Origin of the sequence: Sphingopyxis panaciterrae, from assembly GCF_011762125.1 — a bacterium.
GTDB classification, from domain to species: Bacteria; Pseudomonadota; Alphaproteobacteria; order Sphingomonadales; family Sphingomonadaceae; genus Sphingopyxis; species Sphingopyxis panaciterrae.
Map to the genome: position 1 here is coordinate 1 of NZ_JAASQN010000002.1, position 113,813 is coordinate 113,813.

At 63.9% G+C, this 113,813-nt stretch carries 108 protein-coding genes and 4 tRNA genes (1 of these 112 running past the window's edge); 51 read left to right on the forward strand and 61 right to left on the reverse strand.

Translation table 11 applies throughout. The annotated features are described in order from the left end of the window. Positions 1-172: 172 nt before the first annotated feature. Positions 173-829, reverse strand: a complete 657-nt coding sequence (radC, locus tag FHR22_RS07675; RefSeq protein ID WP_425057427.1) for a RadC family protein — start codon at positions 827-829, stop codon at positions 173-175. A gap of 234 nt (positions 830-1,063) precedes the next feature. Here radC and FHR22_RS07680 point away from each other — a divergent pair, with 234 nt between their 5' ends. The 8 genes from FHR22_RS07680 to FHR22_RS07715 all read left to right on the forward strand — a co-directional run bounded on the left by FHR22_RS07680 (position 1,064) and on the right by FHR22_RS07715 (position 7,620). After that, positions 1,064-4,228, forward strand: a complete 3,165-nt coding sequence (locus FHR22_RS07680) for an intermembrane phospholipid transport YdbH family protein (protein ID WP_208417587.1) — start codon at positions 1,064-1,066, stop codon at positions 4,226-4,228. Further along, complete coding sequence (locus FHR22_RS07685; RefSeq protein WP_243853608.1) at positions 4,225-4,440, forward strand: YnbE family lipoprotein; 216 nt, start codon at positions 4,225-4,227, stop codon at positions 4,438-4,440. The genes FHR22_RS07680 and FHR22_RS07685 overlap by 4 nt, the downstream gene beginning before the upstream one ends. Before the next feature lie 18 nt (positions 4,441-4,458). Then, entirely contained in the window at positions 4,459-4,854 is a 396-nt protein-coding gene (locus tag FHR22_RS07690; protein WP_166942483.1) for a YdbL family probable chaperone protein, read from the forward strand. Between the two features lie 256 nt (positions 4,855-5,110). Further along, positions 5,111-5,440, forward strand: a complete 330-nt coding sequence (locus tag FHR22_RS07695; RefSeq protein ID WP_166940853.1) for an AtpZ/AtpI family protein — start codon at positions 5,111-5,113, stop codon at positions 5,438-5,440. 50 nt (positions 5,441-5,490) lie between these two features. Beyond that, a complete protein-coding gene (locus tag FHR22_RS07700) occupies positions 5,491-6,243 on the forward strand; it encodes a F0F1 ATP synthase subunit A (RefSeq protein WP_166940855.1) in 753 nt (250 codons plus the stop codon). 42 nt (positions 6,244-6,285) lie between these two features. Continuing rightward, complete coding sequence (locus tag FHR22_RS07705; protein ID WP_037515205.1) at positions 6,286-6,516, forward strand: F0F1 ATP synthase subunit C; 231 nt, start codon at positions 6,286-6,288, stop codon at positions 6,514-6,516. A gap of 68 nt (positions 6,517-6,584) precedes the next feature. Continuing rightward, positions 6,585-7,082, forward strand: coding sequence for a F0F1 ATP synthase subunit B family protein (locus tag FHR22_RS07710; RefSeq protein WP_166940857.1), 498 nt, complete (start codon positions 6,585-6,587; stop codon positions 7,080-7,082). Further along, entirely contained in the window at positions 7,075-7,620 is a 546-nt protein-coding gene (locus FHR22_RS07715; RefSeq protein ID WP_166940859.1) for a F0F1 ATP synthase subunit B family protein, read from the forward strand. Before FHR22_RS07710 ends, FHR22_RS07715 begins: the two co-directional genes overlap by 8 nt. 215 nt (positions 7,621-7,835) lie before the next feature. Here the strand turns inward: FHR22_RS07715 and FHR22_RS07720 are convergent, their stop codons facing one another. After that, the gene (locus tag FHR22_RS07720) at positions 7,836-8,555 is read right to left on the reverse strand and encodes an SDR family oxidoreductase (RefSeq protein ID WP_166940861.1); all 720 of its coding nucleotides are present in this window, start codon (positions 8,553-8,555) and stop codon (positions 7,836-7,838) included. 71 nt (positions 8,556-8,626) lie between these two features. Here FHR22_RS07720 and uvrC point away from each other — a divergent pair, with 71 nt between their 5' ends. From uvrC to FHR22_RS07755, 7 genes are all read left to right on the forward strand, one after another. Continuing rightward, positions 8,627-10,561, forward strand: coding sequence for an excinuclease ABC subunit UvrC (uvrC, locus tag FHR22_RS07725; protein ID WP_166940863.1), 1,935 nt, complete (start codon positions 8,627-8,629; stop codon positions 10,559-10,561). Positions 10,562-10,574: 13 nt separating this feature from the next. Then, positions 10,575-10,967 (forward strand): PaaI family thioesterase, encoded by a 393-nt coding sequence (locus FHR22_RS07730; RefSeq protein ID WP_166940865.1) that lies wholly within the window; start codon positions 10,575-10,577, stop codon positions 10,965-10,967. Continuing rightward, a complete protein-coding gene (gene recO / locus FHR22_RS07735; RefSeq protein ID WP_208417588.1) occupies positions 10,955-11,692 on the forward strand; it encodes a DNA repair protein RecO in 738 nt (245 codons plus the stop codon). The genes FHR22_RS07730 and recO overlap by 13 nt, the downstream gene beginning before the upstream one ends. Positions 11,693-11,857: 165 nt before the next feature. After that, positions 11,858-12,904 carry a 3-isopropylmalate dehydrogenase gene (leuB, locus tag FHR22_RS07740; RefSeq protein WP_166940869.1) on the forward strand — a complete coding sequence of 349 codons (1,047 nt, stop codon included), beginning with the start codon at positions 11,858-11,860 and terminating at the stop codon, positions 12,902-12,904. Between the two features lie 16 nt (positions 12,905-12,920). Then, entirely contained in the window at positions 12,921-14,129 is a 1,209-nt protein-coding gene (locus FHR22_RS07745; RefSeq protein ID WP_166940871.1) for a trans-sulfuration enzyme family protein, read from the forward strand. Positions 14,130-14,146: 17 nt separating this feature from the next. Continuing rightward, positions 14,147-14,548, forward strand: a complete 402-nt coding sequence (gene apaG, locus FHR22_RS07750; RefSeq protein WP_208417634.1) for a Co2+/Mg2+ efflux protein ApaG — start codon at positions 14,147-14,149, stop codon at positions 14,546-14,548. Next, positions 14,545-15,336, forward strand: coding sequence for a LysR family transcriptional regulator (locus FHR22_RS07755; protein WP_166940873.1), 792 nt, complete (start codon positions 14,545-14,547; stop codon positions 15,334-15,336). The genes apaG and FHR22_RS07755 overlap by 4 nt, the downstream gene beginning before the upstream one ends. A gap of 4 nt (positions 15,337-15,340) precedes the next feature. Here FHR22_RS07755 and FHR22_RS07760 read toward each other — a convergent pair whose 3' ends face one another. The 3 genes from FHR22_RS07760 to FHR22_RS07770 are packed head-to-tail and all read right to left on the reverse strand — an operon-like array spanning position 15,341 to position 17,669. Further along, positions 15,341-16,657: a serine hydrolase gene (locus tag FHR22_RS07760; RefSeq protein WP_166940875.1), complete on the reverse strand. Its 1,317-nt coding sequence runs from the start codon at positions 16,655-16,657 to the stop codon at positions 15,341-15,343. Continuing rightward, entirely contained in the window at positions 16,654-17,247 is a 594-nt protein-coding gene (locus FHR22_RS07765) for a hypothetical protein (protein WP_166940877.1), read from the reverse strand. Before FHR22_RS07765 ends, FHR22_RS07760 begins: the two co-directional genes overlap by 4 nt. Beyond that, positions 17,244-17,669, reverse strand: a complete 426-nt coding sequence (locus FHR22_RS07770; protein ID WP_243853662.1) for an RNA polymerase sigma factor — start codon at positions 17,667-17,669, stop codon at positions 17,244-17,246. Before FHR22_RS07770 ends, FHR22_RS07765 begins: the two co-directional genes overlap by 4 nt. Here FHR22_RS07770 and FHR22_RS22285 point away from each other — a divergent pair. After that, complete coding sequence (locus FHR22_RS22285; RefSeq protein ID WP_243853710.1) at positions 17,565-17,843, forward strand: hypothetical protein; 279 nt, start codon at positions 17,565-17,567, stop codon at positions 17,841-17,843. The genes FHR22_RS07770 and FHR22_RS22285 overlap by 105 nt on opposite strands. Before the next feature lie 6 nt (positions 17,844-17,849). Here FHR22_RS22285 and parE read toward each other — a convergent pair whose 3' ends face one another. Then, positions 17,850-19,829 carry a DNA topoisomerase IV subunit B gene (parE, locus tag FHR22_RS07775; RefSeq protein ID WP_166940879.1) on the reverse strand — a complete coding sequence of 660 codons (1,980 nt, stop codon included), beginning with the start codon at positions 19,827-19,829 and terminating at the stop codon, positions 17,850-17,852. Positions 19,830-20,001: 172 nt separating this feature from the next. Here parE and FHR22_RS07780 point away from each other — a divergent pair, with 172 nt between their 5' ends. Next, on the forward strand, positions 20,002-20,847 hold the full coding sequence (locus tag FHR22_RS07780) for an outer membrane protein (protein ID WP_166940881.1): 846 nt from the start codon (positions 20,002-20,004) through the stop codon (positions 20,845-20,847). 51 nt (positions 20,848-20,898) lie between these two features. Here FHR22_RS07780 and FHR22_RS07785 read toward each other — a convergent pair whose 3' ends face one another. Both FHR22_RS07785 and FHR22_RS07790 read right to left on the reverse strand, forming a co-directional pair. Beyond that, on the reverse strand, positions 20,899-21,261 hold the full coding sequence (locus FHR22_RS07785; RefSeq protein WP_208417590.1) for a PaaI family thioesterase: 363 nt from the start codon (positions 21,259-21,261) through the stop codon (positions 20,899-20,901). 32 nt (positions 21,262-21,293) lie between these two features. Then, a complete protein-coding gene (locus FHR22_RS07790; protein WP_166940885.1) occupies positions 21,294-21,983 on the reverse strand; it encodes a GcrA family cell cycle regulator in 690 nt (229 codons plus the stop codon). Positions 21,984-22,091: 108 nt separating this feature from the next. On the opposite strand from FHR22_RS07790, the gene FHR22_RS07795 reads away from it, so the two are divergent. After that, positions 22,092-22,964 (forward strand): ABC transporter permease, encoded by an 873-nt coding sequence (locus FHR22_RS07795; RefSeq protein WP_166940887.1) that lies wholly within the window; start codon positions 22,092-22,094, stop codon positions 22,962-22,964. A 22-nt stretch (positions 22,965-22,986) separates the two neighbouring features. Here the strand turns inward: FHR22_RS07795 and hspQ are convergent, their stop codons facing one another. Continuing rightward, on the reverse strand, positions 22,987-23,361 hold the full coding sequence (hspQ, locus tag FHR22_RS07800) for a heat shock protein HspQ (protein ID WP_166940889.1): 375 nt from the start codon (positions 23,359-23,361) through the stop codon (positions 22,987-22,989). 178 nt (positions 23,362-23,539) lie between these two features. Between hspQ and FHR22_RS07805 the strand changes: the two genes are divergently transcribed. Next, positions 23,540-24,166: a Yip1 family protein gene (locus FHR22_RS07805; protein WP_208417591.1), complete on the forward strand. Its 627-nt coding sequence runs from the start codon at positions 23,540-23,542 to the stop codon at positions 24,164-24,166. 65 nt (positions 24,167-24,231) lie between these two features. On the opposite strand, the gene FHR22_RS07810 is transcribed toward FHR22_RS07805, so the two are convergent. After that, positions 24,232-24,321: transfer RNA gene (locus tag FHR22_RS07810), tRNA-Ser, on the reverse strand. Positions 24,322-24,550: 229 nt separating this feature from the next. On the opposite strand from FHR22_RS07810, the gene FHR22_RS07815 reads away from it, so the two are divergent. The 7 genes from FHR22_RS07815 to FHR22_RS07845 all read left to right on the forward strand — a co-directional run bounded on the left by FHR22_RS07815 (position 24,551) and on the right by FHR22_RS07845 (position 32,586). Then, positions 24,551-25,729, forward strand: a complete 1,179-nt coding sequence (locus FHR22_RS07815) for a CaiB/BaiF CoA transferase family protein (RefSeq protein ID WP_341786575.1) — start codon at positions 24,551-24,553, stop codon at positions 25,727-25,729. A gap of 74 nt (positions 25,730-25,803) precedes the next feature. Continuing rightward, the gene (gene yghU, locus FHR22_RS07820) at positions 25,804-26,688 is read left to right on the forward strand and encodes a glutathione-dependent disulfide-bond oxidoreductase (protein ID WP_166940891.1); all 885 of its coding nucleotides are present in this window, start codon (positions 25,804-25,806) and stop codon (positions 26,686-26,688) included. A 210-nt stretch (positions 26,689-26,898) separates the two neighbouring features. Then, positions 26,899-27,354, forward strand: coding sequence for a TadE/TadG family type IV pilus assembly protein (locus tag FHR22_RS07825; RefSeq protein WP_166940893.1), 456 nt, complete (start codon positions 26,899-26,901; stop codon positions 27,352-27,354). Between the two features lie 4 nt (positions 27,355-27,358). Continuing rightward, complete coding sequence (locus FHR22_RS07830) at positions 27,359-28,993, forward strand: TadG family pilus assembly protein (RefSeq protein ID WP_166940895.1); 1,635 nt, start codon at positions 27,359-27,361, stop codon at positions 28,991-28,993. 104 nt (positions 28,994-29,097) lie between these two features. Next, positions 29,098-29,997 (forward strand): PAS domain-containing protein, encoded by a 900-nt coding sequence (locus FHR22_RS07835; protein WP_166940897.1) that lies wholly within the window; start codon positions 29,098-29,100, stop codon positions 29,995-29,997. A gap of 145 nt (positions 29,998-30,142) precedes the next feature. Continuing rightward, the gene (locus tag FHR22_RS07840) at positions 30,143-31,336 is read left to right on the forward strand and encodes an acyl-CoA dehydrogenase family protein (RefSeq protein ID WP_166940899.1); all 1,194 of its coding nucleotides are present in this window, start codon (positions 30,143-30,145) and stop codon (positions 31,334-31,336) included. A 110-nt stretch (positions 31,337-31,446) separates the two neighbouring features. Beyond that, the gene (locus FHR22_RS07845; RefSeq protein WP_166940901.1) at positions 31,447-32,586 is read left to right on the forward strand and encodes an acyl-CoA dehydrogenase family protein; all 1,140 of its coding nucleotides are present in this window, start codon (positions 31,447-31,449) and stop codon (positions 32,584-32,586) included. Between the two features lie 335 nt (positions 32,587-32,921). Here FHR22_RS07845 and FHR22_RS07850 read toward each other — a convergent pair whose 3' ends face one another. The 4 genes from FHR22_RS07850 to FHR22_RS07865 all read right to left on the reverse strand — a co-directional run bounded on the left by FHR22_RS07850 (position 32,922) and on the right by FHR22_RS07865 (position 40,313). Next, entirely contained in the window at positions 32,922-35,384 is a 2,463-nt protein-coding gene (locus FHR22_RS07850; protein WP_166942498.1) for a TonB-dependent receptor, read from the reverse strand. A 2-nt stretch (positions 35,385-35,386) separates the two neighbouring features. Next, on the reverse strand, positions 35,387-36,316 hold the full coding sequence (locus FHR22_RS07855; RefSeq protein ID WP_166940903.1) for a FecR family protein: 930 nt from the start codon (positions 36,314-36,316) through the stop codon (positions 35,387-35,389). Beyond that, positions 36,306-36,827 carry an RNA polymerase sigma factor gene (locus FHR22_RS07860; RefSeq protein ID WP_166940905.1) on the reverse strand — a complete coding sequence of 174 codons (522 nt, stop codon included), beginning with the start codon at positions 36,825-36,827 and terminating at the stop codon, positions 36,306-36,308. Before FHR22_RS07860 ends, FHR22_RS07855 begins: the two co-directional genes overlap by 11 nt. A gap of 267 nt (positions 36,828-37,094) precedes the next feature. After that, on the reverse strand, positions 37,095-40,313 hold the full coding sequence (locus FHR22_RS07865; RefSeq protein WP_166940907.1) for an autotransporter outer membrane beta-barrel domain-containing protein: 3,219 nt from the start codon (positions 40,311-40,313) through the stop codon (positions 37,095-37,097). A gap of 434 nt (positions 40,314-40,747) precedes the next feature. Here FHR22_RS07865 and FHR22_RS07870 point away from each other — a divergent pair, with 434 nt between their 5' ends. Next, complete coding sequence (locus FHR22_RS07870) at positions 40,748-41,461, forward strand: 2OG-Fe(II) oxygenase (protein ID WP_425057444.1); 714 nt, start codon at positions 40,748-40,750, stop codon at positions 41,459-41,461. Here the strand turns inward: FHR22_RS07870 and FHR22_RS07875 are convergent. Then, the gene (locus FHR22_RS07875) at positions 41,456-42,109 is read right to left on the reverse strand and encodes a glutathione S-transferase family protein (RefSeq protein WP_166940911.1); all 654 of its coding nucleotides are present in this window, start codon (positions 42,107-42,109) and stop codon (positions 41,456-41,458) included. The genes FHR22_RS07870 and FHR22_RS07875 overlap by 6 nt on opposite strands. A gap of 282 nt (positions 42,110-42,391) precedes the next feature. After that, positions 42,392-42,481: transfer RNA gene (locus FHR22_RS07880), tRNA-Ser, on the reverse strand. Positions 42,482-42,679: 198 nt separating this feature from the next. On the opposite strand from FHR22_RS07880, the gene FHR22_RS07885 reads away from it, so the two are divergent. The 10 genes from FHR22_RS07885 to mazG all read left to right on the forward strand — a co-directional run bounded on the left by FHR22_RS07885 (position 42,680) and on the right by mazG (position 52,024). Further along, the gene (locus FHR22_RS07885) at positions 42,680-43,690 is read left to right on the forward strand and encodes a lytic murein transglycosylase (RefSeq protein WP_166942502.1); all 1,011 of its coding nucleotides are present in this window, start codon (positions 42,680-42,682) and stop codon (positions 43,688-43,690) included. Between the two features lie 13 nt (positions 43,691-43,703). Further along, positions 43,704-44,678 carry a septal ring lytic transglycosylase RlpA family protein gene (locus FHR22_RS07890; protein WP_243853610.1) on the forward strand — a complete coding sequence of 325 codons (975 nt, stop codon included), beginning with the start codon at positions 43,704-43,706 and terminating at the stop codon, positions 44,676-44,678. Between the two features lie 17 nt (positions 44,679-44,695). Then, positions 44,696-45,910: a D-alanyl-D-alanine carboxypeptidase family protein gene (locus FHR22_RS07895; protein ID WP_243853611.1), complete on the forward strand. Its 1,215-nt coding sequence runs from the start codon at positions 44,696-44,698 to the stop codon at positions 45,908-45,910. Then, on the forward strand, positions 45,904-46,533 hold the full coding sequence (gene tmk, locus FHR22_RS07900) for a dTMP kinase (RefSeq protein ID WP_166942509.1): 630 nt from the start codon (positions 45,904-45,906) through the stop codon (positions 46,531-46,533). Before FHR22_RS07895 ends, tmk begins: the two co-directional genes overlap by 7 nt. Then, positions 46,530-47,498, forward strand: a complete 969-nt coding sequence (locus FHR22_RS07905) for a DNA polymerase III subunit delta' (protein ID WP_243853612.1) — start codon at positions 46,530-46,532, stop codon at positions 47,496-47,498. The genes tmk and FHR22_RS07905 overlap by 4 nt, the downstream gene beginning before the upstream one ends. 366 nt (positions 47,499-47,864) lie before the next feature. Continuing rightward, complete coding sequence (metG, locus tag FHR22_RS07910; protein ID WP_166940917.1) at positions 47,865-49,448, forward strand: methionine--tRNA ligase; 1,584 nt, start codon at positions 47,865-47,867, stop codon at positions 49,446-49,448. Continuing rightward, positions 49,448-50,224 carry a TatD family hydrolase gene (locus FHR22_RS07915; RefSeq protein ID WP_166940919.1) on the forward strand — a complete coding sequence of 259 codons (777 nt, stop codon included), beginning with the start codon at positions 49,448-49,450 and terminating at the stop codon, positions 50,222-50,224. The genes metG and FHR22_RS07915 overlap by 1 nt, the downstream gene beginning before the upstream one ends. A gap of 13 nt (positions 50,225-50,237) precedes the next feature. Next, complete coding sequence (locus FHR22_RS07920) at positions 50,238-51,002, forward strand: MBL fold metallo-hydrolase (RefSeq protein WP_166940921.1); 765 nt, start codon at positions 50,238-50,240, stop codon at positions 51,000-51,002. After that, on the forward strand, positions 50,999-51,175 hold the full coding sequence (locus tag FHR22_RS07925; RefSeq protein ID WP_166940923.1) for a hypothetical protein: 177 nt from the start codon (positions 50,999-51,001) through the stop codon (positions 51,173-51,175). Before FHR22_RS07920 ends, FHR22_RS07925 begins: the two co-directional genes overlap by 4 nt. A gap of 60 nt (positions 51,176-51,235) precedes the next feature. Next, positions 51,236-52,024, forward strand: coding sequence for a nucleoside triphosphate pyrophosphohydrolase (gene mazG, locus FHR22_RS07930; protein WP_166940925.1), 789 nt, complete (start codon positions 51,236-51,238; stop codon positions 52,022-52,024). On the opposite strand, the gene hflX is transcribed toward mazG, so the two are convergent. The 7 genes from hflX to dusB form a co-directional block, all read right to left on the reverse strand. Continuing rightward, entirely contained in the window at positions 52,002-53,345 is a 1,344-nt protein-coding gene (gene hflX / locus FHR22_RS07935; protein ID WP_166940927.1) for a GTPase HflX, read from the reverse strand. The two genes, mazG and hflX, sit on opposite strands and share 23 nt — an antisense overlap. Positions 53,346-53,353: 8 nt before the next feature. Continuing rightward, positions 53,354-53,908: an RNA chaperone Hfq gene (gene hfq, locus FHR22_RS07940; RefSeq protein ID WP_166942512.1), complete on the reverse strand. Its 555-nt coding sequence runs from the start codon at positions 53,906-53,908 to the stop codon at positions 53,354-53,356. A gap of 80 nt (positions 53,909-53,988) precedes the next feature. Then, on the reverse strand, positions 53,989-55,368 hold the full coding sequence (ntrX, locus tag FHR22_RS07945) for a nitrogen assimilation response regulator NtrX (protein ID WP_166940929.1): 1,380 nt from the start codon (positions 55,366-55,368) through the stop codon (positions 53,989-53,991). Further along, positions 55,358-57,607, reverse strand: a complete 2,250-nt coding sequence (locus FHR22_RS07950; RefSeq protein WP_243853613.1) for a sensor histidine kinase — start codon at positions 57,605-57,607, stop codon at positions 55,358-55,360. The genes ntrX and FHR22_RS07950 overlap by 11 nt, the downstream gene beginning before the upstream one ends. 380 nt (positions 57,608-57,987) lie before the next feature. After that, positions 57,988-59,409 carry a nitrogen regulation protein NR(I) gene (gene ntrC, locus FHR22_RS07955; RefSeq protein WP_166940933.1) on the reverse strand — a complete coding sequence of 474 codons (1,422 nt, stop codon included), beginning with the start codon at positions 59,407-59,409 and terminating at the stop codon, positions 57,988-57,990. Further along, positions 59,406-60,503 carry an ATP-binding protein gene (locus tag FHR22_RS07960; protein WP_166940935.1) on the reverse strand — a complete coding sequence of 366 codons (1,098 nt, stop codon included), beginning with the start codon at positions 60,501-60,503 and terminating at the stop codon, positions 59,406-59,408. The genes ntrC and FHR22_RS07960 overlap by 4 nt, the downstream gene beginning before the upstream one ends. Further along, positions 60,500-61,498, reverse strand: a complete 999-nt coding sequence (gene dusB / locus FHR22_RS07965) for a tRNA dihydrouridine synthase DusB (protein ID WP_166940937.1) — start codon at positions 61,496-61,498, stop codon at positions 60,500-60,502. The genes FHR22_RS07960 and dusB overlap by 4 nt, the downstream gene beginning before the upstream one ends. A 94-nt stretch (positions 61,499-61,592) precedes the next feature. Between dusB and FHR22_RS07970 the strand changes: the two genes are divergently transcribed. Together FHR22_RS07970 and FHR22_RS07975 are read left to right on the forward strand one after the other, a co-directional pair. Next, positions 61,593-62,774 (forward strand): bifunctional 2-C-methyl-D-erythritol 4-phosphate cytidylyltransferase/2-C-methyl-D-erythritol 2,4-cyclodiphosphate synthase, encoded by a 1,182-nt coding sequence (locus FHR22_RS07970; RefSeq protein WP_166940939.1) that lies wholly within the window; start codon positions 61,593-61,595, stop codon positions 62,772-62,774. A gap of 4 nt (positions 62,775-62,778) precedes the next feature. Beyond that, positions 62,779-63,336: a CinA family protein gene (locus FHR22_RS07975; RefSeq protein ID WP_341786578.1), complete on the forward strand. Its 558-nt coding sequence runs from the start codon at positions 62,779-62,781 to the stop codon at positions 63,334-63,336. Here the strand turns inward: FHR22_RS07975 and FHR22_RS07980 are convergent. Both FHR22_RS07980 and lipA read right to left on the reverse strand, forming a co-directional pair. After that, complete coding sequence (locus FHR22_RS07980) at positions 63,279-63,758, reverse strand: type II toxin-antitoxin system RatA family toxin (protein WP_166940941.1); 480 nt, start codon at positions 63,756-63,758, stop codon at positions 63,279-63,281. The two genes, FHR22_RS07975 and FHR22_RS07980, sit on opposite strands and share 58 nt — an antisense overlap. 7 nt (positions 63,759-63,765) lie before the next feature. Then, positions 63,766-64,704 (reverse strand): lipoyl synthase, encoded by a 939-nt coding sequence (gene lipA, locus FHR22_RS07985; RefSeq protein ID WP_166940943.1) that lies wholly within the window; start codon positions 64,702-64,704, stop codon positions 63,766-63,768. Positions 64,705-64,766: 62 nt separating this feature from the next. On the opposite strand from lipA, the gene FHR22_RS07990 reads away from it, so the two are divergent. Beyond that, on the forward strand, positions 64,767-65,405 hold the full coding sequence (locus tag FHR22_RS07990; RefSeq protein WP_166940945.1) for a carbonic anhydrase: 639 nt from the start codon (positions 64,767-64,769) through the stop codon (positions 65,403-65,405). 25 nt (positions 65,406-65,430) lie between these two features. Then, positions 65,431-66,009 carry a DUF2846 domain-containing protein gene (locus FHR22_RS07995; RefSeq protein WP_166940947.1) on the forward strand — a complete coding sequence of 193 codons (579 nt, stop codon included), beginning with the start codon at positions 65,431-65,433 and terminating at the stop codon, positions 66,007-66,009. Between the two features lie 97 nt (positions 66,010-66,106). Here FHR22_RS07995 and FHR22_RS08000 read toward each other — a convergent pair whose 3' ends face one another. Continuing rightward, positions 66,107-66,634: a dihydrofolate reductase family protein gene (locus FHR22_RS08000; RefSeq protein ID WP_166940949.1), complete on the reverse strand. Its 528-nt coding sequence runs from the start codon at positions 66,632-66,634 to the stop codon at positions 66,107-66,109. Positions 66,635-66,727: 93 nt separating this feature from the next. Here FHR22_RS08000 and FHR22_RS08005 point away from each other — a divergent pair, with 93 nt between their 5' ends. Next, positions 66,728-67,300, forward strand: a complete 573-nt coding sequence (locus tag FHR22_RS08005) for a hypothetical protein (protein ID WP_208417592.1) — start codon at positions 66,728-66,730, stop codon at positions 67,298-67,300. Here the strand turns inward: FHR22_RS08005 and FHR22_RS08010 are convergent. Then, positions 67,285-67,731, reverse strand: a complete 447-nt coding sequence (locus FHR22_RS08010; RefSeq protein WP_166940953.1) for a PaaI family thioesterase — start codon at positions 67,729-67,731, stop codon at positions 67,285-67,287. The genes FHR22_RS08005 and FHR22_RS08010 overlap by 16 nt on opposite strands. A 4-nt stretch (positions 67,732-67,735) precedes the next feature. Continuing rightward, a complete protein-coding gene (gene ettA / locus FHR22_RS08015; protein ID WP_166940955.1) occupies positions 67,736-69,415 on the reverse strand; it encodes an energy-dependent translational throttle protein EttA in 1,680 nt (559 codons plus the stop codon). 130 nt (positions 69,416-69,545) lie between these two features. Here ettA and FHR22_RS08020 point away from each other — a divergent pair, with 130 nt between their 5' ends. The 9 genes from FHR22_RS08020 to FHR22_RS08060 all read left to right on the forward strand — a co-directional run bounded on the left by FHR22_RS08020 (position 69,546) and on the right by FHR22_RS08060 (position 77,663). Then, positions 69,546-70,949, forward strand: a complete 1,404-nt coding sequence (locus tag FHR22_RS08020; RefSeq protein WP_166940957.1) for a M28 family peptidase — start codon at positions 69,546-69,548, stop codon at positions 70,947-70,949. 147 nt (positions 70,950-71,096) lie between these two features. Beyond that, complete coding sequence (locus FHR22_RS08025; RefSeq protein ID WP_166940959.1) at positions 71,097-71,396, forward strand: hypothetical protein; 300 nt, start codon at positions 71,097-71,099, stop codon at positions 71,394-71,396. A 131-nt stretch (positions 71,397-71,527) separates the two neighbouring features. Further along, the gene (locus FHR22_RS08030; RefSeq protein WP_243853614.1) at positions 71,528-71,971 is read left to right on the forward strand and encodes a VOC family protein; all 444 of its coding nucleotides are present in this window, start codon (positions 71,528-71,530) and stop codon (positions 71,969-71,971) included. 36 nt (positions 71,972-72,007) lie between these two features. Continuing rightward, positions 72,008-72,084, forward strand: a tRNA-Pro gene (locus FHR22_RS08035). A 243-nt stretch (positions 72,085-72,327) separates the two neighbouring features. Continuing rightward, positions 72,328-72,597 carry a flagellar biosynthesis protein FliQ gene (gene fliQ, locus FHR22_RS08040; protein WP_166940961.1) on the forward strand — a complete coding sequence of 90 codons (270 nt, stop codon included), beginning with the start codon at positions 72,328-72,330 and terminating at the stop codon, positions 72,595-72,597. 17 nt (positions 72,598-72,614) lie between these two features. Beyond that, on the forward strand, positions 72,615-73,376 hold the full coding sequence (locus FHR22_RS08045) for a flagellar biosynthetic protein FliR (protein WP_166940963.1): 762 nt from the start codon (positions 72,615-72,617) through the stop codon (positions 73,374-73,376). A 3-nt stretch (positions 73,377-73,379) separates the two neighbouring features. Beyond that, positions 73,380-74,468, forward strand: a complete 1,089-nt coding sequence (locus tag FHR22_RS08050) for an EscU/YscU/HrcU family type III secretion system export apparatus switch protein (RefSeq protein WP_166940965.1) — start codon at positions 73,380-73,382, stop codon at positions 74,466-74,468. Beyond that, positions 74,465-76,495: a flagellar biosynthesis protein FlhA gene (locus tag FHR22_RS08055; protein WP_166940966.1), complete on the forward strand. Its 2,031-nt coding sequence runs from the start codon at positions 74,465-74,467 to the stop codon at positions 76,493-76,495. Before FHR22_RS08050 ends, FHR22_RS08055 begins: the two co-directional genes overlap by 4 nt. Positions 76,496-76,547: 52 nt before the next feature. After that, positions 76,548-77,663: a tetratricopeptide repeat protein gene (locus FHR22_RS08060; RefSeq protein ID WP_166940968.1), complete on the forward strand. Its 1,116-nt coding sequence runs from the start codon at positions 76,548-76,550 to the stop codon at positions 77,661-77,663. Positions 77,664-77,903: 240 nt separating this feature from the next. Here FHR22_RS08060 and FHR22_RS08065 read toward each other — a convergent pair whose 3' ends face one another. From FHR22_RS08065 to FHR22_RS08225, 33 genes are all read right to left on the reverse strand, one after another. Then, complete coding sequence (locus tag FHR22_RS08065; RefSeq protein ID WP_166940970.1) at positions 77,904-78,218, reverse strand: hypothetical protein; 315 nt, start codon at positions 78,216-78,218, stop codon at positions 77,904-77,906. Between the two features lie 48 nt (positions 78,219-78,266). Further along, positions 78,267-78,830, reverse strand: coding sequence for a tetratricopeptide repeat protein (locus FHR22_RS08070; protein ID WP_166940972.1), 564 nt, complete (start codon positions 78,828-78,830; stop codon positions 78,267-78,269). An 11-nt stretch (positions 78,831-78,841) separates the two neighbouring features. Further along, positions 78,842-79,552 carry a sigma-70 family RNA polymerase sigma factor gene (locus FHR22_RS08075; protein WP_166940974.1) on the reverse strand — a complete coding sequence of 237 codons (711 nt, stop codon included), beginning with the start codon at positions 79,550-79,552 and terminating at the stop codon, positions 78,842-78,844. 32 nt (positions 79,553-79,584) lie between these two features. After that, entirely contained in the window at positions 79,585-80,316 is a 732-nt protein-coding gene (gene fliP / locus FHR22_RS08080) for a flagellar type III secretion system pore protein FliP (RefSeq protein ID WP_166940976.1), read from the reverse strand. Further along, positions 80,313-80,690 carry a hypothetical protein gene (locus FHR22_RS08085; protein ID WP_166940978.1) on the reverse strand — a complete coding sequence of 126 codons (378 nt, stop codon included), beginning with the start codon at positions 80,688-80,690 and terminating at the stop codon, positions 80,313-80,315. Before FHR22_RS08085 ends, fliP begins: the two co-directional genes overlap by 4 nt. A gap of 22 nt (positions 80,691-80,712) precedes the next feature. Beyond that, entirely contained in the window at positions 80,713-80,967 is a 255-nt protein-coding gene (locus FHR22_RS08090; RefSeq protein WP_166940980.1) for a FliM/FliN family flagellar motor switch protein, read from the reverse strand. Between the two features lie 18 nt (positions 80,968-80,985). After that, positions 80,986-81,768, reverse strand: coding sequence for a FliM/FliN family flagellar motor switch protein (locus tag FHR22_RS08095; RefSeq protein WP_166940982.1), 783 nt, complete (start codon positions 81,766-81,768; stop codon positions 80,986-80,988). Beyond that, on the reverse strand, positions 81,765-82,952 hold the full coding sequence (locus FHR22_RS08100) for a flagellar hook-basal body complex protein (protein WP_166940985.1): 1,188 nt from the start codon (positions 82,950-82,952) through the stop codon (positions 81,765-81,767). Before FHR22_RS08100 ends, FHR22_RS08095 begins: the two co-directional genes overlap by 4 nt. Then, positions 82,945-83,382 carry a flagellar hook assembly protein FlgD gene (locus FHR22_RS08105; protein ID WP_166940987.1) on the reverse strand — a complete coding sequence of 146 codons (438 nt, stop codon included), beginning with the start codon at positions 83,380-83,382 and terminating at the stop codon, positions 82,945-82,947. Before FHR22_RS08105 ends, FHR22_RS08100 begins: the two co-directional genes overlap by 8 nt. Further along, positions 83,379-84,026, reverse strand: coding sequence for a hypothetical protein (locus tag FHR22_RS08110; protein ID WP_166940989.1), 648 nt, complete (start codon positions 84,024-84,026; stop codon positions 83,379-83,381). The genes FHR22_RS08105 and FHR22_RS08110 overlap by 4 nt, the downstream gene beginning before the upstream one ends. A gap of 107 nt (positions 84,027-84,133) precedes the next feature. After that, complete coding sequence (locus tag FHR22_RS08115; protein WP_166940991.1) at positions 84,134-84,583, reverse strand: hypothetical protein; 450 nt, start codon at positions 84,581-84,583, stop codon at positions 84,134-84,136. After that, a complete protein-coding gene (locus tag FHR22_RS08120; protein ID WP_166940993.1) occupies positions 84,576-85,895 on the reverse strand; it encodes a FliI/YscN family ATPase in 1,320 nt (439 codons plus the stop codon). Before FHR22_RS08120 ends, FHR22_RS08115 begins: the two co-directional genes overlap by 8 nt. Continuing rightward, positions 85,892-86,575: a FliH/SctL family protein gene (locus tag FHR22_RS08125; RefSeq protein WP_166940995.1), complete on the reverse strand. Its 684-nt coding sequence runs from the start codon at positions 86,573-86,575 to the stop codon at positions 85,892-85,894. The genes FHR22_RS08120 and FHR22_RS08125 overlap by 4 nt, the downstream gene beginning before the upstream one ends. Further along, entirely contained in the window at positions 86,572-86,853 is a 282-nt protein-coding gene (locus FHR22_RS08130; protein ID WP_166940997.1) for a hypothetical protein, read from the reverse strand. The genes FHR22_RS08125 and FHR22_RS08130 overlap by 4 nt, the downstream gene beginning before the upstream one ends. Positions 86,854-86,947: 94 nt before the next feature. After that, a complete protein-coding gene (gene fliF / locus FHR22_RS08135) occupies positions 86,948-88,180 on the reverse strand; it encodes a flagellar basal-body MS-ring/collar protein FliF (protein ID WP_279588409.1) in 1,233 nt (410 codons plus the stop codon). A 9-nt stretch (positions 88,181-88,189) separates the two neighbouring features. Then, positions 88,190-88,510 (reverse strand): flagellar hook-basal body complex protein FliE, encoded by a 321-nt coding sequence (gene fliE / locus FHR22_RS08140; protein WP_166941001.1) that lies wholly within the window; start codon positions 88,508-88,510, stop codon positions 88,190-88,192. After that, the gene (gene flgC, locus FHR22_RS08145; RefSeq protein WP_166941003.1) at positions 88,507-88,956 is read right to left on the reverse strand and encodes a flagellar basal body rod protein FlgC; all 450 of its coding nucleotides are present in this window, start codon (positions 88,954-88,956) and stop codon (positions 88,507-88,509) included. The genes fliE and flgC overlap by 4 nt, the downstream gene beginning before the upstream one ends. Further along, positions 88,956-89,300, reverse strand: a complete 345-nt coding sequence (locus tag FHR22_RS08150; protein ID WP_166941005.1) for a flagellar basal body rod protein FlgB — start codon at positions 89,298-89,300, stop codon at positions 88,956-88,958. Before FHR22_RS08150 ends, flgC begins: the two co-directional genes overlap by 1 nt. Positions 89,301-89,309: 9 nt before the next feature. Continuing rightward, positions 89,310-90,434 (reverse strand): flagellar basal body P-ring protein FlgI, encoded by a 1,125-nt coding sequence (gene flgI, locus FHR22_RS08155; protein WP_166941007.1) that lies wholly within the window; start codon positions 90,432-90,434, stop codon positions 89,310-89,312. A 1-nt stretch (position 90,435) separates the two neighbouring features. Further along, positions 90,436-91,029 carry a flagellar basal body L-ring protein FlgH gene (locus FHR22_RS08160; RefSeq protein ID WP_166941009.1) on the reverse strand — a complete coding sequence of 198 codons (594 nt, stop codon included), beginning with the start codon at positions 91,027-91,029 and terminating at the stop codon, positions 90,436-90,438. Continuing rightward, entirely contained in the window at positions 91,019-91,705 is a 687-nt protein-coding gene (locus FHR22_RS08165) for a hypothetical protein (protein ID WP_166941011.1), read from the reverse strand. Before FHR22_RS08165 ends, FHR22_RS08160 begins: the two co-directional genes overlap by 11 nt. Positions 91,706-91,710: 5 nt before the next feature. After that, positions 91,711-92,484, reverse strand: coding sequence for a flagellar hook-basal body protein (locus FHR22_RS08170; protein WP_166941013.1), 774 nt, complete (start codon positions 92,482-92,484; stop codon positions 91,711-91,713). Continuing rightward, on the reverse strand, positions 92,481-93,191 hold the full coding sequence (locus tag FHR22_RS08175; protein WP_166941015.1) for a flagellar hook-basal body complex protein: 711 nt from the start codon (positions 93,189-93,191) through the stop codon (positions 92,481-92,483). Before FHR22_RS08175 ends, FHR22_RS08170 begins: the two co-directional genes overlap by 4 nt. A gap of 298 nt (positions 93,192-93,489) precedes the next feature. Beyond that, on the reverse strand, positions 93,490-95,739 hold the full coding sequence (locus FHR22_RS08180) for an RHS repeat protein (RefSeq protein ID WP_166941017.1): 2,250 nt from the start codon (positions 95,737-95,739) through the stop codon (positions 93,490-93,492). A gap of 397 nt (positions 95,740-96,136) precedes the next feature. Continuing rightward, positions 96,137-96,781 carry a hypothetical protein gene (locus FHR22_RS08185; RefSeq protein WP_166941019.1) on the reverse strand — a complete coding sequence of 215 codons (645 nt, stop codon included), beginning with the start codon at positions 96,779-96,781 and terminating at the stop codon, positions 96,137-96,139. After that, a complete protein-coding gene (locus FHR22_RS08190) occupies positions 96,778-97,443 on the reverse strand; it encodes a hypothetical protein (RefSeq protein WP_166941021.1) in 666 nt (221 codons plus the stop codon). The genes FHR22_RS08185 and FHR22_RS08190 overlap by 4 nt, the downstream gene beginning before the upstream one ends. Before the next feature lie 146 nt (positions 97,444-97,589). Beyond that, positions 97,590-98,048, reverse strand: a complete 459-nt coding sequence (locus FHR22_RS08195) for an Imm30 family immunity protein (RefSeq protein WP_166941023.1) — start codon at positions 98,046-98,048, stop codon at positions 97,590-97,592. 422 nt (positions 98,049-98,470) lie between these two features. Next, on the reverse strand, positions 98,471-98,866 hold the full coding sequence (locus FHR22_RS08200) for an Imm39 family immunity protein (RefSeq protein ID WP_166941025.1): 396 nt from the start codon (positions 98,864-98,866) through the stop codon (positions 98,471-98,473). A gap of 11 nt (positions 98,867-98,877) precedes the next feature. Beyond that, the gene (locus tag FHR22_RS08205) at positions 98,878-110,160 is read right to left on the reverse strand and encodes a LysM peptidoglycan-binding domain-containing protein (RefSeq protein ID WP_166941027.1); all 11,283 of its coding nucleotides are present in this window, start codon (positions 110,158-110,160) and stop codon (positions 98,878-98,880) included. Positions 110,161-110,552: 392 nt separating this feature from the next. Further along, a complete protein-coding gene (locus FHR22_RS08210) occupies positions 110,553-112,028 on the reverse strand; it encodes a M20 family peptidase (RefSeq protein WP_166941029.1) in 1,476 nt (491 codons plus the stop codon). A 99-nt stretch (positions 112,029-112,127) separates the two neighbouring features. After that, positions 112,128-112,203, reverse strand: a tRNA-Ile gene (locus tag FHR22_RS08215). A 67-nt stretch (positions 112,204-112,270) separates the two neighbouring features. Next, complete coding sequence (locus tag FHR22_RS08220) at positions 112,271-113,257, reverse strand: polysaccharide deacetylase family protein (protein ID WP_341786580.1); 987 nt, start codon at positions 113,255-113,257, stop codon at positions 112,271-112,273. Positions 113,258-113,324: 67 nt separating this feature from the next. Further along, positions 113,325-113,813, reverse strand: the final stretch of a protein-coding gene (locus FHR22_RS08225; RefSeq protein ID WP_166941033.1) for a histidine kinase dimerization/phospho-acceptor domain-containing protein. Its footprint extends 1,182 nt past the window's final position; only the last 489 of its 1,671 coding nucleotides appear in the window; the start codon falls outside the window, past its right edge; the stop codon is at positions 113,325-113,327.

Sequence of the window (113,813 nt, forward strand, 5' to 3'; positions counted from 1 at the left end):
GAGACATTCCCCTCCCTTTTTGGGTGGGGTTTGGGGTGGGCCGCGAGCGCAGCGAGCAAGAGGAAGAGCGCCGCCTTCGGCGGCTACCCACCCCCCAGCCCCTCCCTAAAAGGGAGGGGAGAAGAACGTCCGCAATCGACCGATAACGGACATTCGAATTTTTCCACGCGGCCTAGAGCAGCCCCATCGCACGAAGGCTGCGAAAGTCCGCTCCGCCGATGATGATATGATCGTGGAGGGTTATGCCGAGCTTGGCCGCGGCGGCGGCGATATCGCGGGTGATCGCGATATCCTGCCGGCTCGGTTCGGGGCTCCCGCTCGGGTGGTTGTGGACGAGGATGATTGCCGACGCGCCGAGTTCGAGGGCGCGCTTGATGACCTCGCGAACATAGATCGCCGACTGATCGATCGACCCCTCGCTCGCCAGTTCGTCGCGGATCAGCATGTTGCGCGAATTGAGATAGAGGACGCGGACGCGCTCGACATCGATCGGGCCCATGTCGGCGCGCAGCCAGTCGAGCAGCGCATCCCAGCTGGACAGCAGCGGCTTGTCGCGAAATTCGCCCTTGAGCATCCGCAGTCCCGTCGCCTGCACGATCTTCAGCGCCGCGATCGCGCCTTCGCCCATGCCGTCGACGCGGCGCAGCGTATCGGGATCGGCGCTGATCAGCTGCGCCAGCGAGCCGAATTCGCGGAGCAGCGCCTTCGCCAGCGGTTTGGTGTCGCGGCGCGGGATGGCGAGGGCGAGCAGATATTCGACCAGTTCATAGTCGGCCAGCCCCTCGGCATCGCCCAGCAGACGCGCGCGCAGCCTGGCGCGGTGGCCCATATGATCCGGTGTGTCGCTGTCCCCCATGATGGGGGGAATAACCGCCTTGTGGGGCGCACTCAACGGTCATAGAAAAAGGATGGCAGCGATCCGGACCAATCTCTTGCAGCGAAAGGGGTTTTCCGGCGTTGCCACCCAGAATGGGGTTCGGACCAGAGGGCGAGAGATTTATAGCGTCATGACGTCATCGGCCGTTTTCCCGTTTCCGCGCTGTCCCTCATCGTCGGCACCGTTATGACTGAACCCGATGGGCAACCACGCAGGCTGCGATACCGGACCTTGCTGTTTAAAAAGCGCTGGCTGACCGCCGGTGCGGTGATCGTGCTGGTCGCCGGTGTATGGCTGGGGCGCGAACCGATCGCTGACCGGTTTATTCGCGAAGAGCTCGACAGCCGCGGCGTGCCGGCCAGTTACCGGATCGACCATATCGGCTTTCGCAGCGAGCAGTTGTCGAACGTCGTCATCGGCAACCCGGCGCGTCCCGACCTGACCGCGAAAAAGGTCGAGGTCCTGCTCGGCTATGGCTGGTCGGGGCCGTATGTTTCCGAAATCCGCGCCGATGGCGTTCGTCTCTATGGCCGCTTTGCCGAGGGGCGGCTGTCGTTCGGCACGCTCGACAAATTTCGCGATCCGACAAGCACGGACCCTTTTGCCTTGCCCGATCTGTCGGTGGCGCTGAAGGATGCGCGGGCACGGGTCGAAACGCCGTGGGGCGATATCGGGGCCGCGCTGAACGGTGGCGGCAATTTACGTACCGCCTTTACCGGCAAGCTCGCGCTGGTCGCGCCGCGTATCACGGCGGCAGGATGCCACGGCGATGACGTCAGCTTCTACGGCACCGTTTCAGTGCGCAACGTCCGGCCGACCCTCGTCGGACCGTTGCGCGGCAAGAGCCTGCGCTGCGCCGACGGCAGCGTCACAGCCACATCGCCGCAGGTCGCACTCAATCTCTCGCCATCGGAAAATCTCCAAAGCTGGAAGGGGACGGCCGACGCAAGCATTGCGAAACTCGCCGCGGGGCCGGTGTTTGCCAACCGGCTTGGTCTGATCGCGCGCTTCGACGGAACGGCTCAACAGACGAAGCTGGAGATCGAAGCCGAGATGGCGCGCCTTCGCAGCGACGATTTTGCCGCCGAAACCGTGGATCTCGACGCCAAGGGGCTGTTCGGCACCAAGGCGCCGCAACTTGCCGGGCGCATCACCTTCGCCAGGGCCAGCGCCAGCGCGGCGATGCGCCGGTCGATTGCCGAGGGTGGGCGAAACTTGGCGGCGACCCCGCTTGGCCCGTTGGCGGAAAAGGCGGCGCAGGCCGTGTCGCGCATGCTGGCTAATACCGGTGGCAGTGCCGATTTCGCGCTCGCTGGCGAAGGGCAAGCCGCGCGCGTCGATGTCGTTGCGCTACAATTGACGAGCACAAGCGGCGCGCACCTGAGCGGCGACGATGCCAGCCGAATATCCTATCTCTGGGCCGCGCCAAGGCCAGCCTTCCTCGCGGCGGGGCGCTGGACCTTTGGCGGCGGCGAATTGCCGTCGGGGGTCATCGACCTCGACCGGCGCGCCGATGGCGCGGTGAGCGGGCTCGCGCGTCTCGATCCCTATGCTGCCGGCGCCGCACGGCTCGCGCTGACCCCGGTGCGCTTCGCGGGCGAACCCAGCGGCCTGCTGCGTTTTGCCACCAGCGCCGAACTGTCGGGGCCGCTTGCAGACGGACGTGTCGATAAATTATCGCTACCGCTGGCCGGCGTGCTCGCTCCCACCGGCGCCCTTGCGTTGAACGGCGGATGCAGCCGCGTCGGCGCCGAGCGGATCGATGTCGGCGGTTTCCGGCTCGGCCGAAGCGCAATCGATTTGTGCAGCCGCCCTGGCGCGCCATTGTTAAGCGCCGGTCCGAGTGGGTTAAGCGGAGATATTCGCGTGCCCGCCATCCGGCTTCGCGGTGCCAGCGGCACCTCGCCTTTTGCCTTCGACAGCGGACCGGCGCGGATCGACCTCAAATCGATGCGCTGGTCGCTGGCGCGCGCGGATGCCCGGCTGGGCGAAGGCGAAGGCGTAACCAAATTCGCCGCAGATATGATTACCGGCGGCGGCACCGCGAAGGGAATGGCGGGCAATCTCGCCGGCGCGAGCGCCAGGATCGGCGTCGTGCCGCTCGATATGAGCGAGATCGACGGGAAATGGCGCTGGGTCGATGGCGCGCTATCCCTCGACGGCGGGCTGGTGCTGACCGATTCGGAACCCGACGCGCGCTTTTTTCCGCTTATCAGCCGCAACGCCAATTTGCGCTTCGCGGGCGGCGTGATCGATGCGACGGCCAGCCTCGACGAGCAAAAGACCGGCACCCGGGTCGTCGACACGGTCATTCGCCACCGGCTCGCCGACGGGACTGGCTCGGCCGATCTCAAGGTCAGGGAGTTGCGGTTCGGCGACAAATTCCAGCCCGATCAACTGACGCGGCTCGCCCTCGGCGTCGTCGCGAATGTACAAGGCTCGATCGTCGGCGATGGGCGTATCGACTGGTCGCCGGGCGGCGTCACCAGCCGCGGTACCTTCGCCACCGCCGACACCAGTCTCGCCGCCGCGTTCGGTCCGGTGACCGGTTTGACGACCACGCTCACCTTCGACGACCTCATCGGGCTCAAATCGGCGCCGGGGCTCACCGCGCAGGTCAAGGAGATCAACCCGGGTATTCCGGTGCTCGACGGGACGATCGAATATCGTTTGCTCGGCGATAACAAGGTGCGGGTCGAGGGCGGCAGTTGGCCTTTTGCTGGCGGCAAGCTGCTGCTCCATCCAACCACGCTCGATTTCAACGCGACTGAACCGCGCCGGTTGTCGTTCGACATCGTCGGGGTCGACGCCGCGGTGTTCCTGCAGAATTTCGGCTTCGACAATATCAACGCGACGGGCAAATTCGACGGCACGCTGCCGGTCGAGTTCGGCGGGCTGGGCGGACGGATCGTCAATGGGCGTATCGATTCGCGCGAAGGGGGCGGCACGCTCGCCTATGTCGGCGAGCTTTCGAATCACAATCTGGGCACGATGGCCAATTTTGCCTTTGGCGCGCTGCGCAGCCTCAAATATGATGACCTCACGATCATTCTCAACGGCGACCTGGACGGCGAAATGGTGACCGATATCCGCTTTGGCGGCGTGGGGCAGGGCGAAGGGGCCACGCGCAATTTCCTGATCAATCAGATCGCGAAACTGCCCTTTGTCTTCAATGTGAAGATCCAGGCCCCCTTCCGCCAGCTCGTGACTTCGGCCAAGGGCTTTTACGATCCGACGATCTATATCGAACAGAATCTCCCTGCGCTGATGCAGGCGCAGGAAGACGCCAAAGCCGCCGCAGCACAAGCATCCATTCCCGTTCAGCCCCCAGCAAGCGAGCCCGTGCAATGATGACAGCAACTGAAGAAGCGAGGAGGCAGGGCGTCGGCGGTCGGTGTCTGGTGGTGATGATGGGAATGGTCGGCTTGGCCGGCTGCGTCCAGATCGATACGCCCGACAAGCCGATCGAGATCAACCTGAACATCAACATCCGCCAGGAAATCGTGTACAGGCTGGATGGTGACGCCAAGAAGCTGATCGAACAGAATAGCGAGATATTCTGACAGGGAATGATGACGATGATGAAATCTATCAAGCATGGGAAGCCGACCGCGCTGGCGCTGGTCGCCGTTGCGGTGACCGCCGCAATCGCGACTCCATCGGCCATGGCCCAGCGCAACCCCGCCTACGAAGCCGCGCGCGCGGCGGGGCAGGTCGGGGAACAGCCCGACGGTTATCTCGGCTACGCGTCGAGCCCGACCCCGGCGGTGCGGGCGATCGTCGACGACATCAACATCAAGCGCAAGGCGGCCTACACCAGTGGTGCGCCGCAGGGCAGCACGGTTGAACAATTCGCTTTCGTGACCGGATGCAATCTGATCGCCAAGACCAAGCCCGGCGAAAAATACAAGGCTCCCGATGGTAGCTGGAAGACCCGGGACGGCGGCGCGCCGGTGCGCGATTCGCGCTGCCCCTGATCGATTTGAGCAACAAGGGCGCCTGCGGGCGCCATATGCCGCCGCGCCCCTAAACGCGGCGGCATTTTTGCGCGCCCGGGCCGCGTCATTTTTGTGCACCTGCGAGGCGTGATTTTTGTGCACCTGCGCACAAGCATTGACTTCATCGGGCGTCGTTCCTAAACGGACCGCGCCTTAGGGGTCCCCCGATTTTTCGGGCCTTTTTTCGCAGGCAGAATCGGGGGTTTCCGGCTCTGTTTCAGAAGGATGGCGCAAGATGACGGGGAATGGCAGCGATCCGAAACCAGCTTCGGAGGATTCGCGCTTGGTCTCGCTCGAAGAGCGATTGGACCGGGCCGAAGCCGCAGAAGCGAAACGGACCGCTGTTAACGGCGGACCGGAGACCGATGCGAATTACAAGCTCGGTAATCGCGTTCTGGCCGAACTGTTGGGCGGTATCGGTGGCGGCGCGCTGGTCGGTTGGGTAATCGACCGCTTTGCCGGCACGGCACCTTGGGGCCTGTTGGTGGTGCTGTTCCTTGGAATAGTCGTTGCCTTCAGAAACATATTTCGGATTGCGAACGTTCGGCCTTCGAAGCCGGACTGACGGGGATTAAGGCGAGGTATCGCGTGGCGGATCAAGGTAAAGTAGACCCGATGCACCAGTTCGAGGTGCAGAAGATGTTCGACATGTTCCATGTCGGCAATCATGAGGTTGCCTTTACCACCAGTGCGATGTGGATGGTGATCGCCGGCCTGCTGTTGTGGGTGTTCATGATCGGCGGGATGAAGCGTCAGCTCGTTCCCGGTCGCTGGCAGGTTGCTGTCGAGGGCTTCACGGGCTTCATTTCGGGCATGATGAACGCCAACATCGGTCCCGAAGGGCGCAAATATACGCCCTATGTCTTCTCGCTCTTCATGTTCATCCTGATGCTGAACGTCATCGGCCTGATGCCGTTCGGTTTGTTCGGTGTGCATCCCTTTACCGTGACGAGCCATTTCGCGATCACCGGTTTTCTCGCGATCCTGAGCTTCTCGATCGTCCTGATCGTCGGTTTCTGGCGCCACGGCCTGCATTTCTTCTCGCTGTTCGTGCCGCATGGTACGCCGTGGTGGCTGCTGTGGCTGATCCCCGCGATCGAACTCGTGTCGTTCATGGTTCGCCCGTTCAGCCTCGCTCTCCGACTGTTCGTCGCGATGACCGCCGGCCACGTCCTGATGAAGGTGTTCGCATCGTTCATCATCGACGGCATTGCCGCTGGTCCGGCAGTCGGTCTTGGCGTCGGCATCCCCAGCATGGCGCTGATGGTCGGAATCAGCGGTCTTGAACTGCTGGTGGCGGGCATCCAGGCCTATGTGTTCGCGCTGCTCACGTCGCTCTACCTGAACGACGCGATCAATCTGCACTGATATTTCAACTGTATAATCAACGTTTTTCCCAAGGAGTATAAAATGGACGTTCAAGCTGCTTCGCTCATCGGCGCCGGTCTGGCCGCTATCGGTGCCGGTATGGCCGCCATCGGTGTGGGCAACGTCTTCGGTAGCTTCCTCGAAAGCGCGCTGCGTAACCCGGCTGCTGCCGACGGCCAGCAGGGCCGCCTGTTCATCGGCTTCGCGGCTGCCGAACTTCTCGGCCTGCTGTCGTTCCTGATCGCGATCCTGCTGTACCTCAAGGCAGCCTGATTTCGTCGGCGGGTCTGGCCATCGGGCCGGACCCGCGACTGCTTTCCTCTTCCGGTTCGAGATAATCCATGCCTCAAATCAGCCAATTCGCTGAAAGCTGGTATGCCGCATCCCAGATTTTCTGGGTGCTGTTGACCTTCGGCTTCGTCTTTCTGGTAATTGGCCGCGGGATGCTGCCGAAAGTCGAGGCGACCGTCGACGCCCGTGATCGCAAGGTTGCGGATGATCTGGCGGCGGCGAAGGCCGCACATTCGGCGGCCGACCAGATCGAGGAAAGCTATCGCCAGCAGAGCGACGCAAGCCGTGCCGCGGCCCAGAAAGCCGTTACGGAAGCCAAGGACAAAGCCGCGCGTGACGCCGAAAAACGTCTCGCAAAGGTTGAAAGCGAACTGGCGGAAAAGCAGTCGGCTGCGGAAGCGGACATCGCCGCGGCGCGTACGTCGGCAATGGCTGAAATTGAATCGGTCGCTACCGAAGCGGCAAGCGACCTGGTCGCCAAGCTCTCGGGGGTGAAGGTTGCTGCGGCGGACGCCAAAGCGGCGGTGAAGGCGGTGCTCCATGGCTGATTTCGGACTGTTTCTTTCGGAAGCCGCGGCGGAAGTGCATGCGGAACCCATGTCGTTCGGTTTCATCGACGCCACCGTCTGGGTTTCGATCGCGATGGCGATCTTCATCGCGATCCTGCTGTGGAAAAAAGTGCCGGCGATGGTTGCTGGCATGCTCGACAACAAGATCGCCGAGATTTCGAAACAGTTGGGCGAAGCCGAACAACTCCGCCTCGACGCCGAATCGCTGAAAGCCGAATATGAGGCGAAGCTCGCCGATGCGGCAAAGGAAGCCGACGAAATGCGTGCCCGCGCCGATGCGGAGGCTGAAGCGCTGGTTGCCAAGGCCAAGGCCGACGCCACCGCGCTGATCGCTCGCCGCAAGCAGATGGCCGAAGAACGCATCGCGGCCGCCGAAGCAGGCGCCCTCGCCGAAGTTCGCGCCGCAACGGCCAAGGCCGCCACCGAAGCCGCGGCCAAGCTGATTGCCGAGAAGCACGACGCCAAGGCCGACAAGGCGCTGGTTGATCAGGCCATCGCGGGCGTCGCCCAGAGCTGAAGCCGGCGACATTGTTGACGCAAAACGCCCGCGGAAATCCGCGGGCGTTTTGCTATCCGGGATCGGAAATGGGAAAAGCTGTGACGGCTAACGACCGTTAATAGCCGTTCCCATCGTGGACCCGGCGCAAGCCGGTATACGTCAGGAAAGCAAGAACGTCCGCTCACCACCCTTTTATTCCGGGTTCCGGCTTTCTGCCGGGGCTGCCACACCGATCAATATCTGATCATGATCCGCCGCGCGAGCGCGGGCGAAATGCTGTTCACCAGTTGAAGCAGCTTGACCATCCCGGCGTTGACCTCGCTTCTGCCGGTGCGGATGCCGTGGACGATTTCGGCAGCGCAATCATGCGCGCTCATCTTCTTGCCCGCGCGGCCCGCGGTCATGTTGGTTTCGACGACCGGCGGCAGCGCCTCGATCACGCGGACATTGCTGTCCTTCAGCAAATGGCGGATCGCCTGGGTGTAGCTGCGCAGCCCCGCCTTGGTCGCGCAATAGATCGATCCTCCGGCGCGCGGCGCGATGGCGAGCCCCGAAGTGACGTTGACGATTGCCGCTTCCGGCTGGGCGCGGAGGGTCGGCAACAGCCGGGTGCAGAGCGCGATCGGCGCGTCGAGGTTGGTCCGGATGCAATGCGCCGCGCTCTCCAGCGTCGCGAGGTCATCGAGTTCATATTCGCTGCCGACACCGGCATTGTTGACGAGCAGCGCCAGCGGCTTTCCGGATACCCCGTTCACCACCGCATCGACGCCCGCGGGCGCCGAGAGGTCACCGGCAATCGTCCCGAAGCCAAGCCCGGCCATCGCCTGCAATTTGTCCGCCGAGCGCCCGCTAACGATCACGTCGGCACCCGCCGCCTGCAATTGCAGCGCGATCTCGCGCCCGATCCCATCACTGCCGCCCGTAACCAGCGCGAGTTTGCCGTGTAGCTCCAAAAGACCCCTCCTATGTCGTTTTACCTCCGACACTATGGCGACACGCATCACCTTCGCCTACATGCAAAATCATGGTTCGCCCCAATGCTCCCGACCGATTCAACGAAGAGAAATCCGTCTATGTCGTCCGCGGCGGCGGCGAGGACGGCGACAAGCCCGACCTCGAGCGCGGTGCGGGGGTCATTCGCGGCGTCGTCAAAAGGCTGCCGGTCCGGGCCGGCGTCTATCGCATGCTCGATGGCCGCGGCGATGTGCTGTACGTCGGCAAGGCACGCGCGCTGAAGAACCGCGTCACCAATTATACACAGGTCGCAAAGCTGCCGCAGCGATTGCAGCGCATGGTGTCGCAGACGCGTGCGATGGAGATCATCACGACGAACAGCGAGGCCGAAGCCCTGCTGCTCGAGGCTCAGCTGATCAAGCGCTATCGCCCGCCGTACAACGTCCTGCTGCGCGACGACAAGAGTTTTCCGTTCATCCTGTTGCGCATGGACCATGATTTTCCGCGGGTGCAGAAGCATCGCGGCGCGCGGCGGGCCAAGGGGCGCTATTACGGGCCGTTCGCAAGCGCGGGGTCGGTCGCGCGGACACTCAACGCGTTGCAAAAGACGTTTTTGCTCAGAAGCTGCACCGACAGCTTCTTCGCCAATCGCTCGCGCCCATGCCTGCTTTACCAGATCCGGCGCTGCTCGGCGCCGTGCGTCGATCGCATCTCGAAGGACGAGTACGCCGGCCTGGTGGGCGACGCGCAGGACTTCCTTGAAGGCCGGTCAACCGCGGTCCAGAAACGGCTGGGCAATGCGATGACGGTTGCGGCCGAGGCAATGGACTATGAACAGGCCGCGGTGCTGCGCGACCGGCTGAAATCGTTGACTTTCATCCAGGGCAGCCAGTCGGTGCACGCCGACGGTCTGGGCGATGCCGATGTGTTCGCGCTGGCAGCGAAGGGCGGCCAGCTGTGCATCGCGGGCTTCTTCATCCGTGGGGGGCAGAATTGGGGGCATCGCAGCTTCTTTCCCGCGCATGTCGCGGGCGTTCCCGAAGACGAAGTGCTCGAAAGCTTCCTGATGCAATTCTACGAGGGCGTGCCGCCGCCGAAACTGATCCTCGTCGACCGCGAGCCTGCCGAATGCGCGCTGCTGGCCGAAGCGTTGGGCGCGGTGGCCGAACGCAAGATCGAAATCAGCGTCCCGCAGCGCGGCAACCGGCGGCGCTTGCTGGAGCAGGCCGTACGCAACGCGGGCGAAGAACTCGACCGGCGGCTCGCCGAAAGCAGTTCGCAAGCGAAGCTGGGGCGTGAGCTCGCCGACCTGTTCGACCTTGAAAATCCGCCCCAACGGATCGAGATTTACGACAACAGCCATATCCAGGGTACCAACGCGCTCGGCGCGATGGTCGTCGCAGGCCCGGAAGGCTGGATCAAGGGCGCCTATCGCAAGTTCAACATCAAGCGCGCCGAGACGATGCCCGGCGACGATTTCGCGATGATGCGCGAGGTATTCCAGCGCCGTTTCGCACGCGCGATTGAGGAGGATCCCGAACGCACCAAGGGCGAATGGCCCGACCTGGTGCTGATCGACGGCGGCAAGGGACAGGTGTCTGCCGTGTCGGCGGTTTTCGCCGAGCTGGGGATCGACGATCTGCCTTATGTCGGCGTCGCCAAGGGGCCCGACCGCAATGCGGGGCGCGAGACCTTCTACTATCCTGACGGCCGCGAATTCACGCTGCCCCCGAATAACGCGGTGCTGTTCTATATCCAGCGGCTGCGCGACGAGGCGCATCGCTTCGCGATCGGCGCGCACCGGCAGAAGCGCGCGAAAGCGATGGGATCGTCACCGCTCGACGAGGTGCCGGGGATCGGCCCGTCGCGCAAGAAGGCGCTGCTGATGCATTTCGGCACCGGGCGGGCGGTGCGCAACGCCAGCCTCGAGGATCTGCGCAAGGCGCCGGGGGTCAGCGCGGCAGTCGCGCAGGCGGTCTATGATTTCTATCATCCGGGAAGCTGAGGGAGGAACGACGATGGATTTCGCAGCCATGATGCCGCTGGCGGCGACGCTGGGGGTGACGATCCAAGAAGGCAGCAACGAACGCGTCGCGGGTAAGCTGCCGGTGCGTCCCGACATCTGCACCGCGGGTGGCATCGTCCATGGCGGCGCCATCATGGCCTTTGCCGACTGTCTGGGCGCGGTCGGTGCTTTCCTGACCCTGCCCGAAGGCGCGAGCGGGACGACGACGATCGAAAGCAAGACCAATTTCCTCGGCGCCGGTCCGGTCGGATCGCTGCTGGTCGGGGAAGCAACCCCGGTGAAAATCGGCAAACGACTGTCGGTATGGCAGACGCGCATCCGCACCGGGGAGGGCGCCGAGGTCGCGCTGGTCACGCAGACGCAGATGGTGCTTTGGCCAGCCTGACCACCGACGCGATCGTCTGCTCAGTGCGCGCGCATGGCGAGCATGGCGCGATCTTGCGCGCATTGACGCCAGAAGCCGGGTTGGTCGCTGGTTATGTGCGCGGCGGGCGCTCGACGCGGATGCGCCCGATATTGATCGCGGGCAACCTCGTCGCGCTGGAACTGCGCGCGCGGACGGAGGAGCAACTCGCCGGGGCGACCGCCGAACTGCTGGCGAGCCGCGCACCGCTGCTCGCCGAACCGCTGGCCGCTTCGGCGATCGACTGGGTCACCAGCGTGACCGCGGCGATCCTGCCCGAAAGCCAGCCCTATCCTTTGCTGTACGCCGCCTTGTCGGCGGTGCTCGACGCGATCGGGGTCGCGCCGTCGGCGCGGCAATGGGCCGCGGCGCTGGCGCGATATGAACTGCTGCTTCTTGCCGAACTGGGCTTCGGGCTGGGCCTCGACGAATGTATCGTGACGGGAGCATCGGACGAGTTGGCCTATGTCAGCCCGAAATCCGGCGGCGCGGTGAGCGTGCGCGCCGCGGCGGGTTATGAAGAGCGGCTGCTTCGCTTGCCGCCGTTCCTGCGCGGGCGCGACGGCGACCCGTCGCTTGCCGATGTGCTCGACGGCCTTGCGATCACCGGCCTCTTCCTCGACCGCGACCTGCTGGAAGGGCGGAACCGCGACCTGCTTGTCGTAAGGGCAAGATTGGTCGATCGACTCAATAGGGCGGTTGCGTGATGGATCGTCGCTGCCTAGAGCGTCAACGTCAAACCAAGGCCACCTGCTGCTTCCGTTTGTGCTGAGCTTGTCGAAGCACCGTCCTTTTCGCTGACGGCGCCGAAGAGAAGGGCGGCCCATCGACGGGCTCACGGCGAACGGCGTATGTGAACGGAAGGGCAAGCGTTGAAAATCCTGCTGCTGGCTGGCGACGGTATCGGTCCGGAGATCATGGCGGAGGCCGAGAAAGTGCTGACGGCGCTTACCTTGCCGGTGACGCTCGACCGGGCGCTGGTCGGCGGCGCGGCCTATGAGGCGACGGGGCATCCGCTGCCGCCCGAGACGCTGGAAAAGGCCAAGGCGACCGACGCGATTCTTTTCGGCGCGGTCGGCGATCCGCGCTTCGACAACGTCGAGCGGCACCTGCGCCCCGAGCAGGCGATCCTTGGCCTGCGCGCCGAACTGGGACTCTTCGCCAACCTCCGCCCCGCGAAGCTGTTCCCCGGTCTCGAAGACAGTTCGGCGCTGCGTCCCGAGGTCGCCGCGGCGATCGACCTGCTGATCGTCCGCGAACTCAACGGCGACGTCTATTTCGGCGAGAAAGGCATGCGCACGACCCCTGACGGGCAGCGCGAAGGCTATGACATCATGTCGTACAGCGAGAGCGAAGTGCGGCGTATCGCGCACGTCGCCTTCCGTGCAGCGCAGGGGCGGGCGAAGCGGCTCTGCTCGGTCGACAAGGCCAATGTGCTCGAAACATCGCAGCTATGGCGCGATGTCGTGATCGAGGTCGCCGCGGATTATCCCGACGTGGCGCTAAGCCATATGTATGTCGATAATGCCGCGATGCAGCTGGTGCGCAACCCGGGGCAGTTCGACGTCGTCGTCACCGGCAACCTGTTCGGCGACATCCTGTCGGACCAGGCATCGATGTGCGTCGGATCGATCGGACTGCTTGCCTCGGCATCGCTGAGCGAAGGTAGGCAGGGTCTGTACGAGCCGATCCACGGTAGCGCGCCCGATATCGCGGGCCGAGGTGCAGCCAACCCGCTGGCGATGATATTGTCGCTGGCGATGCTGCTGCGCCATTCGGGCGGTGACGAAGCGAGCGCGGCGCGGATCGAGACGGCGGTCGCGAAGATACTCGCCGACGGTTGCCGCGGCGCCGATCTGGGGGGCAATATGGGGACGGCGGCATTGGGCGATGCGGTTGTTTCGGCTCTGAAAAACTAGCGAGACGGATAAGATAATGAAAAAGACCACGGGTTTCGATCGTAGCAAGACGAAAAGCTGGCATCCCGCAACGCAGGCGGTGCGCGGCGGCACCTGGCGCAGCGAGCATGGCGAGACCTCGGAGGCGCTTTTCCTGACCTCCGGCTACACCTATGACAACGCCGAGGAAGTCGCGCGACGTTTCGCCGGTGAAGAACAGGGTATGACCTATTCGCGCCTGCAGAACCCGACCGTCGCAATGCTCGAAGAGCGCATCGCGCTGATCGAAGGTTCGGAGGCATGCCGCGTCCAGGCGACGGGCATGGCGGCGATGACGACAGCCCTGCTATGCCAATTGTCGGCGGGTGACCATATCGTCGCGGCGAAAGCGGCGTTCGGCTCGTGCCGCTGGCTGGTTGACCATCTGTGTCCGCGCTTCGGTATCGAGACGACGGTCGTCGACGGGCGCGACAATGACGCGTGGGAGCGCGCGATCAAGCCGAATACCAAGGTCTTCTTCTTCGAAACCCCCGCCAATCCGACGATGGATATCGTCGACATGAAGCATGTCTGCAGCCTCGCAAAGGCGCATGGCATCACCTCGGTGGTCGACAACGCGTTCGCCACCGCGGTGCTCCAGCGCCCGATGGACTTTGGCGCCGATGTCGTCGCCTATTCGGCAACCAAGCTGATGGAAGGGCAGGGCCGCGTCCTCGCCGGTGCCGTCTGCGGAACCGAAAAATTCATCAACGACGTGCTGCTGCCGTTCCAGCGCAACACCGGACCCAATTTGTCGCCGTTCAACGCGTGGGTGGTGCTGAAGGGGCTCGAAACGCTCGACCTGCGTGCGCGGCGCCAGTCGGAAAACGCACTGGCGGTCGGCAAGGCGATCGAGGCGCGCGTCGCGCGGATGCTCCACCCCGGACTGGCCAGCCATCCGCAGCATAATCTGGCGATGAGCCAGATGGACGCGTGCGGGCCGATTTTTTCCTTCGTTCTGGACGGCGGACGCGAACAGGCGATGGCGTTGCTCAACGCGCTCGAGCTTGTCGACATTTCCAACAATATCGGCGACTCGCGCAGCCTGTGCTGCCATCCCGCATCGACGACCCACTATGGCGTCAGTGCCGAAGCGCGGGCCGACATGGGGGTCGTCGAGGGGATGCTGCGGATCAACATCGGGCTCGAGGATCCACGCGACGTGATCGCCGACCTGGACCAGGCATTGACCAAGGTCGGGCTTTAGGCGACTCTGGGATGGAGATGATCGACTCCTTTTTTCCTTTTTCCGCGGCCACCGGGTCGATCACGGTGCGCGTGTCGGTCAGCTATCTTCCCGAACAGTCGCACCCCGCTCTGGGCCGCTGGTTCTGGGCCTATCATGTCCGGGTCGAAAATCATGGCGAGCTTGCGGTGCAACTGCTGACCCGCCATTGGCGGATCAGCGACGGGCGCGGACAGATCAGCGAAGTCGAGGGCGAGGGCGTCGTCGGCGAACAGCCGGTGATCCAACCCGGCGCCGCGTTCGACTATGTATCGGGCTGTCCTTTGCCGACACCCGAAGGATCGATGGTGGGAAGTTATACGATGCAAATGGGCGATGGTTCGGAAATGCTGATCGCGATCCCGCATTTTCCACTTGTGGCGCCTGCGACCGCGTCATGAAGCGCACGCACCTGCCCTTGAACGCTTTGCGCGTTTTCGATGCCGCTGCCCGGCATCTCAGCTTTACGCGCGCCGCCGACGAACTCGCGGTAACCCCCGCTGCGGTCGGACAGCAGATTCGTGCGCTCGAGGACATGCTCGGCGTCGTGCTGTTCCGCCGCACGCCCAAGGGGCTCGAACTCACCGGTGAAGCGAATGCGGGGCTCGACGCACTGCGCCAGGGCTTCCTGCAGTTCGAAGAATCGGTGCGCGCGATGCAGGCGGGACAGTCGTCGCAGTCGCTGACGATCGCCGCCCCGCGCGATCTCACCGCCAAATGGCTCGCGCCGCGGCTCGCACGCTACAGCCAGCAGGCCCCCGACGTGCGCTTCACGCTGGTGTCGGCGGATACAGGCATCGACTTCACCGAGGCGAACCTCGACCTTGCGATCTTCTGGACCGACGGCACGGGCGAGCATGAAGGCATTGCACTGGCCGATGCGATGATGGTGACCGTGGCCGGTCCGGGAAGCGGCAGCGACACGCGCATCGCTTGGCCAGGCTGTCCGGTCGAGGACGGCGAGCCCGCATTGCGGCTCGGCGATGCCGGGCTGGCGATCGATGCGGCGGCGAACGGGCTGGGGCAGGCCAATGTTCCCGCCATGCTCGCCGAAGCCGATATCGCGTCGGGCCGCGTACGACAGGTGAGCGAGGCTTTTGCGGTCAAGCGCGGTTACTGGCTGGTCGCCCCGACGCCGCAATGGCGACAAGCGAAGGTGAAGGCACTGGTCGCGGCGCTGACTGCCTGACCCGCTATTTCGCGGCGAGCGCGAGCAGGCGGGTGACCAGTCCAACCATCTTGTCCGCATCGAGATTCGCCTTCGGGTCATTCCAGCTGGCGGTGACGACGAACCATTTGCCGTCGGCCTTGCGCTCGCCAAGCACGCTCATCGACAACACGCCATTTTCAGACCCGCCTTTGTACCCAAGATAGCGCCATGGCTCGGCTGCCGCCGGGCCGACGCCGTTGTTGATTGCCAGCACCGACATCACCGTGCCCGATTTGCGGGCTCTAAGGGCGACGAGCGCGCGCGCGATATCGTTCGGACTGGCGAACCATTCGAGGCTGTTGATGAAGCGCGGGCCATCGATGAAGCTGATCCCGTCAACATTGGCAAGGATCAGCCGGGCGCGGTTCGCATCGATCAGCTTGCGCTGAGCCTGATCATCACCCTCGATAAAGGCGGGTCGCAAGTCGCTGAAGTTATTTCCTTTCAGCGCGAATGCCTCGACCGTGGTCAGCAACGGAATGTTACGCGACGGGTCGCTGTGTCCGGCGGCACGGATCCGCGCTTCGATGCGACCGCGGCCGAGCAGATGGATCAACGTGTCGGTCGCACCATTGTCGCTGACCGATATCATCCAGTTCGCGAGCGTTTGCAGCGTGACGGGCGTCCCCGTCGGCCAATTGGCGGTGCCGGCAGAGGAAAAACTGGGGTGGGAGAAGGGGACGACGTCGCTCCAGCGCCGCTCGCCCGCCGCGATTTGCGCGCCGAGTTCGTCGAGGACATAGAGTTTGAACGTCGAACCGACGGCAAATTGCCTGTCGGCGTTGGCGGCAGCAAGCGGCCGAATGGTCGCGCCGTCGAGCTGGGCAACAAGGAATCCCGCGCTCCCCGGCAGGGCTGCGAGTTCCGCCGCGACGCGATCATAGCTGTCGTTCGCCATCCGGAAATCGGTGAGCTGCAGCCCGATCACCCGTTCGCCGGCATCGGCGCCAACGTCGAGCAGGACCGTCCCGACACCCTTTTCGAACCGAAATTGCAGCGTTCCCGATCGGCCGTTTTTGGACGCAAGCTGCTCGACCGCGACCGGGGGGCCATATTGCGCGATCAGGCTGGTGGTCATCGCCTTGAACTGCGTTTCCGGAATGGCTTGCTGGAACGATGGCGCGAAATAATCGGAAAAGGCGATCTTGCCGGCAAACAGGTCAACGAGTTCCGCGGCGCGTTTGTCGAAGGCGGTCGTCACCGCCGGCGCCGTTTCGGGGGACTGAAGGGCGTGCGCGGCGGACGGGGCGGCGAGCGCGATCGTCGCGGCGGAGGCAATTGAGGCCAGCAAGCGGTTCATATTGTTTCTCCTTCTGTCGCGCGCGGGGCGTCGTCGAGCTGATCGATCTGTTCGCGAAGCATGGCCGCCGCGCGCCGGTTGAGCAACCAGATGCCGAGAAAAACAAAGGCGGGAACGGCCGCGAAGACCACAAAGCCGACCATGCCGCCAAATCCGCTTGCCCTCGCTATGCCCGCCATAAAGACCGCCAGGCCGGGAAGCATCGGACCGAGATACCAGATCCCGACACTCGCCAGCATCCGCGCTTCGGTGGTAAGCTGGGTGTGGTAATAGGAGCGGACATCGGCCGCCTCAGCAGCGGGATCGGGCCGTGCGGTACGACGCGCCAACTGCCACGCCATCGCCAGGCCGCCGACGATGATGAGCAGGCTGCCGATCTTGAGCAAAGGTTCGGGCAGGATCAGCGCGTAGAGGCCGAAGATGAGCGTAACAAAGGCGGTCGCGACATATTCGCGGCGGTTGCGCTTGCCGATCGCGCGGCGAAACGCCGTGGCGCGCAGCTTGATTTCGGCGAGCGGCAAGGGCGCCGGCGCCGTATCGCTCTGCCGCCACAGGCTGCGCAGGCTGTCATCGTCGATTATGTTCGTCATCTTATGCCTCCCGACAGCGCAAAACGGCGCGTCAGCATGGACTTGAAACGGTGGATTTTCGCCGCGACAGCGTCGGGCGAGACGCCGGCAATCTCGCCGGTCTCCGCCGCGGCAACGCCTTCGAGATAGAGAAGCAATATCTGGCGATCGGGCGGGCCGAGCCGGTCGATGATCGACAGGATCAAGGCGGCCGCCTGCTCGCTCTCGACGCGCTCGAACGGCGTCGGATCCTCGGCTGCCAGTTCGACGTCCTCGATGCTCGTCCAGCGGTGGCGCATATGGCGGCGTCGCGTCATGACGTATGACGTCGCACGATTATGCGCGATGCGCCAAACCCACGTGCTGAGAGAACAGCGCCCGTCAAACTTCGCAAAGCTTTGCCAGAGCGCAACCTGAATGTCCTGATCGAGGTCGCGGCGCAGGTCGCCATCGGCCTCATAAGCTCGCGCAATGCGAGCAAGACCACCGCCGAAGCGCGCCATCGCATCCGTAAAAACCTGATCCTGTTCGGCTTCGGTCACCCGAAATCTCCAGCAACTATCGTCGTCTGGCTATTTAGTCGGCAGCGGCGGGACTTTCTGACGGGGCCGGTGTGATTTTTATCAGGCGTCGATCGCCGCCTCGTCGAGGCTCGCGGCGTTTGCCTGGATGAACTGGAAGCGATGCTCGGGATGCTTGCCCATCAACCGGTCGACAAGATCCTTGACCAGATGCCGCTCTTCATATTCCTGCGGCAGCATGACGCGCAGCATCGAACGCGTCGCAGGGTCCATCGTCGTTTCCTTCAATTGGTTCGGGTTCATTTCTCCCAGACCCTTGAAGCGGCCGACCTCGACCTTCTTGCCCTTGAACTGCGTTGCCTCGAGCTCGGCGCGGTGCGCGTCGTCACGCGCATAGGCCGAAGTGCTTCCTGCGGTCAGCCGATATAGCGGCGGCTGCGCAAGATAGACATGACCGCGCCGGACGATATCGGGCATCTCCTGAAAGAAAAAGGTCATCAGCAAGGTCGCGATATGCGCCCCATCGACGTCAGCGTCGGTCATGATAACGATCTTCTCGTACCGCAACCGGTCGGCGTCGCAATCCTTGCGCATCCCGCAGCCGAGCGCGAGCGCGAGGTCGGCAATCTCCTGATTGGCGCGGATCTTGTCGTTGCTGGCGCTCGCGACGTTCAAGATCTTGCCGCGGATCGGCAGGATCGCCTGCGTCTTGCGATCGCGCGCTTGCTTGGCGCTGCCGCCGGCGCTGTCGCCTTCGACGATAAACAGTTCCGTGCCTTCCGGGCCATTGTTCGCACAGTCCGTGAGTTTTCCCGGCAGACGGAGCTTGCGTGCGCTGGTCGCGGTCTTGCGCTTGACTTCGCGCTCCGCCTTCCGTTTCAACCGCTCGTCCATGCGGTCGAGGACGAGGCCGAGCAAGGCGCGGCCGCGGTCCATATTGTCCGACAGAAAATGGTCGAAATGGTCGCGTACGGCATTTTCGGTGAAACGCGCCGCTTCGGGGCTCGACAGCCGGTCCTTGGTCTGGCTCTGAAACTGCGGGTCCCGGATGAAGACCGACAACATCATCTCGCCGCCGTTGAAGACATCCTCGGCGGTAATCTGGGTCGCCTTTTTCTGCCCGATCAGTTCGCCGAAGGCGCGGAGCCCCTTGGTGAGCGCGGCGCGAAGCCCCGCCTCATGGGTGCCGCCGGCAGGGGTCGGGATGGTGTTGCAATACCAGCTGTAGGAGCCATCGGACCACAGCGGCCAGGCGATCGCCCATTCCGCGCGGCCCTGATCGCCGGGAAAGTCCTGCCGCCCGACGAACGGCTCGGCGGTCGCGCATTCGCGGGTGCCGATCTGTTCCTTCAAATGGTCGGCTAGCCCGCCGGGGAACTGGAAGACCGCCTCGGCAGGCGTGTCGTCGCCGATCAGCTCGGGCGCGCATTTCCAGCGGATTTCGACGCCCGCGAACAGATAGGCCTTCGATCGCGCCATACGGTAGAGGCGCTGCGGCTTGAAGCGGCCATGCTCGCCGAAGATTTCGGGATCGGGAACGAAGGACACGCTCGTCCCGCGGCGATTCGGCGTCGGCCCCAGTTCTTCGAGCCCGCCGAGCGGCGTGCCGCGCGAGAAGCGCTGGCGATAAAGCTGCTTGCCGCGCGCGACCTCGATTGCGGTGTCGACCGACAGCGCGTTGACGACGCTGACGCCGACGCCATGCAGGCCGCCCGATGTGGCATAGGCCTTGCCCTCGAACTTGCCGCCCGAGTGCAGCATCGTCATGATGACCTCGAGTGCCGACTTGCCCGGAAATTTCGGATGCGGATCGACGGGCATGCCGCGCCCGTTGTCGATGACGGTCAGACGGTTTCCGGCCGCAAGCTCGATTTCGATGCGGCTCGCGTGGCCTGCGACGGCCTCGTCCATGCTGTTGTCGATGACTTCGGCGGCGAGGTGATGCAGCGCGCGTTCATCGGTCCCGCCGATATACATGCCCGGGCGGCGGCGGACCGGTTCGAGCCCTTCGAGCACCTCGATCTGCGAGGCGTTGTAGCTTTCGGTCGCGGGGGCGGAGCTGTCGAACAAATCGTGACTCATGCACCGGCTATAGGGGGCGAGAAAGGCCGCTGGCAAGCGTGGTTTTCGCGGCAGCGGACGTATCGCGCCCGGGGCTCGGTTCATCGCATTTCGATGCCGGCGAGGAACTTTGGAATGACGCGGCGAGTTTCGCCCCCGACTGCAAAGTCATTCAAAAAGCGGAGTAAAAATAATGAAACTCACCTCTCTCCTCGCCGCTGTGGCGGTTGGCGCCCTGGCCGTGCCCGCCATGGCCCAAGAAACGACCGGCGGCGGTCGCGACACGTCGCAGGACTTCAACGGCCCCTATATCTCGATCGGCGGCGGCTATACCGTGCAAGGCAATGATCGCCGGGAAACATTGGTCTTCGATAATGATCTCGACGGCACCTATGGCGACACCGTCAATACGTCGGGCGGCGCCAACGCGTTTTCGCGCGGCTTCTGCAACGGCGCCGCGACCGGCACCGCCAATGTCGGCTGCCGCAACGACAAGGACGGCCCCGAATATTTCGGACGCCTTGGTTATGACCGGCGCATGGGCAATTTCGTCGTCGGCGCGGTGCTCGAAGGGGGCCGCAGCGAAGCGCGCGACAGCGTGAGCGGCTTTTCGACCACACCCGCAAGCTATACGATGAGCCGTGAAGCCGATTATCAGGCAGGCGCCCGCCTGCGTGCCGGTTATACGCCCGGCGGCGGCGCGCTTTTCTATGTCACCGGCGGCGGTGCCTACGCGCGGCTCGACAACAAGTTCACGACCACGAACAGCGTCAACAGCTTCGCCGACAATGGCAAGACCAATGCCTGGGGTTATTCGGCTGGCGGTGGCGCCGAAATCATGGTGACGAACCGCATCGGGCTTGGCCTCGAATATCTCTACACCGACGTGAAGGACGACGATTATACCGTCAATGTTGGTCCCGGCACCGCGCCGGCGACCAATCCCTTCCTGATCGAAGCCGGTGGAACCGATATTCAGCGGAGCGATCCGCACTTCCGGACCCACAGCGTGCGCGGGACCGTGAGCTTCCGCTTCTGACCTCTTGGGAGCGGGAAGGAGGCGTCGGGTCGAAAGACCCGGCGCCTTTCCTTATGCGGTAGCTGGCGCTGCAAACACAGCGAAATTACCGTTGGCACTGCTGACCATGCGGCCGTCCTGATACAGGCGCGCATCGACGTTCGCGATGCGCTTACCACGGTGCAGAACCTCGGCTTCGCACGTCAGTCGGCCTTCGCCGACGCGCACATGATAGTTAAACTTGATCTCCAGCGTCGCGCACCATTGCTCGTCGCCGAGCAGGCTGGTCAGCGCCCCGCCCATGGCGGTGTCGGCAAGCGAATAGGCGACACCGCCATGGGCGGCGCCCTGCGGGCTGAAATGGCGCGCAGGATCGATCTCGATTGCCATCGTGCATCGCCCGTCGCCACGCTCGACCAATTGAAAGCCGAGCATGCGCGCAAATTCAAACTCCTGCCCGAAGGGCTTCACCGGACGCGTGGTCCGCCGAACGGCGGGGGCGGGGGCGGGCGGCGCGTGCCGCGCGGCAGTTGCGCCTGATAAGCGCGGCCGCAATGCTCGACGCAATAGGGGAAGCCGGGGTTCACTGCTTCACCGCAGAAATGGAAGTCGGGCTCGCCCGGATGCCCCATCGGCCAGCGGCAGATGCGATCGTTGAGGTCGAGCAGGCTCGTCTTGTCGGCGATTTCAGGGCTCGGCTTCGCGGGCACCAGGCGGCGCGGCGGCGCGGGCGGGATCGGCGCCTGCTGGTCGCCGGGGCCTTGGCGGATGAAGCCGCCGGGGCCGATCGAAACGATGCGCGGGCTGTCGGGCTTCGGCGGCGCGGGGGCAGTGGTGCCTTCGTCATCCGATGATGCATCGATCACGGGTTTGGGTTCGGGGCGTACCGGCGCAACCGGGCGCGGTGCCGCAGGTGCCACCGCGCGTGGCGCCGGGGCAGGCGCTGCCGGCTTCGGCGTCGCCGGCGCCTTGGCCGGCTTCGCGACCTTTTCAGTGGCCTTGACCGGCGATGGGCGCGATTTCAGGCCGAGCCGATGCGCCTTGCCGATCACCGCATTGCGGCTCACGCCGCCGAGTTCGTCGGCGATCTGGCTGGCCGTCAGGCCCTTTTCCCACATCGTGCGCAGGCTTTCGATGCGCTCGTCAGTCCATGACATATATATTCCTCATCATTCCACGCCGCGAACCTGTCGGCGATCCTTTCGGACCGGCTCCGTCATTGCCCAGCTTGCGGTAAGATCGGGGAGGCGATAGGCGAGAACGCCATGAACGACCAGCCCCAAATTTCACGCTCCGACTCAGGCGATTTCACCGCCGTTCCGACTTTTGCGGAACCCGGCGTACCGCATATCCACACCCTGAACGTTCCGGGCATGCAGGCCCTCTATGTCAAGGAGGTGCGGCGGTTTTTCAAGGTCCAGCTGCAAACTATCTGGGCCCCGGCGATCACCACGCTCCTGTTTCTCGTCATTTTCACCGTCGCCCTCGGCGGCGCGGGCCGCAAGGTTATCGGCGTCCCCTTCGCCGATTTCATTGCGCCAGGGCTGATCATGATGGCAATGCTGCAGAACAGCTTCGCCAATTCCAGCTTTTCGCTGCTCGTCGGCAAGATACAGGGCACGATCGTCGATTATCTGATGCCGCCGCTCGCGGTCGGCGAATTGATCATTGCGCTCATCGGCGCCGCGGTCACGCGCGCCTTGCTTGTCGGGTTGGCGCTGTGGCTCGCGATGCTGCTCTGGCCGGGCGTCCATGTCATTCCCGATCATCTGTGGGCGGTCGTCCTTTTCGGCGTCCTCGGCGCGGCGATGCTCGGTTTCCTCGGGCTGATCACATCGGTCTGGGCGGAAAAATTCGACCATGCCGCCGCAGTGACCAATTTCGTCGTGACCCCGCTCGCGCTGCTTTCCGGTACCTTCTATTCGGTCGACCGGCTCGCGCCCTGGTTCCAGACGATCGCGCATGGCAATCCTGTTTATTATGCGATCATGGGTTTCCGCTACGGCTTTATCGGCACCGTCGATTCCACGATCGCCAACCCGGTGCTGACAGCCGCGCTCGCGCTGATCCTGGTGAACGTCGCACTCGGCGTATTGACCTACCGCCTGCTCGCGTCGGGATGGAAGTTGAAGGCCTGATCGTTCGGATTGGGCGTCCGGGTCAGTGGCGATGGATCGCGCGGATCCGGTAGCGGCCGCGATCGAGCCCGTCGAACATAGCATCGACCTGGGGGTGATCGATCGGCCCGCCGTCGCCGTCGGCAACGAGGTTCTGCTGGCTGACATAGGCGATGTACGACGAATCCTCACTCTCGGCGAGCAGATGATAATAGGGCTGTTCCTTCGCAGGGCGGATCGCCTCGGGAATCGCTTCATACCATTCGTCGCTATTCGCGAAGACGGGGTCGATATCGAATACGACGCCGCGAAAATCGAACATCCGATGGCGCACGATATCCCCCGGTGCAAAGCGCGCTCGCTCGATGAGCGGCGCGATTACGGCGGTGGGCAGCTTGGATGGGGATTCAGGCGTCATATGGTCAATCTATGGCTGTTTACGCGAGTTTCAAGTCGGTTACATTCAGTCCGGTCGCAGTTTGCCGAATCGAGCTGTGATCGGGATTACAGATGTATTGGCCGTTCGGGTTAGCATGCTCCCATGGCCTTTGCATTTTGGATTGGATACGGGCCGCCACAAATAGGGGAGACGCATAATGGCTGATTTGCCTCCGAATAATTCCAGTCCGGTATCGGGCATCATCCAGCGGGCGAAGGACATTCTTCTCAAACCGAAGGAGACATGGCCGGCCATCGCTGCCGAGAGCGCGACCACCCAGTCCATCTACATACCCTATGTTGTTGCATTGGCCGCGATCGGTCCCGTCGCGCGATTCATCGGTGGCCAGCTTTTCGGTTTCACCGCCTTTGGCGTGACCTATCATCCGCCGCTCGGCAGCGCGCTGGGTTCGGCGATCCTGTCCTATGGCCTGTCCTTGGCGATCGTGTTCATCCTCGCGCTTGTCATCGACGGGCTCGCACCGAATTTCGGTGGGCAAAAAGATCAGATCCAGGCGCTCAAGGTCGCGGCATATTCGGCCACCGCCGGTTGGGTCGGCGGCATTTTCGGGCTGCTTCCGGCGCTGGGGCTGATCGGCGCCCTGCTCGGGCTTTACGGTCTCTATCTTCTCTATCTCGGCCTGCCGGTCCTGATGAAAGTGCCGCAGGAGAAGGCAGTTGGCTATACCGTCATCGTAGTCGTCGTCGCGATCGTGCTGTTCCTGATCGTCGGCGCGGTCATTGCGTCGTTGACGGCGCCTTCGCTGCTCAGCATCCGGGGGTAGCGCTCGCCAGCCGTCCCGGCGCAGCGTCGGGGCGGCCGTCTACCCGGTGGTCGCTGGTAGAAAATTGGAGGAGAGTGAGGGATTCGAACCCTCGGTACCGTTGCCGGCACTTCGCATTTCGAGTGCGACGCTTTCGACCACTCAGCCAACTCTCCTCGCTGAGGCAGACGCCCCTAGCGGCGGTCCGCGACACTTGCAACCCTCTCGTCACAAAATCGCGGCGCACCAGATGAATGGCAGGCACCAGACCCGCCAGCCCCACCAGCAGGTCCGCGCTTCCCAGAACGCCAATTGGCGCAAGCTGGACCTTTCCACGAAGGCGCTGGCACCCTCGACGGGCCGCTGCTAGCGCCTGACGGACCGAAAGGAATGGAGTAGTCCATCGTGCCGTTGACGGGTATCCGCGTTCTCGATTTCGGGCGTTACATCGCCGGGCCCTATTGCGCGGCGCTGCTCGCCGATTATGGGGCAGATGTCATCCGCATCGAAGCGCCGAACGGTAATGAAGATCGCTTTTCGGTTCCGGTTGCGGACGACGGATCAGGCGCCATGTTCCTGCAAATGAACCGGAACAAGCGCAGCCTGGGGATCAAGCCCGGAAGCGAGGAGGGGCGCGGAGTCGTGCGCCGGCTCGTCCGCACCGCCGACGTCGTGATCGCGAACATGCCCGACGATGCACTCGAAAAGCTGGGGCTCGATTATCTGACGCTTTCGGCGCTGCAACCCCGGATCATCCTTGTCACCGCCTCGGCTTTCGGCAGCGAGGGGCCGCTGGCGCAGCGCGTCGGCTTCGATGCCGTGGGGCAGGCGATGTCGGGCGCCGTCTATCTCGCCGGGGCGAGCGGGCAGCCGGCGCGCGCGCAGGTCAATTATGTCGATTTCACCACCGCGCTTCATTGTGCTTTCGGGGTGATGCTCGCGCTTCACGAGCGCGAACGGACGGGGAAGGGGCAGCGGGTAAGCGGGTCGCTGCTCGGGAGCGCGCTCGCGATTTCGAACGGGCTGACGATCGACCATGCGCTGAACGGCATCGACCGCGGCATGATGGGCAATCGCGCTTTCAGTTCGGCGCCGACCGATATCTTCGCGACGCGCGACGGGTGGATCATGACACAGGTCGTCGGCAATCCGATTTTCGCGCGCTGGGCGCAATTGGTCGGCAGGCCCGAACTCGCCGACGATCCGCGCTTTCGATCCGACATGGCACGCGGCGAAAATGGATCGGAGCTGACCGCGCTGATGACCGATTGGTGCGCGGCGCGGACCACCGAACAGGCGATTGCCGACCTCGCGACCGCCCGGGTCCCGGCGGGCCCCGTCCTGCGGCCGTCGGATGCCTTGGCCGAGCCGCAGGTGGTGGCTGCGGGGCTGGTCGAACCGATGGACTATCCCGGCACCCGCGCGCCCGCGCCGATCATCCGGACGCCGGTCACTCTGTCGGAAAATGACAAGGCCGCGCTGGCGCCTGCGCCGCGTGCCGGCGAACATAGCGACATGATCCTCGCCGAACTCGGCTATGACGACGAAGCCATTTCGGCTTTGCGGGCGACAAGGATTATTTGACCCTTTGCCGGTGGACGGCCTCGTCGATCAAGCTTAAGTACCGATCAGTATGAAATTAAGCGCAGGAGTCCGCGATGACCGAGCAGAGTGAATATGTGCCGCCGAAGATCTGGACGTGGGACAAGGAAAGCGGCGGGCGTTTCGCCAATATCAACCGACCGGTCGCCGGGCCGACGCACGACAAGGACCTGCCCGTCGGAAAGCATCCGCTGCAGCTTTATTCACTTGGCACCCCAAATGGCGTCAAGGTGACGGTGTTGCTCGAGGAACTGCTGGCGGCTGGCCACGCCGACGCCGAATATGACGCGTGGCTGATCAATATCGGTGAAGGCGACCAGTTTTCGAGCGGTTATGTCGCCGCCAATCCCAACAGCAAGATCCCCGTATTGGTCGACCGCAGCGGCCCCGAACCGATCCGCATCTTTGAATCGGGTGCGATCCTGATCCACCTTGCCGAAAAATTTGGCGCCTTCCTGCCGACCGACTCCGCGAAACGCGCCGAAACGCTCTCATGGCTGATGTGGCAGATGGGCAGCGCCCCCTTCCTCGGCGGCGGTTTCGGGCATTTTTATGCCTATGCCCCGACCAAACAGGAATATCCGATCAATCGCTATGCGATGGAGGTAAAGCGCCAGCTCGACGTCCTCGACCGTCGGTTGGCGGAGAGCGAATATGTCGCAGGCAGCGATTATACGATCGCCGACATGGCAATCTGGCCCTGGTATGGCGCGCTTGCCAAAGGCCTTGTCTATGACGCCGGCGAGTTTCTGCAGGTGCAGGATTACAAGCATGTCCAACGCTGGACCGACCAGATCGCCGAACGTCCGGCGGTGAAGCGCGGGCGCATGGTCAACCGTGTCATGGGCGATCCGGCAAGCCAGTTGCACGAACGGCACGATGCGTCCGATTTCGATTTGCGGACGCAAGACAAGCTCGCGCCCGAAACCGCAGCAGAATAAGGCCAGCCGCGTCCGAATATCGGTTTTACGAAGCCTGGTGCCCTGTCGAAGTTAAGCTTTCGACAGGATAACCGCCGATGAAACCCGGAACCGGCGGTTCCGGGCGGCAAGCGCGCAGCGGACGTCGGGTCTGAAATTGCGTAAAATGCGAAAAGCCGGCGTCGCGGCTCAGCGACCCGGCTTTCATTGCCGGCGTCCATGATTGGACGCATGACAGCGCAAACCTTCTTCACGCGGCTCGCCCGCAAGCCAGCCAGCGCTGGCCTCAATCTGATGCGGAGCGAGCGCGGCGCGGCGATGATCGAAATGGCGATCGTGCTGCCGCTCTTCATCGCGCTGCTGATGGGCATCCTCGTCTACGGGCAATATTTCCTGCTCGCGCACAGCGTGCAGCAGGCGGCGAATGACGGCGCGCGCGCCGCGATCGTCGGTCTCGATGCGACCGACCGCCGGGCCATCGCGACGCGCGCGATCGATCGCAGCTTGCGCGGGGCGGGGCGCCTCACCCCCGACGTGCGCACGGTCACCATCTCCGAAACCACAGAAGCGATCACCGTCGGCGTGGCTTACACTGTGCCCGCCGACAGTTTTCTTCGCACGACCATCATTCCGGTTCCCAGCAATATCATTCGCGCCAACGCGACCTTCGAACTGCCGGTGGAGTGACGCCATGACCCTCTTTTCGAATTTTTCCGCGCTGATCCACGACCGGCGGGCGGGCATCAGCATCATGTCGGCCTTTGCCCTCACCATGCTCGTCGGCTCGGCGGCGCTGGCCGTCGATGTCGGTTCGCTCTATCTCGACCGCCGTAAGCTGCAGGGCATCGCCGATGCCGCAGCAATGGCAGCGGCGGCGCGCCCCGGGGAAGAGCGTGCCGCTACCCAGCACATCATAGCGGCGAGCTGCGCCTGCACGATCACGATCGCTTCGCTGACCAGCGGAACCTACACGCCCAACGCCGCGATCGAGGCCGAGCGGCGCTTCTCGGCGGGAGGCGCTTCACCGAACGCCGTGCGTGTCACGCTGACGCGCAATCGCCCATTGTTCTTCGGGCGCTTGCTGACCGGTCGCAGCGAAAGCCTGATCAGTGCGACCGCGACGGGCGCGCGGCGCGGCTATGCGGCTTTTTCGCTCGGCTCGCGCGTCGCCGCCGTGCACGGCGGCGTGCCCAATGCCCTGCTGTCGGCGCTGACCGGCAGCCAGGTCAACCTGTCGGTGATGGACTATAATGCGCTGGCGAGTGCCGATATCGACCTGCTCGCCTTTTCGGATGCGCTCCGGACCCAGGCCGGGGCTGACGTCCTGACCTTTGGCCAGACGCTCGACAGCCAGGTGACGATGCCCCAGGTGCTGTCGGCGCTGGCGCGCTCGTCCGATGGCCAGGTTTCGACCGCACTCGAGAAGCTGGCATCGGCCGCGCTGCCGCGTAGCCTGGTGCCGTCGCACGCGATTGACCTCGGGCCGCGTTCGTCGAGCATCCGTGTCGATGCCGCTAACCCGGTCAAGGTCAATGCACTCGATCTCGCCCGGGCGATGCTGCTCCTCGGCAATGCGAACCGCCAGCTCGACTTGTCGCTCGCGGCCAATCTTCCCGGCGGATCGGGCGTCAATCTGGCGTTGATGATCGGCGAACCGCCGGCCAATTCGCCGCTGATCGCGGTCACCGACACCGACGATGTCATCGTGCGTACGGCACAGGTGCGCTTCAAGCTTGACGCCAAGGTATCGACGCCGCTCGCCGCGGTGCAGATTCCGGTGCTGGCCGAACTCGGGTCGGCGTCGGCACGCATATCCGACATCCAGTGTCAGGGGGCGGGCAACAGGTCGGTCGCGCTGGCGGTCACCACGACGCCCGCGACGATCGGGATCGGGACCGTCAACGACAGCGATTTTCGGAACATGCAGCGCAAGCTCAACCTGCAGCCCGCCCGCCTGGTCAGCCTGCCGCTGGCGAGCGTCGATGCCAGGGCCGAGATGATATTGTCCGACCTTGCCGAAAAACCGCTCCGCTTTTCGCGGGCCGAAATCGATGCCGGCAAGGTGAAGACGGTGGAGAGCAGCGGGCTGGTCGCGGGCGCGGCCAAGTCGCTGTCCGAACGGATGGACCTCAGCGTCAACGTCCCGCTGCTCGGAATCGGCATCAACGCCAAGATATTGACGTCGCTGGTCGGCGACACGGTCGGGCTGGCCGCGCCGGTGCTCGACACGTTGATCGCCGATATCACCGGCGTCCTCGGTGTCCACGTCGGCGAGGCGGATGCGCGGGTCAATGCGCTCAAATGCGGCAGGGCAAGGCTGGTTTGACATGCAGAGCGGCGCCAGATCGGATCGATAACGCACATCGTTGCATCCCATCCGGCGCAACAAGATGAACAGGGTGCGCTAATATTGGCTTTGAGGAGGCCGATATGGCAACAGCGCGTGAACCCCAGAGAGTTTCAGCCGCCGAATTTATTCGCGGTTTCGCCAATTGGCGGTTGCAGGCGGCGCGCAAGCCGGTCGTCGTGACGCACCATGGCAAGGACGCGCATGTCCTCATTTCGCTCGACGACTACCGGCGCCTCGACCGCGAAAACAGCACGGATCCGACGTCGGCCAACGGTCTTCGGGAATCGCTGGTGTCGGTGGTCGAAGCCGTCCGTGACGGGGTCATCGTCATTGACCGGCAATGGCATATCCTCGCGGTCAATCCGGCGGCGAGCGATATGCTCGAACACGCCGCAGCGGCCCTTCTTGGCAAGGAACTCACCGCCGCGCTGCCGCAGCTGCACGGCAGCCTGCTGTTCCAGCGGATCATCCGCTTGATCGACCATCGCGAACGCTTTTCCGGCGATGTTCCGGGCATCTTTCGTGCGCGCCAGTGGCTGCGGGTCGATCTGGTGCCGCTGCCTGTCGGCGGCGCGATCATGTTGCGCGATGTCAGCGAGGCGCTGGAGGATGTCGCTGCGTCCGATACGCGGCGCGCGCTGGCGACCGCGATCGACGCCGATGGCGGCGTCGGTCACGTCCGGCTGTCGGTTCGCGAAACGATCGAGGCGGCGAACGATACGCTGATGTCGATGGTCGGTGTCGATCCCGCCGCGATCCGCCGGGTGCGCTTCTCCGCGCTGCTCGCCGTCGGTCAGCGCGCTGCCTTTGCGGAAGCGCTCGAAGAGGTTTTTCGTGGTCGCGAGCCGGTGCGGGTCGTGTCGCAGATCGTCACGCGCGAAGGCGTGGCGCTCGACGTAACCCTCTCGATCGCCGAGGTGCGCGGCGCTTATGCCAGCGAAGGCGCGGTCGTCCTGGTCACGCCTATTTGCTCCGGCTGAACCTGTTTTCTCCTCGCCGTCGCGGCGCTGGACAAGGCGGCCGAAGTTGGCGAAGTTGTCACGCAACGCGTAGCAAAAGACAACTTACCTTTACGTAAGCGTGAGGCGGCAATATAAGCGCGGGATTGCCCAAGGGAGAATCGTCATGGACATGGAGTTCAGCCCCGAAGAACTGGCCTTCCAGAAGGAAGTGCGCGACTTCATCGCCGAAAATTACCCCGCCGAACTGCGCGGGAAACAGGATGAGGGCGATGAGCTGGCCAAGGAAGATTTTCTTGCCTGGCACAAGGTGCTGTACAAGAAGGGCTGGGTCGCTCCCGCCTGGCCCGTCGAATATGGCGGCACCGGCTGGACCCCGACGCAGCGCTTCATTTTCTCCGAGGAAACCGCGCGCGCCGACTGCATCCGCCTGATGCCCTTCGGCCTCGCGATGGTCGGCCCGGTGATCTACACATTCGGCACCCCCGAGCAGAAAGCCCAATTCCTGCCGCGCATCCTGTCGGGCGAGGATTGGTGGTGTCAGGGCTATTCGGAACCCGGTGCGGGATCGGATCTTGCCAGCCTGCGTACCACGGCGGTTCCGGACGGCGACGACTATATCGTCAACGGGCAGAAAACCTGGACGACGATGGCGCAGCACGCCGACTGGGGCTTTTTCCTCGTCCGCACGGACAAGGAAGCAAAGCAGCAGGAAGGCATTTCCTTCCTGCTGATCGACATGAAGTCGCCCGGCATCACCGTGCGCCCGATCATCACGCTGGGCGGCGAGCATGAGGTCAACGAGGTGTGGCTGGAGGACGTGCGCGTCCCGCAGTCGCAGCGCGTCCATGAGGAAAACAAGGGCTGGACCTGCGCCAAGTTCCTGCTTGCGCACGAACGCACCGGCATCGCCGGCGTCGCCGCGTCGAAGCGCGGGGTCGAGAAGGTGAAGGCGATCGCGCGCACCGAACTCGACGGCGACAAGCCGCTGCTCGCCAACGCCTTCTTCAAGCGCAAGCTCGCCGAGTTGGAGGTCGATCTGACCGCACTCGAATTCACCGAATTGCGCAGTCTCGCCGGGCCGAACGCGGGCAGGGGGCCGGGACCCGAGTCGAGCCTGCTCAAGATCAAGGGCAGCGAGATTCAGCAGCGGCTGACCGAACTGACGCTGGAGGCGGTCGGCCATTATGGCGCGCCCTATTTCCGGGGTTTCGGAGAAAGTGACAACGAGCATCCGATCGGCCCCGATTATGCGCATCGCGCCGCGCCGACCTATTTCAACATGCGCAAGACGACGATCTATGGCGGGTCGAACGAGATTCAGCGGAACATCATCGCGAAGATGGTGCTCGGGCTTTGATCACAAATTGACGTCATCCCGGCGAAGGCCGGGATCTCAACCTGTCGCGACGACGCAGCGGTGAGATCCCGGCCTTCGCCGGGATGACGATCAAATCGAGGACAACGATAATGGATTTCACCTACACCGAAACGCAGGACATGATCCGCGACACGCTGTCGCGCTTCCTTGCCGACACCTACGACTTCGAAACACGCCAGAAGTTCATCGATAGCGACAGCGGACGCGATCCCGCGATCTGGACCGCGCTGGCGCAGGAACTCGGCATGCTCGGCGCACCTTTCGCCGAAGAGCATGGCGGGCTCGGCGGGGGCGCGCTGGAAAATGCGATCATCATGGAGGAATTGGGCAAGGTCCTCGGTATCGAACCCTATCTGCCGACCGTCGTTATCGCGGGCGGCGCGCTGAAGGCCGTCGGCGGCGCACAGGCCGATGCGATGATCCCCGAAATCATCGCCGGCAACGCGATTATCGCCTTTGCCTATGCCGAGCCACAGGGGCGCTACGACCTTGCCAACCTCAAGACGAACGCGAAGAAGGACGGCGCGGGCTATCTGCTGAACGGCCACAAGAGTGTCGTCTACACCGCGCCCTGGGCCACGCATTTGCTCGTCACCGCGCGCACCGGCGGCGCGCAGCGCGATGCGGATGGCGTGTCGTTATTCCTGATTGACGCCAAGCTTCCCGGCATCGTCCGCCGCGACTATCCGACCGTCGACGGCAGCCGCGCTTCGGAGATTTATTTCGAGAATGTCGCGATCCCCGGCGACGCGCTGCTGGGCGGCGAGGGAGCGGGCCTGCCGCTGATCGAGCAGGTCGTCGACGAAGCGACGGTGGCGGTGTGCGCGGAGGCGACCGGCGTCATGCAGAAGCTGCACGAAGGCACGCTGGAATATACGCAGCAGCGCAAGCAGTTCGGGGTGCCGATCGCGAAATTCCAGGTGCTCCAGCACCGCATGGTGGACATGTTCATGGAAGTCGAACAGGCGCGCTCGATGACGATCATGGGGACGCTGAAACTGGGCCAGCCGGCGAACGAGCGCATGGCCGCCGTGTCGGCGTGCAAGGCAAAGGTCGCGCGCGGTGCGAATTTCGTCGGCCAGAACGCGATCCAGACGCATGGCGGCATCGGCATCACCCAGGAACTCGCCATCGGCCATTATTTCAAGCGCGCGACGATGATCGAGGGCCAGTTCGGCAGCGCCGACCATCATATGGAGCGGTACGAGCGGATTACGCTGGCGGATTGACGGGGTCCGGAATGGAAGGGACCGGTTCCGGCCGGGAGTGGCCATGTCCTTTTTCGTCACCCCGGACTTGATCCGGGGTCCCGCTGGACGTCGAAAACTGTCGCTGCCCTCAAAAAGCGGGATCCCGGGTCAAGCCCGGGATGACGAGGAGCAGAGGAAACGACAAGAATCGGCCGATTGCGGACGCTAGCCAAATAACCGTCGCCCCGCGAAGGCGGGGGCCGCTGGCAGCCTTGCGCTCGGCCGATTGCGGCCCCCCTTCGCGGGGGCGACGGTTATGGATGGTTAGCGAATGGCGGCTCCCCACCCCAATACAGCCACCCGCGCCACGCGCATCAATAGGCGATATCGATCGCCACCCGCAGCGTACGCGGCCGCAGCGGGGTCAGGAAGCCGGCGCTGCCCTCAACAAAAGGCGTGCCGAGCGCGAAGCGGTTGCCGCGCGAATCGAAGAGGTTGGTGACGGTCAGCGACAGCCCGCGCCGTTCGTTGCCGAGCCGCGCGGCAAGGCCGGTGTCGAGATATTTGCCCTGACCCTCGCCCAGGATCGGACCGATACCGAGCCGCGACGGGCCGACATAATTGGCCCAGCCGTTAAGCCGGAAATCCTCGTCGCCGATCGGCCGGGCATAGTTGAACGATCCGCGGACCGCATAGCGCGCGACGTTCGGAATCTGTCCCAGCCGGCCCAGCAAGACCCCCGTTGTGATCGGTACTCCGCCATTGTTTCCGTCAGCGGTCGCCGCATAGGCAATCGTGCGCAATTCGCCGTCGAACAGTTCGGTGACCCGGCTGTGATTGTAAACCCCGCCCAATTCGAGCGACAGTTCCGACGTCGGCCGCACCGCAAAGGCGCCGGTGATGCTGGTGATGCGGCCATCGCCGATATTGGCGGTGGTCGGGAAACCATTGGAATCGATGAAGTCGGCCTGGATGTCGCGCCAGCGGCTGTGCGACACGGCGATACTGGCGTCGAACGGCGTGCGGCCCTTTTCACCGAACCGGATGCCGCCTTCCCAGGTCTGGACCTGATCGTTGCGGAAACGGCGGACGAAATTGTTGGAAACCGCGAGCCCGCCGGGGCGGAAGCCCTCCTGATAGCGGACATAGACGGTGAGATCGCGCGAGGGTGACGCGAGGAGCGAGAAGGATGGCAACAGGTCGGTCTCGGTCCGGTGCGCCGTGACCGCGCGGCCTTCGAACGCGACATCGAGCGGGACGTCCTCGCCGGCCCCGCCGAGGCGTGCGTGCGACAGGCGCAAGCCGCCCGCGGCGATCAGGCCCGGAAGTATCTCCAGCGTCGTTTCGCCATAGCCGGTGAATTCGGTGATCCGGTTGGCGACGCCGACCAGCGGTTCCTGGACCAGCGCGTCGCCCAGCTCGCGGCTTTGGCGGGTGCGATTGTCGAGAAAGCTGGCACCGATCACCCAGCCGAAACCATCGTGAAACGGGCGCGACAGCCGCGTTTCGCTGACGAACATGCGCGTTGCATTATGCTGGTCGAGAATGCGCGGCGGATCGCCCGGCTTCGTCGCATCGAAGCGCTCGAACAGGCGATGACTGATGAAGGCGTTCGATGAGCGGAAATGCAGTCCGTCCCAGTCCTTCATGACGACGATGGTGCCAAGGCCATAGCGCGCCCGCGCATTTTGTTCGACCAACGAGTTGCGGATCAGCGGCGGCGCATCCTTGTCCGCATATTGGGCGTCCTTCGAGGTGATCGACTGATAGACGCCGCCAAGGTCGACCGTCCAGTCGTCGCCCGCGTTGAGCCGCAGCGTGCCGCGCCCGCCATAGACGTTGACGCGGTTGACGTCATTCTGGCCGCGCAACGGATTGTCGATGTAGCCGCCGTCGCTCAGCATATAGCCGACGAGGCGAAGCGCATGGCCATTGCCGCCCAGCGGCACGTTGGCGATCGCGCCCAGATCGCCGCCAGGGTCGCCATGCTGGGTCAGCGACACGCCCGCGATCGCCTGTACGGACTGTTGGTCGGGGTTCGGCGGCGTGGGTACGACGCGGATGATCCCGCCGAGCGATCCGGCGCCGTAGAGTGTGCCCTGCGGCCCTTCGAGAATCTCCACATTCTTGATGTCATAGAGGCGAAGGTCGGGATCGGGCGCGTTATAGCTGAGGCGAATGTCGCCGAGATATTGGCCGACGGTCGCCTGTGTCGGGCCGGTGAAACTCGAATCGGCGATGCCGCGAATAAACAGCTTGTTGCGCCCCGAACCCAGATGGGTCGAGGAGACGGTGGCCATGCGCGAGAGGATCGAATCCATCCCGCGCTCGCCGCCGAACGCCAAATCGTCGCCATCGAGAACGGTGGCGACGCCCGCATAATCTGCGTAGGGAATGTCGGTCTTCGAGGCGGTGACGATGATCTCGTCTTCGGGACCGGCGACAAGGTTGTCGGGCGCCCGCGCTCTCGGCGGCGGGGCAGGCGGCGGCGGGGAAGTCGCGCGCCGTGCGACCTTCCGCGGCGGCGGGCGGCGCTCGATCCGCCAGCTCGTCGTGCTGACGCGGACGATCCGCGCATCCGACCCCTGGAGCATCCGCCTGATCGCCTTTTCGATGCTCATCCGCCCGCGCACCGGCTTGACGCGCGATTGCCAAAGCCCTGCGTCGACGACGCTGATGCTGACCCCCGCCTGCCGGCTGAGGATCGGCAGCGTGCCCGAAAGGCTTCCGCTCGGCACGTCGAAGGCGCGCTCCTCTGCCGCGATCGCCTGCGCCGGAAGGCTCGCCAGCACCGCTGCAAGGGTGAGGGGAAGGGCGAGAGGAAAGGCGCGCGCCATCGTCAACGTTTCAGCACCCAGCCATCGCCCTGCCGCTGAGCCGTCGTTCCGGACAGTGCGGCAAGGTCGGCGACTGTCCGCGCGCGGTTCTTGTCGACGACGAGCGCGCCGCGAAAAGACACGCCAGCCGCTTCCGGCGCAACGCTAATCTTCAATCCCGCGGTGCGCTGCAGATCCTCGGCCACGACCGAGAGCGGTGCGCCATTATAGACGAGAAGGCCGGTTCGCCAGCCGCCGACGCTACCCGCATCGACATCGCGAACCGCGGGCGGCGCCTTGTCGTCATCGCGTGCGTCGATCGCCTTGCCCGCGGTCATGCGAACATCGTCCTTGCCGGGATTGTAGACGACGATACCTTCGGAAACCGCGACCGATGTCGCGCGGTTCCGCCGCACGACGTTGAACGCGGTGCCGAGGTCGACGATCTTCGACGCGCCCGCTTCGACGACGAACGGATCGTCGTCGCGGTGGACGACGTGGAACATCGCCTCCCCCGACGCGAGGCGGGCAAAGCGCGGACGATCCTCGTCGAGTTCGATGACCGACGCGCCGTTGATCTCGATCCGCGATCCATCGGCCAGCTTGACCGTTCGATGTTCGCCTGCTGCGGTTTCGATGCGGTTCGTGTCGCCGAAGAGACCAAGGCCCGACAGGCTGACGACGCCGACCAGCGCCGCGGCGATCGCACCGCCGAACCACGCCCGGCGCGACGGACGCCGGATTGTTTCGGGGCGAATGACCGGCGCCGCGGTTTTCGGCAGCGCATCGAGGTCGTGATCGAGGCTGGCGATCATGTCGTAGATTTCGGCATGGCTCGCGTCTGCGGCGAGCCAGTCGGCGAAGCCGTCCCAATCGGCAAAGCCGGGGTCGCGCTGGCGGATCAGCCAGTCGATGGCGCGGGTTTCGGCGATGGTGCGCGCGTCAGCTGGCATCGAACTGCCTCCGGACGTCGGCCAGCACCGCATAGACTTTGCGCAGATCAGCCTCGACGGTGCTCAGGCTGACCCCCATTTCGCCGGCGATATCGCGCTGACTGATACCATCGATGCGGAAACGGCGGAAAATCCGCGCCGGACGCTCGCCGGTGGCGGTAATCGCCCGTTCGGCGAGCGCGAGCTGCTCGCGCGAGATGAGCAATGTTTCGGCCGAAGGTTTGGGCAAGGCGGCGCTTTCGCCCCACGCCTTGTCGCGGATATCGCTCCGCTGCGTCGAGCGATAGCGGTCGAGCATCAGATTGTTCGCCGCGCGCATCACATAGGACAGCGGATCGGCGATCGGCCCGGTGCGGCGATCGGTCAGGCGCATCCACAGGTCCTGGAACAGGTCCTCGGCCGCGTCGCCCGCACCGCGAAGGTGCAGGAAACGGACAATCCGGTCCCGGTTGGCGAGCAATACGCCTTCGATACCCTGTCCGGCGTCGCTTCGTTCATTCGCCTCTGTCATCGATCGCTTTGTCTGGAATGCCGTTTGTCGCTGTCCGGCGCCGCTTGACCGCGCGCCGCCCGGCCCCCCGATGACGCCGTCATATAGCGTCATCGCCCGGTCGCGCAACTGCGGCGCGCGACCGAACAGGCCCGCGGGCGGCGGGATACGGGAGGGAAGGGCGGCATATGCAAACATCGATTTCTTCATTCCAAAGGTGCCATGGCAAGGGGGAAGCGAGGGTAGGAGGGGTGCTTCCCCCTTGCGGCAAAGTCGGCCCCGGGGGGCTTAGAGACCGACTCGCAAGCTGGCACGGAACGCCCAGCCCATGTGGCTCTGCTGTTCCTCTGCGGAGAATTCACCACCGACCTGGAAGGCGGAATTGCCCGCGATACCGCGGATCCGGCCGACCCAGCCGCTGGTGCGATCGTCGGGGACGAGGGTGAAGGGGGTGCCGTCCTTGAACGATGCGGTGGTCGCGCCGAGCGACCCGCCGACGATCTGGCGGCGGCCGCCTTCGATTTCGAAGCGCGTCCAGCCGTCATATTCATCGGTGCCGCCGAAATCCATGCCCAGCGCCACGGTGCCCGACACCGCAAGCTCGTCGCTGTCGCGGCCAAGCACCTTGAGGTCGAGCGAATCCCCGCCGCCGGTTTCCTGATATCCCTTTTCGGTGAGCTTGTAATAATCGACCGCGACGACCGGGCGGATCGAGAAACCGCCGCCGGTTACCGCGTCATAGGCGACCGAGCCCGATGCCGACCACAAGGTGCCGTCCCATTTGCCGCGGATCGTCTTTTCGATATCCTCGGCGCCCGCTTCGGCGCGGAAGATGCGCGTGCCCTTCATCTTGACCGGCGCGCCCGAAATGCGGGCGTTGGCCATCAGGCGGTCCGAACGCAAGCGCCAGTGCAGCGCGCCTTCGAACTGGCTGGTGCTGACTTCATTGTCGTTGCTGCCGTTGCCGTCCTTGCCCTTGAGATAAGCGATGGAGCCGCCGAAGTTGCCGGCGTCGCTCTCGATTTCGGCGCCCATCGAAATGCCCCAGCCGCTGACGTCATAGCTGGCGGTGTTGCCGAGGCTCTTCGACGTGCCCCAGACGGCCTGGTTGATCCAATAGCCCCATTTGCCCTGGTCCTGATACGGCGCGTTGGGATCCTGAAGGTGGCGCGCCAGCGCGCGCGAGCCCGAGGTGACGGTTTCGAAAACGCCGCCTTCATGCTCGGGCAGCATCTGCTGGAGCTGGCCGCGGAACTGATTGCCGTCGGTGATGTCGAGGAACACGTCCTCGACCTTCTCGTCGCCGCCCAGCGCGTCGACGACCGCATTGAACGCGCTTGCTTCCGAGCGGTTGAGCCCGAGTTCGCTCGTGCTCTTGCGCGACACGTCGACGATCAGCTGCGTGGCGTTCGACGTCAGCGTGCCCTTGTAGAGGAAGGGGAGGAGTGTCTGCGACGTGGTGAGGTTGCTCGCGCCGCTCAGCGAGCCCGCGGCCAGCACGATGTGCTTGCCTTCGGCATTCTCGATGCTCGTCAGCTTGAGCGCGAGCTTCGATTCAGCGCCAAAGCTGGCGTTGCCCGTTACCTGGATCGCGGTGCCGCTGTTGCCGTTGTCGAGCGTGACGCCCAAAATGCCCTTGTCGGTGACCGACAACGACGAGATGGTCGTCGCGCCGACGACGTCGAACGTGCCGCCGCTGACGGTAACGCCAAGCCCTTGCGAATTCAGAAGGCGGCCCGAGAAGACCGACGTGCCGCCGATGCTGAGCGTATCGGCGCCGCCGCCGAAATCGGCGACCCCGCCGAACTTCGCCGTGCCGGCCAGCGTCATCGTGTCGGCGCCGCTGCCGAACTGCGCGGTGCCGTCGTAGGTCGCGTCGCCCGACAGCGCGAGCCGGTTGGAGCCAGCGCCGAAGAAGGTGTCGCCCTTCATCGATCCGTCGGCGATGTCGAAGACGTCGTTGCCGCCGCCGAAACGGACGTCGCCGACGATGCTCGGCGCAGTGACGCCCGATGCGACCGCGGTCTGCTTGACCGTCGCGCCGCTGCCATTCGCGGACAGGTCGATCGCAATATTGCGGTCCGACGAAGCCGCCGCCCCCGTCGCGCTGATCGCGCCGCTGTTTTCGACGGTCGCAACCTTGCCCGACAAGTCGACGATGGCCCGCGCCGTGCCGTTGTCGCCACCGGTCTTCGCTGCGATCGTGCCGCTGTTGCGGATCAGCGAAACATCGCCGCCGGCATCGATGATCACGGCGGTCGCGATCGAATTCGCGGCATTGCCGCCGGTCGTCGCATCGATCTTGCCCGCGTTGCGGATTTCGGGGGTGGTCGCGCCATTGCCGATGCGGATTGCGGTCGCGGCGGTGTCCTTCGACTGCGCCGCAACACTGCCCGAACCGCCGATGCCGATGCCGCCGGCGATCGTCACCGCGCCGCCGAGCCCGCCGACCTGAATGGCGTTGCCGTCCTTGCTGGTATAAACACCATTCCCGAGCACCGAACCGTCGATGATCAGGCCAAGACCGGTACCGGTGCCTGCGACCGGGCCGATCGTGACGCTTTGCGTCGCCGAACCGATGCGGATGGCGGCGGCGGAACCGAAGGAGCGCACCGAAGCGGTGCCTTCCTTCGAATCTTCGATGCCGTCCTTGTCTTCGTCATTGTCGGTCGAGCTATTGTCCTTGGGCGGAACGGCCAGAACGATGCCGCCCGCCACATTGCCTTCGATCGAGAGCGCGGGGCCGCCGATCAGCAGGTCGTCGGCGTCGAGCTTCGACGGATCGGACGGCGGATTGACCATACGGTAGCCGGTGGCCGTCAGATTGCCCTGCACGACGAGCGCGCCCGAGATATTCCCGGCAAGCCGGACGGCCATTGCATCGACGCCGGTGCCGCTGATCTCGCCGGCAAGGCGAACATTGCCGCTCACATCCTGCAGTCCGATACCGAGCGCGCGGTCGCCAAGGACCTGGACGGTGCCGTTGTTGACGAAATCGCCGGTCAGCGGACCGCCCAGGCGGATGCCCGCGGAATCATTGCCCTTGACCGTGACCGTGCCGCTGTTGGTGATATTGCCGGTGAAAGCGCCGCCGGTCGCGATGCCGACGCGGTTGCTGCCGACTGCAAAGGGGCCGTCGATGTCGCCGTCCTTGTCGATATCGGTCGGGGCATAGGTTTCATCGATGATGATCTTGCCCGACGCGGCATTGTTGATCGAACTCGTCACCCCCGCATTGGCGTAAATACCGGTCGCATTGTCCGCATTGGTGATCTGGATTGTGCCTTCGTTGACCACCTTGTTATTGCTGTCGATGGTCACCGCGGTGCCGCTGGTCGGCTTGATCGATCCCGAGGAGGCAAGCTTCATATCGTCGGGCGCCGTCCCGCCCTTGACCGTCGAGGTCCGAATGGGGCCGGTCTGTGCATTGCCGATCACCGTTTCGGCCAGGGCGGGGGTGGTCGACATGGCGGCCAGGCAGGTGGACGCTAGCAAGATCTTGCGCATTGAGTTCCTCTTATGATCGCGATCGGGATGTCCTCCCGGGACAATCACAAGACGGAGACGCGGCGCTGTAGCCTTGAAAAATAATTCATCTTTGCATTCGAACCGCAATTCGGGCGCAAGAAACGGGGTGCCTCAGGGCTGGTCGCGGAGCGAGAAGGTCGCGAACGGAAGGAGGCGGTTGTATCGATCGGGGAACATGATGGACGGCCGGTTTCGGCCGGTAGCGGACACCAGCCAGATAACCGTCGCCCTCGCGAAGGCGGGGGCCGCTATCGGACTTAAGCAAGGCTGCCAACGGCCCCCGCCTTCGCGGGGGCGACGGTATTTAGTCGGCGTGGGAACGTCCGCTCTCCACCCCAAAGCCGCCATCGCCCTGGAATCCCATACCCCGTCCGCCAATGGTCCATCAGCCAGGAAAGACCCGCATAATCGTGATCAGGACGACCGAAACCCACGATTTCCGCCACCGCGCCGCCGCGCTCGATCCCGGCAGTCTGGACGAAAAGGGCTGGCACATCGTGCCGCGCCTGCTCAACCCCGAGACCTGTGTCGCGCTGCGTAACGCCTATGATCAGGATGACCTATATCGCACCACGGTCGTCATGCAGCGGCACGGTTTCGGCCGCGGAGCCTATCGCTATTATCGCTATCCGCTGCCCGATATCGTCGCGGCGTTGCGCGAGGCATTTTATCCGCCGCTCTCGAAAATCGCGAACCGCTGGTCCGAGACGCTGGGGCAGGCGATGCGCTTTCCCGATAGCCATGACGCGTTTCTCGATATCTGTCATCGCGAAGGGCAGGGGCGCCCGACGCCGCTTTTGCTCCGTTATGGCGCCGGCGACTATAATTGCTTGCACCAGGACCTCTACGGTGCGGTGCATTTTCCGTTTCAGATAGCGGTGTTACTTTCCGAAGCTGGTGCAGAGTATGATGGCGGCGAATTCATCCTCACCGAACAGCGCCCGCGCATGCAATCGCGCGCGCATGTCGTGCCGCTGCGGCAGGGGGACGCGGTCATCTTCGCGGTCAACGAGGCGCTGCGGATCGGAACGCGCGGGCCATATCGGGTCAAGTTACGCCATGGCGTCAGCGAAATTCGCGGCGGCGAACGGTTTACACTCGGCGTGATCTTTCACGACGCCTCATGACGAAAGCGGAGACTGCGGCCTGTCCTTGTCCGCCGCCCGGAAATGGTCGATCTGGTCGGCGCGGGCCTTTTTGAACGCCGGCCGGCCGGTGATGCGCGCAACATAGGCTTCGGTCGCCGGACGATCGCCGAACGAGCGAACGTCCGAAACCCGGAGCACATCCGCCATCAGCAGATCAGCCACGGTGAAACGGCCGGCGGCGAGCCATTCGCGATCGCCGAATATCGTTTCGAGCTGGTCGAGCCGTTGCCCCATCCATCCGCGCAGGCCGTTATCGGGATCGCCGCATATCTTCAGGAACCACCACGGTACGCTGACCATCTCGATCGAGTTGAGCGCAGCGATCGTCCACTGCAGCACCTCGGCCTCGCCCGCCGGGTCGTGCGGCATCAGCTTCTCGCTTTTCCGCGCCAGATACAGCAACCCCGCGCCGCTTTCGAACAGGTCCACGCCTCCGTCGCGCAGGAACGGGACCTGGCCGAACGGCTGTTGAGCAAGATGGTTGGTTTCGCGGCCATCGAACGGCACCGTCCGAACCGCATAGGCCAGACCGGCCTCTTCACACGCCCACCGCAGCCTGAGATCGCGCACGAAACCGCGCGGCCCTTCGGGCACCCAGTCATAGGTCCAGATCGTCAGTTCGCTCATCGCGGCAAGCCTTTCCTACAGGTTCGGATCTGCAATAATCGTCAGGGCGAGCGGAGGTTCCGGTGGTATCGATGCGACGACAGCTATCGGCCGGAAGCTGCCGTCCCGTCCATCGTCACCCCGGACTTGATCCGGGGTCCCGCTGGATGTCGAAACCTGCGCTATCCTCAAAAAAGCGGGATCCCGGGTCAAGGCGGAAGAGCCACGGGTCTCCTCCGCGGATGACGAAGCTGTAGAAAGCGACGCCCGCTCCCCACCCCAATGCCGGCCGTCGTCATCATCTGGCGGACAGGGTGGGATTCGAACCCACGGTGAGCTTGCACCCACGGCGGTTTTCAAGACCGCTGCCTTAAACCACTCGGCCACCTGTCCGGCGTCCGCCGCCATAGCGTGTGAAGGGCCATCGGCAAGCAAAACCTGATGAGATCGGCCCGGCGCGCGAATGACTCGGCCCGTCTCGTCGCGGGCTGGTCAAGGCGCTCGCATATGTGCCAGACATTGCCTATGGGTGGGGATGTCATGCACGCCAATCGTTTCAAAATCGCACGCCTTTTCAAGCTGGCAGCCACCATGTTGTCGACCTGGGCGCTCACCGCGTCGGCGCCGCTTCACGCGCAGGCCAGCGACGCAGGCTTTACAACCTATGTCCAGTCGCTGTGGCCAAAGGCGCAGGCGCGCGGGGTTTCGCGCGCGACCTTTGACCGGGTGACGGCGGGGCTCAGCTATAATGCGCGCGTCGTGGCGCTCGACCGCGACAATCTGGGCGCACCGCCCAATCCCAACACGCCGATCCCGGCCTTTGCGCCATATAAGGCGAAGCATGTCGATGCCGCACGCATCGGCGGCGGGCGCAGCGTTCACGACCGGCTGCTGCCGCTCCTGTCACGGATCGAGCAGCGTACCGGGGTGCCGACGAGCATCATGATCGCGATCTTCGGGCATGAAACCGCCTATGGCAAGGTCACGGGCAATTTCGACCTGCCCGAGGCGCTGGCGACGCTCGCCTATGAAGGCCGCCGCCGCAGCCTGTTCGAACCCGAATTCCTCGCGACGCTGGAGATGGTCGAAAAGGGCGTGCCGCGCAGTGTGCTGAAGGGCAGTTGGGCGGGGGCTTTCGGTTATCCGCAATTCCTGCCGTCGGTTTATCTTCAGGTCGCCGAGGACGGCGATGGCGATGGCGTCGCCCGCATCTGGTCGAGCGAAGCCGATGCGATCGAATCGATCGGCGCCTATCTGCGCCGCGCCGGCTGGCGCGCGGGGCAGCCGTGGGGTGTCGCGGTGCGCGTTCCGGGCGGTTTCGACCGGAATCGTTTCGCAACCCGCCTCCAGCCGACACGCTGCCCGCGCGTTTTTGCGCGCTACAGCCGCTGGCGCAGTATGGCCGAATGGCGCGCCGATGGCTTCCAGCCGCTCAGCGGCCGCTGGCCCGACGGGCAGGTGCAGGCGACGTTGCTCGAACCCGATGGCCCGGGCAACACCGCCTATTTGCTGACGGGCAATTATCGTGCGATACTCGACTATAATTGTTCCAACTTTTACGCGCTTTCTGTGGGGTTACTGGCGGATGAAATCGATCGTTAGGGGCGGGGGCCTGATGGCAGGAGCGGCGTTGCTGCTCAGCGGATGCGGTAGTTTCGGTGGCAAGGGCGACAGTCGCCCCGTAACGGGCGCCGCGCCGGTTTCGGCGGCGGACGTCGACGGGCCGGCAAAGCTGGGGGCGCCCTTCACCATCGGCGGCACGACCTATACGCCTGCCGATATCCCCGATTATGACGATGTCGGCTATGCCGGCTGGTACGGCGATGAACTCGCCGGGCAAGCCACGGCGAGCGGCGAAAGCTTTGATCCATCGGCGATCACCGCCGCGCACAAGACGCTGCCGCTGCCGAGCTATGTCGAGGTGACGGCGCTCGACACCGGGCGGACGATCCTGGTGCGGGTCAACGATCGCGGGCCAATGGTCAATGACCGGCTGATCGACCTGTCACGCGGCGCCGCCGAGCAGCTCGGGATCACCGGCGGCGGAGCGGCGGCCGTCCGCGTCCGCCGTACCAACCCGCCGGCGTCCGAACGTGCGCAGCTGCGCGGCGGCGGGGCGGTGCCTGACCGGATCGCCACTCCCGATTCGCTGCTGATGATCCTGCGCAACAAGCTCAAGGGCGTGCCCGTGCCGGCGGGCGCTTCGCCGGCGGGCACGGTAAAGCCGCTACCCGCCGCACCAAATGCTTCGTCCCCTGTAGCGCAGCCCGCCGGAGGCGATCGCTTCATCGTCGAGGGGCCGGGTGCGAAGAAGCCGGTGGCGAAACCTGCCGCAAAGCCTGTAACCAAGCCCGCGGCGCCCGCCGCCAAGCCCGCTCAGATCACCGTCGGCGGCTATGTGAAGGTTGCGACCTTCAGCAACCAGAGCCGCGCCGCGGCAACCGCCAAGTCGCTTGGCGGAACCGTCGTCAAGGCCGGCAACCTCTGGCAGGTCCGCATGCCCTTCGGCAACGATGCCGAGGCAAAGGCCGCGCTCGCCAAGGCGAAAGCAAAGGGATTCGGCGACGCAGTGGTCCTTCGCGACCGGTGACCCGCCGGCGCATGCGAATGGCTGGCATCAGACGGGGCGGCAGCATCGCGGCGCTCGCGATGATATCGCTGGTGACCGCGCTCCCCGCTGCCTCGGCGGATCGCAAGTCCGCGCCCGCGCCGGTCAGCCGCCCGCTCTATGTTACCCAGGCGCCGATCGTGATGCTCAAGGACCTCGATTCGGGCGCGATCCTGTTTTCGCGCGGTGCCGACAAGCGTTTCGCCCCCGCCTCGATGGCAAAGGTGATGACCGCCTATGTGGTGCTCGACCTGATCAGGAAGGGCGAATTGTCGCGCGACAAGCAATTCACCGTCGATGAAGCAACATGGAAGAAATGGAATGGCAGCACCGGCGGCTCGACGATGTTCCTGCGTCCGCGCGAGAAGGTTTCGGTCGATGAATTGCTGAAGGGCCTCATCACCGTTTCGGGCAACGACGCCGCCGCGGTCCTTGCGGTTGGCATCGACGGCAGCGAAGAAGCTTTTGTCAAACGGATGAATGCTATAGCGGCCCATATTGGTATGGATTCGAGTCGATTCGGGACGCCGAACGGCTGGCCCGACGGCGGGGTGACCAAGGTCAGCGCCGCCGATCTCATCACGCTCGCCGACCGCCTGATCCGCGACCATCCCGACGCCTATGCGCGCTATTTCTCGATCCCGAAGCTCGAGCACGGCACGTCGCCCGATGGCAAGCCGATCGTCCAGCGCAACCGCAACCCGATCCTCGGCCGCTTCGCCGGCGCCGACGGGCTCAAGACCGGCCACACCGCCGAGGCCGGCTATTGTTTCCTCGGTTCGGCGAAGCGCGGCGGACGGCGGCTGATCATGGTCGTCGCGGGGATGGGCAGCGAAAAGGCGCGGCGCGACGAGGCAGAACGACTGATGCGCTGGGGTTTCGATGAATGGGAAGGGCGCGAGCTCATTCCGGCAGGCGCCAGTCTTGGTCCCATCGATGTCGGGAAAGGCGCCGCGCCCGCGGTCGCGACCGAGGCGGGGATCGCGGTCCGGATGACGGTGCCGAAGGGCTATGCCGGCGGCTATCGCGCCGTGATGCGCACGCGGGCGCCGCTCGCCGCGCCGGTCGTGCGCGGCACGCCCATCGCCGACCTGATCGTCACGCCAGACGGCCTGCCGCCACAGACGACGCCGTTGCTCGCCGCCGCCGACGTTCGCGAGGGTGGCTGGTGGGCGCGGACGCGCACCGGCTTTTACCGGCTGACGGGCTGGTGAGCGGACGGTTCATTTCGCTCGAGGGCGGCGAGGGGGTCGGCAAATCGACCCAGCTTCGCGCGCTCGCCGCCGCGCTCGCCGAACGCGGCGTCGAAAGCGTCGTCACGCGCGAACCCGGCGGCAGCGCCGGGGCCGAAGCGATCCGCAATCTCCTGATGGAGGGTAGCGATGACCGCTGGGATGCGCGCAGCGAAGCGTTGCTGTTCGCCGCAGCGCGCGCCGACCATGTCGGGCGGGCGATCCGTCCCGCGCTTGCACGCGGCGCCTGGGTGCTGTGCGACCGTTTCGTCGATTCGTCGCGCGCCTATCAAGGCGGCGGTGGCGGGATCACCGATGCCGAAATCATGGCGCTCCACGGCTTTGGTTCGCTGGGGCTGCTTCCCGACCGGACCTTCCTGCTCACCGTCAGTCCGGCCGAGGCGGCACGCCGCCTGTCGCTGCGCGACGCGGCGGGCACCGATCGCATGGGAAGCAAACCCGCCGACTACCAGGCGCGCCTCGCCGCGCGCTTTGCTGAAATGGCGGCGGGCGAACCGGGCCGCTGGCGCGTGATCGACGCCGACGCGCCCGCCGATGCGGTCACCGCGGCGATCCTTGCCGAACTCGCCGGATGGCTGCCATGATCGGCCATCAGGATGCGGAGAGCGCCTTTCTTGAGGCCTGGTCGGGCGGGCGCCTCCATCACGCCTGGCTGCTCGCCGGACCACAGGGGATGGGGAAGGGCGCCTTTGCTGCGCGCGTAGCCCGCTTCCTGGTCACGCACGGCCGTGGCGGCGACGGGGCGTCCGTCACGCTCGATGACCCCGGCGACGGCGCCGCAGCGCGGCTCGTCGATGCCGGCAACCATCCGGAAATCCTGTCGCTGACGCGCCAGCCGAAGGACAAGAGCAAGGACCTCGCGCGCAACATCACGATCGATCAGGTGCGGCAGATGATCCGCCGCCTGCACCTGTCGCTTTCGCTCGGCGATTGGCGGGTCATCATCGTCGACGCGGTCGACGATCTGGAGACCGACGGCGCGAACGCGCTGCTCAAGACGCTCGAGGAACCGCCCGCCAAGACGCTGTTCCTGCTGATCAGCCATTCGCCCGGCCGACTGCTGCCGACGATCCGGTCGCGGTGCAGAACGCTTCGTTTTCAACCCGTTGCTAGTGACGTCATGACGTCGTGGCTGCACGACCTGCGCCCGATGCTCGACATGGCCGAAGTGCGCGCGATCGTCGCCGCGGCAGGCGGCGTGCCCGGCAAGGCCATCGCGCTGATCGACAGCGATGTCGCTGTCATGGAAAAAAAACTGCTCGCCATTGCGGCGAGCGGCGATCCCGGCAACCGGCTTCGCGAGGCGCTCGCGCGCGAGGTCGCGGGAACGAGCAACCGCGCACGGCTCGAACTGGTGATCGATATCGTTCCGGGCCTGCTCGCCCGGCTAGCCCGCGAGCGCCCGGTGGCCGAGATCGCGCCGGTGCTCGCGCAATGGGATCGGGTGCAGCGCACGGTACGCGACGCGGTGCGCGGATCCTATGACGGCGCGATGGTCGGGTTCGAGATCGGCAACTGCCTCGCCGAACTGGCGCCGCCGCCGCGATGATGTTCGCGGCGATGCTGATGGCCGCCATCCGGCCGGTTGCGGACATTCGAGTTATCGTCACCCCGGACTTGATCCGGGGTCCCGCTTGACGCCGAAAACCGCTGGTGCCTTCAAAAAAAGCGGGATCCCGGGTCAAGCCCGGGGTGACGGACGGGAAGGCAAGGAGGGGCCGATTTCTGCCGCATCAAGCGTGTACCCCGGCGAATGCCGGGGTCCAGAGCGCTGGAGAGCCGGCGCCGCGTGGTACCGCCCTGGACCCCGGCATTCGCCGGGGTACACAGTGGGCAGGACGAACGGCCGCTTCCCACCCCAATACCGACATCGACGATGCTTCCCCTTCCGCGCTCCACCGGCTAAGGCGCGGCCATGTCTGAAAACACCGCACCCTTTTATATCACGACCGCGATCAGCTACCCCAATGGGCGCCCGCATATCGGCCACGCCTATGAAGCGATCGCGACCGATGTCATGGCGCGGTTCCAGCGCGCGCGCGGCCGCGACGTGCGGTTGATCACCGGCACCGACGAACATGGGCTGAAGATGTTTCAGACGGCACGCGACCAGGGCCGTGAAACGATCGACCTTGCGAACGAAATGTCGGGATATTTCCGTGAGATGTATGCCAAGCTGAATATCAGCTACGACAATTTCATGCGCACGTCCGACGCCGCGCATCACGCCGCATCGCAAGCGATCTGGCGCGCGATGGAGGCCAATGGCGATCTGTATCTTGATCGGTACGAAGGCTGGTATTCGATCCGCGACGAAGCGTTTTACGACGAAAGCGAACTGACCGACGGGGAAGGGGGCACCCGCCTCTCGCCGCAAGGCACCCCCGTCGAATGGACGGTCGAGGAAAGCTGGTTCTTCCGCCTCTCGAAATATCAGGACAAGCTGCTCGCGCTCTACAACGATCAGCCCGATTTCATCCGCCCCGACAGCCGGCGCAATGAAGTGCTGCGCTTCGTCGAGGGCGGGCTCAAGGATCTCAGCGTCTCGCGCACCAGTTTTGACTGGGGTGTGCCGGTTCCGGGTTCACCCGGCCATGTGATGTATGTGTGGGTCGATGCGTTGACCACCTATCTCTCGGGGCTCGGCTATCCCGACCCCGCCAGCGATTTCGGCACATTCTGGCCAGCGAACATCCATATGATCGGCAAGGATATCGTTCGTTTTCATACAGTTTACTGGCCGGCCTTCCTGATGAGTGCGAATCTGCCGCTGCCCAAACAGGTCTTCGGCCACGGCTTTCTGCTCAACCGCGGCGAGAAGATGTCGAAATCGCTCGGCAATGTCGTCGATCCGATGGCGCTCGCCGATCAGTTCGGCGTCGATGCGCTGCGCTATTATCTGCTTCGCGAAGTCAGCTTCGGGCAGGACGGCACCTATTCGGCCGAAGCAATCGTTCGCGCCGCCAACGCCGATCTGGCGAACAGCTTCGGCAACCTTGCCCAGCGTAGCTTGTCGATGATTTTCAAGAATTTGGATGGCAAGCTTTCGGCCGACTATACCCCTGGACAAGATGACGTCGACCTGCTTGGCGAGGTGAATAAAATGGCGGGCGAAGGCCTCCCGAACGCATTCGAGGAACTCGCTTTCTCGGTCGGGATCGAGGATTGGCTGCGCGCGGTGTTCGCCTGTAACCAATATGTCGATACGCAGGCGCCCTGGGCCCTGCGCAAGAGTGATCCCGAACGGATGCGCGCGGTGTTGATGACATTGTTCCAGGCCGTCCGCACGCTCGCCATCGCGATCCGGCCTGTCGTCCCGGCGGCGGCCGACAAATTGCTCGGCCAGATGGGCATCGCCGAAGATGCGCGCGATTTTGCGGCGCTTTCCGATCCGTCATGGTTCGCGGAGCTCGCCGCGAGCGGCTTTGCTGTCGGCCAGCCCGTGCCGATCTTTCCCCGCCTCGAAGTGCCTGAGGGAGAAGGGGAAGGGGAGGCATAATGCTCGTCGATTCGCACTGCCACCTCAATTACAAGGGGCTTGCCGAGCAACAGGGCGAGGTGCTGGCGCGTGCGCGGGAAAGAGGCGTCACCGCGATGCTCAACATCGCGACGCGCGAAAGCGAATGGGACGATGTGCTCGCGGCGGCCGAGGCGAACGACGACGTCTGGGCCAGCGTCGGTATTCATCCGCACGACGCCGACCATCATCCCGATGTCGATACCGCCAAGCTGGTCGAACGCGCGGCGCATCCGCGCGTCATCGGCATCGGTGAGACCGGGCTCGATTATTATTACGACAAGAGCGATCGGCAGCGGCAGCAGGACAGCTTCCGCCGCCATATCCATGCCTCACAGCAGACCGGGCTGCCGGTGATCATCCACACACGCGATGCCGAAGCCGACACGCTGGCGGTGCTCGGCGAGGAAATGGGCCGGGCGACGTTTCCCGCTGTCATCCATTGCTTCACCGCGAGCGACGATTTTGCCCGGAAGGCGCTCGATCTCGGCCTCTATATCTCGATATCGGGGATCGTGACCTTCAAGAACGCCGCCGACCTTCAGGCGACCGCGAAATGGCTGCCGCAGGACCGGCTGCTGATCGAAACCGACTCCCCCTTCCTTGCCCCCGTGCCGCACCGCGGCAAGACCGGCGAGCCGGCGTTCGTCGCCGATACGCTGGCCTATCTCGCGGCGTTGCGCGACGAGGATCCGGGGGCGCTGGCAGTCGCGACAAGCGCCAATTTCTACGCGCTTTTCAACAAGGCCGCACCATGACGTCACGCATTTTATGAAACTTCGGATCCTTGGCTGCGGGACGTCGTCGGGCGTGCCGCGGATCGGCAACGACTGGGGGCAGTGCGATCCCGACAACCCGCGTAACCAGCGCAGCCGCGCCTCGATCCTGATCTCGCTTGGCGGCTTCCGGTTGCTCGTCGATACCAGTCCCGACATGCGGCTGCAGCTGCTCGACGCCCATGTCGGAGAGGTCAATGCGGTGATCTGGACGCATGAGCACGCCGACCATTGCCACGGGCTCGACGACTTGCGCCAGATCATGCATTTGCGCCGGTCGGCAGTGCCGGCCTATGCGCGCGACCATGTGCTCGACATATTGAAATGGCGCTTCACCTACGCCTTTGCCGGCAATGCCGGGTATCCGGCGTCGGTCGATCCGATCGACCTGATGGATCATCAATCGATCGGACCGATCGAGGTGTCGGCAATCGAAATGCCGCACGGGCCGATCAAGGCGACCGGCCTGATCTTCAGCGATGGTGCGCACAAGATTGCCTATGCCACGGATTTTTCGAAGTTTACCGACGAGATGGTCGACTTTTTCCAGGGCGTCGACCTGTTCGTGATCGACGCCTTGCGGCGCTATCCGCATCCGACGCATCCGCATCTGCAAATGTCGCTCGAGGGTCTGGCCAAGGTCGGCAATCCGCGGGCGATCATCACGCATATGGATAATACGATGGATTACGACGATCTGGCGGGCGAGTTGCCGCCGGGGGTCGAGCCGGGTTATGACGGGCTGGAGGTGCAGCTATGACGATGGAAACCGGCGCCGACATGCTGTGGTTCGCGATGGCGCTGACCCTGGTCGTCAGCGCGCTCGTCGCGCGCCAACTCAAATTGGCCGACTGGCTAAAAATGGGGCTGGCGTGGCTGGCGATCTTCGCGCTCGTGTTCCTGGTGATCCGAACCTACCAGCTCGTGGCATGACATGAGGGGGGCTCGCTTCCCTATATCGATTTAACATAATATATATTATCGGATAATTAGATGACCGAGCCCGTGCGCCGATCCCCTGTCGTTTCTGCCCCCATCGATCGTCTGCTTGCGATCATGCGTCAACTGCGCAATCCTGACGGCGGCTGCGAATGGGATCTGGCGCAGGATTTCTCGACGATCGCGCCTTATACGATCGAGGAAGCCTATGAGGTTGCCGACGCCATCGCGGGCGGCGACCCCGCCGCAATCTGCGACGAACTTGGCGATCTGTTGCTCCAGGTCGTCTTTCACAGCCAGATCGCCACCGACGACGGCCTGTTCGGCTTCGACGACGTCGCGACCGCGATCAGCGACAAGATGGAACGCCGCCATCCGCATATCTTCGGTAACGGACAGACGGATGACGTGCGTCTGCAATGGGAACAGATCAAGGCGACCGAGCGCACGGCCGACGGGCCGCAAGGCGCCTTGGCCGGCGTGGCGGTGTCGCTCCCGGCGCTGCTTCGCGCGCAGAAACTGCAAGCGCGGGCCGCGCGGGTCGGGTTCGCCTGGCCCGATACCGAGGGTCCAAAGGACAAGATCGCCGAAGAACTCGCCGAAGTTGCCAGTGCGCCCGACGACGCAGCGCGTCACGAAGAAATCGGCGACCTGCTGTTTGCGGTGGTCAACTATGCCCGCAAATTGGACGTCGATGCCGAAGGCGCGCTGCGCGACGCGAACGTCAAATTCGCGCGGCGCTTTGCCGCCATGGAAGATCGCGCCGGCGGGTCATTGGCGGGCCTGACCCTCGACGCGCAGGAGGATCATTGGCAAGCGGTCAAGGCGTCGGAGCGCGCCTGACCGGCCACAGCCGTTCGAAACGCGCCGTGTCGGCGGGATCGAGCCGCACGGTGAGGATATGGCCCTCGCCGTCGACCTCGTCGCTCAGCACCTCGCCGCGCGCGTGCAGCCACGCCATCGCCTCGCCCTGGTCGAATGCCAGGAAGATACGTTGCGTTTCGTGGCGCGCGGTGATCTGCGATGCCATGAGAATGCGGGCTGCCTCCACGCCCTCGCCGGTTGCGGCGGAAATCAGCGCGACGTCGGAGCGCCGCGCCGCCATCTCCTCGATCTGCGCGCGCCGGTCGGCGTCGGCGGTGTCGATCTTGTTCCAGATTTCGATCTGCGGCACGGTGTCGGGGATCTCCTTGCCCCCTTCCCCATCCTGCGGCCCGTTGACGCCGAGCGAGTCGAGGATCGCGCGGACGTCGTCATATTGCGCGTCGCTATCGGGATGGACGATGTCGCGGACATGGACGATCAGGTCGGCGGTGGTCACTTCCTCGAGCGTCGCGCGGAAGGCCGCGACCAGCTGGGTCGGCAGGTCGGACACGAAACCCACGGTGTCGGACAGGATCGCCTTGTCGATGCCAGGCAAGGAAATTTCGCGCATCGTCGGGTCCAAAGTCGCGAAAAGCATATCCTCCGCCATGACGGAACTGCCCGTCAAGCAGTTGAAAAAAGTCGATTTACCTGCATTGGTATAGCCAACGAGCGCGATCACGGGCCACGGTGCCCGCTGCCGCTTCGAGCGCTGAAGCTGGCGGGTGCGGCGCGCATCCTCCAGGCTGCGGCGAATACGCGCCATGCGGTTGCGGATCATGCGGCGGTCGGCCTCGATCTGCGTTTCGCCGGGGCCGCCGAGGAAGCCGAAGCCGCCGCGCTGGCGTTCGAGGTGGGTCCAGCTGCGCACCAGCCGCCCTGCCTGATAGTCGAGATGCGCAAGTTCAACCTGCATCCGCCCCTCGGCCGTCGCGGCACGCTCGCCGAAGATTTCGAGAATCAGCCCGGTCCGGTCGATGACCTTGGTTCCGAAGGCGGTTTCAAGATTGCGCTGCTGGATTGCGGTCAGCGACGCATCGACGACCACCAGTTGCACCCCGTGAGCAGCAATGTCGGGGGTGATGGCCTCGATCTGCCCGACACCCAGCAGTGTCGCCGCCCGCGTCTGGCGCAAGCGAAGCATATGCACCGAAACGACGTCGAGCCCGATCGCCAGCGCCAGCCCCCTCGCCTCCTCGGCGCGCGCATCGAGGTCGCGCGACAGGCGCTGGCTATGCCATTCGGGCACGACGATCAGCGCGGCGGCGCCGCGCGTGACCTCGTCTTCATTGTCGGTCATTGGGTCGATCAGGCGTCGTCCGCTTCACCGTCGGCCTCGCCGCTGTCGGTCAGGTTGATCGGGCCATTCGGCTGTACGGTCGAGATCGCGTGCTTGTAGACCAGCTGCACCTGACGCTCGCGTTCGAGCAGCATGCAAAAGAGATCGAAGGCGACGATGTCGCCCTGCAGCATCACGCCGTTGACGAGGAACATCGTCACCGATTCGTCCGAACGGCGGACTGCATTCAGGAAAACATCCTGCAATGCCTTGCCCTTGCTGGCCGGCGCATCGCGAAGATTGTCACCGAGCAGCGACAGGTCGAAGTCGTGCGACGGCATCACGGTGGAAATCGCATGCTTGTAGACAAGCTGCGACTGGCCGTCGCGACGGAGAAGAAGTGAAAAATTGTCGAACCAGGTGATGATTCCCTGAAGCTTGACGCCTTTCACCAGAAACATGGTGACCGGTGTCTTGCTGCGGCGCAGGGCATTAAGGAAAATATCCTGGAGATTCTGATTCTTATCGGACACATTGGCCTCCTGTTCTTGGCGGTATAACCCGCGGGTGCGATGTCGGCACAGCCGGCATCTTTGACCTTCTTCGCACGCGCAATATGCGGCATAGCGTGCCCCGTGTCCGGGGCAAAGCCCCAAGGCGCCTGCTAACCATCGCTATCGTTATTATCGGTTAATCCCAACAGCTTCAACTTGCGGTGCAATGCCGAACGCTCCATCCCGATGAAGGTTGCGGTGCGGGAGATATTGCCCGAAAAACGGTTGATCTGGATCCGCAGATATTCGCGTTCGAAATTCTCGCGCGCTTCCTTCAGCGGGATAGCCGTGATCGATTCGCTGTTCGGCAAAATGTCGGCACCGCCCCGGACCAGTTCGGCCGGCAACATATCGGCATCGATTCGGGCCAACCGGTCGCTCGGCGCGAGAATCATCACGCGCTCGATAACGTTGCGCAGTTCGCGGACATTGCCCGGCCATTCGTGCGCCTGTAGCGCCGCCATCGCTTCCGCGCTGATCTCTGGCGGCTGGACGCGGCGATCGGCTGCGTAACGGCGGACGAAATGATCGCAGAGGCTGGCGATATCATCGCGGCGCTCGCGAAGCGGCGGTATATGGACCGGCACGACATTGAGGCGGTAATAAAGATCCTCGCGAAACCGGTTTTCGGCGATTTCGACCGTCAGGTCGCGCGCCGAGCCCGAAATGATCCGGACATCGACGCGGATCATCGTCCGCCCGCCCACCCGGGTAAAGCTCTGGTCGGTCAGAACGCGCAGGATCTTGCCCTGCGTCGTCAACGGCATGTCGGCGACCTCGTCGAGGAACAAGGTTCCGCCATGCGCCTGCTCGAGCAATCCGACGCGGATCGCGCCGTCGTCGGATTCGGAGCCGAAGAGTTCGATCTCGACAGTTTCGGGATCCATGCGCGCCGAAGAAATGACACGAAACGGCGCATTCTGCCGCCCGCTCCAGCCGTGCAGCACGCGGGAGGCGACCTCCTTGCCAACCCCGGGCGCCCCGGTGATGAGCACGCGGCTCCCCGTCCCTGCCACACGTTTCAATGTGGCGCGAACATTGTTGATCGCCGCGCTTGTGCCGGTGAGTTCATCGGCGGGGCCTGCTTTTTCGCGAAGCTGCTCATATTCAAATTTCAGCCGCTCATTTTCGGTCGCGCGCGCGACGAGATGAAGCAAGCGTTCGGCCTCGAACGGCTTTTCGATGAAATCGAACGCACCGCGACGGATCGCCGCTACCGCAGTATCGATCCCGCCATGGCCCGAAATGACGATGATCGGTAGCGTCGGATCAAACGCCTTGATCGCTTCGACCAGGCCCAACCCGTCGAGGCGCGATCCTTGCAGCCAGACGTCGATCAGCGCCAGCGAAGGCCGGCGCTGGCGAATTGCCTCAAGCGCAGCGTCGCTATCCGACGCCGTCCGGGCGTCATAGCCTTCGTCTTCCATGACGCCGGCGACCAGGTCGCAAATGTCGCGCTCATCGTCGACGATCAGAATATCAAGCGCCATGTTCTTCTCTGTCCTGCCGGTGCCTTATGCGTCCCGGAACCGATTCCGCCTGCCCCGTCGTTCCCTGGCCACCCTTACCCGCCAACGCGCGCAGCCGGTCGGGATGCAATGTCATCGTCACGCGGGTGCCCTTTCCTTCGGGATTGTCCGCGAAGTCGAGTTCACCATAATGTTGCTCGACGATCTTCTTGACGATGGCGAGACCGAGCCCGGTGCCGCCCTGCCGCGTTGTCATATACGGCTCGGCAATCGTATCGCGTGCCTCGGGCAGCCCGATCCCGTTGTCGGAGATGCTGATCAGAATCTCGCCCCCCTTTCCTTGGTCGAGCTTCGCATGAATATGGCCCGCGGATGAGGCCTGCGAATTTTTTGTGGTCTCTTCAATCGCCTCGACCGCATTTTTAACGATGTTGGTAAGCGCCTGCGACAGTAGGCGGCGATCACAGACCAACGGTTCGATGCCGTTCGGGGTTTCGACGGTGAAAGCGATATCGGGCTTGGCGACCTCGAACAAAAATACTGCCTGGCGCAGGATATCGCGGATATCCTCAACCCCGAAGGTCGGCTTGGGCATGCGCGCGAAGCTGGAAAATTCGTCGACCATGCGCCGCATGTCATGGACCTGGCGGATGACGGTGTCGGTGAGCTTGCGGAAGGTCGCCTGATCCCCCTCCACCTTGTCGCCGAAGCGGCGCTGGAGCCGTTCGGCGGCGAGCTGGATCGGGGTGAGCGGGTTCTTGATTTCGTGCGCAATGCGCCGCGCGACGTCGGACCAGGCAGCACGGCGCTGGTCGAGCAGTTGCTGCGTGATATCTTCGAAACTGATAACGAAGCCGTCGCCCTGCTCCACAGCCTTTGCCGCCAGCGTGGCAGGCTCGGCATCCTTGCGCGCAAGCTGCACGATCGCCTCGCGTTCGGTACCGGTGAGCAGATCGGCGAGTTCGGGCGCGACATCGGCGAGCTGGCTTCCGGTCAGGCAATTGGTCGATCGGCAGATCAGCCGCTCGGCCGCCGCGTTGGCAAGCAGGATGCGGTGGTCGGTATCGACCGAAATAACCGCCGATGACACCCCGCTGAGCACCGCCTCGATGAAGCTGCGGCGTGCCTCGAGCTGCTCGTTGACGCTGACCAGCGCCCCGGTCTGGCCCTCAAGCTGCTCGGTCATCCGGTTGAAAGCGCGCGTCAGCACTGAAATTTCGTCGTCGCGCGCCTGCGGCGTCACACGCACCGACAGGTCGCCGCCCGCGGCAGTGCGCGTCGCACCGATCAGCGTCCCGAGCGGTCGCACGATGCGGTCGGCAACGACGATCGCCGCGATCACCGCAAGCGCAAGCAGCAACAACGACCCGAGGTAGAGCGCGCCGTTGAACTGCAACTGCAGCAGCTGCGAGCGTTTGAACAGCGCATTGTAATCGGCGAGGACATTCCCCGCGCGCACCGATTGCGAGAAACCCGGAACGTTGAAATCGCGCGATGCGTAAACATAGGCGCTGTTCGATCCGGGAAGCCGGGCGGTGGCTTCGATCCGATCGCGCTGGCGCGTCACGACAACTTCTTCGCCCGCGTTGAGCCGGCGGATAACCGCTGGCGTTACAAGTTCATCGGGTGCCCGATCATCCGGCGCGACGGCTGTGGCGGTGCGCGCTATGCCGTCAGGGCCGATTTCGATGATCGCCGATTGATTAAGGCTGCGGACGACCACTTGTTGAAAATAATAGGAAGAAAAGTCGGGCCCGTTGATCGGGGCCTTTTGCAGATATCCACCGAGATCCCCGGCCATGGCAAAGGCATTGGCGCCAACCTCGCGCTGATTTTCCCGGTAATAGCCCTCGGCAAGATTGGCGGCGTTTTCGAACATGCCGCGCGACTTGCCCGAAAACCAGAAATCGACGCCGAACTGGAACAGCAGCGACGCAAAGATCACCACCAGCAAAGTCGGGGCGGCCGCGATCAGCGAAAAAAGCGCAACAAGGCGGACGTGAAGACGGCCGTTGCCCCCGGCCATCGAGCGGACCGCCCGCGCCCGCGCGACGCGGCTGCCGATCAGCACGATCAGCGCCATCGCCGGCACGAGGTTGGCGACCATGATCGCCGCAACGATCGCAGGGGTGAGCAGACGCTGGCTCTGAGAGTCGCCGGTGACGAAGATATAGGTCGCGATCGCGACGCTGATCATGATACCGAGAGTGTAATATTCGGGCGCGGCGAATTGCCAGCCGTCCGCGCGACCTTCTTCCATGCCGGAATCGATGTCATTGGCGGAGGGAGCGAGTTGCGCCATTGTTGCTTCGTTACGACAAACCTGTTGCATAGAAAACACACAAAGTGCGCGCAATCCTCGGCTGGGCCGATTTTTGGGTGATTATGCAGGCTGAAATGACGTCACAGGCTGTTTTGGGGGTGGGTGGCGGACATGATCACCGCTGCGGTGCAGCGGTGGGGAGCCGGCCGCTGCTCGCCCTCAATGTCGTCATCCGGGACTTGATCCGGGATCCCGCTTTTATGGGGTACGGCGGTTTCGACATCAAGCGGGACCCCGGATCAGGTCCGGGGTGACGATAAAAAGGGAGGGTCGCTTCCGGGTGAAAGCCGTCGCCCGGCCCCATCCTCAACCCTTGGTCAGGGGCGGGCCGGGTCGATGTCGAGCTGGCCCAGCCGCTTGCGTAACGTGTTCCTGTTGATGCCGAGACGTCGTGCCGCCTCGAGCTGGTTGCCGCGCACGTCGCGCAGGACGCGGCGGAACAGCGCCGCCTCGACGATCGCTTCGAGCCGGGCATGAATGTCGCCGTCGGATGTCGCCACCGCCATCTGCTCGCGCGCCCAGTCGTCGACCGCGCGCGCAATCACGTCAGCGGGCTCGGCCGACCCTGCCCCATCGCCATTGTCGTGCAACACCGCCCGGACGTCGCGCACCCCGACGACGGTGTCGCGCGACAGCACCGCAAGCCGCTGGACCACATTGCCGAGTTCGCGGACATTGCCGGGCCAGTCGTGGCGTTCGAGCAACTGCATCGCAGCGGGCGCGAATTGACGATCGGGAAGCCCCGAATGACGCCCTGCGTCGATGAAATGGCGAACCAGCGCCGCAATGTCGCTGCGCCGGTCGCGCAGCGGCGGCAAGGTCACGGGGATGACGTTGAGGCGGTAGAACAGATCCTCGCGAAACCGCCCGTCGGCAACGAGGGTGCGCATGTCGCGGTGGGTGGCGGCGACGACGCGGACATCGGCGCGCAGCGCCTGGCTGCCGCCGACGGTCGAATATTCGTTGCTTTGCAGCACGCGCAGCAGCCGCGTTTGCGCCTCCAACGGCATATCGCCGATTTCGTCGAGGAACAATGTGCCGCCCGCCGCCTGTTCGAAGCGCCCGGCATTGCGGCTGTGCGCGCCGGTGAAGGCGCCCCTTTCGTGGCCGAACAGCTCGGCCTCGATCAGTTCGCGCGGGATCGCCGCCATGTTGATCGCGACGAACGGTCCCGCCCGGCGTAGCCCGGTGGCGTGGACCGCACGCGCGACGACCTCCTTGCCCGTTCCCGACTCGCCAAGGATCAGCACGGCAAGGTCGTTCGAGGCGAGCCGCGCGATGGTACGATAGACCGCCTGCATCGCCGGCGCGCGGCCGACCAGGCCGTGGCTGTCGGCCTGCCCCGCGTCAGCCTTTTCGGCGGGTTCGGCGCGGCGGCGTCGCAGCGCGGCGCGGACGCTGGCGGTCAGTTCCTCGAGGTCGAACGGTTTGGGCAGATAGTCGTAGCTGCCGATCCCGGTCGCGCGGACCGCGGTATCGAGCGTATTCTGCGCCGACAGCACGATCACCGGCGTCTCGGGATCGACTCCGACGCCCGGAAGTGAATCGATGCCGTCGCCGTCGGGCAGAACGACATCGGTGATGATCAGGTCGGGGCGGTGATCGGCGAGCCAGGCATTGCGTTCGGCGATGCTGCCGACCGACGCGAAGCTGCCGCATTCGTCGATCAGCGTCTCGCGGATGATCAGCGCGATCGCGGGATCGTCCTCGACCAGCAGCACGGTCTTGCCGTTCGTCATGCCGCGGCGCCTTTCGATACCGGCGCGGCGGGGAGATGGACGCGGAAGCGCGTCCAGTCGCCGTCGCGCATATGCTGCACCGTCCCGCCCATGTCGCGCGCCAGTTTGGCGACGAGTGCGAGACCAAGCCCCCGCCCTTCGCGTTTCGTCGTCACGAACGGATCGAACAGGTCGCCGCGGATTTCGGCGGGAACCCCGGGGCCATTGTCGCTGACGCTGACCTCGATCGGCAGCGCGATGCGGCCGCGCCCGTCGCCATTGTCGATCGACAGGCCGTGGCGATAGGCGGTGGCGATGCGCACGGTGCCGTCGGGCTGGCCGCCGAGTGCCTCGCAGCCGTTGGTGACGAGGTTGAGCAAGATCTGGACCATGGCGTCATGGTTGCCGAACACCAGCGGCAGCGATGGGTCGAAATCCTCGACGAAGCGAATATCCGGCAATTGCCGGGCGCGCACCGTTTCCATCGCCTGATGGATCGCCTGATAGAGGTTGATCGCCGAACAGGCGATCGGCTGCCCGCGTGAGAAATGCTCCATCTGGTCAATCAGCGTCGTGATGCGGTCGACCTCGGCGCAGATCAAGGTCGTGAAGCGCTCCCCTCCTGTATCGGTCTTGCGCGCGAGCAATTGCGCGGCGCCCTTGATGCCGGCGAGCGGGTTCTTGATCTCATGTGCGAGCATCGATGCCGCGGCACCGGCGGCGCGCCCCGAGCGGCCGATCGCGCCGCCCATCAGCTCGGCCTCGTTCTGCGACGGCACGAGCGCGAGGATGCGGTGGCCGCTGTGGCCGTATGACACCATCTGCATATCGACGAAGATCGTCCGGCGCGCGCCGACCGAGATTTCGGCGCGATGCGCGAACAGCGCCGAATAGCCCGGATCGTTCATCCGCTGACGATAGCTGCGGTCCATGCGGATGACGTCATAGACGACGCGGCCGACCATCGCGGCGCGGCTGACGTTGCAGAGCTGTTCGGCGGCGGCGTTGACGAACAGGATCACGCCGCCCTTGTCGATCATCAAGGTCGCGATCGGGTGCGACTGGATCAGTTCGTCATGGTCGAAGGTCGGGATGCTCGACGTGCGTGCGCTCACGCGGCAGCCTTGCTGAGGAAGGGCGTGTAGAAGCGTTCGAGCGCGTCGAGCACGTCGCGGCTGGCGGGGATCTGGTTGACCATGTTGCGGAACTCGGCCGAGCCGTGCAGACCCTTGACGTACCAGCCGAGGTGCTTGCGCGCCATATTGACCCCGGTGATCTCGCCATAATGGTCGATCATCGCGCGGTAGTGCGATGTAATGACGTCATATTGTTCGTCGATTCCAGGATCGGGGCGATCGCCCTCGCCGCGCAGCGCCGTCATGACCTGCCCGAGCAGCCAAGGCCGGCCATAGGCGCCGCGGCCGATCATGACGCCATCGGCGCCGCTCTGTGCCAAAGCGGTGCGCGCGTCGTCGGCCGAGCAGATGTCGCCATTGACGATCACGGGAATCGACACCGCATCCTTGACCGAGCGGACAAACGCCCAGTCGGCCTCGCCGCGGTACATCTGATTGCGGGTGCGGCCGTGCACAGTCACCAGCTTTGCGCCGAGGTCTTCGGCGATATGCGCCAGTTCGGGAGCGTTCAGACTGTCGTGGCACCAACCCATGCGCATCTTGACCGTCACCGGCACCGACACCGCCTTGACGCAGGATTCGATCAGCGCCGCGGCGAGTTTCAGGTCGCGCATCAACGCCGATCCCGCGTCGCCATTGGTGACCTTGCGCACCGGGCAGCCCATGTTGATGTCGATGATCGCGGCGCCGCGATCCTCGTTGAGCTTTGCCGCCTCGCCCATTTCATAGGGGGTACAGCCGACCAGTTGCATCGACACGGGCTCCTCGACCGGGTCCCATGCTGCTTTCTGAACCGACTGGCGCGTCTCGCGGATCGCGGCCTGGCTCGCGATCATCTCGGTCACATTGAGCCCCGAGCCGAAGCGGCGCACAAGCTTGCGAAACGGCAGGTCGGTGACGCCCGTCATCGGCGCGAGGATCACGGGATCCACGATGGTGATGTTGCCGATCTGGATGGGCCGCAGCGGCGCCATGGCGGGAGCTTTCGTCTGATTGCCTAAAATTTGAGCAGCCCGTACACGCTAAGCCGCTTTCCCGCAAGCCGCGGCTGCGCTAACCGCGCGGACGATGAGCGAGTCCGCCCTCCTTTCCCGCCCGCGCGTCGCGGTCCTGCTGCTGGCTGGCGGGCTGGGCACGCGCGCGGGGTTTGAGACGCCGAAGCAGCTTGCGATACTCGCGGGCAAGCCGGTGCTGCGCTGGAGCCTCGACGCCTTTGCCGCGCATGATGCGATCGCGGCGGGAATATTGGTGGCGAACGGCGATGTCGTCGCGGCCGCGGGGGCTTTGCCTGAAGGCTGGAGCATCGCCGAACCGGGTGCAGAGCGACAGGATTCGGTCGCAAACGCCCTCGCCCGCCTTGCCGATTGGGATGATGATTCGCTGGTGCTGGTCCACGATGCCGCGCGGCCGGGCGTAACGGGAGCGGTGATCGACCGGCTGCTCATTGCACTCCACGACGGCGCGAAGGCCGCGATCCCGACGCTGCCGGTTCCCGACACGCTGGTCGAACAGGCGGGCAACGAGGCTGGCGACGTCGTCGATCGCGGTGTGCTGGCGCGCGTTCAGACCCCGCAGGCGTTTCATTTGGGGACATTGCGGCGGGCGCATGCCGCGGCGGGCGACGGTGCGGCGACCGACGATGCGCAGCTCGTGCGGCGGCTTGGCGTCGCGGTCACCGCCGTGGCGGGCGATGCGCGGCTCCACAAACTGACATATGCCGACGATATGGCGATCCTGTCGGGACTATTGGAGAGCAATGTCATGATGCAGACCGCTGTGGGCATGGGCTATGACGTGCATCGGCTGGTCGCGGACAAGCCGCTGTGGATCGGCGGGCTGGAAATCGCGCATAGTCATGGGCTTGAGGGCCACAGCGATGCCGATGTCGCGCTTCATGCACTGACCGATGCGCTGCTTGGTGCGCTGGGCGAAGGCGATATCGGCGATCATTTCCCGCCCAGCGACCCGCAATGGCGCGGCGCGGCGTCGCATCATTTCCTGTCGTTCGCCGGGACCCGCGTCGCGGCGCGCGGGGGGCGGATCGGCCATATCGACCTGACGATCATCGCGGAAGCGCCACGGATCGGCCCGCATCGCAACGCGATCCGCGAACGCATCGCCGAAATCCTTGCGATTTCCCCAGTGCGGGTTAGTGTGAAGGCGACAACGACCGAGCGGCTGGGCTTCACCGGCCGCCGCGAGGGGATCGCCGCCCAGGCCGTCGCCACCCTGCAACTTCCGGAGAATTGACCCCGTGCCGTCCGACATTGAAACGCGCCTCGCCGCGCGCGATAAGCTTGCCGCGGCCGTGCTGGCCGGAAATCGCGCCGCCGGCCGCAAGATCGCCGTTGCCGAAAGCTGTACAGGGGGCATGGTCGCCGTCGCGCTGACCGATATCGCCGGCAGTTCCGATGTGTTCAGCGCGGGCTTCGTGACCTATTCGGGCGAAGCCAAGAAGCGCCAGCTCGACGTCAGCAGCGAGATCCTCGAAACCTTCGGCGAAGTGTCGCTGGCCACCGCCTGGGCGATGGCGGCGGGCGCGCTGGCGAACAGCGACGCCGACGTCGCAGTCGCGATCACCGGCATTGCCGGCCCTGGCGGCGGGTCGGAGAAAAAACCGGTTGGTCAGGTGGTCTTCGCCCGTGCCCTCCGCGGCCAGGATCCTGACGATTATTTCACCCAGCGCGTCCAGTTCGACGGCGGCGACCGCGCCGGCATTCGCCACCACGCCACGCTGTTCGCGCTCGACCTGCTTCAGCCCGAACGCGACTCGCTGCGGCCGTCGGAGGACATCACCCTCCCCGCCGCGTAAAGCTCGTCGGCGCGGGTTTCGAACGCCGCGATCATCTTGCGCAGCGCCCTGTCGAACATCTGCCCCGCGAGCGTTTCGAAGACGCGGCTGCGGAACGAGAAATCGACCATGAAATCGACGCGGCAACCGCCGTCACCCTGCGGTTCGAAATGCCATTCGTTGCTGAGGTGGCGCATCGGGCCGTCGATATAGCTGACCGAGACATCGGTCGGGCGCCGCTTGTGAACGCGGCACGAAAAGCTTTCGCGCAGCCCCTTGAAGCCGACGATCATGTCGGCGACCGCCTCTTCCTCGCTTTCGCTGCGGATCCGCAAGGCGATCACCCAAGGCAGGAAATCGGGATAGCGCGCAATGTCGCCGACCAGCGCGAACATCTGTTCGGCGCTGTACGGCAGGACGCGGCTTTCGTGATGCCTCGGCAAATCCGGGTCAACCGGCGGCGGCGGCGCGCGCGAGCTTGGCTTCGCGCGCCGCGCGCATCCGCTCGAAATCGTCGCCGGCGTGATAGCTCGACCGGGTCAGCGGCGACGAAGCGACCTGAAGGAAACCCTTGGCGCGGGCGATCTGGGCATAAGCGTCGAAGGCCTTGGGGGTCACGAATTCGGCGACCTTGGCGTGTTTCGGCGTCGGTTGGAGATATTGGCCCATCGTCATGAAGTCGATGTCGGCGCTGCGCATATCGTCCATCACCTGATGAACCTCCATCCGCTCTTCACCGAGGCCGAGCATGATGCCCGATTTGGTGAAAATCGACGGATCGCGGCGCTTGACGCTTTCGAGCAGGCGCAGCGACGCATAATAGCGCGCGCCGGGACGGATCGTCGGATAGAGCCGCGGCACGGTTTCGAGATTGTGGTTATAGACGTCGGGCCGCGCGTCGACGATCGCCGCGACCGCGCTTTCGGGCTTGTTGCGAAAGTCGGGGGTCAGGATTTCGATCGTCGTCTGCGGCGTTTCGCGGCGTAGCGCGTTGATCACCTTGACGAACTGGCTGGCGCCGCCATCGGGCAGATCGTCGCGATCGACCGAGGTGATGACGATATGGCTGAGCCCCATCTTTGCCGCGGCGATCGCGGTATGCTCGGGTTCGAGCAGGTCGACGGGGCGCGGCATGCCGGTCTTGACGTTGCAGAAGGCGCAGGCGCGGGTGCAGGTATCGCCGAGGATCATCACCGTCGCGTGCTTTTTCGTCCAGCATTCGCCGATGTTCGGGCATGCCGCCTCTTCACACACCGTGTGCAGGTTCAGCTCGCGCATCAGCTTGCGCGTTTCGGCGTAGCCGGGGCTGGTCGGCGCCTTGACGCGAATCCAGTCGGGCTTGCGGCTGCGCTGGCTGGGAGTCGATACGGGCTGTGCAGGAGCGTTCATTTCGCCCACATAGTCTCGCACGCGCCTCTTCTCAACCTCTGTACCTATGCTAAGGCGCCAGCATGACTCACTTTGCAGATATGATCGAGGGCTACCGGCGTTTCCGTAACGGCGGCTGGCGGGAACAGCGTGAACGATGGGAGCAACTCGCCGAAGGCCAATCGCCGAAGGTGATGGTGATCGCCTGTTCGGACAGCCGATCCGAACCGTCGCAGATATTCGACACCAATCCCGGCGAAATCTTCGTCGTCCGCAACGTCGGCGCCCTCGTGCCGCCGTTCGAAACGACGCCGGGGCGTCACGGCGTTTCGGCCGCGCTTGAATTCGCGGTCCAGTTCCTGAAGGTCGATGAGGTCGTCGTGATGGGTCACGGCATGTGCGGCGGCTGCCACGCCGCGCTGCATCGGACGATGGAAGGCGCCGAACCCGGGCGCGGCGGTTTCGTCGCCCACTGGATCGCGATGCTCGACGAGGCGAGCGAACAGATACGCGCCGAATATCCCGACATCGACACGGCCGATGCGCGGCGTGCGATGGAACTGGCGGCCGTCCGCGTCAGCATCGCGAACCTGCGGACATTTCCCTGTATCCAGGAGAAAGAAAAGCGTGGAACCCTGAAGCTGCGCGGCGCATTCTTTGCGATCAGCGACGGGGTGCTTCACCTATTGGATGAAACGACGGGGGAGTTCGCGCCCGCTTAGAGCATCACGCAAACAGGAGGACGACATGAGCAAGAATGCAATGTGGCTGACGATAATTTTCCTCGCGGCCATTTTCGGGGCGTTCATGGGACCGTCGCTGGCGCAGGTCTTTTCGCCGGGCACCTTGCTCATCCTGTCGGTTCTGCTGATCGGCGGCGTCGTCATCTTCTGTTTCTGGGCGCTGTCGAGCAACAAGGGCGGCGCCAAGGCCGATGACGCGGCGGTCGCCAACGCGCGGACGATGCAGGCGCCGGAGGGCAAGGCGCGCATCTATATCACCCGCCGCGGCTTCGTCGCCGCCTTGCAAGGGATGAACATCACGCTCGACGATGCGGCGAAAGGCCAGATCAAGTCAGGCCAGATGCTGATGGCCGACGTCGCCCCCGGCACGTACCGCATCCACGCCGCGACCGCCAAGGCCAGCCTCGCGCGGCCGACCGAATTTGAGATCGAAGTCGGTGCCGGAGGAGTCGTGGTGATCGATGCGATGCTGGAGATGGGCGCGCTGAAGGGCGATGTGAAGCTGACGCGGCTCGATGCGGCGAAGGCACGCGAGAATGTCCATGCGACGAAGCTGGTGTTGTGGGAAGCGCCGCCGGCCTGAAGGCACCGGCAGGACAAATATCGCCCGGCACCGGAGGGGCTTCGTCGAAAAGGGACTATTCGTCGGCGGAGCTTCGGGAACCGTGCGCTCCTGATCCTTATTCGAACGAATAATGGAGCCTCACGCACCTGCGATCGAGCGCATCGGCTGCGATCAGGCGCGGTTTGATCGTCGCGCCGGTCGCGGGAAAAAGCGGACGTCCTCCGCCGATCAGTTCGGGCATGATGTAGATTTGCATGTCCCGCAGGGCGCCACGCTCGATAAAGCTCATCTGCAACTGCCCGCCCCCCAGCATCCAGACATCGCCATCATCGAGCAGCCGAAGTTCGGCGATCAGCGCGTCGACATCCTCGCGCGTTTCGAGGGGGCCCTTTGGATGCGGGATCGGCCGCGAGGTCACGACAAGGACGCGCTTGTCGCCATAGGGCCAGGGAGAGTCGTCGCGGGCCATGAAGTCATAGGTGCCCCGCCCCATGACGACGGTACGAATCCCGCGCAGAAAGGTCCGGTAATCATGATTGCCCAGATCGAGATCATCATAGGCGAAGAGCCAGTCGAGATTGTCGTCCGCCGTCGCGATATAGCCATCGAGGCTCGTTGCAATATAGCCGCGGATATCCGCCATCTGTTTTCCCTTGATTAATAAACGAATAAACGTTTATAAAAATCCATGGGTCGAAGCAAGCTTCTTTCGGACGATGCACTACTCGATCGTCTGTTGGCGCAGGTCGAGAAGATCGGGCCGGCCAGCCTGACATTTTCCAAAGCCGCACAGGCCGCGGGATTGTCCGCCGCCAGCCTTGTCCAACGCTTCGCCACGCGCGATGCGATGGCGGAAGCGGTGTTGTTGCACGCGTGGGACAAGCTGGATGCGGCGACCGCGGCCGCCGACGCCGAGGCTCCCGTGAACCCGGCCGGCGCAATCGGGTTGCTCCTGCGGTTGTCGCCGGGCGAAACCGCCGGCTGCGACGTCACCGACGGGCTCCTGCTCCTACGCGAAGATATTCGGAATCCCGTGCTCGCTGCGCGTGGAGCGGCATGGGGCGCCTGCCTCGCCAAAGCTGTCGGCCGGCGGCTCACCGGCTCGGCGGCCGATGCCGAGCGGCTGGGCTGGCAGATGGCCAGCGTCTGGCAGGGCGCGATCATCTGGTGGGCTTTCCGGCGCAACGGCGAGTCCGCGACGATGATCCGGGCCGCGCTGGAGGATTGGTGCCGCAGTGTGGGCGTCCCGAGCGCCCGGCCGTTGATCGCTGCAAACCCGGATACGCGCCCCGATCAGGGAATCGCGTAAGTCACATTCGCCTGCCCGACGGGCTTGTCGGGGTCGTCGGTCCAGATCCGAATGTCCATCACCGCAAGCCGCTTGCCGAGGCGCAGCATCGTCGCATCGGCGAATAGCGGCCCGGGGCGGCACGGCCGCAGGAACTGATAATTGAGCGCGCTCGTCACCGCCATCGCGACGGGGCCGATATGCGCGAGGACGAGCGCGTAGGCCGCCATGTCGGCAAAGCCCATCTGCGTCGGGCCCGAGATCAGTCCGCCGGGGCGGAGCGCCTGTTCATTGGGGTCCAGCCGCGCCCGGATATGACCCGGCACCGCCGAGACGACATGGCCGCGCGAACCGGGCGCCGAATGGGGGAAAGCCTCTGCCAGGAAGGCATTGAGCGCGTCCGAGTCCAAACGGATCGCGCCCGACGATATCGGAGCCGCCTCCCCCGCCATCAGATCAGCGCGTCAGCTTCTTGTACGACGTCGCATGCGGGCGCGTCGCATCGTCGCCGAGGCGACGGATCTTGTCCTCTTCATAGGATTCGAAATTCCCTTCGAACCATTCGACATGGCTGTCGCCCTCGAACGCCAGAATGTGCGTCGCGAGTCGATCGAGGAAGAAGCGATCGTGGCTGATGACCACGGCGCAGCCGGCGAAATTCTCGAGCGCTTCTTCGAGCGCGGCGAGGGTTTCGGTGTCGAGATCGTTGGTCGGTTCGTCGAGCAGCAGGACGTTGCCGCCCTGTTTCAGCATCTTCGCCATATGAACACGGTTGCGTTCACCGCCCGACAGCTGGCCGACCTTTTTCTGCTGGTCGACGCCCTTGAAGTTGAACGCGCCGACATAGGCGCGCGTCTGCATCTCGTGCTTGCCGATGTTCATCATCTCGGCACCGCCCGAGATTTCCTGCCAGACATTATTGTCGGGTTTCAGGTCGTCGCGGCTCTGGTCGACGAAGCCGAGGTGGACGGTGTCGCCGATCGTCACCTTGCCATTGTCCGGCGTTTCCTGACCGGTGATCAGCTTGAAAAGGGTCGATTTGCCAGCGCCGTTGGGACCGATCACGCCGACAATGCCGCCCGGCGGCAGCGAGAAGGACAGGTTTTCGAAGAGCAGCTTGTCGCCAAAGGCTTTGGAGATATTCTCGACCTCGATGACCTTGCCGCCGAGGCGCTGGGGCACCTGAATGACGATTTGCGCCTTGCCGGGGATGCGCTTTTCCTGCGCCTCGACCAGCTGGTCAAAGCTCTTGATACGCGCCTTCGATTTGGCCTGGCGGGCTTTCGGCGACTGCCGGATCCATTCGAGCTCGTCCTTGATCGCCTTCTGGCGACCGGCGTCCTCGCGCGATTCCTGTTCGAGGCGCTTGCCCTTCTTTTCGAGGTAGGTCGAATAATTGCCTTCGTAGACGAAATAACGGCCGCGATCGAGTTCGAGGATCCAGTTCACGACATTGTCGAGGAAATAGCGATCGTGGGTGACGAGGATGACGTTGCCCGGATAGTCGACGAGATGCTTTTCGAGCCAGGCGACGCTTTCGGCGTCGAGATGGTTGGTCGGTTCGTCGAGAAGCAGGATCGACGGCTTTTCGAGCAGCAGGCGAGTGAGCGCGATGCGACGCTTTTCACCGCCCGACAGGCTTTCGACGCTGGAATCGCCCGGTGGGCAGCGGAGCGCTTCCATCGCGATTTCAAGCTGGTTGTCGAGCGTCCAGCCATCGACCGCGTCGATCTTTTCCTGGAGCGTGCCCATTTCTTCCATCAACGCGTCGAAATCGGCGTCGGCGGGCGGATCGGCCATCAGCGTGCTGATCTCGTTGAAGCGGTCCATCATGTCCGCGACGCCGCGAACGCCGTCCATGACATTTTCCTTGACCGTCTTGTTCGGGTCGAGCTGCGGTTCCTGCGCCAGATAGCCGACGGTGATCCCCTCGCCCGCCCAGGCTTCGCCGGTGAATTCCTTGTCGATGCCGGCCATGATCTTCATCAGTGTCGACTTGCCCGTGCCGTTCGGGCCGACGATACCGATCTTGGCATCGGGATAGAATTGCAGGCTGAGGTTGTTGAGGGTCGGCTTTTGCGCGCCGGGATAGGACTTGGTCAGACCCTTCATTACGAAACTATATTGAGCGGCCATGCGATGAGCTCCGGTATTTGGCTGGGCCGCGCTGGGTCGGCCGGGAGAGATGTTGCGCGCCGGTTAGCGAATAGGGGCCCGCTTGGCAATCGACGCTTGCCCAGCGCGGCAGCGCCGTTAGGAAGTGCGGATGACAAACACTCCTCGCGCTGCGCGCTTCCTCGCCCTCGCCTCTTCCGCTCTCGCATTCTGTGGAGCCGCAACCGCATCACCCCAAAGCGCGGTCGAACTGGCACAGCAGGGCGACGACCCCGCTTGGGCGATCACCGAAGGGCTGACGACCGAGATCGGACCGCGGCAGGCGGCGACCGAAGCCGAAGCTGCGGCCCGGCGCTGGGCACTGGCGCGGCTCGCCGCGATGGGCTTCGCGAATGTCCGCGAGGAACAGTTTATGATGCCGACGTGGGTACGCGGCGACGAAGAGGCTTCGTTGACCGGCCCGTTCCAGCCGCAGAAGCTTCATATCGCGGCGCTCGGCAACAGCGCTTCGACCGGCCCGAAGGGGATCGAGGGTGAAATCGTCTATTTCGCAAGCTATGACGCGCTGCTCGCCGCGCCGGACGCCATGGTGAAGGGCAAGATCGTCTTCATCGACCATCAGATGAAGGCGGCGCAGGATGGTAGCGGCTATGGCCAATATGGCCGCGCACGTTTTACCGGCCCCAATGCCGCCGCGAAAAAGGGCGCGATCGCGACAGTGATCCGCTCGATCGGCACCGACAACCATCGTGTCCCGCACACCGGTGGCACGAATTTCGAGAAGGGGGTGAAGCCGATCCCCGCCGGCGCGCTGTCGAACCCCGATGCCGACCAGCTCGTTCGCCAGTGGCGGCGCGTTACGGCGACGCCGGTGGCGGGCGGCGCCAGCCCCGGAGCGCTGCGCTTGAAGCTGCTGCTAACCCCACAGAATCTGGGGCAGCAGCATTCGGGCAACATCATTGCCGAAGTGCCCGGCAGCGACCCTGCCGCGAGCCCGGTGATCATCGCCTGCCATCTCGACAGCTGGGACCTTGCCACCGGCGCGATCGACGATGCCGCGGGCTGCGGCATCATCACCGCCGCGGCCAAGCATGTCATGACCGCGGGCCAGCCGCGCCGCACGATCCGTCTGCTCTGGGCGGGCGCCGAGGAAGTCGGCGTATTCGGCGGCAAGGCCTATTTCGAAGCACATGGCAAAGAAAAGCATGCCGTCGCGATGGAATCCGATTTCGGCGCCGATCGCGTGTGGCGCGTCGACTTCAAGCTGCCCGACAGCGCGAAAAGCCTCGCCGACCGGATCAGCGCCGCGGTCGCGCCCTTCGGCGTCACGCGCGGCAAATATCCCGCAAGCGGCGGCGCCGATGTCGGCGCGCTGATCGAGGCGGGCGTTCCGGCGGTGGACTTGCAGCAGGACGGGACGCGCTATTTCGACCTGCACCACACCGCCGACGACACGCTCGACAAGGTCGATCCCGCCCAATTGCGGCAGAATGTCGTGGCCTGGACCGCGGTTCTGGCGATTCTTGCAAACAGTAGCGATGCCGAACTGCCGTAATGGTTACAGGGAAATGACAGAATTCCGAGCTGTCCCGGCATCTCAATTATTTTTGTTGACGATTCATGCGGAACGGCTAAATCCCGCGGCTCGCGGTGCGGGAAAGTTTCCCCGACGCGTTAAGGCATTTTAGGGAGCCCACACATCATGAAGAAGTTTGCTGCTATCGCCGTTGCTGCCAGCATGTTCGCCCTCGCCGCTTGCGGTGAAAAGGCTGCTGAAGAAGCCACCACCGACGCCCCCGCCGCTGAAGCGGTTGCGGAAGAAGGCGCCGACGCCGCTGCTGCTGGCGCCGATGCCGCTGCCGCTGGTGCCGACGCTGCCGCTGCTGGCGCCGACGCTGCCGCTGCTCCGGCCGCTGCCGCTCCGGCTGCTGACGCCGCTGCTGCTCCGGCCGCTCCGGCTGCCGACGCCAAGGCTGCTGCTCCGGCTGAAGAAAAGAAGTAAGTCGCAGCCCTTCGGGGCGATGACTGAAACGAAAAAGAGCGGTCTTCCTTCGGGAAGGCCGCTTTTTTTGATTCCGGCAGGTCGGCTTGGAACGCGAAACACCGACCGCGTGTCCTTTCGGGAGCAAGCATATGGAGATCGATATGCCCGGCGATAATATTCCCTTTTCGATGGCCGGTCTCGACCACATCGTCCTTCGCGTTTCGAACCTTCAGACGATGCTGGCATTCTACCACGACGTGCTGGGCTGCACCGATGAGCGAACACAGGCCGAGATCGGCCTGTTTCAGCTTCGCGCGGGGCGTTCGCTGATCGATCTGGTGACGATCGACGGCAAGCTTGGCGCCGCAGGCGGCGCCGCGGCAGGTGCCGAAGGCCGGAACCTCGACCATTTCGCGCTGGCCATTTCCCCCTTTGACGAGTCCGCTATCCGCGCGCATCTTGCCCATCATCATGTCGAGATCGAACAATCGGGGCCGCGTTACGGTGCCGAGGGCGAAGGATCGTCGGTTTATTTCCGCGATCCCGAGGGCAATTTGATCGAACTCAAGGGCCCCGGCGAGCAGAGCGTATAGACTTGCCCCCGCGCCGCGTCTAAGGCGCCAATCAGTCGGGGAGTAGCGCAGCCTGGTAGCGCATCTGCTTTGGGAGCAGAGGGTCGTAGGTTCGAATCCTATCTCCCCGACCATTTTTCGCCTTCGCTTGAATTGCGGCCCGTTCCGCCTTTTCGTGATTAAAGGCGACTTTTCTCCAAAACGGACATTTTTGGTCGAGCATTTGCGTAACGCCGACTATTGGTCGAACAAGGGATTTTCCCTTTTCGGGCTTTCTCCATTCACCGCCCGCCCATTGACTTTGCGCCGTCGCTGGTCTGACTGAAACATGGTTAACGCGGGACGAATCGCGCGTATGGCGAAGTTGCGGGGGGCAAGTGGAACAGGGACAGGCGCTCGATTTACTCGATCAGATGCTGTGGAACGCCGTATTGCTCGCCATGCCGGTGTTGCTCGCGACGCTGGTGGTCGGGCTGATTATTTCGATCTTTCAGGTCGCGACCCAAATTCAGGAAATGACGCTTTCCTATGTGCCGAAAATCCTGACCGCGGCGTTCCTGCTGATCGCGCTTGGGCCGTGGATGCTCGGACGGCTGACCGACTGGGCACGCGCGCTCTATCTTTCCATCCCCACGCTCGGCCATTAGGCGCGCGTTTCGCCCTCGTGGACGATTTCACCCGCCAGATTCTCGCGATCCTCTGCGTGTCGCTGCGCATCGCGCCCGCCCTCGCCTTTGCGCCGCCCTTCACGCTGATGCGGGTGCCGGGGTTGGTGCGGGTGCTGATGGCCCTCGCCTTCGCCGCATGGATGGTCGGCACATGGCCGGACCGGACCGCGTCGCTGGTCGATCGCGCCCCCTCGCTCGCGGCGCTGATGATGGGCGAACTGGTGATCGGCATCGCGATCGCGCTGGCGTTGCAGCTCTGCTTCGCGGCGGTGCTGTGGGCCGGCCAGACGCTCGACATCCAGGCGGGATTCGGGCTGGCGATGGTCGCCGATCCGACCACGCAGGCGCAGATGCCGCTGGCCGGCACGATCCTCGCTTATGCGACCGCCGCGGTCTTTTTCGCCGGGTCGGGACCGTTCGATCTGCTCGGCCTGTGGGCCGCATCGCTCGACATCGTCCCGCTCGGCGCCGCCCTGCGTCCCGACCTGGGCGCGATGGCGCAGCTGATGGGCGCCTTGTTCGGGGTGGCGATCGGGCTGGTCGGCATGGTGATGATGACGCTGTTCCTGCTCGACCTCGCCATCGCCTTCATGTCGCGCGCACTGCCGCAGATGAATGTGCTGCTGCTGGGCTTCCAGGTGAAGGCGATCGCGATGCTGCTGTGCCTGCCGATCGCGATCGGGGCATCGGCCGCCCTGTTTCTCCGCCTGATCCGCCTTGCCCTGTCGGGCGCGCTGACGATGCTCGCGGTGTCCTGACCGATGGAGGGGCAGGAACAGAACCGGACCGAGGAAGCGACGCCGTTCAAGCTCAAGCGGGCACGCGAAAAGGGCCAGGTCGCGCGCGGCCTGGACCTGGGCTTCGTCGGCAGCCTGATCGCGCTGATCTTCTTCGCGCTGGCCGCGGGCGCCGGTTTCGCGGTGACGCTCGCGCAGATCATGCGGCGGTCGCTGACCTTGGGCATCGAGCGTGCGGCCGACCCGTTCGAATTGCTCGCGCTCGGCGGTGCGGCGCTCCGCGAGGGGCTCTATCCGCTGATGCTGCTTGCCATCGCAATCGTCGTCATCCTGATCATCCTCGACCTCATTCAGCTACGCGGGCTGATCTTCAGCTTTCAGCCGCTGAAACCCGATTTCACGCGGCTCAATCCGGCCCAGGGGGTCAAGCGCCTCTTTTCGCTGCGCATGCTCAAGGAAACGCTGAAGAATATCGTCAAGATGGTCTGCTATGCCGCGGTGACCTGGCTGGTGATCGTTGCCGCGATCGAAAGCTTCGGCCGCGGCATGCCTGGCAGCGGCGCCGTCATCCGCGCGCTGATGGGCAGCGCGGGCCAGATGGTCCTGGCCTTCTTGGGCGTCGCCATCTTCTTCACCGTTATCGACCAGCTGATCGTTCGCCGCGAATTCCGCCGTCAGATGCGGATGAGCCGCCGCGAACTGACGCGCGAGATCAAAGACCGCGAGGGCGAACCCCGCATCAAGCAGAAACGCAAGCAGCTCCGCGCCCAGATGGTCGAACAGGCACGCGGCCTCGCGCGGGTCGCGGGCGCCGACCTGGTGGTCACCAATCCGGACCATTATGCCGTTGCCCTGCTGTATGATGCGGACAAAATGGATGCGCCAGTCGTCCATGCGCGCGGCCGCAATGTCATTGCCCAACTGATGAAGCGAAAGGCGCGGCTTTCGAACGTGCCGATCTTCGCCAATCCGCCGCTCGCGCGCGCGCTTTACCACCGGCATGACATCGATCAGGCCATCGGTGCCGACAGCTACCGTGCCGTCGCGGCCCTCTATATCCGCTTGCGCGAACGTAACGCCGCAGCGGGCGACCCCCAAGGCGATCCCACATGACAAACTACTTCGGGCGGAACAAGGACCTGTTCCTCGTCGCCAGCTTCGTCCTGATCCTGATCATCCTGTTCGCGCCGATTCCGCCGGCTTTCCTCGACCTCGCGATCATCATGAACTTCGGGCTGGCGCTGACGATCATGCTGCTGACCTTCTATGTCGCGAAACCGGTCGATTTTTCGACCTTCCCTTCGCTGCTGCTCGTCGCGACGCTGTACCGCCTTTCGCTGAACGTCGCCGCGACGCGGCTCATTCTGACCGGCGGCAACGCCGGCGAGGTGATTGGGTCGATCGGCTCCTTCGCGGTGCAGGGCAATTTTGTCATCGGCCTCGTCGTCTTCTCGATCCTCGTCGTCGTCCAGTTCATCGTCATCACCTCGGGTGCGCAGCGCGTTTCCGAGGTCGCGGCGCGCTTCACGCTCGACTCGCTCCCCGGCCAGCAGATGAGCATCGATGCCGACCTCAACATGGGACTGATCGACCAGAATGAAGCCGCGGCGCGGCGCAAGAATCTGGAGAAGGAAGCCTCTTTTTACGGCGCGATGGATGGTGCGAGCAAGTTCGTGAAGGGCGATGCGGTCGCGGGCATCATCATCGTCCTGATCAATATCGTCGCGGGGCTGATCGTCGGCGTCGTCCAGATGGGGATGAACTGGGGGCAGTCGCTCGAACATTTCGCGCTGCTGACGATCGGCGATGGCATCGCGACGCAACTGCCGGCGCTGATCATCTCGATCGCGACCGGCATCATCGTCACCCGCTCGGCCTCGGACCGCGAACTCAGCACCGAGATTTTCACGCAATTATCGTCGGTTCCCCGCATTCCGTTGATCGTTTGCGGCATCCTGCTCGCGCTGATGCTCCTGCCCGGCATGCCGAAATGGCCGATCCTGCTGATCGGCGCGCTGGCGCTCGTCGCCTGGGTCCGTATCCGCCGCCGGGCGCGAGCCGAAGCCGCGCTGGCGCATGCCGAGAGCGAAGGCGATATCGCCGAAACGGCATTGCCCGGTGAGGCCGCGCCGATCGAGATTCGGCTAGGCAGCGAACTCGCGACCTTCTGGGGTGAGCGGCGCGCGCTGTTGCTCGACCGGATCGCGACGAGCCGCGCCGCGCACGAAACGGCGTTCGGCATCGTCTTTCCCCCAGTGCGGCTGACCGACACCGCCGACCTGGGATCGCAGGATTATCGGATCGCGCTGCACGGCACCGCTTATGGCGCGGGCCGTATCGTGCCCGATCATCTTTTTGCCGTTCGCCCCGGTGAAGGGGGCGCGACGATGGAGGGGATCGAGGCCAGCGACCCCGCCTTCGGCCTGCCCGGTTGGTGGATCGACGCCGCGCGCGAAGGCGAAGCGCGCGCGAAAGCGTTGACCGTGATCGATCCTGAAACGGTCCTGATGACCCATTTCGCCGAAGTGATGAAGGCCGAGGTCGCAACGATGCTGACCCGCGCCGTCACCGCGCAGTTGATCGATCGCGCGCGCGAGCGGCAGTCCGGCCTTGTGGAGGAGCTCGTCCCGAACGTCATGACGATTTCGGACGTCCAGCGCGTATTGCAGAACCTGCTTGCCGAGCGTGTTTCGATCGCGAATATCGAGCTGATCCTCGAAATCCTGGTCGACGTCGCGCGGACCGAACGCGACCATGTCGCCCTCACCGATCAGGTCCGCCGCCATTTGAGCACGAGCATCTGCAACGGCCTGCGCGGCAATCACAGCCACCTCGCGGTGATCAGCCTCGACCCGCGCGTCGAAAACCAGATCGCGCAGAGCATCGGCGGGGGGGCAGCGCAGTCGGCGATCGGGCTCGAGCCGAAGCTGGCCGATCAACTGCTTCGCAAGCTGGGGCCGGCGGCGGAGACGATGTTGCGGCAGGGCCGCTCGCCCGTACTGCTGTGCGCGGCGCAGATCCGGCGTAACCTGCTGCGCCTGACCCAGCGGACCATTCCGCAGCTGTCGATCCTCGCCATCGAAGAAATTCCGCTGCGAACATCGCTGCAATCGTTTCAGGTCGTGAAGCTCGACAGCTGATCGGCTATCGTCGCCTATCCCCCTCGCCCATTTCAAAGGATTGACCGAAAAGATGAACGCACCGGGACAACAGGATAGCCTCGCGAGGCTTCTCGGCTATCTGGAAAGCGATCCTGGCAATGCGGCCCTGCTGCGCGATTGCGCCGCCGCGGCGATGGCAGCGGGCGATGCCGCCGTGGCCGACGACTGCTATGCGCGTCTTGAGCAAATCGCGGGTTTGACCGAAAGTGACGCGTCGGCGGCCGGCCTCGCCGCGATGCAAAGCGGGCAGCAGGCGCGCGCGATCGGGCTGTTCGAGACCTTGGCAGATGCGCATCCCGGCGATCCCGCGATCCGCTTCAACCTCGCGTGGAGCCTGGCGCTCGACCGGCAATATGATCGTGCTGAAACGCTGCTCGACGACGCGACGATCGCCGCGCTCCCGCAAGCCGCGATGCTCGACCTGCAATTGCTGCACGAGCGCGGTGACTTCGACGGCGCGGCCGAAAAGCTCCGCCCCTATCTCGCTGCACATGGCGATTATGCCCCATTGCAGGCCGCGGTGTCGGTCCTCGCCATGGATCTCGACGAAGAGGCGCTGGCGCGACAGACTGCGATCGCCGGCGGCGACCATCCCGACGCACTGACCACGCTAGGCACGCTGACGCTTGGCGACGGCAATGCTGCGAAAGCCCACGCGCTGCTTGAGCGAGCGATGGCGCAAAATGCGGCATCGCCGCGGACGTGGATCGGGCTTGGCCTCGCGAACCTCAACCTGGGAGCAACTGCGGACGCCTTGCAGCAGATCGATCATGGGGCGGCGCTGTTCGAGGATCATCTCGGCAGCTGGATCGCTGCCGGCTGGGCCCATCTGATCGCCGGCGACCGTGACGTTGCCGCCGCACGCTTCCAAAAGGCGATGGCGCTCGATGACAATTTTGCCGAATGCCATGGATCGCAAGCGACGATCGAGGCGCTTGCCGGAGATTTCGCGGCAGCCCGGCGCAGCATCGCGGTCGCATTCCGGCTCGATCGCCAATGCTTTTCCGCCGCCTTCGCCCAGATCCTCGTCGCTTCGGCGGAAGGTGATGCGAGCAAGGCGGACCATATATTGGAACGCGCAATGGATCAGCCGCTCGGCGATCAGGGCCAGACCTTGCGGGTGTTGCTCGGGCGGATTGCGCGGTGAAGACACGTCGAAGATGAGCGCGGCAGTTGACGTGTCGCGTCTGCTTTTGGCCGGTTGTTGCCGTTCCCCCTTTTCGTCACCCCGGGCTTGACCCGGGGTCCCGCTTGATGCCGAAAACCGCTGGCACCTCCAAAAAAGCGGGATCCCGGATCAAGTCCGGGATGACGAAGGTGCGTTAAGCAACGTCCCCTCCCCACCCCAAAGCGGGCACCGTTCCGCGAAGCAACCTCACCCGCCCTTTCATTCCCGCAGATCGCGACGCGCTGCACCCAGCAACGCTTTGCCGGCTTCGTCGTTCGCGAGCAGATCGACGACGCGCGAAACAAGTTGCTGGAATTTGGGATCGTTAACGAGCCCCTCGCCGAATTCCTCAATCAACAGGCCCTGGATCATCGACCGTTCGACATCCTCGTCGCTCAGTGCATCCATTTGCGCGAGCGCGCGGATGCGGTGGATGTTCGATCCGTCGTCCGCGGTCTTTCCGCCCACATTCTGCGGTTTTCCGCCTTTTTTGAGTGCAGCTGCCCGCTCCAGCTTCTGACGAAGCAGGATCATGATATGGTCGGAGGCGGATATCCGCGTCATGCGCTGTTCGCTCGCACGTCAGTGATGCGTCGTGCCGGGCGACAATTGGCCGAGCAGGAAAGACGTCGCCGACTCGCCGTCATCGCCGTTTTGCGGCGCTCCACCACCCAGCGCTTTGCGGCATTCGGCAAGGAGCAGCCCGATATCATGGTTCATCGGCGGGTTGTCACCGTTCAGCGCCATGCCGGCTTCGAATTGCTCGATCGCCGGACCGAATTCGTCGCGGATTAGATGGGTCAGTCCCTCGACAAACCGGCGGAGGTAGTTGCCGATCGGCAGCTGAAGCAGCGGCCCCCAGGTCGACAACGCGCGATCGGCTTCACCCGACGTGAGTTCGAAGAAGCCGAGCTGATAGCGTGCCAGCGTGTAATCGGGCGCCAGTTCGACCGCCTTTTGCAGCGCTTGATGCGCCTCGATAGCGCGCTGTTTTCCGGCGAGGGTTGAGCCGCGCAGAAAATGCAATCGCGGGTCTTCGGGAAAAAGGCGGAGCTCCCGGTCGATCTTGTCGAGGTCCCCGCTGTCGTCGCCGCGGATGTCTTCGACCAGCGCGGCCAGATCCTGGTCGCTGCACAATTTGCTCATGTCATTTTCCTTCATCCCGCCTTCTCCAGCCGGCCGTGCAGCCGGCCCAAGGCGCGCCCGTGTAACTGCGAGACGCGGCCGGTCGACAGGTCGAGCGCCGCGGCGATCTGCCGGAAGCTTACGCCATTCAGATAATGCTGCCGAACGATAAAGGCCTCGGTGGCGGGCAAATCGTCGATCGCGCCGCGCAACAGCAGTTCGGTCTGCTTCCACGCCAGCGTATCATAAGCGTTCGGCTCGTTGGTGCCGACCTGCTCGACCTCGCCTTGACGCCATTCCTCCAGGATCAGGCCGATCGCGAGCGTCGCCGTCAGCCGGGAAAGCTGTTGCAGCGCACTGTCCGCTTCGCCGGACGACGCCGGGATCAGTGATTTGAGCCGCTCGCGCTCGGTCCGGCGGCGGTAGCCGGCGTTGGCGATCGCCTCGCTGTATTTTCCCAATCCGTTCGAGATGCTGCCCAGGATTCGCGGGCGCGCGAACGCCCGGAAAGGAATGGTGCGCAGTGGTTCAAAGCGGTCGATCGCCTGTAACAGCCCCTCATAGGCGAGTTGTTCGACATCTCCGATCTCGTGATTGTCGCTCCGCCGCGCCAGAAAGCGATCGCGCGCAATGCCGCGGGCGAAGCGGGCGTAGTGCGAGAATATCCGGCCGCGGACCGCCGCAACATTGCCGAGCGCGTTGCGCCACAGGGCTGCTTCGACCCTTTCCGGCTTGGCGATCATGTCGATCCCACGTTTTTTACGCGGATGCCCCTTCATCTGAAGCTACCGGCAAGCCCCTGTATCACGAGGCTCCATCCGTCGATGAGGAGAAACATCAATATCTTGATCGGCAGCGAGATGGTCGTTGGCGGCACCATCATCATCCCGAGCGACAGCAGGATGCTGGACACCACCAGGTCGATCAGCAGAAACGGGAGCAAAATCACGAAACCGATGCTGAACGCGACGCGCAATTCGTTGAGCATGAAGGCCGGGATCAGCTTCGGCATCTCGACCTCCTCCGCCTTCGCCGGCAGCGGGGTATTCGACAGCGAATAAATGGTCGCAATATCCTTCTCGCGGGTCTGGCGAAGCATGAAGATTTTGAGCGGCGCCGATCCGGCGTCCATCGCCTCGGTCACGTTCGACTTGCCATCGAGCAGGGGCTGAAGCCCGGCCGCGCTCACCTGGCCCAGCACCGGGCCCATGGTGAAGATCGTCATGAACAGCGCCAGGCTGGTCAGCACCGCATTGGGCGGAGTCTGCGGCATGGCGAAGGCATGGCGTACCATGGCGAGGACCACGATGATCCGCAGGAAACTGGTCGTGCAAATCAGCAGCGTTGGCAGAAACGCCATCAGGGTCAGGACGAGCACAGTCCGGACGACCCCGCTGCTTCCCGATTGCGGGATATTCGGGACGATGTCGGTCACAGCCCAGGCAATATCCGAAACCCCCAACCCCGCCAGCACGATCAGCGACAGCCCCAAGCGACGCCCGGTCATCGCTCGGCCTCTCCGGAATCCGGCGAACGCAGCGGCGAGCGGTCGAGCAGGGTCGATCCACCAGCTCCGACCGCGACCAGGTAGCGCTCGCCATCATAATCGAAGATACAAAGGTCGACCGACATGTTGACCCGGCGCGTTTCGACGATTTCGATGGCGCGTGCGCCGGCGCCGAGACCGCGCGGAAGGAACGAGCCTATTCCAGCGTTCACCCGCCCCGCGCGAACCCGCCGCAGCGCGAGGATGAGCAGCACCGCGATCCCGATGCACAGCAACCAGGCACCGAACACCCTCCACAAGGAAATGCCGGCACCAAGCGCCCCGTCATCGGGCGCCGTCGCGCCCTTGAGCATCAGCAGCACAATCACATTCATCGCGATGGAGCGCCCTTTGCCATCACGCGCCGATGCGCGTGATGCGGACGCCAAAGCTTTCGCCCACCGCGACAATCTCGCCCACGCCGATCGCGCGGCCGTTCACGCGCAATTCGACCGGATCAGCCAGCGAAGCCGCGAGCTGGACGACCTCGTCTTTGGCCAGCGCACGCAATTCGCCGATCGTCATCGATGTAGCGCCGAGCACGGCCTCGATTTCAACCGAAACATGATCGAGCGCAAGCGAAGCGTCCTGCTTCCTGTCGCTCTCAGCCATTTGCATTTTCGTCATCGACTATGTCGTCCTAATTGGGGAGAAGAATGTATCATTGTCGGCAGCCGCGATCCGGACAGCCCCGTGCGCCGCCACCTTTCCTTCGACAAGCAAGTCGCAACCGGCATCGCGGCTGGATTGGAGGACGACGACATCGCCGACGGCAAGCCCGCGCACGTCCGCATAAGCCAGGGTTGCGCGTCCGAGTAGCGCCGCGCACGCAATGCGCGCATCGGCGACCGCATCGACGCGGCCGGTCAAGCGGGCATCGTCCTTCGAGCCCTTCATGTCTTGCTTGACGAACGCGATCACAACGGTGGGATCAGCGAGGACGCGGATCACGTCATGTCCGGCATCATCCTCGATCGAAAGGCAAAAAAGCGATGCGGAGCGACCGCCTTCCGGTTGAGGTTTGGGAATATTCAGTTCAACCACCAAAGGCGCGAGCCGATCGTCGAGGTCGGCGAGAACATGGCTGGCGGCGGACCGCAAAAGCCGCCGGTCATTAGCATGTTGATGGTCGCGCAAGCTGGAAATGGCAATCAGGGCGTGGCCAATGATATCGAGCACGTCGACCCGGCATTGAACCGATATGCACGACGACAGCGGCCGCGGCAGGGACCAGCCTTCATTCCCCTCACCCGCCGGCAACGGCCAACGCACCCACCGCGGCGCCGCGCGCAGCGCCGGCGCATGAAACCAGTGCCGGACCCAGCCGCCGATCGTCGCGCCGATCGCGCTGGCGGCTTGCGACGACGTCATTGCCCCTTCAGGCAGCCATGGCCGTGCAACCGCCATCATCATCCCTGGCCCCGAATTCCGAACAATTGCTGGATCATATCGTTCGATACGCTGATGATCTGCGACGAAGCCTGGAAGCCGCGCTGGATGAGAATGAGATCGCCGAATTGCCCCGACAGGTCGACGTTCGATGCCTCAAGGCGCTTCGACAAAATGCTGCCGACGCGCGTATCGCTGACCGCCAGATATTGCTGCCGACCATAGCCGTCGGAGACGAAAAGGCCGTTACTTCGCTGTTCAAGGCGTTGCGGATCGCGGAAATCGGCGATCGCCACCGCGCCGAGTTCCTGCTTCTTCTCATTCGTATAGGTGATTTCCAGCTTGCCGTCCTGATTGACCGCAAGCTTCGCGATCGTCCCTGCCGGGTTACCGGTGACTTCGGCCGTCCGCAGCGTCGAAACGCTGCCCGAGGAATAGGAGACGACGTTCGACGAAAAGTCGAAGGTCACGTTGAGGCCATTGGCGCTGTCTTCAAACAACAGCGTCGACGTCGTCGGATCGATCATGCTGCCGACGAATTTCAACGTTTTGGACCCGATATCGCGATTCTTGCCATCGGTGACCTTCACCGTCCAGACGTCGGACACTGTTTCGGTCCGGGAGAAGGCGATCTTCCACACGCTTTCGGTGCCGCGCGCATTATAAACCTTCACGTCGGGGATCGTGTAGCTTGTCGCCGTGTTCGACAGATTGTCGGCGAATTTGATCCGGTTGGTCGCCGCCGGCGCACTGGTCCGCGAAGCATCGATATTGAGGCTGACGGGGCGGCTGCTGTCGTCGAGCACCGCCAAGCGATAATCGGTGCCCGACAGGGTGATGAAGCCTTCATCGTTGACGGCGAAGCTGCCAGTGCGGGTATAATAATATTGGTCGCCATCCTGGAGCACGAAAAAGCCGTTGCCGTCGATCGCGAGGTCGAGATCGCGGTCGGTCTGACGCAGTTCGCCCTGGCTGAAATTGATCGTCGGTGCGTTGAGGCCGACACCATGACCGCCGCCGCCGAAACCATAGCCATATTCCAGACCGCCCTGGCTTCCCGTCCCGTAAATATCGGAAAAGGTCACGTTGGCCGATTTGAAACCCGTCGTGTTGAGGTTGCTGACATTGTTGCTGACGGCCTTGAGCCCGTTCGAATAGGCGGTCAGACCGCTAAGCCCGATGTAGATGGCGCCGAACATCTCAATCATCCTCCCTGATTTGCGTCACCGAACTGAGCGGAATATTGCTGACCGTCTGCTCATTCTCGAGTTCGAGCGTCAGATTGGGTAGCCCATCGGCGAAGGCGACCGCGATTACCTTGCCGCTGATGACCGATGCACCCGCCGGAATATCGACCTGCTTGCCGAGCAGGCTCGCCGCTTGCGACGTGGCTTGCGCCGACACGAGCGCCTTCAGATTGTCGTTCGTCGTTTGCGCCTGCTGGATCTGCGAAAACTGGGCGAGCTGCGAGACGAACTGGAAATTGTCCATCGGCTTCAGCGGATCCTGATAGGTCAGCTGCGTCAGCACGATCTTGAGCAGCGATTCAAAGCTGAGCCCGAACGCGTCTGTCGCATTTCCCTTGCCGCTCGCCGCGCCGGGCGCGGGACCTCCGATCGGATCAACCCCCTGCATCATCCGTTCGTGCCTCCGTCAAATTCGATCGATCGTTTCGAAATCGCGACGCCGTGGCCGCGCAACAGTCTGATGATGCGCGTCGTCACCTCGCCGCGCTCCTGCGCGTCGAGCCGCGCGCCGCGGACCAGCACGCGCAGGCTTGCGGCGTCAGCGGCAAGATGGATTTTGACGCCGTCGCCAAGGTCGAACGTCGTTGGCACTGCGCCACGGGTCATGCCGCTCTGCTTGCTCGGTCCGACGGGGGCGCCAGCCATGATCCCGTCACCCAGCGCGCGGCGGTGCGCCTGCGGGGCGGCGGGCAACGGAGTAACGCCCGGGTCCGTTGCACCGGCTGTGCGGTACGCAGCGAGACGCTCTCCCGCTCCTGCGCCCGTTACAGCCGGGCGTTGGCCCGGGGTTTCCGGTTGCAACACCCCTCGGCGCACCCTCGACGCTTCTGCGGCCGCGCCGTCATCCGCAACCGGGGCGATATCATCCGATTTCGCGAGGCGCTGACCGGCATCGCCGCTGCGACCGGTTTCGCCTTTCGCTGCCACCGACGCCGGCGCGACCAGCGGCCTCGCAGCAAAACTGACCGCCTCTTCCGCTCCATTATCCTGCTGACGATAGGTCAGCGGCGACGCGGCGCCCGCGCTGCCCAGCATAGCTGCAAACCCGCCTTTGCCCTGCTTGCCTCCCCTCTGCCCAGTTGGGCGCGGAGCATCCTTTGGCTGCGACGGAGTTGGCGCGGATTGGCCCGAGGCGGCGATGGTCATGACCCTCGCTCCCGCTCGGCAGCAAGCGCCAGGGCATCGATCGCAGCCCTATCTTCCCTGATTTGCGCCAATTTGCGTTCGACGTTGCGGCGCTGCCGCTCGATCGCCGACAGCCGTGACCGTTGCTGATGCCAGCCCGTCCGCTTATCCCTTTCGGCCTGCCGCGCCAGATCTTCGATTTCGCGGCGCTCCGTGACTTTCTTTTCGGCAATCATGATCGCATGGGCGGCGCGCCGCAACGCATCGGGATCGAACGATATTGCGCTTAGAATGCCGTCGAACTCGGTTTCGGACAGTTGCAGCTCGCGCACGCTTGCGCACGTGCGTTCGCCGGCTATACGAAGCCCATCCATCGCGTCAGCAAGCGAAAGTCGTGCGTCTGCGAGTTGAAGACGCTGGACGGTATCAAGCTGTGTCAGCTTGCCCAGTGTGCGCCGCCTATCCATGCGTCGGTCCGTCGACCAACAGTGCGCGCAATTGCCGCGTAGCAGCGCCAGGATCGGCATGTTCGGAAGCCGGCTGCCGCAAAAATTCGTTCAGCAACGGTATTATCTCGATTGCCCGGTCGATCGCCGCGCTGCTCCCTTTGCGGTAGATGCCGCTCTCGACCATCGTCCGCGCTTCCGCATATTCGGCAAGGATCGTCTGTACTTGGCGTGAGAGATCGAGCGCGTCCCCATCAAGCAGATGCGAAGCAAGGCGACTGACGCTGCTGCCCACGTCGATTGCCGGAAAATGCACCTTTTCGGCGAGACGCCGCGACAGGATGACATGGCCGTCAAGCAGCGACTTCATCAATTCCACGATCGGATCGTCGACGTCGTCGGTTTCGCTCAACACGGTGAAAATCGCGGTAATGGCGCCCCCGCCACGGATCGCTCCGCACCGTTCGACGATCTTCGGCAGGGCGGAAAAGACATTGGGGGTCAGCGCACGCAGCGTGGGCGGCTCGCCCGCTGCAAGGCCCACTTCGCGGAGCGCCAGCGCGAGGCGCGTGACGCTGTCGATGAACAGCACGACGTGCCGGCCCTTGCCGCGCCAATGTTCGGCCATGGCAAGCGCCTGTTCGACCGCACGCACACGCATCGATGCGCTTTCATCCGACGTCGCGGCGACGATCGTCGTCGCCGCTCCCGCTGGCTTGTCGCGATGCCCCGACCACAGCGCCTCAACTTCGCGCCCGCGTTCGCCGACGAGGCACAGGATGACATGATCGCATTCGATCTGCCGTGACAGTTGTTCGACGAGGCTGGTCTTGCCGACCCCGCTGGCGGCGAAAATGCCGATCCGCTGCCCTTCGCCAATCGGAAGCAGCATGTCGATGGCGCGAAGGCCAGTCGTGATGCGCCGGTCGGGCGTCACCCGGTCAAGCGCCGCCGCCAGCACCGACCGGCGCTCGATCGATTCCACATCGGCCGGATCGGCCTGCCCGTCGATTGGCCGGCCAAGCGCGTCGAGCGCACGATTTGCGAGGCCATCCCCGACGATGAAGCGCGAAAAGCGCTGCGAGGCAACGACCCGTCCGCCCAGCGAGACCGCCGAACTCGCCGCGAGCGGCATCAGAATGAGGCGTTCGGGTTCGACCACCACCACTTCGGCCAGCACATCATCCCCGGTAGCTGTTTCGATTTCGCAATAGTCGCCCAGCCGCGACAATGGGCCGTCCGCTTCGATCCGCGCGCCCGAAAGGCGGGTCACCCGGCCGCGATATTCGGCGAAATCCTGCGCGGCGATGTTGCGGAGCAAAGCCGAAGTCATGGCGCCTTCCCGCTCATCAATTGCCGGTCGAGGAAAGCGAGCAAATTGCGTCCCTGCATCACGGGACCGACCTCCATCTCGCCCAGCCGCAATTCAAACACGCATTCGCCGCTGGCCAACCCCGGATCGGCGACGATTGTCACGCGACCCTTATCGGAGGCGATTCCGGCGATACTCTCCTCGTTCGGAAAGTCCTTCGCGCTCACGCGGATGCCGAGCAGAAGATCGCGATCGATCTGCGCGCGGCGGACGCCAATAATATCCGCCACCATGGCTCGCCACTGCTCCTGATCGGCAAAGATCTGCCCCAACGCAGATCGGGTGATCGCCAGCGAAAGAGTGAACGATGCCTGCAACGCCTCGCTCATCGTCGCCTCCGCCCGCGTCGCCGCTTTGGCGAGCGTTTCGCGCAACAGCCCGTTCCGTCTCACGCCTTCGGCGACACCCTCGGCATGCGCTCCAGCTCGGATTTTTTCGATATCGGCGGCATGCTGCCGGCGAAGTGCTGCCAGGTCGTCGCGAGCCTCGCTCAGCGCCGTTTCGAGCTGAGGCGTGCAGTCGTCCGTTTCGGGAGGCAGCGCGGCGGACGAGGCCGGAGCTAGCACGACGCCGGGCGACGTGCCGAGCGAGCGGACCAGCAAGAGGCCACTCGGATCATCGCCTTTGATCAGCGCGGTCACAGATTCATGTCCTTCAGCCATTGCCGCCACCGCCTTCCGATCTGGCCCCGCCAGCTCTCTTCCTTTGCGCCGCCGTCGCGAATTTGATGCGCTGACGCGAGGAGCAGTTCGGCGGCGGCGAGAGTCATTCGCAGTTCGGCCGGCGGTGCCTCTGTTTGCCCCTCGAGTTCATGTAAAAGCTGCGAGAGCGGCGACGAAAACATCGCCCAATTTTTCATCCCTATGTCTGTTGGTGAAGGCGCTTGCGCCGCGCGATTCCTGACATCGATCATCGCCATCAGGCCGCGGCGCTGGTCGTCATCCAGCCGTGCAAGAATAGCCTTGCGATCCGAACGCGACAGGCTGTGCCATCGCTGGAGCGTCGGCGATGCGTCACTCATTGCGCTCGGCCCGAAACGCGTCGAGTTCCTCGCTCAGCACGGTAGCGAAATGCTGTCGCTCATCATCGCTCAACGATCCGCGCTGGCGCCAGACGAGCCACAGGACCACCGCAATCAAACCCGTCAAAAGCCACAGCCAGCGGTTCGCCAGCAGGCCATGCGGCAACGCGAAGGACGACGCGGGCTCGCTCGCTCTTTCGCGCGATGTCCGGTCCCAGTCGATCGCCGGCTGGGCGGCCGAGGCCATGGGGGTGGCGCGGGGGCGGACGACACCGGTCTGGAACGTCACGCTGTCGCCCGCGCCGAGATCGAGTGCCAGATCCTCGACAATGCGCGTCGAAATGTCGTTCTGATCGGCCGGCGGCAGTGCATCGATCGTGCGGACGATGATCTGCATGTGCGATGTTGAACCGGTTTTCGCGTCATTCTCAGACGCCGATGTCATGGCGGCGCTTCCGGCGCGCGCCGAAACGATCAACTCGAACGGGTGGCCGCGCATCAATTCCTCGATCGCATTGCTCGCCTTGATCTGCGAATATTGCTCGAAAGCCGCGCGTTCGGTAAGCCCCGAACCGAGGGCCATGGCGGACGGTGCCGCGCTGAGTGTCATGCCCGCATCGTCCAGAACGACCACTTGTTCGGGCGAAAGATCAGTCACGGAAGCGGCGACAAGTTGTTGCAGTCCCTGCACGCGGCTGGGCGCCAACGGGCGACCGTCGGTCGTCTGGACGGTGATCGCGGCCGATGGATGCGCTTGTTCGTTACGGAAGATGCTGCGCTCGGGAAGAGCGAGATGGACGCGCGCGAACCGGACACCCTCCATCGCCATGATCGTCCGTGTCAGCTCGCCTTGCAGCGCGCGCAGATAATTCATCTTCTGCGAAAACTCGGACAAGCCGATGTCCGAATCGTCGAACAGTTCGAATCCGACCTCACCCCCCGCCAGTACATTCGCGGCAGCGACCGCGACCCGCGCCGACGCGACCGCGTCGCGGTCGACGAGCACGCTATGCCCATCGTCGGCCAGCTTGTACGCGATACCTTGCTTGTCGAGTTCGGCGGTCACCGCCGACGTATCGGATTCACGCAGGTTTTCGAAAAGGACCGAATAGTCCTTGGCCAAAAACAGATAATAAGACAGCAGAAGCAGTAGGACCAGCACCGCGAAACTAATCGCTCCGAAACGGAAAACACGCTGCGATTCAGATTTTTGGACGTCGACCATGGTGTATCGTCAAAGCTGCATGTTCATGAGTTCGCGGTACCCTTCGACCAACCGCGCGCGCACCTGCATTGCCATTTCCACCGCCAGCCGCGCCTCTTCGAGCGCGATCGTGACCTGGTGCAACGGGAGCGTGTCATCGACGGTGAACTGACGAACCAAGGCCTCCGAGCGTGCGAGCTTGGCATCGACGGCCTGTAGCCCACCGGTCAGGAGCGATTCGAATGTGGCTGGTGTCGTCGCGGCCTTTGCCGGCGCCGCTCCAAATGCGCCCGCCGCAGGGTCGATCGATATCGACACCGATGCCGGTGAAATCGGCAGCACCGCGGTCATGACTGGCGGCCGATCTGGAGTGCCGCACTATACATTTGAAGCGCCGCCGACATCGCCACCATATTCGCTTCATAGGCGCGGCTCGTCTTGACCATCAGCGTCATTTCTTCGGCTTGGCTGATCGCCGGATAGGTCACATATCCTGTCTCATCGGCGTCGGGGTGGCGGGGATCATAAACCTCGCGCACGCCGCCGGTGACCTCGGCGATTTCATAGACGGCGACCCCCTGCGGCGCCCGATCGGACCGCATCGCGCCCTGTCGCGGTGCCAGTCCCTGATCGACGAGACGGTTGAATCCGGTTGCGGGGCCCGACACCAGCTTGCGCGGCAGATAGCCGGCCGGGCCAGTGCGGCTGGTGTTCATACTGGCGATATTCTGCGCAATGACCTGCAACCGCTGCCATTCGACGTCCATACCGCTCATGCTGATGGCGAAAGCATCCATCACTGGCCTCCCCGGATCGCTGTGCGCTCGATTTGCATCTGGCGGCCGAGGATATCGATCAACGCGGCATAGCGCGTCGACGTTCGCGCCGCCTCTGCCATTTCCATGTCGAGCCGCACCGCACGATCGCCAAGTTCGTCGGACAGCGGCATGATCTTCGCCGGGCTGTCGTTGATCGCTTTCAGGCCCTGCGACGCTGCTGCACGCAATTCCTGTTCGAACGCGACCCCGCGCGGTTGAAAACCGATAGAATTGCTGTTGGCGATATTCTCGGCGATTACTGCGGCGCGCAAATGCAGGCCGTCGAGGGCTTTGGAGATTAACGAGGCGGATATCGGATCCATCACATTATCCTATTGAACGATGATTTCGGCATGGAGGGCACCTGCGGCCTTCATGGCCTGCAGGATGCTGATCGTGCGCCGTGTATCGACACGCGCGCGCGACAATCCCTCGACGAGCGCCGCTACGCTGCTGTCGGGAAAGCGCATCGCATGGTCGTTGCCGCCCTGGTCGACCTCCAGCTTGGTGTTGCTGACGATCAGGCTTTGCACGTCGGAGGCGAAGCCGCCGATGAACGATGGCTGCGATGCATAATTTTCGGTCGTCACCGCGACTTTGATATCGCCCTGCGACACGACGACACTCGATACACGCACGTCGCCCCCGGCAACGATGGTCCCGGTCCGTTCGTTGATCACGATACGCTGCGGCCGGTCGGGCGCGACCGCGAGAGCCTCGATCGAGGCGACGAACGCCGCGAGCCCGGCCCGGTTGCCGCCGAAATGGATGACGACCTCATCGGCGTTGCGGACGTTTGCTGTCCCCGATCCCATCGTCGCGTTGATCCGCGTCGCGATCCGCTCCGCGGTGGTGAAGCTGGGGTCGGTCAGCAGGAAGCTGATCTCGCCGCGGTCATTCAGCACCGACGCGTCAACCGCAGTTTCGACCGTCGCGCCGCCGGGCACCATTCCGGATGTGGGATAATTGCGTTGCTGCCGGTTGGCATTCGCCTCGAAATCAAAGCCGCCGACGGTGAGCGGTCCCTGCGCCAGCGCATAGGGGCGCTGGTCGGGGCCGAGCAGCGGCGTCATGAGCAAGGTTCCGCCGGCGAGCGAACGCGCATCGCCGATCGACGAGATAGTGACGTCGATCCGGTCGCCAGGATTGGCCGATGCGGGCAGCATCGCGGTCACGATCACCACCGCAACGTTGCGGCTGCTGATCTGCTCCTCGGTCACGACGGTGCCGAGCCGCGCCAGCACGTTACGCAACGCCTGCCGCGTCACGTCACTGCGCCGCGTGTCCCCCGAACCGGCAAGACCGGTAACGAGGCCATAGCCGATGAGCGCATTCTGGCGCCAGCCGCTGAAGCGCCCGAGCGCGGTGAGTTGCACCTCGCCCGGCGCAGCCATCGCGGTGGGCGCGTGCGAAAGCGCCATCAGCATCGCGGCAAGGAGGATCACGATCTTTCGCATCTCAACCGATCCCGAGGAAGCCGAAGATGCGGTTGAGCAGGCCTGGTTTGGCGCTGCGGCTGACAAAGCCCTTGCCGTCGAAACTGATCTGGGCGTCGGCGATCCGCGAGGAGACCACGCTGTTGTCGCTCATGATGTCGACGGGGCGGATGCGGCCGCGGATCCGGATATTCCGATTCTCGCCGTTGATCAGCATATTATGCTGCCCTTCGATCATCATGTCGCCATTGGTGGCCATGCCGGTGACCTGCGCGGTGATCCGCGCGACGAGCTGTTCGGACCGCGAGACTTCGCCGGTGCCAGTGAAGCCGCCCCCGAAGTCGAGGCTGCCATGTTCGTCGATCGATCCGGCGCTGAGCCCACCCTGAACCTGCGTTTTCTTGCTCGAGCGGTTCGTCACGCGGTTCGACGCGCTGGCGTTCTCGAAGATAACGATCGTGACGGCGTCGCCGACGCCGGCGGCCTTGATATCGGACGCGATCGCCGGAAATCCCCCGCCCTTGTAAAGATCCTCCGCCGCCCCCGGCATCGCCGCCAGCAACAGCGACATGGCCGCCAGCACCGCTCCCGATCGCCAGCGCCTTTCAGCTCGCATCGTCGCCATTCCCTTCCTCCGCCGGTAGGGGCGCCGCGACGACGCGTCCGTCGGACAGCGCAACGAAAGCGTTGCGACCTGGACGCCCTGCCTGGACGAGGCGCGCCGAGCGCTCGACCGTCACCGGGCCGACACGCGTCCGAAGGGTCATTTCGCTTCCGCGCCGATGCGGTAGTTTAAGGGGCAGCAAGACCGGCCCGAGATAGGCTCCGGCAGGCAATGCCACGCGCGCCGCGGGCGCCCCGGCATCCTCGCTGTACGATAACAGCACCCGACGCTTCATATGGTCGCACGGTACGACGCTGGCCTGCGCCCGATCGACGGGATCACCGACACCGATGGGTTGATTGAGCGCGAGACAAGGGGCGCGGCGGTTGCCGTTCACCGATCGCGCAAATTCGACGCGGACATCGTGCTGGGTTCGGGGAGCGATCCGAAACACCGGCAGTCGACGATGGAGCAATCGCTTCTGGTCGTCCAGCGTCAGGACGATGCTCCTTACGCCGTGGGGCGCCTTCAAAAGCCGGAAGTCGCCACCTGCGGCCGCCGGAATGTCGCCCGGCGCAGCGAGATGCGCAAGCGTCAGATAGTCGCCGTCGACATGGAGAAGCGTGGCGCCGGCAGCCGGGGTTGCGGGGATAAGCGTTGCTGCCTGAAGCAGCAGGACAGAAAGCATCGCCGTTACCGCTTCAGGCTGTTCGTGATTCCGGCGAGTTGGTCGGCTGCCTGGACGATCTGCGCGCTCGCGGCGAACGCGCGCTGGACGGTGAGCAGGTCGACCATTTCCTCGGTCAGCTGCACATTCGAATTTTCGACGCGTTCCTGCGCGAACAGCCCCGCGCCATCCTCGCCCGGCCGCGCGTCGATCAACCGCGCATCGTCGGCGGGCCGGTAAAGACCGCGGTCAAGGCGTTCGACATCGCCTTCGGTCGCGACGCGGACCAGCGCGATCTGTCCCAGTTCGGCGCCCTTGGTTTCGGGAAGGTCGGCCTTTACAACCCCTTCCGCCGTGATCGTCAAATTGGTCGCGTCGTCGGGAACCACAATGTTCGCCCGCAGCGCATGGCCGCTGTCGCTCGCGAGCATGCCGTCCTCAAGCAGCTTGAGCCGGCCGCCGCGCCACAACAGCAGTTGGCCGTCGGGGCCAAGCAGCTCGATGAATCCTGCGCCGTCGATCGCAAGGTCGAGACGGTTCCCGGTGGTGCGGATTTCGCCCTGCTGGAACAGCATCTCCTGCGGCGAAAAGCGCACTCCGCCTGCCGGGAGCATCTCCTGCGCGGCGAGCAGCGCGGTCTGGCTGACCGGCTGGATTTGCCGCCCCATCACTTCCGAAAAAGTCGTGTCGACGCGCTTGTACGTCGGCGTGTTCACATTAGCCACATTGTTGGCGATCGTATCGAGTGCGCGCTGCTGCGCGCGCAGCGCGACCGCGCCGATATCCATTGCCCCGTTCATCGTCCCGCCCTCGCAAAAGTCGTAATCGCCTGTCCGATAAGCTGGTCATAGGTCCGTACCAACTGCGCTGCCCCCTCGGCCTGCCGCGTGTTCGCCATGAGCGCGACCATTTCGTCGCTCAGCACCACGTTCGACGATTCGAGCATTCCCTGCCGGATTTCGAACGCGCCCTCGTCGATTTCGGCCGGTTCGCCCGCGAGGGGCAAGAGACCGCCCCCCGCCCGCCCCGACGCGCCGCCCGGCGCCGCATATACGCCGATCCGGCCGACCGCGGCCCCCTGGTCGAGCAGAGTGCCGTCGCTTAAAATTTCCACCGCATCGCTTTCGACCGCCGCGTCAACGCCACCGGCGAACTGCAACACAAGCCCCTCCGCATTCCGCAGCACCCCTTCGGGACCGCGCGAAAAGCGGCCCGACCGGGTCAGGAAATATTGATCGCCCCGGCGAATCAGAAAATACCCATCGCCCGAAATCGCAATATCAAGTGAGTTTCCGGTGTTCTTCAACGTTCCTTGTGAAACATCGCTACCGAACATCTGAATCGGACCAAGTATAATTCCGCGATTCGCACTCGATTTTTCTACGAAATTGGAGATAATTCGCTTGAATCCGGGCGTAGATGTATTTGCTATATTATTCGATATAGTGCCGAGCCGCTTCTCGGTATTCGACAGAATAGAAGCCGCTGCGTCGATCAAGTTGCCCAAAGTTCCGCCCCCAAAACATGGTTAACAGATCGTCCGCCGACTTGCTCCCGTCAAGAGCGACAATGCGATATCGCGACGAACCGAGCGGTTAAGCGACAAGAACCGTATCCATTTCGGACTGACTGTGTCGACATTGTCGTAGATGGCCACCCCGATCGCAATCGCATCGCGGCGACCAAAATCTGCTCGAACATGAATACGGAATTACGATGACAGTTTAGAATTACGTTGGAATTATGGGGTGGGGCAGCAGTTTTTCTCGGGCCTTAGCGACGGAATTTAGGGGTTAAGTAAACTGTCACTGCAATCCTTTCGTCGCCATTCTTGTGATTGTCGGACGGTTGAGCGACGATGCTGCCCAAGGCATAGCCCGACCCGACGCCATAGTCATAGCCCGTCCGCGAGGTGAAGACGTCGCTGCCCTTCTTCGTCGAGCTATAGTCTTCGAGCAACTGGCTCTTCGCATCATACCAGGCGTCCCGGCTGTACACGACCGTCCTCTCCTATCGCGCAGCGGCTTAGCAAGATTGCCCGTCGCCGTACCCGCCGTCGATGCCGAGCCGATCGCCGCCGGCGTGCTCCCCGTGCCTTCAGCCGAATAATAGTTGGCGATATGGGCATAGATCCAGTCGCCACCCTCCTTCGTCGCCGTCTTTTCCGCCAGCACCAGCCCCCGCGCGTCATAGACGATGTCGTAGCGGTTGCAGACCGTCGTCCCGCTCGCGTCCTTCTCGACCTGCCCGGTGATATTGCCCGCAATGTCGAAGCTGGTCGTCGCCCGCGTCACCCCGCCGATGACGACTGTGGTGACGAGCCCGGCATTGTTGTAAATATAAATTTCCTGCGCTGCCGAACCCGTTTGCGCCGACTGGCGCTGATTCCCCTGATCATAGGTGAGATCGGTGCCGCTCGTCCCGCGAACGATCACCCCGCCGCTCAAGATGCCCTTGCTCGTGACAACCCGGTTCAGGCTGTCGTAGCGATACCATTGATCGACGCTGCTGGTCGTCGCCGAAAGCGTCCCGCCTGCCTGCATCGCCCGATAGACGGTGCCGATCTTGCGGACGTTGCCGGTCGCGTCATAATCCCAGCGCTTGTCGACATTGTCGGCGCCCGAAGCGGCAAGGTCGCGATAGCGGATCATGCGGCCCAATGCATCATAGGTCGCGATGCCATTGCTGCGCAGTTCGCTGCCCGACTCATAGATTGGCGGATATGGATTAGGCTCCTGCGGGTTGCTGTGATCCCAGCCGCCCGGCGTGAACTTGCCCCATTCGTGGAACAGGCGCTCGCTTATCTGGTTGCCCGCCGCATCATAGCTATAGGTGGTGGTATCGCGCTTAAAGGTCGTGTTGGTAGCAGCAATGCCGCTGACGATCGATGCGATTTGGCCGGTATTGAAGTAGGAATAGGTCTTGCGGCGTTGCGCCGTGCCAAAGACATCCTGGCTGTTTTCGGTGATCAGGCGCCCGCTAATATCATAGATATAGTCGAAATCCTGCCCGCCGGCATCGATCCGATCAACGGTACGGCCGAAGGTGTCAGCCTTTTCAACGGTGGCGAAAATATAATCAGACGTCGACGTGCGATCGGCATTGGTGCTGGCGGTAGTGGCCCAGCCGCCGGTGATGACGCCCATGCCGGCCGCGGCGATCGTCGCGTCCCAGGCGTAGCTGGTCGTCGTCGTGTCGCCGCCGAAGCTGCGCGTCGCGGTGACGCGGCCCTGGACGTCGTAGTCGGTGGTTTCCTTGTCGCCGCTGCCGAGGTAATTATTCCAATGCTGCGTGCGCTGGCCGAGGCTGTCATAGCCGTAATAGTCGGTCAGCCCGCCCGCATGGTTGACCTGGACGACGCGGTCCAGCCGGTCGAACAGCTGCGTCGTCGTGCGGCCGACTTCGTCGATCAGGGTGCGTGCCATGCCGTGGATGTCATATTGGGTCCGCTTGACCCCGCCGTCGGCGTGGGTTTCGGCGGTGACCAGCGCGGCGCTGCCGTTATAGCCAGTGCCGGCGAGCAAGGCCAGTCGGGTGAGATTGCCCTTGTCGGCGAGTTTGCTCGCGCCGTTGCTGCTCGTCCCGCCCGCGGCATAGTCGCCATTGGCGTCGCACCAGGCGACCAGGCGGCCCGCCTTGTCGTAATAATAATCGGTCGCCGGCTTGATCCACTGCGTCGCGCCATTTTCATAGGTGACCTCTACCGTCGGCCCCTCCTTGCGGGTCAGCTTGCCGATATTGTTGTAGGCGTAGCTGGTCAGCCCGCCGCGGGCATCGCTTTCGGTCAGCACATCGCCGAACGCGTTGTAGCGGCGGCTGGTGGTCAGCCGCTGGCTGTCGCTCGTACCGGTGAGCTGGCGCCCTTCCTCGACGACAGCCGTCGCCAGACCACGCTTGTCGTAGACCGTGTAGGTCGCGTTCACCTTTGCACCATTGGTGGCGCTCGCTATCTCGGCGAACGCCTGGTCGAACGTCTTGTTCTTCAGGTCGTAACCCGCGCTGGTGATCGCCAGCGTCTGGTTGCCATTCTTGTCATAGCCGAAAAGCTTCCACACGCCGTCGCCGCCATTCGTCGCCGAGAGGCGGCTGGCTTACGTTGTCTAATTTGCCACCATCAATGACTTACGCAATCAGTTTGCCCCCCCTTCCGATAGCACGACAGTTTGGCGAGAGCCTCGCAAGTTTATCCCAAAGGTCACGCCACATACCCCTCGTTTTCGGCTCCTGATGGGGTCGCCTCGCGAAAGCCTGTCCTGAGCCTGTCGAAGGGCTGTGCCCCGGGCGCGTGACCAAGCACGCGGGAGCAAAGCGAGGATGAAAGAGAGGCAGAGTGCAGCATCGCGAGGAGGCTAAAGCAGCGCGGTTTTGTAGGACAGCGGTTTTTGCGGTGACAGCTTTTTAGGGGTTTTTGCACCTCTCGCCGTAATTCCCCGTAATTCCTGTCACCGTAATTCAGGCAGCTTGCTGAATATAGTCATACACTTGTTGGTAACGTCGCCGTGCGCCAAGTGCTCCGAGCCGCTTTTCCATCAAAGCCTGAGCATAATCTTTCCGATTGCAAACAAGAGCAGCTGCGACAACGCGCATCCGATGAGCACGGTCCGCCACCATGCGACCATCGCCCCGTTCATCAGCGGCAACTATATCCTCGGGTGTCACATAGACATCTAAAAAAGGTATTGTCCAACGATCGATGAACATTTTGATGCCTTCAATGATATCCGGCACCGAATCCGACTGATATACATACCAGCGCGCTTTTTCAGCCTTCTGGGAAGTGAACTCAATTGGTTGGTTTGACAACCCTTTCGTCACGCCTTCCAGCAGGCCGAGATTATCACCTATCATATCTTGTAGGACGCTATCGACCGCTGGCACCTCTACTTCCATTATCGGATAAACAGCTGCGGCAGCGCTGGGGTTGTCTTTGGGATGCACTTGGACGGTCACATCAATAATTTGCTTTGAGCCTTGCAGGTGCCGCTTATAGACAAGGCTTTTGGCATGGCGTGAAAAACCATGCTCGATCATGTATGGGTCAAGCATCATTTCCATGCTCGCAATCAGGCAAGCCTTGATTTCGTCCTTCATGTTCATTGCCCGGTCGCCTTTATCAATATCGAGCGCTGCACTGTGATTCCCCTGCTTTGACCGACGCCAATCGCGACATTATTAGCTTTCGAATTCAATGTTGAATCAAAAATCCGCTGTGGTGCCGTCAGTGTAGAAGTTCCCGATTTGACCTCGAGACCACTTACCCGATCGCGAGGCGAGATTGCAATCCCGTCGTAATACCGCAATTGACCAGAAGCGTCACGAACGGCAACATTACCGGTACGGACACTCCAACCAGGCTTCGCCGCGATAGCGTCCCATACACCGACTTCCGCGCCGCCGCCCGCGCGACCAGTTCCGAGAGGGCTTGCGAACTTGCCGTCTAAAGTGCGCCAGCCATTATTCCAGACGACCGTTGATCCGCTTTCTGCGGCCCCGACCACGCCCGGGACGCCGCGCAGGGCGACCTTGGCAGCGGCGCTGCCGCCGACCAGTCCCAACGCCAGTTCGCCGCTCGCCACGTTCCACTGCGTAGCGTCCATGGCGCGCAGGTTCGCCGCTGCTTGCTGGACCATATGACCACCACGGCTGTCCGGGATCAGCGCCGCATCGGTCAATGCCGCCGCACCGCCCATGACGCTGCCAACCACGCCGCCTGCGGTATCCAGCGGATTGGCGACGGCCCCGGGGAGCGCGCCCACCATGTCGAGCGCGCCCAAGGCGATGCCGGCGCCAAAGTCGATCGCGGCGATCGATGCCCTGCCCCACCCAACCGGCCTGCGATAAAGTCAGTCGCGCCTTCTGCGGCAACAATGCTGTCCGGCAGACGCCATGCGCCCGCTAGGCATGTTCATTCAGAAGCAGCGACTGTCACCGGCACGGTCTTGCTCAAGAACTGCGGGCTAACCGAGTTGATACGGTCACACATCTCGCGCACTGCTTCCTTGACCGGGGGGGGAGCGGTGCGCAGTTGTTTTATCATCTCGGATTGAGCTGATGGGCCGTTCAGCACCCTCATCAAGACAATCGAAGCCCAGCGTGGCGATGATAACACAAGGCCGGGGAAGACAGAGAGCAGGGCGTGAATATAGACGCCATCCTCGCATGCTTCGGCAGCGTGGATGAGAGAAAACATTCCCTCATCGTATTCCGCGCTGTCCGACAGCAGAGATAGCAGATCGCCCGGAATCTGTTCATCACCTTCCGCCAAAAGCTCATGGACGGCGATGTCGATTACAGCTGGACGCGCCCCACCCGTTTCGATCTCGCGTCGCAAGTCGGCGAGGCAATGCTTATAGTTACCGCTCATCGCTCTCACTTCACTAAGATAGTTACATGGTTGACTTTGTTCATCCGTATTACCTCTTGCAGGCTAGACCGGATTTGAGGGGTGTAAAGCCCTTCGGCCCGGTAAATCTGACGTGCATCCCATATACCCGCTGCCAGCGCTTCACGAGGCGTCATAGCAATGTCCGCCTTGGTTAAATAGGTGAACGTAGCCCTATGCCGACCGCCGACACCAGGATGGGGATGCTCCATATTGATGGCGATACCGTTCCCTCGCGAGACACCCTCGAGTTCCATTCGAGCGCTGGAAGGAATGTGATGTGGCGTGATGTCGTCGCCTTTAGTGCCTGATGCGATTAGATCGTCGTAAGTTCCAACCATGCCCTCGCCAGGAAGTAGCCTGGGCCCGCCGCCAACCACAGTTTTCTCTGCGGCGAAAGACGATCAAGCTTCTGCGAGAAGCTCTTGCATCCGACCATACTTCAGCGCGTATTTCTCACCTGCATGAACCAAAGCGATAAGCGCCGCTTTACGATACACCGCTGCCATCTCGTCTTCGGATGCGTTCAGAAGCCGATGCGTGTCGACCTCAATTGCGAGCGGCAAATCCCCATGCTTGTGATTGATTTTTTCATAGTGAGGTTCGGTCTCATCGACCAAGCCATAGCGTACGAGCAATCCAACCCAGCCGAAGGGCGCGTTCTCGAGATAGCCGGACTGAATCATTTCCTTCTCAAGCTCATCCCGAACGCGAGTGGCGGCAGCGCCATTTTGCTTGGCCGGTATTTTTGCCATGGTGAGAGCCACACCGCCAATCACTAGTTTCCGATTATGCGCCATTTATGCCGTCCTTATCGATCAAGTGGATTGCCCGGGGGGCGCTTGCCATAAAGGCGTTCGTACGTCTGGATAAAGCGTGTTTCATAGGCCCTTGCATCAGCCTTGCTAGTGAAATTTTTACGGATTTCAGTTGTGTAAAATTCTCCCGTTTCGCGCTGAAGAGCTCGCGCTTGCTGTTCCGCACGAATGGATGCTCCGTCGCGAACCCTTACACCCTGAGCTGACTCCCCGACCTTGTGAAGTGACCCGTCGGGCCCTCGAATAATATAGACATGCGTATCGCCAACATAGTCGAGCGAGTTTTTATGGGGCCTAACTGGGCCTATGGGAGCGTCGTAAATGATGCGCGAGCCCGTTGTTTCTGCGGCACCGACGACGCCCGGGGCGCCGCGCAGGGCGACCTTGGCAGCGGCGCTGCCGCCGACCAGTCCCAACGCCAGTTCGCCGCTCGCCACGTTCCATTGGGTAGTGTCCATGGCGCGCAGGTTCGCCGCTGCCTGCTGGACCATATGACCACCACGGCTGTCCGGGATCAGCGCCGCGTCGGTCAATGCCGCCGCACCGCCCATGACGCTGCCGACCACGCCGCCTGCGGTATCCAGCGGATTGGCGACGGCCCCGGGGAGCGCGCCCGCCATGTCGAGCGCGCCCAAGGCGATGCCGGCGCCAAAGTCGATCGCGGCGATCGATGCCCATTGTCCGGGCGCGGCCCGGGACTTCAGCGCGCGGCTGAACCCGATATAATCCTGCCGCAATCCGCTGACCTGTTGGCCGGCCCAGTTGCTGAACCCGCGGGCATCTTCGCCGATGCGGCCGCTGACCACATAATCGGCGGCAATCGCCGTCGCCACCAGTTGCGGCGGCGTGAGTGCGCGGACGAGGCGGCTTTCTCGATACAGGCCGACGAACGAGGATTTGAGATTGTCATAGGAAGCGCTGACGTCGAACTCCAGCTTCTCAAAAAAGCTCATTCGCCGTCCATTGGCGACAATCGCCGGATCGATCTCGGGATCACCGGCAATCGGGATGCCGCCGTCAAATATGATATTGTTCTGCGCGAGCCGGGTCAGACGCGAGCCGGAGGCCGTCACGCTCGCCAGTCCCGCTACTGTGCTTTCGTAGAGCGTATTGCCAATCACATCCGGCAGCGCACGCATCAGGCTGTCGCCGAAGCTGTCGCCGCTGATCGCGCTACGTGTCGCGGCGGCGGCAATCGCCGTCGCTGCATTAGAAGCCGCTCCCTGGGCCAGACGATCCAGGCTGGAAAGCGGCGCATGGAAGTCGGCGCCCCCATAGGACCATCGGCCGTCCATTGCGGTGCGCATCCCGTAACCCGTCGCCGCGCCGATACCCGCTGCCGCGACGCCTGCGAAGTCGAACTTGCTCTGCAAGCCTGTGGCGACGCCGATACCCTGGGTCAGGGCACTGCTGAGCGCCCCGCGGAGCACAGCGCTCCCGAAACCACCGCTGGCCGCCTTGCTGATGTTGGTGATCTTGTCGGAGACGCTGCCCGCTGCACCGGCTGCTTTACCAAGCTCGCTCAGTCCGCCGCCGATGCCGCCTGCGATCGCGGCCATGCCGACGCTCTTCCAGCTGAACCCGCTTTGCGCGCCGATCGCGATGCCGACGCCTTGCGACGCCGCAGAGGCGACCGCACCCGCCGCCGCACCGCCCGCGATCGCGCCGCCAAGCGCGCCCAGCGCACCCTGCGCCGCCTGGATCATCTGCGGCCCGAGCCATGCCGCGACCCCGATGGCGATGGCGGCGACCAATATCTGCCCGAGCATCCCGCATTTGGGCTTCTTGGGCGGCTTGGGGGTGGTCGGCGACAGGTCGCCGAGCGCGTCGGTGGGGTCGTAGGGTTTGAACGTGTCGGCGCTGTGGCTATTGCGCGTGACGCCGACCGGGATGGTCAGGCTCTGCCCTTCGGTGAGCGCGCTGTTGGCGCCCATGCCGTTCGCCGCGGCGAGCTTGTACCAGAGGTTCGCGTCGCCCCACAGCTGCGCCGCGATGCTGGCCAGCGTGTCGCCCGCGCGCACCGTATAGGCGCCGCCCGCGCTCCCCTGATAGCCGCTGTTGTAGGGATCGTAGCTTCCGGCGAAGTTCGCATAGGCGGCATTGCCCGTCTTGGTCCCATTGCGGAACAGCCCCGCGGTGCTCGAACTCGTCGCCGGGCGCACCGCGGCGCGATCGGCGATCGACTGGCTGTAGGAGACGTCGGCGGTGCCATTGTTCCCCGCCATCCCCATCTGCTGGCCGGCGAAGCGGTAGAAGACCTCGTGCGGCGCCGCTTCCGATGGCGCGCCCGTCCGGCTCTCGTCGCGGCGGATGATCTGGCCATTTTCGTCGAGCGTATAGACGACGTCCTTCGCCACCCCGTCATCAACGTCGGCTCCGGTCATCTGGCCGAACCCGTTCAGCAGCAGATCGGTCTGGTAAATGGGATTGCTGCCCGACCCCGTGTCATAGTCATAGGTGACGAGATCCTGCACCGCCCCGTCGTACCAGGCGTAAGCGGTCGTCGTCAGCGTCCCCGGCTGGCTCGTCCAGCTTGAGCTTCCGGGCGCCAGCTTCGTGTTCACCGCCGACTGGGTGACCACGCTGCCCAGCGCATAGCCCGTGCCCGAACCATAGCCGTAGGTCGTCACCGAACGGAAGGTGTCCCACGCCCCCGCCGCCACCTGCTCGCGCGCGCTCGATACATCGTCCGACGTCACCTGGCCCTTCGCGTTGTAGACAATGCTGCGCGAGTAGCTCACCCCGGTGTAGGTGCCGCCGCCCAGCCCGCCATAGTCCTGCTGCTGCGTCAGACGCCCCATAAGGTCGTAGCTCAGCGATGACTTGAGCTGCGCCGCCGCCCCGTCGATCGCCTTGTTGACGCTCGTCAGCCGTCCGGCGTCGTCATAGGCGTAGCTTTCGACATGCGTCTCATTATGGTTGAGATAGATAATCTTCGGGCCGTCGTCGGCGATCGCCTCGCGCCAGTGATAGGTCGTCGTCACGCTCTGCCGCTGACCCGCCTGGTCATAGGCGATGTCCTGGCTCCGTGCCGAGCCCGCCGCCCCCTGGTCCTCCTCGATCTTGCGCCGCACGATTGTGGTGCCCGCAGCGCCCGCGGTGCCCGACAGCATCCCCCGATCGGTCACCAGACGGTTCAAGCTGTCGTAGCGGTACCAGTAATCGGTGCTCGTCATCGTCCCCGAGGCGATGCCGGTGGCGCCGATCGTCTGATATTCGCTGTGCGTCATACGGATATTACCATTGGCGTCATAGCTGTTGGTGGTGGATGCGGCGGGCGACTTGGCGGTGCCGGCTTCGTTCCAGCCGGTGAGGCGGCCGAGCGCGTCGTAGGTCGCGCTCTGGTTCTTGATCGTGACGACGCCGACCTTGAGCTGTTCGGTGAGGCGGTTGCCGGCCTTGTCATAGGTGTAGGTCGCGGTGCCGTTCGGGCCGCTGTTGGTGGCGATCAGGGCGCTGTTGTAATAAGTGAAGGTCGCGGTGTTGCCGTCCATCACGCTCGACGTCTGGCGTCCGGCGGCGTCATAGGCCCAGGTCGTGATATGGTTGCCAAGGTCGCTCTTCCACGTCGCGCGGCCGAAGATGTCGCTCTTTTCATTAAGGATGCGGCCATTGGCCATCGTCGTATTTTCGGCCCAGCCGCCGGTGATGACGCCCATGCCGGCGGCGGCGATGGTCGCGTCCCAGGTGTAGGTCGTCGAGGTCGTGTCGCCGCCGAAGCTGCGCGTCGCGGTGACGCGGCCCTGGGTGTCGTAGTCGATGGTTTCGACGTCGCCCGCCATTTCGGGCGCATTGTTCCAATGCCGGATACGCTGGCCAAGACTGTCATAGGCATAATAGTCAAGGAGCCCGCCCGGACGATATTCTACCGTGACGAGACCCCGGGCATCGAAGTCGCGGTGGCTCCATCGATTGACCTCGTCGATCGTGATGCGCGCGTCGCCGCGGATGTCATATTTGATGTATCTGGTGCCGCCGTCGGCGTGGGTTTCGCTGGTGACCAGCGCTTCGCTGCCGTTGTAGCCGCTGCCCGCGAGCAGCGTCAGCCGGGTGAGATTGCCCTTGTCGGCGAGCTTGCTCGCGCCGCCCCCGCTCGTCCCGCCCGCGGCGTATTCGCCATTGGCGTCGCGCCAGGCGACCAGGCGGCCCGCCCGGTCGTAATAATAGTCGGTCGCGGGCTTGATCCACTGCGTGCCGCCATTTTCGTAAGTGACCTCGACCGTCGGTCCCTCCTTGCGGGTCAGCTTGCCGATATTGTTGTAAGTGTAGCTGGTGAGCCCGCCGCGGGCATCGGTTTCGGTCAGCACGTCGCCAAACGCGTTGTAGCTGCGGCTGGTGGTCAGCCGCTGGCTGTCGCTGGTCCCGGTGAGCTGGCGCCCTTCCTCGACGACATCCGTCGCCATACCCCGCTTGTCGTAGACGGTGTAGGTCGCGTTGACCTTTGCACCGTTGGTGGCGCTCGCTATCTCGGCGAACGCCTGGTCGAACGTCTTGTTCTTCAGGTCGTAACCCGCGCTGGTGATCGCCAGCGTCTGGTTGCCATTCTTGTCATAGCCGAAAAGCTTCCACACGCCGTCGCCGGCGTTGGTCGCCGTGAGCCGGCCCGCGAGGTCATATTTATTCTGCGTCTGCAACAGGCCGTTGATCCCCGTGCTGCTGACCTCGCCGAACGCATTATATTCGGTGGTCGCGATATCGCCCTTGGCCCAGGCCGAACCGTTCCATGCCGCCACCGACTGTTCGATCGTGCGGCCGAGCGCATCGACCTTGGTCAGAACGGCGTTGAGCATGTTCGTCCCGGCGGAATTCGCGCGATTATATTCGTCGCGGATCAGCGTGCCGTTCCGGTCGTAGCTGTAGGTGTGAACGACGCCCGTGGCATCGGTCATCGATGCAAGCAAGCCGCCCGCGCCATAGGTGTAACGTGTTTCGGTGGCCGCGGTATCGGCTTGCCCCTTCTGCCAAGTATAGGTGAGGTCGCCAAGGCCGGTATAGCGATAGTCGACGGTTGGGGTCACGACCACATCGTTGTAATTGGTTGCGAAGGCAGCGCGCTCTTCGTTGAGCAAGCGCCCGCCGGCGTCATAGGTGTAATAGATACTTTCATCACCGACCTGTCCGCGCGCCGCGCCGTCGGTCGCTTCATTCTTCTGAACCACCTGGCCGAGGCCGTTGTAGACCCACGAGACGGTGACCGACTGCGGTGCCGTTACTCCGCCGCTGCCATCGTGCACCGCGACACCTGCGCGCGTTTCGGTCAGCCGGTTGCCGTTCTTGTCATAGGTGTAGGTGGTCGTGCGGTCGGCGGTATTGGACGCCACCGGCTGGGCGCCCGAGATGGCGCTGAGCGACGGTTCGAGCAGGGCCAAGCCGCCGGCCCCCGCGCCCGATGAGAAGCCATAGAGTTCGTACATCATGCTGACCGCGCCTGTCGGAACATCGATCACGCCGGTCATCTTTGTCCCGAAGGCCTGGTTACCATAAAGCGTCGCGGCGTTAACCGCTCCGATATACGCACCGCTGGCATCGAAGAAATGCATGGTCAACTCGACCCGGCCGATCGACCCCTCCCCCTGGACGCTCGCCTCGATCGCCAATTTCTCGCCGGCGGTGACAGGAATCATATGTCCGATATCGCTGCGCAGCGACACAACCTGCTCGGCGGCCGTCGCGTTGACATTGATCTTGATCCCATCCTGACCATACCATGGCCCTGTGAACGGCGCGCCCTGTGCAATCCCGTTCGGATCGTAGCCGATGCCCCAGCCGTCCGTTCCGTTGAACCTGGGGTTGAAGAGACGATTGCCATTAGTCGCGTAACGCTTTTCGGTGAGGACATTGCCTTCGGCGTCGTAGGTCCAGGCGGTCAGATATTTTTCGGTGTCGAGCTGGTGCGTCTTGCGGCCGAGCCGGTCGTAGCGGCTGAACGTCGCATTGCCGTTGGCGTCGATCGCCTTCACGACATTGCCTATGGCGTCATATTCATAGGTCGTGGCGATCGTCGTCGTTACCCCGGTCCAGACGTCGCCCGCATAGCCGCCGATCACATAGCTGCCCGTTTTCGCGCCGGCGACGCTGCTGGTCAGCAGGCGGTTCAGATTGTCATAGGTGAAGCTGGTAGCGCGCGACGCGCCATTGGCGGGGGGCGGCGTGCCGCCGTCGGTCGCCGGCACCGTCACCTTGGTTTCATAGACCCGCGTTTCGGTGACATTGCCGTTCTTGTCATAGACGTAGCGGGTGTAGGTGCCCGCGGCATCGATCGCCACCGTCTTGCGGCCGAGGTCGTCGTAATAATAGACGTTGCGGCCGCCCGCCGCGTCGGTGACGCTCGTCACATTGCCCGCCGCGTCATAGGCGATCGTCTCGGTCGGCACGAAGTTCGTCGTCACCGTCACATGATCGCTCTGGTCGAGCACCGAGCGCGCCTGACCACTGGTCCTGGTCAGCCGGTTCAGCCCGTCATATTCATAGGTCGTCGTGCGCGCCTCGGTCAGCCCCGCCGCCTCCACCATCTGCGTCCGGTTGCCGCGCGCGTCATAACTGTATGTGTTGGTGACGGTCGCCGCCTGCACATTGCCATTGCTGGTATAGGAGGCGAACGGCAGCGTCTCCGTCAGCAGCAGGCCGCGCTTGTCGTAGGTGTAGGTCGTCGTGCCGCCCGCAACCTTCGCCGCATCCTTCGATTTCGCCGTTACGCTCGTCCGGTTGCCATAGGCGTCATAGCCATAGCTTTCGAAGAAGCCCTCGGCGTCAGTCGTCTTCGTTACCAGACCGCGCTTGTCATATTGAAAGGCGGTGATCGCCCCGGCGCGGGTCACCGACAGGAGGTCGCCGGTGGCGTTATACGCCGACGTCGTCGCAATATTCTCGGCATCGATCCTGGTCAGAACAAGCCCGCGCTTGTCATACACATATTGAGTCACCGTATCGCTCGCGTGCGCCGCGACCGTCGGGAGCGTGGTGGTACTGACCGCGCTCGCAGTCCGGTTATAGCGCCGCGTGAGGCTCGCCACCTCGCCGAACGCGGTGTAGCTTGTTTCGGTCACATAGCTTTCGGTGTCGCGCACCAGCGTCACCTGGCCAAGGTCGTCGTAATAATAATAGGTCGATTTGCCCGTCGTTTGACCGCGCGGATCGGTCATTTTCACGACGTCGCCAAAGCCGTTATATTCGTAGGAGGTCGTGCCCGCGGCGTTGACCGCGGTCAGCAGCAGCCCGCGCTCGTCATAGCTGTAGGTGGTGACCTTGCTGCGCGCGTCGGTCATGCTCACCCGGTTGCCAAGACCATCATAGGCATAGCTGACCGTCGACGCCTCGGCGGCGCCATAGCCGCGCGTTTCGGATAGCACCCGCCCCGCGCCGTCATAGGCATAGCGTGTCTCGCTTTCCACCGCCGTGCCCCACGCCGCGTAAACCGAGGTCAGATTGCCGTTCGCCGCCCAGACGTTGCGCGTCTGATACCCCTCGCCATCGGTGACATATTCGATGCGCCCCGCCGCATCATAGCTGTAGCTGGTCACGACCGCGGTGCCCGCGGCATTGGCCAGCGTGTCGATCTGGGCGATTGTCGTCGTGTCAGCCGCCGTCACCTTGTTCGGCGGCCGCCGCTCGGCGATCATCCGCCCTTCGGCGTCATAGTCGAAGCGCGTGACATAACCCTCGGCATCGACCGTAAAGCGCAGGTCGCCGCTCGCCGCATACCAGCTGCGCGCGACCCGGTTGCCGGCGTTCGCTGCCTGGCCCATCGCCCAGCTGTCCATGGTCACCAGATCGGCGACCGCGCGCGTCGTGGCATAGGTGATCGTCCTGATCACATGGCCCGCGACGTCATAGGCGTAACCGGTGACCGTGCCGATGGCGCCGACCGTATAAGCAACCTGTCCCTTGGCGTTGTAAACATTCGAACCGAGACGGTCATTCGCGCTATTAGCGATGCCCGTCAGCAGCACCTTGATATTGTCGTAAGTGAAGTCGCTCGTCGCCGCCGCGATCGGCGCGGCATGAACGATCGTCGATACCAGCTTGCCGGCCGCATTATAGGCAAAGCTCGACACATGCCCCGTGTTGTCGACCGTGTAGCGCAGCAATCCCTGGGCATCGTAGACATAGCGCATATGCCGGTTCGCCGCGGCGGTCGCGCCGCCGGCGTTGGTGCGCAGCGCCGCGAACGTCCCCGCCGCCCACAGCGACGACGACGTCTTCGCCACATAGGCGATCGCGTCGATCTTTTGTCCCGCCGCGTCGTAGACGATCTCGCTGAGATAGCCCTCGCCGTCGAGCGTCCCGATCAACTGCCCGTCCGCATCGTAGAAGCTGCGGCTCACCGCATCGCGCGCCGCATCGAGCACCGGCAGCAGCGTCGCCGTCGGCGGCGTCGCCTTGAGCGTCGTCAGCTGCCCCGCGGTCAGCTTGTAAAAATAGCTCACCGTCTTGATCAGCCGGTCCGAGCCGTCATAGCTGAATACCGCCACCCCGCCGGTGCCGTCGATCGACTCGATCAGCCGGCCGCCAGCGTCATAGACCGACCAGCTCCAAATGTCCGAAGCGGTCGCGCCCGGACGATAACCGGCAGTTTCGGCGATCCCGCCCGCTGTCGCCAGATCGCCCATCTTCGTCGCATCGAGCTTCGTCGCATAGGCAATCGTCGTCGCCAAACGGGCCGCCGCGTCATAGCGATATTCGATCACACCCCCATCCGCCGCAATGTCCGCCGTCTTCCGACCCGCATTGTCATAAAGAATGAAGCTGTTGTTTCCCGTCGCATCCGTCGCGGCGCGCAGGCGCCCGTTCTTGTCATAGAGATAGCTTGTTTCACTGGCGGGCGATTTGGTCATGCTCGGCGCCGCGGCGATGATCGCATTGCCCTGAATCGATCCGTTGGGATAATCAGGATAGAAGCGCGTTGCCACGCCCTGCGCCTGCGTGAAGCGCCGCTGGACTTCGATGACCGTCGGCTCGGTCGCCGATAGCCCGGTAACGAAGAAAAAACCTTCAGAATTCCAGGCCTTTTCAATGACACCGGGTCCCGACACGATCCGCGCGCTGCCGAGATCAATATCGGCATTGCCCCACCCGGTGGCGCTGCCATAAATACCGAAAGCCAACGATGTCGACGTCGCGGTTCCCTGGAAGGTGACGGTCGACGTCACGACCTCGTTCGCCGCGACCGAGATGCCGGGCGAAATGACCTGTTGCGACTGGCCGCTCGCCGCGCCCGCGACAGTATAGCTGAAGGCGGGCTGGCCGTTGATCGTTCCCGCCGCAGCCGACGCGATACCGCCCAAGACCCAATTGCCGAGCGTCTGCGCATTGGCGTAATTTGTCGTGCCCGCGTTCTGGAAATTCTGGCTCTCGATCTCGCCGATCAGATCGCCCGCCTTATTGTAGATGCGCGTCTGTGTCTTTCCGGTCGAAAGCTGGATGAGTGTCGTCGTGTTCGCGTCATCGAAGCGATAGGTGGTCACGCCCCCCGCAAGATCGGTCGAGCCGACGAGCCGGCCGAGCCCGTCATAGACGAAGGTCTCGGCATTTTCGCCCTGATCATAACGGCTGAGCAGCCGCCCCGACTGGTCATATGTAAAGGTGCCGACCGACGTTCCGTCGCTGCCCACCGCATTGGTCCAGGCGCTCGACGCCCCGTAGCCGCGGGCAAGTGTGATTTGACCGCGCCCATTGAAGGTCAAATGCTGGATCATCACGCTGGTCCGCGCGGTTCCCGCCGGACCGGCGGCAGCGTCCCGCCACAGGTCCATCTGCGCCTCGGTCGGCGCGTCGGATGCCGCGAGGCCGGTCAGGTCATAGTGAGATTCCGGGAAGGCATTCTGCCAGTACATCTGGCCAAAGACGTTGTAATAATATTGGACGACCTCACCCTCGGCGCTGATTACATAGCGCAGGTGGTTCTCGATATCATAGACGTAGCGCGTCGTATGGCTCACCGCCGCACCGCCCGTATCCGACCCGGTGCGCGTCTCGGTCAGCAGTTCATTCTTCGTGCCATAAGTGCGCGTGACGAGATTGTTGTTGGCATCCTTGCTGGTAAGCATGTTGCCGTTGCCGTCATAGGTGTAGACGGTCACCTTGCCCGCGCTGTCGGTGACGCTGGTGAGGTTGCCCGAGCCATCATAACCGAACTGGACATTCTGCGCCGTCGCGGTGGTGGTCGCCGGCGGTGCGGTGATCTTGGTCAGCTGCGCCGCTGCATCATAGTCGAGCCGCGTCGTCTGCCCGTCGGGTCCGGCGATCATCGTATAGCCCGTGCCATAGGTCAGCGTCGTCACCCGCGTGTCGCCCGCCGCGACCGCCTGGGTCAGCGTCTTGACGCGGCCCGACGTATCATAGGTGATGGCGAGGCTCGACCCGTCGGTCTGGGTGATCGAGGCGATGCGGTCGCTGGTGCCGTCATAGGTGTAATTCGTCACATAGGTCTTGCCGTCGGCGACGCTGTTGTCGCCGGGGCTGAGGTCGACCGTCACCGTGATCAGCCGGTTCGACGCGTCATAGGCATAGCGCGTGCGCGTCAGCATCGCCGGGACGTCATCGGCGGCCGTCGATGGATCACCATAATCGGTATAATAGGTCTCAAGCCCGATCAGATTGTCGGGCTTCAGACTGTCCCATATATATTTGACATAGCTTTGTTCGGGAACGCCGGTGGCGGCATTGCCCGCGCCATGGTTCGCGGTCGTCACCCGGTCGAGCTTGTCGGTCGCCGCCACATAGGTGAAGGACAGTTTATAACCGTCGGTGTCCTTCTGCTCCTTGATGCGGAACACCGCCGCGTCGGCGACCGACGCCTCATAGGTCTCGGTCCACTGGCTCGACCCGTCGGTCCATATCCACGTCGCCCCCGACTTGACCAGCCGGTCGTGCGCCCCGTCGCCGTCGGTGGTGACATAGGCCGACTTCGCCGCATCCCATGCATAGACGATCACCGAACCATCGCCGCCCTGCCGGCTCACCGTGCTGCCGGCCGTGTTCAGCGTCCCCGTCAGTCCGAACACCCGCCGCATCGTCGATTGCTGCCACTGGTCGCCATTGTCGCCGTCGGACATCTGCGCCAGGCTGTTGTACGTCCGCGAGATCGAGGCATCAGGGCCGCGGCCGACCAGAAACTCGTCCTCGCGTGCGATCAGCAAATTGCCCGTCGCCGCATTGACCGAAACGCTCTCACCGCTCCGCCCCTGCGTCCCCGACCCGAGCAGACCCGTCCCCCCAAGGGCCGACCCCGATCCCCGCGCAAAACCCGAGCCCGATCCCACAAATATCGATACCATCGACACATCCCCGCAACAGACTTTATCGCGGCGGCGGCTCCTGCCCGGTCTCAACCCGACGTGAAACACCCCGCTAGATACTGATCCAACGGGTTCGGGAGATGTTTAGGGTCTTTTTGACAATTATATCGATTGCATAGCCGGCGGAGAGATGTCCGCTATGGGGTGGAGAGCGGCCGTTGCTTCGCCCATCCTCGTCATCCGGGCTTGACCCGGGATCCCGCTTCTCTTGGGGAGCACCGGCAGTTTCGGCATCAAGCGGGACCCCGGATCAAGTCCGGGGTGACGAAAAAGGGAATGTCCGCTTCCGGCCGAAAAGGGTCAATCCATCTTGAGCTTGCCAAGCGCTTGCAAAGGACAAGCCGTTTTTTCGGATGCGAGGCCGGGTCGCCCTACCCCGCCGAGGTCGCGATCAGCCGCGCATAGAAATCGATCATCCGCCGGAAACTGTCGACCGCCATATGTTCGTTGGTACCGTGGATCATCGCGGTTTCCTTGAGTGTGAAATGCATCGGCATGAAGCGGTACACATCGTCCGAAATTGGCTCCATGCTGCGGCTGTCGGTCGCCGCGACGACAAGGAATGGCGAAAGGACGGCGTCGGGCGCGTCGGCGCGCGCGGCGGCGGCGATATATTTCCAGCCGGGCGACTCGGTCGATGAAACACGCGACGGTTCGTTCGGCGGCTTGACCCAAGCGAGGTCGACCGGCGCGTCGCCGACCGCGGCCTTGGCGCGCGCCATGACGTCGGCAGAGCTGTTCCACGGGGCGATGCGATAGTTGATCAGCGCGTTGGCCGACTGCGGCAGCACATTTTCCTTCGGACTGCCTTCGAGCATCGTCGGGGCGATGGTCGTATGGAATGCCGCGGCCGAGGTGGGCGAGGAACCCGCCTGCCGCTTGAGCAGCGATCCGAACAGCCACTGGTTGGCCACCGCCATCTTCGTCGTGCCGCCTTTTCGTTCGGCGAGCACGTCGATCATCGCGGCGCCGGGGCCGCGCATCTCGATGGGGAACGCCTTTTCGGTGATCGCGAGAACCGCCCGCGCGAGCGTCGTGACGCCCGTTTCGGCAGGCGGCATCGAGCTGTGCCCCCCCGGCGCGTTTGCCGTCACCTTGAGCGTCGCATAGCCTTTTTCGGCGACCCCGATGAGAATCGCCGGCCCGTCGATCACCGGCGCATCGCGCAACACGACGCTGCCTTCGTCGATCGTGAACAGGGCGCGGACGCCATCGGCCTTCAGTTTCGCCGCCGCGGCCACCGCGCCCGATCCGCCCGCTTCCTCATCGTGCCCCGACACCAGATAGATGCCGCGCTTTGGTTTGAAACCCTGGCCCGCCAGCGCCTCGAGCGCTTCGAACAGTCCGATGAGCGAACCCTTGTCGTCGACCGTCCCGCGCCCCCACACCGCCTGTTCGGCGATCGTCCCGGCAAAGGGCGGATATTTCCAGTCGGCTTCGGTGCCGCCGGTCACCGGCACGACATCCTGATGCGCCATCACGATGATCGGTTTGGCCGCCGGGTCGCTGCCCGGCCAATGATAGATGAGCGTCCGGTTGGGCAGGATCGTGCGCGCCATCACGCGATGCACGGCGGGATAGGTTTTGGCGAGCCACGCGTGCAGCCGGTCCCATTCGGCAACCTCGTTATCGGCCGGGTTCTGATGCGAAACCGTCCGGATCTGCGCCGCGGCGCTGAGATGCGCCACCGCGGCGTCGAGGTCATAGGGCGGCGCGGCGGCGAGACGGATGTCGCTGCCATCGGCGATATCCCTGGGCTCGAAGCTCGCGGTTCGCACCGCAACCGTGCCTGCAACAAGGGCAAGCGCCGCCAGCCCGCCCAGGACGATCGTCCGCCGTTTCGCCATATTCCCCTCTCCTTCTGCCGTCCGCCAATGGACCGCGATCAGTTGCAATATGCAAGGGAAATGCCGCAACAATGGCAGGAAAATGGCGGGGCAGGAGAATGGTGGGCCCGGCAGGACTCGAACCCGCAACCTAGCCGTTATGAGCGGCCAGCTCTAACCGTTGAGCTACAGGCCCCTCCATTGCCCGGCGGGGTGTGCGGGCGATAGCGGACGCACCGGCGGATTGGCAAGCGCCAAGGCGCTCAGACCGCCTTGCGCTCCGCAATCGCCAGTATCTCTGCCGCCGTCGTCGGTTCGACGCCGCGCCGTGCCAGATGGTCCAGCAGCACGTCCCACCAGCGATAGAAACGGACGAGGTCGGCATCACTGCGGACATACGGCGTGTTGCCCGGCTGCAGCGACGGCGAATGGAAGGAGAAGTTGAGTACCGGAATTCCCCGATTGAGCGCGATATCGACCGCGCGGCAGGCGCGCTCGGCGGGAATGCCTTCCGGCGTCAGCGCAATACGTTCGACCAGCCCGAGCCGTGCCAGCGCCGCGCCGGCGTGCGTGCCCTTGCGCGCGACGCGATGATAAAGGCGGCTGCCCGCCCGTCCGAACAGCCCGCCGAACACCGTCGTCACCGGAACTTCGAGGATATCGCCCCGCCCCGTGCGCACCCACCAGGGCAACAACGGCGCCTCGCGATAATCGGGGCCGTGCCCGGCGCGGTAATCGAACCCCGCGCGAACCGAGGTATCGCACCGGAAGCCGAGTTCGGCGAGCATCACCGCGCTTTCGGGGCCAAGCCCGTAGCGGCCGGCGCGATAGACGATCGGCCGGACACCGAAACGATCGCCGATCGCATCGCGCAGTGCCGTCATTTTCGCGCGCTGGAGTTCGACGGGCAGGTTGCCGGTATAGCTGTTGCGCTCGCTCACTTCTTCTTCGTGCGGCGGCGTGACCCAAGGATGGAGCTGCGCGCCGATCTCGCAGCGGCCTTCGGCGTTCGCCGCACCCAGGATCGCGACGGCGCGGTCGTCGGCAACGATCGGCCAGTCGACGAGATAGATCGGCCGCACCGCCGCCCGGTCAAAATAGGCTTGGCATTCGGCCAGCGCGGGAACCGAATCGAGGCCATAGCCGGTGCGCGCGAACGGCGCCGTCCAGTCGAAATCCTCTTCGGTATCGATCGTCACCCAGAAACGCGGCCGTTCGCCGCGGTCGAGCCCGATCAGTTTCGGTCCCACCGGATATGCCAGAAGATTGCCCGCAGGCTGCACCGCATTTCCCCCCGCCGGCCCCACCCGGCCTGCGCTATTCGCTTTGCTGGGCGTCCAGCCCGGTATCGGTGCTTGGGTTGGCCGAGGGCAGGTGCAAGGTCAAGGCGTTATGCCCGATATCGAGTCTTCCGCCCGCGCCGCGCGCGAGACTGTCGACCAGACGGAGCGAAAAGCCGAGGCTGAGGATCGCCGCCCCCGGCGCCTCACCTTCGGGGCTGAAGCCCGGATCGAGCAGGTTTGCCGCCGTCGCGAAGCGAATCGAGGCCGGACGCACGATGCGCAATTGCAGCATGTCGTCGTGCGCGGCTTCTGCGACGAGTTGCCCGACCATGATCGCCCCCGGTTCGGATACATCGACCAGCGCGGTCAGCAGCCGCCCGATCATCCGCCGTGCGTTCGCGTCATGGCCACGCGCCAGGAAGGATCCGCCGACGCGCGAGATGCTGAGATCGATCCGCTGTTCGGCGAGCAACGCGGCCAGATCGCCTTCGACCTGCGCCACGATCGCCGCGACATCGACGGT

Excerpts from the sequence above, each read along its gene's own strand:
- FHR22_RS07805 (WP_208417591.1), top strand. The coding sequence starts at position 23,540 with ATGGCTGATTTGCCTCCGAATAATTCCAGTCCGGTATCGGGCATCATC.
- FHR22_RS08025 (WP_166940959.1), top strand. The coding sequence starts at position 71,097 with ATGAAGAAGTTTGCTGCTATCGCCGTTGCTGCCAGCATGTTCGCCCTC.
- FHR22_RS07700 (WP_166940855.1), top strand. The coding sequence starts at position 5,491 with ATGCACCAGTTCGAGGTGCAGAAGATGTTCGACATGTTCCATGTCGGC.
- FHR22_RS08020 (WP_166940957.1), top strand. The coding sequence starts at position 69,546 with ATGACAAACACTCCTCGCGCTGCGCGCTTCCTCGCCCTCGCCTCTTCC.
- FHR22_RS07990 (WP_166940945.1), top strand. The coding sequence starts at position 64,767 with ATGACTCACTTTGCAGATATGATCGAGGGCTACCGGCGTTTCCGTAAC.
- FHR22_RS08165 (WP_166941011.1), bottom strand. The coding sequence starts at position 91,705 with ATGCTTTCTGTCCTGCTGCTTCAGGCAGCAACGCTTATCCCCGCAACC.
- FHR22_RS07995 (WP_166940947.1), top strand. The coding sequence starts at position 65,431 with ATGAGCAAGAATGCAATGTGGCTGACGATAATTTTCCTCGCGGCCATT.
- FHR22_RS08210 (WP_166941029.1), bottom strand. The coding sequence starts at position 112,028 with ATGGCGAAACGGCGGACGATCGTCCTGGGCGGGCTGGCGGCGCTTGCC.
- FHR22_RS07905 (WP_243853612.1), top strand. The coding sequence starts at position 46,530 with ATGATCGGCCATCAGGATGCGGAGAGCGCCTTTCTTGAGGCCTGGTCG.
- FHR22_RS07695 (WP_166940853.1), top strand. The coding sequence starts at position 5,111 with ATGACGGGGAATGGCAGCGATCCGAAACCAGCTTCGGAGGATTCGCGC.
- FHR22_RS08185 (WP_166941019.1), bottom strand. The coding sequence starts at position 96,781 with ATGAACATGAAGGACGAAATCAAGGCTTGCCTGATTGCGAGCATGGAA.
- FHR22_RS07875 (WP_166940911.1), bottom strand. The coding sequence starts at position 42,109 with ATGAGCGAACTGACGATCTGGACCTATGACTGGGTGCCCGAAGGGCCG.
- FHR22_RS07780 (WP_166940881.1), top strand. The coding sequence starts at position 20,002 with ATGAAACTCACCTCTCTCCTCGCCGCTGTGGCGGTTGGCGCCCTGGCC.
- FHR22_RS08070 (WP_166940972.1), bottom strand. The coding sequence starts at position 78,830 with ATGAGCAAATTGTGCAGCGACCAGGATCTGGCCGCGCTGGTCGAAGAC.
- FHR22_RS07715 (WP_166940859.1), top strand. The coding sequence starts at position 7,075 with ATGGCTGATTTCGGACTGTTTCTTTCGGAAGCCGCGGCGGAAGTGCAT.
- FHR22_RS08100 (WP_166940985.1), bottom strand. The coding sequence starts at position 82,952 with ATGATTGAGATGTTCGGCGCCATCTACATCGGGCTTAGCGGTCTGACC.
- FHR22_RS07860 (WP_166940905.1), bottom strand. The coding sequence starts at position 36,827 with ATGACAGAGGCGAATGAACGAAGCGACGCCGGACAGGGTATCGAAGGC.
- FHR22_RS08115 (WP_166940991.1), bottom strand. The coding sequence starts at position 84,583 with ATGGATAGGCGGCGCACACTGGGCAAGCTGACACAGCTTGATACCGTC.
- ettA (WP_166940955.1), bottom strand. The coding sequence starts at position 69,415 with ATGGCCGCTCAATATAGTTTCGTAATGAAGGGTCTGACCAAGTCCTAT.
- FHR22_RS08200 (WP_166941025.1), bottom strand. The coding sequence starts at position 98,866 with ATGGCGCATAATCGGAAACTAGTGATTGGCGGTGTGGCTCTCACCATG.
- flgC (WP_166941003.1), bottom strand. The coding sequence starts at position 88,956 with ATGGATGCTTTCGCCATCAGCATGAGCGGTATGGACGTCGAATGGCAG.
- FHR22_RS07845 (WP_166940901.1), top strand. The coding sequence starts at position 31,447 with ATGGATTTCACCTACACCGAAACGCAGGACATGATCCGCGACACGCTG.
- FHR22_RS07825 (WP_166940893.1), top strand. The coding sequence starts at position 26,899 with ATGACAGCGCAAACCTTCTTCACGCGGCTCGCCCGCAAGCCAGCCAGC.
- FHR22_RS08095 (WP_166940982.1), bottom strand. The coding sequence starts at position 81,768 with ATGATGATGGCGGTTGCACGGCCATGGCTGCCTGAAGGGGCAATGACG.
- FHR22_RS07730 (WP_166940865.1), top strand. The coding sequence starts at position 10,575 with ATGGATTTCGCAGCCATGATGCCGCTGGCGGCGACGCTGGGGGTGACG.
- FHR22_RS08060 (WP_166940968.1), top strand. The coding sequence starts at position 76,548 with ATGAACGCACCGGGACAACAGGATAGCCTCGCGAGGCTTCTCGGCTAT.
- FHR22_RS08190 (WP_166941021.1), bottom strand. The coding sequence starts at position 97,443 with ATGGTGGGCGCGCTCCCCGGGGCCGTCGCCAATCCGCTGGATACCGCA.
- lipA (WP_166940943.1), bottom strand. The coding sequence starts at position 64,704 with ATGAACGCTCCTGCACAGCCCGTATCGACTCCCAGCCAGCGCAGCCGC.
- FHR22_RS08085 (WP_166940978.1), bottom strand. The coding sequence starts at position 80,690 with ATGAATGTGATTGTGCTGCTGATGCTCAAGGGCGCGACGGCGCCCGAT.
- FHR22_RS07835 (WP_166940897.1), top strand. The coding sequence starts at position 29,098 with ATGGCAACAGCGCGTGAACCCCAGAGAGTTTCAGCCGCCGAATTTATT.
- radC (WP_425057427.1), bottom strand. The coding sequence starts at position 829 with ATGGGCCACCGCGCCAGGCTGCGCGCGCGTCTGCTGGGCGATGCCGAG.
- fliE (WP_166941001.1), bottom strand. The coding sequence starts at position 88,510 with ATGACCGCGGTGCTGCCGATTTCACCGGCATCGGTGTCGATATCGATC.
- dusB (WP_166940937.1), bottom strand. The coding sequence starts at position 61,498 with ATGGCGCCGCTGCGGCCCATCCAGATCGGCAACATCACCATCGTGGAT.
- FHR22_RS07680 (WP_208417587.1), top strand. The coding sequence starts at position 1,064 with ATGACTGAACCCGATGGGCAACCACGCAGGCTGCGATACCGGACCTTG.
- FHR22_RS08030 (WP_243853614.1), top strand. The coding sequence starts at position 71,528 with ATGGAGATCGATATGCCCGGCGATAATATTCCCTTTTCGATGGCCGGT.
- FHR22_RS07890 (WP_243853610.1), top strand. The coding sequence starts at position 43,704 with ATGGCAGGAGCGGCGTTGCTGCTCAGCGGATGCGGTAGTTTCGGTGGC.
- FHR22_RS07915 (WP_166940919.1), top strand. The coding sequence starts at position 49,448 with ATGCTCGTCGATTCGCACTGCCACCTCAATTACAAGGGGCTTGCCGAG.
- metG (WP_166940917.1), top strand. The coding sequence starts at position 47,865 with ATGTCTGAAAACACCGCACCCTTTTATATCACGACCGCGATCAGCTAC.
- FHR22_RS08150 (WP_166941005.1), bottom strand. The coding sequence starts at position 89,300 with ATGGATCCGATATCCGCCTCGTTAATCTCCAAAGCCCTCGACGGCCTG.
- FHR22_RS07925 (WP_166940923.1), top strand. The coding sequence starts at position 50,999 with ATGACGATGGAAACCGGCGCCGACATGCTGTGGTTCGCGATGGCGCTG.
- FHR22_RS07765 (WP_166940877.1), bottom strand. The coding sequence starts at position 17,247 with ATGACGAACATAATCGACGATGACAGCCTGCGCAGCCTGTGGCGGCAG.
- FHR22_RS22285 (WP_243853710.1), top strand. The coding sequence starts at position 17,565 with ATGCGCGATGCGCCAAACCCACGTGCTGAGAGAACAGCGCCCGTCAAA.
- FHR22_RS08075 (WP_166940974.1), bottom strand. The coding sequence starts at position 79,552 with ATGATCGCCAAGCCGGAAAGGGTCGAAGCAGCCCTGTGGCGCAACGCG.
- FHR22_RS07745 (WP_166940871.1), top strand. The coding sequence starts at position 12,921 with ATGAAAAAGACCACGGGTTTCGATCGTAGCAAGACGAAAAGCTGGCAT.
- FHR22_RS08110 (WP_166940989.1), bottom strand. The coding sequence starts at position 84,026 with ATGCTGGGCAGCGCGGGCGCCGCGTCGCCGCTGACCTATCGTCAGCAG.
- ntrC (WP_166940933.1), bottom strand. The coding sequence starts at position 59,409 with ATGACGAACGGCAAGACCGTGCTGCTGGTCGAGGACGATCCCGCGATC.
- FHR22_RS08000 (WP_166940949.1), bottom strand. The coding sequence starts at position 66,634 with ATGGCGGATATCCGCGGCTATATTGCAACGAGCCTCGATGGCTATATC.
- parE (WP_166940879.1), bottom strand. The coding sequence starts at position 19,829 with ATGAGTCACGATTTGTTCGACAGCTCCGCCCCCGCGACCGAAAGCTAC.
- FHR22_RS07755 (WP_166940873.1), top strand. The coding sequence starts at position 14,545 with ATGAAGCGCACGCACCTGCCCTTGAACGCTTTGCGCGTTTTCGATGCC.
- FHR22_RS07970 (WP_166940939.1), top strand. The coding sequence starts at position 61,593 with ATGAGCGAGTCCGCCCTCCTTTCCCGCCCGCGCGTCGCGGTCCTGCTG.
- fliF (WP_279588409.1), bottom strand. The coding sequence starts at position 88,180 with ATGGTCGACGTCCAAAAATCTGAATCGCAGCGTGTTTTCCGTTTCGGA.
- FHR22_RS08010 (WP_166940953.1), bottom strand. The coding sequence starts at position 67,731 with ATGGCGGGGGAGGCGGCTCCGATATCGTCGGGCGCGATCCGTTTGGAC.
- FHR22_RS07685 (WP_243853608.1), top strand. The coding sequence starts at position 4,225 with ATGATGACAGCAACTGAAGAAGCGAGGAGGCAGGGCGTCGGCGGTCGG.
- FHR22_RS07710 (WP_166940857.1), top strand. The coding sequence starts at position 6,585 with ATGCCTCAAATCAGCCAATTCGCTGAAAGCTGGTATGCCGCATCCCAG.
- FHR22_RS08050 (WP_166940965.1), top strand. The coding sequence starts at position 73,380 with ATGGAGGGGCAGGAACAGAACCGGACCGAGGAAGCGACGCCGTTCAAG.
- FHR22_RS07690 (WP_166942483.1), top strand. The coding sequence starts at position 4,459 with ATGAAATCTATCAAGCATGGGAAGCCGACCGCGCTGGCGCTGGTCGCC.
- FHR22_RS07840 (WP_166940899.1), top strand. The coding sequence starts at position 30,143 with ATGGACATGGAGTTCAGCCCCGAAGAACTGGCCTTCCAGAAGGAAGTG.
- fliP (WP_166940976.1), bottom strand. The coding sequence starts at position 80,316 with ATGACCGGGCGTCGCTTGGGGCTGTCGCTGATCGTGCTGGCGGGGTTG.
- FHR22_RS07790 (WP_166940885.1), bottom strand. The coding sequence starts at position 21,983 with ATGTCATGGACTGACGAGCGCATCGAAAGCCTGCGCACGATGTGGGAA.
- FHR22_RS07785 (WP_208417590.1), bottom strand. The coding sequence starts at position 21,261 with ATGCTCGGCTTTCAATTGGTCGAGCGTGGCGACGGGCGATGCACGATG.
- FHR22_RS08205 (WP_166941027.1), bottom strand. The coding sequence starts at position 110,160 with ATGGTATCGATATTTGTGGGATCGGGCTCGGGTTTTGCGCGGGGATCG.
- FHR22_RS08170 (WP_166941013.1), bottom strand. The coding sequence starts at position 92,484 with ATGAACGGGGCAATGGATATCGGCGCGGTCGCGCTGCGCGCGCAGCAG.
- FHR22_RS08065 (WP_166940970.1), bottom strand. The coding sequence starts at position 78,218 with ATGATCCTGCTTCGTCAGAAGCTGGAGCGGGCAGCTGCACTCAAAAAA.
- FHR22_RS07850 (WP_166942498.1), bottom strand. The coding sequence starts at position 35,384 with ATGGCGCGCGCCTTTCCTCTCGCCCTTCCCCTCACCCTTGCAGCGGTG.
- FHR22_RS07760 (WP_166940875.1), bottom strand. The coding sequence starts at position 16,657 with ATGAACCGCTTGCTGGCCTCAATTGCCTCCGCCGCGACGATCGCGCTC.
- uvrC (WP_166940863.1), top strand. The coding sequence starts at position 8,627 with ATGGTTCGCCCCAATGCTCCCGACCGATTCAACGAAGAGAAATCCGTC.
- FHR22_RS07830 (WP_166940895.1), top strand. The coding sequence starts at position 27,359 with ATGACCCTCTTTTCGAATTTTTCCGCGCTGATCCACGACCGGCGGGCG.
- FHR22_RS08105 (WP_166940987.1), bottom strand. The coding sequence starts at position 83,382 with ATGATGCAGGGGGTTGATCCGATCGGAGGTCCCGCGCCCGGCGCGGCG.
- FHR22_RS08130 (WP_166940997.1), bottom strand. The coding sequence starts at position 86,853 with ATGGCGATGATCGATGTCAGGAATCGCGCGGCGCAAGCGCCTTCACCA.
- FHR22_RS07795 (WP_166940887.1), top strand. The coding sequence starts at position 22,092 with ATGAACGACCAGCCCCAAATTTCACGCTCCGACTCAGGCGATTTCACC.
- hspQ (WP_166940889.1), bottom strand. The coding sequence starts at position 23,361 with ATGACGCCTGAATCCCCATCCAAGCTGCCCACCGCCGTAATCGCGCCG.
- yghU (WP_166940891.1), top strand. The coding sequence starts at position 25,804 with ATGACCGAGCAGAGTGAATATGTGCCGCCGAAGATCTGGACGTGGGAC.
- FHR22_RS07855 (WP_166940903.1), bottom strand. The coding sequence starts at position 36,316 with ATGCCAGCTGACGCGCGCACCATCGCCGAAACCCGCGCCATCGACTGG.
- hflX (WP_166940927.1), bottom strand. The coding sequence starts at position 53,345 with ATGACCGACAATGAAGACGAGGTCACGCGCGGCGCCGCCGCGCTGATC.
- FHR22_RS07865 (WP_166940907.1), bottom strand. The coding sequence starts at position 40,313 with ATGCGCAAGATCTTGCTAGCGTCCACCTGCCTGGCCGCCATGTCGACC.
- FHR22_RS07950 (WP_243853613.1), bottom strand. The coding sequence starts at position 57,607 with ATGGAAGAAGGTCGCGCGGACGGCTGGCAATTCGCCGCGCCCGAATAT.
- FHR22_RS07705 (WP_037515205.1), top strand. The coding sequence starts at position 6,286 with ATGGACGTTCAAGCTGCTTCGCTCATCGGCGCCGGTCTGGCCGCTATC.
- FHR22_RS08055 (WP_166940966.1), top strand. The coding sequence starts at position 74,465 with ATGACAAACTACTTCGGGCGGAACAAGGACCTGTTCCTCGTCGCCAGC.
- apaG (WP_208417634.1), top strand. The coding sequence starts at position 14,147 with ATGATCGACTCCTTTTTTCCTTTTTCCGCGGCCACCGGGTCGATCACG.
- FHR22_RS08160 (WP_166941009.1), bottom strand. The coding sequence starts at position 91,029 with ATGCGAGCTGAAAGGCGCTGGCGATCGGGAGCGGTGCTGGCGGCCATG.
- FHR22_RS08195 (WP_166941023.1), bottom strand. The coding sequence starts at position 98,048 with ATGAGCGGTAACTATAAGCATTGCCTCGCCGACTTGCGACGCGAGATC.
- FHR22_RS07920 (WP_166940921.1), top strand. The coding sequence starts at position 50,238 with ATGAAACTTCGGATCCTTGGCTGCGGGACGTCGTCGGGCGTGCCGCGG.
- FHR22_RS08090 (WP_166940980.1), bottom strand. The coding sequence starts at position 80,967 with ATGGCTGAGAGCGACAGGAAGCAGGACGCTTCGCTTGCGCTCGATCAT.
- FHR22_RS07895 (WP_243853611.1), top strand. The coding sequence starts at position 44,696 with ATGGCTGGCATCAGACGGGGCGGCAGCATCGCGGCGCTCGCGATGATA.
- flgI (WP_166941007.1), bottom strand. The coding sequence starts at position 90,434 with ATGCGAAAGATCGTGATCCTCCTTGCCGCGATGCTGATGGCGCTTTCG.
- FHR22_RS08120 (WP_166940993.1), bottom strand. The coding sequence starts at position 85,895 with ATGACTTCGGCTTTGCTCCGCAACATCGCCGCGCAGGATTTCGCCGAA.
- FHR22_RS07885 (WP_166942502.1), top strand. The coding sequence starts at position 42,680 with ATGTTGTCGACCTGGGCGCTCACCGCGTCGGCGCCGCTTCACGCGCAG.
- mazG (WP_166940925.1), top strand. The coding sequence starts at position 51,236 with ATGACCGAGCCCGTGCGCCGATCCCCTGTCGTTTCTGCCCCCATCGAT.
- ntrX (WP_166940929.1), bottom strand. The coding sequence starts at position 55,368 with ATGGCGCTTGATATTCTGATCGTCGACGATGAGCGCGACATTTGCGAC.